The sequence below is a fragment of the Bradyrhizobium sp. 132 genome (assembly GCF_023074185.1).
Classification (GTDB): domain Bacteria; phylum Pseudomonadota; class Alphaproteobacteria; order Rhizobiales; family Xanthobacteraceae; genus Bradyrhizobium.
In genome coordinates this window covers 1-114615 of sequence record NZ_JADPKY010000158.1, presented here as the reverse complement: position 1 = coordinate 114615, position 114615 = coordinate 1, and the positions used below count along the sequence as shown (strand labels likewise).

Annotated in this window: 95 protein-coding genes, 1 tRNA gene and 8 pseudogenes (1 of these 104 only partly in view); 59 read left to right on the top strand and 45 right to left on the bottom strand. The window is 64.1% G+C overall.

Going from position 1 to position 114615, the window contains the following annotated elements:
* From IVA74_RS34350 to pcaF, 5 genes are all read right to left on the bottom strand, one after another.
* Positions 1 to 941, bottom strand: the 5' portion of a protein-coding gene (locus IVA74_RS34350; RefSeq protein WP_247351679.1) for a HAMP domain-containing methyl-accepting chemotaxis protein. 751 nt of this gene lie to the left of the window's left edge; the window shows 941 of its 1692 coding nt (coding positions 1–941); the start codon lies at positions 939 to 941; its stop codon lies beyond the left edge, outside the window.
* A gap of 209 nt (positions 942 to 1150) precedes the next feature.
* Positions 1151 to 1741 carry a protocatechuate 3,4-dioxygenase subunit alpha gene (gene pcaG, locus IVA74_RS34345; RefSeq protein WP_247351677.1) on the bottom strand — a complete coding sequence of 197 codons (591 nt, stop codon included), beginning with the start codon at positions 1739 to 1741 and terminating at the stop codon, positions 1151 to 1153.
* A complete protein-coding gene (gene pcaH, locus IVA74_RS34340; RefSeq protein WP_247351675.1) occupies positions 1742 to 2443 on the bottom strand; it encodes a protocatechuate 3,4-dioxygenase subunit beta in 702 nt (233 codons plus the stop codon).
* 95 nt (positions 2444 to 2538) lie between these two features.
* On the bottom strand, positions 2539 to 3432 hold the full coding sequence (locus IVA74_RS34335) for a dioxygenase (RefSeq protein WP_247351674.1): 894 nt from the start codon (positions 3430 to 3432) through the stop codon (positions 2539 to 2541).
* A gap of 53 nt (positions 3433 to 3485) precedes the next feature.
* On the bottom strand, positions 3486 to 4694 hold the full coding sequence (gene pcaF / locus IVA74_RS34330; protein ID WP_247351672.1) for a 3-oxoadipyl-CoA thiolase: 1209 nt from the start codon (positions 4692 to 4694) through the stop codon (positions 3486 to 3488).
* Between the two features lie 216 nt (positions 4695 to 4910).
* Between pcaF and mutS the strand changes: the two genes are divergently transcribed.
* A complete protein-coding gene (mutS, locus tag IVA74_RS34325) occupies positions 4911 to 7646 on the top strand; it encodes a DNA mismatch repair protein MutS (RefSeq protein ID WP_247351670.1) in 2736 nt (911 codons plus the stop codon).
* Positions 7647 to 7754: 108 nt separating this feature from the next.
* On the opposite strand, the gene IVA74_RS34320 is transcribed toward mutS, so the two are convergent.
* The 5 genes and pseudogenes from IVA74_RS34320 to IVA74_RS34300 form a co-directional block, all read right to left on the bottom strand.
* Complete coding sequence (locus IVA74_RS34320; protein ID WP_247351669.1) at positions 7755 to 8552, bottom strand: hypothetical protein; 798 nt, start codon at positions 8550 to 8552, stop codon at positions 7755 to 7757.
* A 61-nt stretch (positions 8553 to 8613) separates the two neighbouring features.
* Positions 8614 to 9123: an OsmC family protein gene (locus tag IVA74_RS34315; protein WP_247351667.1), complete on the bottom strand. Its 510-nt coding sequence runs from the start codon at positions 9121 to 9123 to the stop codon at positions 8614 to 8616.
* A gap of 54 nt (positions 9124 to 9177) precedes the next feature.
* Positions 9178 to 9963 carry an ABC transporter ATP-binding protein gene (locus IVA74_RS34310; protein WP_247351665.1) on the bottom strand — a complete coding sequence of 262 codons (786 nt, stop codon included), beginning with the start codon at positions 9961 to 9963 and terminating at the stop codon, positions 9178 to 9180.
* A 4-nt stretch (positions 9964 to 9967) separates the two neighbouring features.
* Positions 9968 to 10813, bottom strand: a complete 846-nt coding sequence (locus IVA74_RS34305) for an ABC transporter permease (RefSeq protein WP_247351664.1) — start codon at positions 10811 to 10813, stop codon at positions 9968 to 9970.
* Positions 10814 to 11021: 208 nt separating this feature from the next.
* Positions 11022 to 11992 (bottom strand): annotated as a pseudogene (locus IVA74_RS34300) (aliphatic sulfonate ABC transporter substrate-binding protein).
* A gap of 188 nt (positions 11993 to 12180) precedes the next feature.
* On the opposite strand from IVA74_RS34300, the gene IVA74_RS34295 reads away from it, so the two are divergent.
* A complete protein-coding gene (locus IVA74_RS34295) occupies positions 12181 to 14970 on the top strand; it encodes a [protein-PII] uridylyltransferase (RefSeq protein ID WP_247351662.1) in 2790 nt (929 codons plus the stop codon).
* 30 nt (positions 14971 to 15000) lie between these two features.
* Here the strand turns inward: IVA74_RS34295 and IVA74_RS34290 are convergent, their stop codons facing one another.
* The gene (locus IVA74_RS34290; protein WP_247351660.1) at positions 15001 to 15903 is read right to left on the bottom strand and encodes a LysR family transcriptional regulator; all 903 of its coding nucleotides are present in this window, start codon (positions 15901 to 15903) and stop codon (positions 15001 to 15003) included.
* A 184-nt stretch (positions 15904 to 16087) separates the two neighbouring features.
* On the opposite strand from IVA74_RS34290, the gene IVA74_RS34285 reads away from it, so the two are divergent.
* Positions 16088 to 16456: a nuclear transport factor 2 family protein gene (locus IVA74_RS34285; protein ID WP_247351659.1), complete on the top strand. Its 369-nt coding sequence runs from the start codon at positions 16088 to 16090 to the stop codon at positions 16454 to 16456.
* A gap of 17 nt (positions 16457 to 16473) precedes the next feature.
* Here IVA74_RS34285 and IVA74_RS34280 read toward each other — a convergent pair whose 3' ends face one another.
* Positions 16474 to 17004: a methylated-DNA--[protein]-cysteine S-methyltransferase gene (locus IVA74_RS34280; protein WP_247351658.1), complete on the bottom strand. Its 531-nt coding sequence runs from the start codon at positions 17002 to 17004 to the stop codon at positions 16474 to 16476.
* 98 nt (positions 17005 to 17102) lie between these two features.
* Here IVA74_RS34280 and IVA74_RS34275 point away from each other — a divergent pair, with 98 nt between their 5' ends.
* The 3 genes from IVA74_RS34275 to IVA74_RS34265 all read left to right on the top strand — a co-directional run bounded on the left by IVA74_RS34275 (position 17103) and on the right by IVA74_RS34265 (position 20315).
* A complete protein-coding gene (locus IVA74_RS34275) occupies positions 17103 to 17459 on the top strand; it encodes a DUF1304 domain-containing protein (RefSeq protein WP_247351864.1) in 357 nt (118 codons plus the stop codon).
* A 149-nt stretch (positions 17460 to 17608) separates the two neighbouring features.
* Positions 17609 to 18850 (top strand): ABC transporter substrate-binding protein, encoded by a 1242-nt coding sequence (locus IVA74_RS34270; RefSeq protein WP_247351656.1) that lies wholly within the window; start codon positions 17609 to 17611, stop codon positions 18848 to 18850.
* 238 nt (positions 18851 to 19088) lie between these two features.
* Positions 19089 to 20315, top strand: a complete 1227-nt coding sequence (locus IVA74_RS34265) for an ABC transporter substrate-binding protein (RefSeq protein WP_247351654.1) — start codon at positions 19089 to 19091, stop codon at positions 20313 to 20315.
* Between the two features lie 120 nt (positions 20316 to 20435).
* Here the strand turns inward: IVA74_RS34265 and IVA74_RS34260 are convergent, their stop codons facing one another.
* Positions 20436 to 20861 carry a DUF1330 domain-containing protein gene (locus IVA74_RS34260; protein ID WP_247351652.1) on the bottom strand — a complete coding sequence of 142 codons (426 nt, stop codon included), beginning with the start codon at positions 20859 to 20861 and terminating at the stop codon, positions 20436 to 20438.
* A 168-nt stretch (positions 20862 to 21029) separates the two neighbouring features.
* Here IVA74_RS34260 and IVA74_RS34255 point away from each other — a divergent pair, with 168 nt between their 5' ends.
* Positions 21030 to 23243: a penicillin-binding protein 1A gene (locus IVA74_RS34255; RefSeq protein ID WP_247351650.1), complete on the top strand. Its 2214-nt coding sequence runs from the start codon at positions 21030 to 21032 to the stop codon at positions 23241 to 23243.
* Between the two features lie 392 nt (positions 23244 to 23635).
* Here IVA74_RS34255 and IVA74_RS34250 read toward each other — a convergent pair whose 3' ends face one another.
* From IVA74_RS34250 to IVA74_RS34235, 4 genes are all read right to left on the bottom strand, one after another.
* A complete protein-coding gene (locus IVA74_RS34250) occupies positions 23636 to 24475 on the bottom strand; it encodes a SprT family zinc-dependent metalloprotease (RefSeq protein ID WP_247351648.1) in 840 nt (279 codons plus the stop codon).
* 217 nt (positions 24476 to 24692) lie between these two features.
* Positions 24693 to 26021: a polyhydroxyalkanoate depolymerase gene (gene phaZ / locus IVA74_RS34245; RefSeq protein WP_247351646.1), complete on the bottom strand. Its 1329-nt coding sequence runs from the start codon at positions 26019 to 26021 to the stop codon at positions 24693 to 24695.
* 122 nt (positions 26022 to 26143) lie between these two features.
* Positions 26144 to 26962: an ABC transporter permease gene (locus IVA74_RS34240; protein ID WP_247351643.1), complete on the bottom strand. Its 819-nt coding sequence runs from the start codon at positions 26960 to 26962 to the stop codon at positions 26144 to 26146.
* Positions 26959 to 27762: an ABC transporter ATP-binding protein gene (locus IVA74_RS34235; protein ID WP_247351640.1), complete on the bottom strand. Its 804-nt coding sequence runs from the start codon at positions 27760 to 27762 to the stop codon at positions 26959 to 26961. Before IVA74_RS34235 ends, IVA74_RS34240 begins: the two co-directional genes overlap by 4 nt.
* A gap of 107 nt (positions 27763 to 27869) precedes the next feature.
* Between IVA74_RS34235 and IVA74_RS34230 the strand changes: the two genes are divergently transcribed.
* Both IVA74_RS34230 and IVA74_RS34225 read left to right on the top strand, forming a co-directional pair.
* Entirely contained in the window at positions 27870 to 29180 is a 1311-nt protein-coding gene (locus tag IVA74_RS34230; protein WP_247351638.1) for an ActS/PrrB/RegB family redox-sensitive histidine kinase, read from the top strand.
* Positions 29181 to 29283: 103 nt separating this feature from the next.
* On the top strand, positions 29284 to 29838 hold the full coding sequence (locus IVA74_RS34225; RefSeq protein ID WP_211395226.1) for an ActR/PrrA/RegA family redox response regulator transcription factor: 555 nt from the start codon (positions 29284 to 29286) through the stop codon (positions 29836 to 29838).
* Positions 29839 to 30001: 163 nt separating this feature from the next.
* Here the strand turns inward: IVA74_RS34225 and IVA74_RS34220 are convergent, their stop codons facing one another.
* Positions 30002 to 30490: an MmcB family DNA repair protein gene (locus IVA74_RS34220; protein WP_247351862.1), complete on the bottom strand. Its 489-nt coding sequence runs from the start codon at positions 30488 to 30490 to the stop codon at positions 30002 to 30004.
* A gap of 119 nt (positions 30491 to 30609) precedes the next feature.
* On the opposite strand from IVA74_RS34220, the gene IVA74_RS34215 reads away from it, so the two are divergent.
* On the top strand, positions 30610 to 32307 hold the full coding sequence (locus IVA74_RS34215; RefSeq protein ID WP_247351636.1) for an alpha-amylase family protein: 1698 nt from the start codon (positions 30610 to 30612) through the stop codon (positions 32305 to 32307).
* Between the two features lie 14 nt (positions 32308 to 32321).
* Here IVA74_RS34215 and IVA74_RS34210 read toward each other — a convergent pair whose 3' ends face one another.
* Complete coding sequence (locus IVA74_RS34210) at positions 32322 to 33920, bottom strand: alpha-amylase family glycosyl hydrolase (RefSeq protein WP_247351634.1); 1599 nt, start codon at positions 33918 to 33920, stop codon at positions 32322 to 32324.
* 172 nt (positions 33921 to 34092) lie between these two features.
* Between IVA74_RS34210 and IVA74_RS34205 the strand changes: the two genes are divergently transcribed.
* The gene (locus tag IVA74_RS34205; RefSeq protein ID WP_247351632.1) at positions 34093 to 34761 is read left to right on the top strand and encodes an MBL fold metallo-hydrolase; all 669 of its coding nucleotides are present in this window, start codon (positions 34093 to 34095) and stop codon (positions 34759 to 34761) included.
* Positions 34762 to 34765: 4 nt separating this feature from the next.
* On the opposite strand, the gene IVA74_RS34200 is transcribed toward IVA74_RS34205, so the two are convergent.
* Positions 34766 to 35146: a helix-turn-helix domain-containing protein gene (locus IVA74_RS34200; RefSeq protein ID WP_247351630.1), complete on the bottom strand. Its 381-nt coding sequence runs from the start codon at positions 35144 to 35146 to the stop codon at positions 34766 to 34768.
* A gap of 131 nt (positions 35147 to 35277) precedes the next feature.
* On the opposite strand from IVA74_RS34200, the gene IVA74_RS34195 reads away from it, so the two are divergent.
* Positions 35278 to 35580, top strand: a complete 303-nt coding sequence (locus tag IVA74_RS34195) for a hypothetical protein (protein ID WP_247351628.1) — start codon at positions 35278 to 35280, stop codon at positions 35578 to 35580.
* A 1-nt stretch (position 35581) separates the two neighbouring features.
* Here IVA74_RS34195 and IVA74_RS34190 read toward each other — a convergent pair whose 3' ends face one another.
* Together IVA74_RS34190 and IVA74_RS34185 are read right to left on the bottom strand one after the other, a co-directional pair.
* Positions 35582 to 36760 (bottom strand): PHB depolymerase family esterase, encoded by a 1179-nt coding sequence (locus IVA74_RS34190; protein ID WP_247351627.1) that lies wholly within the window; start codon positions 36758 to 36760, stop codon positions 35582 to 35584.
* 141 nt (positions 36761 to 36901) lie between these two features.
* The gene (locus IVA74_RS34185) at positions 36902 to 38314 is read right to left on the bottom strand and encodes an MFS transporter (RefSeq protein WP_247351625.1); all 1413 of its coding nucleotides are present in this window, start codon (positions 38312 to 38314) and stop codon (positions 36902 to 36904) included.
* Positions 38315 to 38551: 237 nt separating this feature from the next.
* On the opposite strand from IVA74_RS34185, the gene IVA74_RS34180 reads away from it, so the two are divergent.
* Together IVA74_RS34180 and IVA74_RS34175 are read left to right on the top strand one after the other, a co-directional pair.
* A complete protein-coding gene (locus tag IVA74_RS34180; protein ID WP_247351623.1) occupies positions 38552 to 39787 on the top strand; it encodes an LLM class flavin-dependent oxidoreductase in 1236 nt (411 codons plus the stop codon).
* 64 nt (positions 39788 to 39851) lie between these two features.
* Entirely contained in the window at positions 39852 to 41228 is a 1377-nt protein-coding gene (locus tag IVA74_RS34175) for a cytochrome P450 (RefSeq protein WP_247351621.1), read from the top strand.
* A gap of 137 nt (positions 41229 to 41365) precedes the next feature.
* Here IVA74_RS34175 and IVA74_RS34170 read toward each other — a convergent pair whose 3' ends face one another.
* On the bottom strand, positions 41366 to 42205 hold the full coding sequence (locus IVA74_RS34170; protein ID WP_247351619.1) for a glucose 1-dehydrogenase: 840 nt from the start codon (positions 42203 to 42205) through the stop codon (positions 41366 to 41368).
* Between the two features lie 194 nt (positions 42206 to 42399).
* Between IVA74_RS34170 and IVA74_RS34165 the strand changes: the two genes are divergently transcribed.
* From IVA74_RS34165 to IVA74_RS41075, 11 genes are all read left to right on the top strand, one after another.
* Positions 42400 to 43365, top strand: a complete 966-nt coding sequence (locus tag IVA74_RS34165) for a sensor histidine kinase (protein WP_247351616.1) — start codon at positions 42400 to 42402, stop codon at positions 43363 to 43365.
* A gap of 198 nt (positions 43366 to 43563) precedes the next feature.
* Positions 43564 to 45300 carry an EAL domain-containing protein gene (locus IVA74_RS34160; protein WP_247351614.1) on the top strand — a complete coding sequence of 579 codons (1737 nt, stop codon included), beginning with the start codon at positions 43564 to 43566 and terminating at the stop codon, positions 45298 to 45300.
* Between the two features lie 237 nt (positions 45301 to 45537).
* Positions 45538 to 46722 carry a substrate-binding domain-containing protein gene (locus tag IVA74_RS34155; protein ID WP_247351613.1) on the top strand — a complete coding sequence of 395 codons (1185 nt, stop codon included), beginning with the start codon at positions 45538 to 45540 and terminating at the stop codon, positions 46720 to 46722.
* A gap of 168 nt (positions 46723 to 46890) precedes the next feature.
* Positions 46891 to 47682, top strand: coding sequence for an ABC transporter ATP-binding protein (locus IVA74_RS34150; protein ID WP_247351612.1), 792 nt, complete (start codon positions 46891 to 46893; stop codon positions 47680 to 47682).
* Entirely contained in the window at positions 47679 to 48401 is a 723-nt protein-coding gene (locus IVA74_RS34145; RefSeq protein WP_247351610.1) for an ABC transporter ATP-binding protein, read from the top strand. Before IVA74_RS34150 ends, IVA74_RS34145 begins: the two co-directional genes overlap by 4 nt.
* A complete protein-coding gene (locus IVA74_RS34140) occupies positions 48398 to 49408 on the top strand; it encodes a branched-chain amino acid ABC transporter permease (protein ID WP_247351609.1) in 1011 nt (336 codons plus the stop codon). The genes IVA74_RS34145 and IVA74_RS34140 overlap by 4 nt, the downstream gene beginning before the upstream one ends.
* Positions 49405 to 50490: a branched-chain amino acid ABC transporter permease gene (locus tag IVA74_RS34135; RefSeq protein ID WP_247351607.1), complete on the top strand. Its 1086-nt coding sequence runs from the start codon at positions 49405 to 49407 to the stop codon at positions 50488 to 50490. The genes IVA74_RS34140 and IVA74_RS34135 overlap by 4 nt, the downstream gene beginning before the upstream one ends.
* A gap of 136 nt (positions 50491 to 50626) precedes the next feature.
* Entirely contained in the window at positions 50627 to 53794 is a 3168-nt protein-coding gene (locus IVA74_RS34130) for an EAL domain-containing protein (protein WP_247351605.1), read from the top strand.
* A complete protein-coding gene (locus tag IVA74_RS34125) occupies positions 53794 to 54861 on the top strand; it encodes a diguanylate cyclase (protein ID WP_247351604.1) in 1068 nt (355 codons plus the stop codon). Before IVA74_RS34130 ends, IVA74_RS34125 begins: the two co-directional genes overlap by 1 nt.
* A 57-nt stretch (positions 54862 to 54918) precedes the next feature.
* Positions 54919 to 54995, top strand: a tRNA-Arg gene (locus IVA74_RS34120).
* Positions 54996 to 55238: 243 nt separating this feature from the next.
* Complete coding sequence (locus tag IVA74_RS41075; RefSeq protein WP_346730998.1) at positions 55239 to 55592, top strand: HGGxSTG domain-containing protein; 354 nt, start codon at positions 55239 to 55241, stop codon at positions 55590 to 55592.
* Here the strand turns inward: IVA74_RS41075 and IVA74_RS34115 are convergent.
* Positions 55517 to 56473 carry an AraC family transcriptional regulator gene (locus tag IVA74_RS34115; RefSeq protein ID WP_247351602.1) on the bottom strand — a complete coding sequence of 319 codons (957 nt, stop codon included), beginning with the start codon at positions 56471 to 56473 and terminating at the stop codon, positions 55517 to 55519. The genes IVA74_RS41075 and IVA74_RS34115 overlap by 76 nt on opposite strands.
* A gap of 131 nt (positions 56474 to 56604) precedes the next feature.
* On the opposite strand from IVA74_RS34115, the gene IVA74_RS34110 reads away from it, so the two are divergent.
* Entirely contained in the window at positions 56605 to 57141 is a 537-nt protein-coding gene (locus IVA74_RS34110) for a carboxymuconolactone decarboxylase family protein (RefSeq protein ID WP_247351600.1), read from the top strand.
* A gap of 38 nt (positions 57142 to 57179) precedes the next feature.
* Positions 57180 to 57683 carry a DUF417 family protein gene (locus IVA74_RS34105; protein ID WP_247351599.1) on the top strand — a complete coding sequence of 168 codons (504 nt, stop codon included), beginning with the start codon at positions 57180 to 57182 and terminating at the stop codon, positions 57681 to 57683.
* 71 nt (positions 57684 to 57754) lie between these two features.
* Here IVA74_RS34105 and IVA74_RS34100 read toward each other — a convergent pair whose 3' ends face one another.
* Positions 57755 to 58357, bottom strand: coding sequence for an ABATE domain-containing protein (locus IVA74_RS34100; protein ID WP_247351597.1), 603 nt, complete (start codon positions 58355 to 58357; stop codon positions 57755 to 57757).
* A 185-nt stretch (positions 58358 to 58542) separates the two neighbouring features.
* Between IVA74_RS34100 and IVA74_RS34095 the strand changes: the two genes are divergently transcribed.
* From IVA74_RS34095 to IVA74_RS34070, 6 genes and pseudogenes are all read left to right on the top strand, one after another.
* Positions 58543 to 59268, top strand: coding sequence for an alpha/beta hydrolase (locus IVA74_RS34095; protein WP_247351595.1), 726 nt, complete (start codon positions 58543 to 58545; stop codon positions 59266 to 59268).
* Positions 59269 to 59314: 46 nt separating this feature from the next.
* Positions 59315 to 60175, top strand: coding sequence for an alpha/beta hydrolase (locus IVA74_RS34090; protein ID WP_247351593.1), 861 nt, complete (start codon positions 59315 to 59317; stop codon positions 60173 to 60175).
* Positions 60176 to 60191: 16 nt separating this feature from the next.
* Positions 60192 to 60962 carry an SDR family oxidoreductase gene (locus tag IVA74_RS34085; RefSeq protein ID WP_247351591.1) on the top strand — a complete coding sequence of 257 codons (771 nt, stop codon included), beginning with the start codon at positions 60192 to 60194 and terminating at the stop codon, positions 60960 to 60962.
* A gap of 47 nt (positions 60963 to 61009) precedes the next feature.
* Positions 61010 to 61594 carry a TMEM175 family protein gene (locus IVA74_RS34080; RefSeq protein WP_247351589.1) on the top strand — a complete coding sequence of 195 codons (585 nt, stop codon included), beginning with the start codon at positions 61010 to 61012 and terminating at the stop codon, positions 61592 to 61594.
* A gap of 506 nt (positions 61595 to 62100) precedes the next feature.
* Positions 62101 to 62398: pseudogene (locus IVA74_RS34075) on the top strand (hypothetical protein); the annotation flags it as partial.
* Positions 62399 to 62453: 55 nt separating this feature from the next.
* Positions 62454 to 64301: an acyltransferase family protein gene (locus IVA74_RS34070; RefSeq protein ID WP_247351861.1), complete on the top strand. Its 1848-nt coding sequence runs from the start codon at positions 62454 to 62456 to the stop codon at positions 64299 to 64301.
* 223 nt (positions 64302 to 64524) lie between these two features.
* Here IVA74_RS34070 and IVA74_RS34065 read toward each other — a convergent pair whose 3' ends face one another.
* A complete protein-coding gene (locus IVA74_RS34065) occupies positions 64525 to 64734 on the bottom strand; it encodes a hypothetical protein (RefSeq protein WP_247351587.1) in 210 nt (69 codons plus the stop codon).
* A gap of 123 nt (positions 64735 to 64857) precedes the next feature.
* On the opposite strand from IVA74_RS34065, the gene dinB reads away from it, so the two are divergent.
* Complete coding sequence (gene dinB, locus IVA74_RS34060) at positions 64858 to 65958, top strand: DNA polymerase IV (protein WP_247351585.1); 1101 nt, start codon at positions 64858 to 64860, stop codon at positions 65956 to 65958.
* Between the two features lie 80 nt (positions 65959 to 66038).
* Here dinB and IVA74_RS34055 read toward each other — a convergent pair whose 3' ends face one another.
* From IVA74_RS34055 to IVA74_RS34030, 6 genes and pseudogenes are all read right to left on the bottom strand, one after another.
* Positions 66039 to 66332 carry a hypothetical protein gene (locus IVA74_RS34055; RefSeq protein ID WP_247351582.1) on the bottom strand — a complete coding sequence of 98 codons (294 nt, stop codon included), beginning with the start codon at positions 66330 to 66332 and terminating at the stop codon, positions 66039 to 66041.
* Positions 66333 to 66599: 267 nt separating this feature from the next.
* Positions 66600 to 66775: pseudogene (locus IVA74_RS34050) on the bottom strand (DNA-3-methyladenine glycosylase I); the annotation flags it as partial.
* 34 nt (positions 66776 to 66809) lie between these two features.
* Positions 66810 to 66974: pseudogene (locus IVA74_RS34045) on the bottom strand (cyclic nucleotide-binding domain-containing protein); the annotation flags it as partial.
* A 277-nt stretch (positions 66975 to 67251) separates the two neighbouring features.
* A complete protein-coding gene (locus tag IVA74_RS34040) occupies positions 67252 to 67992 on the bottom strand; it encodes a di-trans,poly-cis-decaprenylcistransferase (RefSeq protein ID WP_247351580.1) in 741 nt (246 codons plus the stop codon).
* Between the two features lie 29 nt (positions 67993 to 68021).
* A complete protein-coding gene (locus IVA74_RS34035) occupies positions 68022 to 68396 on the bottom strand; it encodes a transcriptional regulator (RefSeq protein ID WP_247351578.1) in 375 nt (124 codons plus the stop codon).
* Positions 68383 to 69000: a hypothetical protein gene (locus IVA74_RS34030; RefSeq protein ID WP_247351576.1), complete on the bottom strand. Its 618-nt coding sequence runs from the start codon at positions 68998 to 69000 to the stop codon at positions 68383 to 68385. The genes IVA74_RS34035 and IVA74_RS34030 overlap by 14 nt, the downstream gene beginning before the upstream one ends.
* 201 nt (positions 69001 to 69201) lie before the next feature.
* Between IVA74_RS34030 and IVA74_RS34025 the strand changes: the two genes are divergently transcribed.
* Positions 69202 to 70458 (top strand): serine protease, encoded by a 1257-nt coding sequence (locus IVA74_RS34025; protein ID WP_247351573.1) that lies wholly within the window; start codon positions 69202 to 69204, stop codon positions 70456 to 70458.
* A gap of 78 nt (positions 70459 to 70536) precedes the next feature.
* Here IVA74_RS34025 and IVA74_RS34020 read toward each other — a convergent pair whose 3' ends face one another.
* Both IVA74_RS34020 and IVA74_RS34015 read right to left on the bottom strand, forming a co-directional pair.
* Positions 70537 to 70815 carry a DUF3551 domain-containing protein gene (locus IVA74_RS34020; protein ID WP_247351570.1) on the bottom strand — a complete coding sequence of 93 codons (279 nt, stop codon included), beginning with the start codon at positions 70813 to 70815 and terminating at the stop codon, positions 70537 to 70539.
* A gap of 149 nt (positions 70816 to 70964) precedes the next feature.
* The gene (locus IVA74_RS34015) at positions 70965 to 71939 is read right to left on the bottom strand and encodes a tripartite tricarboxylate transporter substrate binding protein (protein ID WP_247351568.1); all 975 of its coding nucleotides are present in this window, start codon (positions 71937 to 71939) and stop codon (positions 70965 to 70967) included.
* Positions 71940 to 72064: 125 nt separating this feature from the next.
* On the opposite strand from IVA74_RS34015, the gene IVA74_RS34010 reads away from it, so the two are divergent.
* Both IVA74_RS34010 and IVA74_RS34005 read left to right on the top strand, forming a co-directional pair.
* Complete coding sequence (locus tag IVA74_RS34010) at positions 72065 to 72475, top strand: VOC family protein (RefSeq protein WP_247351565.1); 411 nt, start codon at positions 72065 to 72067, stop codon at positions 72473 to 72475.
* 98 nt (positions 72476 to 72573) lie between these two features.
* Positions 72574 to 74151 (top strand): AMP-binding protein, encoded by a 1578-nt coding sequence (locus tag IVA74_RS34005; protein WP_247351562.1) that lies wholly within the window; start codon positions 72574 to 72576, stop codon positions 74149 to 74151.
* Between the two features lie 16 nt (positions 74152 to 74167).
* Here IVA74_RS34005 and IVA74_RS34000 read toward each other — a convergent pair whose 3' ends face one another.
* From IVA74_RS34000 to IVA74_RS33990, 3 genes are all read right to left on the bottom strand, one after another.
* Positions 74168 to 75262 carry an HD domain-containing phosphohydrolase gene (locus tag IVA74_RS34000; protein WP_247351560.1) on the bottom strand — a complete coding sequence of 365 codons (1095 nt, stop codon included), beginning with the start codon at positions 75260 to 75262 and terminating at the stop codon, positions 74168 to 74170.
* A 261-nt stretch (positions 75263 to 75523) separates the two neighbouring features.
* Positions 75524 to 77806, bottom strand: coding sequence for a molybdopterin cofactor-binding domain-containing protein (locus tag IVA74_RS33995; RefSeq protein ID WP_247351558.1), 2283 nt, complete (start codon positions 77804 to 77806; stop codon positions 75524 to 75526).
* On the bottom strand, positions 77803 to 78294 hold the full coding sequence (locus tag IVA74_RS33990; RefSeq protein WP_027514647.1) for a (2Fe-2S)-binding protein: 492 nt from the start codon (positions 78292 to 78294) through the stop codon (positions 77803 to 77805). Before IVA74_RS33990 ends, IVA74_RS33995 begins: the two co-directional genes overlap by 4 nt.
* A gap of 307 nt (positions 78295 to 78601) precedes the next feature.
* Between IVA74_RS33990 and IVA74_RS33985 the strand changes: the two genes are divergently transcribed.
* The 4 genes from IVA74_RS33985 to IVA74_RS33970 all read left to right on the top strand — a co-directional run bounded on the left by IVA74_RS33985 (position 78602) and on the right by IVA74_RS33970 (position 81177).
* Complete coding sequence (locus tag IVA74_RS33985) at positions 78602 to 79366, top strand: alpha/beta fold hydrolase (RefSeq protein WP_247351557.1); 765 nt, start codon at positions 78602 to 78604, stop codon at positions 79364 to 79366.
* Between the two features lie 24 nt (positions 79367 to 79390).
* Complete coding sequence (locus tag IVA74_RS33980; RefSeq protein WP_247351555.1) at positions 79391 to 79726, top strand: hypothetical protein; 336 nt, start codon at positions 79391 to 79393, stop codon at positions 79724 to 79726.
* A gap of 158 nt (positions 79727 to 79884) precedes the next feature.
* Positions 79885 to 80556, top strand: a complete 672-nt coding sequence (locus tag IVA74_RS33975) for a dienelactone hydrolase family protein (protein ID WP_247351553.1) — start codon at positions 79885 to 79887, stop codon at positions 80554 to 80556.
* 138 nt (positions 80557 to 80694) lie between these two features.
* A complete protein-coding gene (locus tag IVA74_RS33970; protein ID WP_247351551.1) occupies positions 80695 to 81177 on the top strand; it encodes a hypothetical protein in 483 nt (160 codons plus the stop codon).
* A 1-nt stretch (position 81178) separates the two neighbouring features.
* On the opposite strand, the gene IVA74_RS33965 is transcribed toward IVA74_RS33970, so the two are convergent.
* The 3 genes from IVA74_RS33965 to IVA74_RS33955 all read right to left on the bottom strand — a co-directional run bounded on the left by IVA74_RS33965 (position 81179) and on the right by IVA74_RS33955 (position 83407).
* On the bottom strand, positions 81179 to 81925 hold the full coding sequence (locus tag IVA74_RS33965; RefSeq protein WP_247351549.1) for a polysaccharide biosynthesis/export family protein: 747 nt from the start codon (positions 81923 to 81925) through the stop codon (positions 81179 to 81181).
* A 359-nt stretch (positions 81926 to 82284) separates the two neighbouring features.
* Positions 82285 to 82941, bottom strand: a complete 657-nt coding sequence (gene msrA / locus IVA74_RS33960; protein ID WP_247351547.1) for a peptide-methionine (S)-S-oxide reductase MsrA — start codon at positions 82939 to 82941, stop codon at positions 82285 to 82287.
* Positions 82942 to 83089: 148 nt separating this feature from the next.
* A complete protein-coding gene (locus IVA74_RS33955) occupies positions 83090 to 83407 on the bottom strand; it encodes a hypothetical protein (RefSeq protein WP_247351545.1) in 318 nt (105 codons plus the stop codon).
* 400 nt (positions 83408 to 83807) lie between these two features.
* Here IVA74_RS33955 and rpsT point away from each other — a divergent pair, with 400 nt between their 5' ends.
* From rpsT to IVA74_RS33895, 12 genes and pseudogenes are all read left to right on the top strand, one after another.
* Positions 83808 to 84074 carry a 30S ribosomal protein S20 gene (rpsT, locus tag IVA74_RS33950; RefSeq protein WP_007598259.1) on the top strand — a complete coding sequence of 89 codons (267 nt, stop codon included), beginning with the start codon at positions 83808 to 83810 and terminating at the stop codon, positions 84072 to 84074.
* Positions 84075 to 85326: 1252 nt separating this feature from the next.
* Positions 85327 to 86739, top strand: coding sequence for a chromosomal replication initiator protein DnaA (gene dnaA / locus IVA74_RS33945; RefSeq protein WP_247351544.1), 1413 nt, complete (start codon positions 85327 to 85329; stop codon positions 86737 to 86739).
* Between the two features lie 253 nt (positions 86740 to 86992).
* Positions 86993 to 88111: a DNA polymerase III subunit beta gene (dnaN, locus tag IVA74_RS33940; protein ID WP_247351542.1), complete on the top strand. Its 1119-nt coding sequence runs from the start codon at positions 86993 to 86995 to the stop codon at positions 88109 to 88111.
* Positions 88112 to 88368: 257 nt separating this feature from the next.
* Positions 88369 to 88734 (top strand): DUF559 domain-containing protein, encoded by a 366-nt coding sequence (locus tag IVA74_RS33935; RefSeq protein WP_247351540.1) that lies wholly within the window; start codon positions 88369 to 88371, stop codon positions 88732 to 88734.
* Positions 88735 to 88820: 86 nt separating this feature from the next.
* Complete coding sequence (gene recF / locus IVA74_RS33930; protein ID WP_247351537.1) at positions 88821 to 89957, top strand: DNA replication/repair protein RecF; 1137 nt, start codon at positions 88821 to 88823, stop codon at positions 89955 to 89957.
* Positions 89958 to 90077: 120 nt separating this feature from the next.
* Positions 90078 to 90257, top strand: a pseudogene (locus tag IVA74_RS33925) (hypothetical protein); the annotation flags it as partial.
* A gap of 201 nt (positions 90258 to 90458) precedes the next feature.
* Positions 90459 to 92624, top strand: a pseudogene (locus IVA74_RS33920) (hypothetical protein).
* A gap of 280 nt (positions 92625 to 92904) precedes the next feature.
* Entirely contained in the window at positions 92905 to 95340 is a 2436-nt protein-coding gene (gyrB, locus tag IVA74_RS33915; protein WP_247351534.1) for a DNA topoisomerase (ATP-hydrolyzing) subunit B, read from the top strand.
* A gap of 247 nt (positions 95341 to 95587) precedes the next feature.
* On the top strand, positions 95588 to 96883 hold the full coding sequence (gene murA / locus IVA74_RS33910) for a UDP-N-acetylglucosamine 1-carboxyvinyltransferase (protein WP_247351532.1): 1296 nt from the start codon (positions 95588 to 95590) through the stop codon (positions 96881 to 96883).
* A 193-nt stretch (positions 96884 to 97076) separates the two neighbouring features.
* Entirely contained in the window at positions 97077 to 98471 is a 1395-nt protein-coding gene (locus IVA74_RS33905; RefSeq protein ID WP_247351530.1) for an MATE family efflux transporter, read from the top strand.
* Positions 98468 to 98956, top strand: a complete 489-nt coding sequence (locus tag IVA74_RS33900; protein WP_247351528.1) for a DUF2867 domain-containing protein — start codon at positions 98468 to 98470, stop codon at positions 98954 to 98956. Before IVA74_RS33905 ends, IVA74_RS33900 begins: the two co-directional genes overlap by 4 nt.
* Positions 98953 to 99060, top strand: a pseudogene (locus tag IVA74_RS33895) (2-hydroxychromene-2-carboxylate isomerase); the annotation flags it as partial. The gene IVA74_RS33900 and the pseudogene IVA74_RS33895, both read left to right, overlap by 4 nt.
* 54 nt (positions 99061 to 99114) lie before the next feature.
* Here IVA74_RS33895 and IVA74_RS33890 read toward each other — a convergent pair.
* On the bottom strand, positions 99115 to 100230 hold the full coding sequence (locus IVA74_RS33890) for an FUSC family protein (RefSeq protein WP_247351527.1): 1116 nt from the start codon (positions 100228 to 100230) through the stop codon (positions 99115 to 99117).
* A 123-nt stretch (positions 100231 to 100353) separates the two neighbouring features.
* Between IVA74_RS33890 and IVA74_RS33885 the strand changes: the two genes are divergently transcribed.
* A complete protein-coding gene (locus IVA74_RS33885) occupies positions 100354 to 101721 on the top strand; it encodes an MmgE/PrpD family protein (RefSeq protein WP_247351525.1) in 1368 nt (455 codons plus the stop codon).
* Between the two features lie 53 nt (positions 101722 to 101774).
* Here IVA74_RS33885 and IVA74_RS33880 read toward each other — a convergent pair whose 3' ends face one another.
* Entirely contained in the window at positions 101775 to 103202 is a 1428-nt protein-coding gene (locus IVA74_RS33880; RefSeq protein ID WP_247351523.1) for a serine hydrolase, read from the bottom strand.
* 147 nt (positions 103203 to 103349) lie between these two features.
* On the bottom strand, positions 103350 to 104411 hold the full coding sequence (locus tag IVA74_RS33875; protein ID WP_247351520.1) for a helix-turn-helix domain-containing protein: 1062 nt from the start codon (positions 104409 to 104411) through the stop codon (positions 103350 to 103352).
* A 282-nt stretch (positions 104412 to 104693) separates the two neighbouring features.
* On the opposite strand from IVA74_RS33875, the gene IVA74_RS33870 reads away from it, so the two are divergent.
* From IVA74_RS33870 to IVA74_RS33860, 3 genes and pseudogenes are all read left to right on the top strand, one after another.
* Positions 104694 to 105611: a pirin family protein gene (locus IVA74_RS33870; RefSeq protein WP_247351518.1), complete on the top strand. Its 918-nt coding sequence runs from the start codon at positions 104694 to 104696 to the stop codon at positions 105609 to 105611.
* Between the two features lie 77 nt (positions 105612 to 105688).
* On the top strand, positions 105689 to 106603 hold the full coding sequence (locus IVA74_RS33865; protein ID WP_247351516.1) for a phosphoribosylaminoimidazolesuccinocarboxamide synthase: 915 nt from the start codon (positions 105689 to 105691) through the stop codon (positions 106601 to 106603).
* Positions 106604 to 106905: 302 nt separating this feature from the next.
* Positions 106906 to 109121: pseudogene (locus IVA74_RS33860) on the top strand (SulP family inorganic anion transporter).
* Between the two features lie 120 nt (positions 109122 to 109241).
* Here the strand turns inward: IVA74_RS33860 and IVA74_RS33855 are convergent.
* Together IVA74_RS33855 and IVA74_RS33850 are read right to left on the bottom strand one after the other, a co-directional pair.
* On the bottom strand, positions 109242 to 110735 hold the full coding sequence (locus IVA74_RS33855; RefSeq protein WP_247351514.1) for an NAD-dependent succinate-semialdehyde dehydrogenase: 1494 nt from the start codon (positions 110733 to 110735) through the stop codon (positions 109242 to 109244).
* A gap of 112 nt (positions 110736 to 110847) precedes the next feature.
* A complete protein-coding gene (locus IVA74_RS33850) occupies positions 110848 to 111168 on the bottom strand; it encodes a hypothetical protein (RefSeq protein ID WP_247351513.1) in 321 nt (106 codons plus the stop codon).
* Between the two features lie 347 nt (positions 111169 to 111515).
* Between IVA74_RS33850 and IVA74_RS33845 the strand changes: the two genes are divergently transcribed.
* Together IVA74_RS33845 and IVA74_RS33840 are read left to right on the top strand one after the other, a co-directional pair.
* Positions 111516 to 112709, top strand: a complete 1194-nt coding sequence (locus tag IVA74_RS33845) for a serine hydrolase domain-containing protein (protein ID WP_247351511.1) — start codon at positions 111516 to 111518, stop codon at positions 112707 to 112709.
* An 86-nt stretch (positions 112710 to 112795) separates the two neighbouring features.
* Complete coding sequence (locus tag IVA74_RS33840; RefSeq protein WP_247351509.1) at positions 112796 to 114490, top strand: AMP-binding protein; 1695 nt, start codon at positions 112796 to 112798, stop codon at positions 114488 to 114490.
* Positions 114491 to 114615: the final 125 nt, after the last annotated feature.

Here is a 114615-nt window from a genome sequence, read left to right as displayed (position 1 = left end):
GCCGCCCGTTCCACGCCTTGGGTCGCAGCGCTTGCGGTATCGACCGAGCGGCCGGTTTCCCGCTCAACCGTATCGGCCATCTGTTGCAGGGCACCACGCTTGGCCAGCGCCGCCTCCTGCTCCTGCTGCAGCTGTTCTTCGCGCAGCCGGGCATTGTCGACTGCCGCCTGCTTGAACACCAGCAGGGCGCCCGCCATCGACCCGACCTCGTCCTGACGGTGTGCGAAGGGGATGTCGGCGGCGAGATCGCCGGTCGCGAGCTTTTGCATCGTGCCTGTCATGCGCACGATCGGGCGCACCACGCCGAGCGCGACGCCGAGCAGGCCCGCGGCAATGAATGCCAGAACGGCGGCGGAAACGCCCATGAAGATATAAAGCATGGAGCTGTCGCGGTCCGCGGCCAGCTTCTCCATGTCGGCATTCTGCTTGTTGGCGCTCTCGACAATGCTGTCGATGACGGCGCGATGTGCGGTGTAGGCATCCTTGAGCTGCGCGTAGGCGCGCTCGGAGGCGGCCGTGTCCTTGGCCTTGAGGGCCGGCAGGAGCTGGTCGGACAACAGCTTCCAGAACTTCTGCACTTCGGCGTCGGATTTCGACACCAGCGCGGTCTTCAGGTCGGCCGAGAGGCTGGAGGTAACCCAGAAAGCCTTGCGCTCGTCGTAATCCTTGCGGAGCTGGACCAGGCGGTCGCCGTGCGCCGCCAGTTGGTCCGACTCGCGCATGGCGAGGGTGGCCTCGAGATAGGCCTCGATCACATATTCCGGCGGGGGCAGGATGTCCGCGATGAGGTCATTGCCGAGCTTGATGTCGGTATAGAGCGGGCCGCCGACCTTGAGCTCGTGCAGGGCGTAGAGGCTGGTGGAGACCACGGCGGTAAAGCCGATGGCGAGGACGATGCCGAAAGCAATGATTGCGGAAGAAAGCGAAAGGCGAATTTTCATGAAACAATCCGATGGGCCGCGCCAAATCCAACGGATCCTAGAGGATTACGGTAAACACGGGATTGCTTCGCGCGGAATTTGCATCGCGCGGACTCCGGAGAACTACGGAAAAACGGCGTCGGCGAGCGGTTTCGGGCAGCGAAAGTTGGGCCCGGTCCTCCGCCATCGTCCCGGACAGGCGCAAGCGCAGATCCGGGACGCCACCTCAGTCACACGTCGAAAAACACCGTTTCGTTGTCGCCCTGCAATCGCAGGTCGAGCCGGTACACTGCCTTGCCGGCCTCGCGTACGGCGGTCAACGTGGCGCGGCGGTCGGCCGGCACCAGCGCCAGCACAGGGTCGGCGGCGTTGCCGGCCTCGTCGCCGAAATAGATGCGGGTATAGAGATGCCGCAGCATGCCGCGGCCAAACACCGCAAGCAGGATATGCGGCGCCTGCGGCTTGCCGTCGGGATCGGGCACCGCGCCTGGCTTGATGGTTTCGAAGGCGTAGTTGCCATCCTTGTCGGTGCCGCAGCGGGCAAAGCCGCGGAAGCTCGCATTTGGCAGCGCGCGCTTGTCCTGCGGATCGGCAAAGCGCCCCTGCGCATCGGCCTGCCAGATCTCCAGCATGGCATCAGGCACAACGACTCCGTCGCCGTCGAACACACGGCCCTCGATGCGGACGCGATCGCCGGTGACGTCGGGAGTCAGCGTCGAGTTCGTGAACGCATCATTCCAGGCGTAGTCGCCGTTCGGCGTCAGGCCATATTTGAAGAACGGGCCGACCGTCTGCGATGGCGTGATCCCATTATCCTGCACTTAATGGTTCTCCATAGGCGTGGCGTTCTTGCCGCGCAGCACGATGTCAAAGCGGTAGCACAGCGCCCATTCGGGCTGGGTATTCTCTAAGTCGAACGACGACACCATCCGCGCCCGCGCCTTCTCGTCCGGCACCGAATTGAAGATCGGATCGAACGGGAACAGCGGATCGGCCGGGAAGTACATCTGCGTCACCAGACGCGTGACGAAAGAATGGCCGAACACCGAGAGATGGATGTGCGCGGGACGCCAGGCGTTGTGGTGGTTGCCCCAGGGATACGCGCCAGGCTTGATCGTGACAAAACGATAATGACCAGAGGCATCGCTCACGGTGCGGCCGGCGCCCGTAAAATTCGGATCGAGCGGGGCCGGATGCTGGTCGCGGACGTGAACGTAGCGGCCGCAGGAATTGGCCTGCCATATCTCGACCAGTGAGTTCGGAACGCCGCGGCCGTCCTCGTCGCGCACATGGCCGTGCACGATGATGCGCTCTCCGAGCGGCTCGCCGGTGTGCTGGGTGGTGAGGTCGCTGTCTCCCTCGCGCACAGTCTCATGGCCGTAGACCGGGCCGGTCAGCTCCGACAACGTATGGCGCATCGGGATCAAGGGCTTGTTCGGCGCGCGCTTGATCGAGCTCTTGTATTCGGGCGATAGCGGCAGCGGATGCGCCTGGTTGCTGTCGACGGGATAGATGAATGTCATTGGCGAACTCCTCCCCGGCCCTGTTCGGTCCGACCGGTCAACGCTTCCGCCAATCATTATAGGATATAACTAATTGGGGGAAGCGGCTTTGAGCCCTATTTGATCGGCGGACGCGGCAGCACGGCCTCGCCGGCTTTGAGCCGGTAGACATGATCGAGCGAATACCAGGGCGTCGCGACATCGCGCTCTGTCGGGTGTGGCGCGTCATGACGCAGGAACTTGCCTATCAGCGCCTTCGTCACGCCGAACTGCACGTCGCTGTCGATATGCGGATCGGCGGGATCGTAGACCTGCGAGATCAGCACCTTGAAGCCGGGCTTGAAGACCAGGGCATGCAGGTGCGCGGGACGATAGGGATGCCGGCTCTGCGCCTCCAGGAGACGGCCGACCACGCCATCGGTCGGAATGGGATAGCCGACCATCATCACGGAGCGGAAAGAGAAGCCTCCGTCCTGGTCGGTCGTAAACTTGCCCCGCAAATTCATGTCGGCCTGCTCGGGGTCCTGGTTTTCATAGAGCCCAACGGGCGACGCGTGCCAGACGTCGACCTCGGCGCCGGCGACGGGACGGCCGTCCTTGTCCACGACGCGGCCGTTGACGAACAGCGGCGCGCCCGGCGTCTCGGAGCGGACGATCGACCCGCCATTCTCCATCCGAGGCGAGTTCAACCGCCAGAACGGTCCGAGCAGCGACTGGTCGGTCTCCGTATTGCCCTGATCGCCATTGTTCAGCAGGCACACCAGCGGCGAGACGCCGAGCGAGCCCGCCATCAGCACGACCTCATTATGCGTGTCGGTCGAGAGCTTGCCGAGCTCGGCGATAACAGCCGTGGCGTCGCGGAATTCCTTCTCGGTCAGACGAACGTCGCGGACGAAGCCGTGCAAATGCTTGACCAGGGAGACCATGATCTGGCGCAGCCGCGGATCGGACGTCCGCTCCATCACCGCCAGGGCCGCGGCCGTGACGTCCTGCTCGCCCGCAATGATCATGGAAGCGGATCCCTAAAACCACTCTCCCCGCAAGCGAGGAGAGTGAAGAGAGCTTAGTTCAACTTCTCGATCGCGACAGCCACACCCTGGCCGACGCCGACGCACATGGTGGCAAGCGCGAGCTTGCCGCCGCGCTTTTCCATGCCGTGCACGGCGGTGAGCGCAAGGCGCGCGCCGCTCATGCCGAGGGGATGACCGAGCGCGATCGCGCCGCCATGCGGATTGACGAAATCGGCATCGTCGGCGACGCCGAGCTGGCGCATGCAGGCGATGCCCTGCGAGGCGAAGGCTTCGTTGAGCTCGATCAGGTCGAAATCACTGATCTTCTTGCCGAGACGCTCCATCAGCTTGCGGGTCGCGGGCACAGGGCCGATGCCCATGATGCGCGGCGGCACGCCGGCCGACGCAAGCCCGAGGATGCGGGCACGCGGCGTCAGGCCATGCTTTTTCACGGCGGCTTCGGACGCCAGGATCATCGCGGCGGCGCCGTCATTGACGCCGGAGGCATTGCCCGCGGTCACCGTGCCGGGATTGCGTACGATCGGCCTCAGCTTGGCGAGGGCTTCGAGCGTGGTCTCGGGGCGTGGATGCTCGTCCTTGTCGACGATAACGGGGCCGGCCTTGCCGCCGGGAATGGTGATCGGAGTGATTTCTTCGGCGAAATAGCCGGCCGCAATCGCCGCACCGGCGCGTTGCTGCGAGCGGATCGCGAAAGCATCCTGATCGGCACGCGACACCTGGAACTCTTCCGCAACGTTCTCGCCGGTCTCCGGCATGGCATCTACGCCATACTGCGCCTTCAGCAGCGGATTGATGAAGCGCCAGCCGATCGTGGTGTCGAAGATGTCGGCAGAGCGCGAGAAGGCTTCCTGCGCTTTGCTCATCACGAAGGGCGCGCGCGTCATGGATTCGACGCCGCCGGCAATCGCGAGCTCGATCTCGCCGGAACGGATGGCGCGGCCGGCGGCACCGACCGCATCGAGGCCGGAGGCACAGAGCCGGTTCAGGGTTTGGCCGGGAACTGAATCCGGCAGGCCCGCAAGCAGGAGCGCCATGCGTGCGACGTTGCGGTTGTCCTCGCCGGCCTGGTTGGCGCAGCCGAAGAAGACCTCGTCAACCTGTGCCCAGTCGAGATTGGGGTGCTTGGCCATCAGCGCCCTGATCGGGGCAGCCGCAAGGTCGTCGGCGCGCACTTTGGCGAGGGAGCCGCCGAAACGGCCGATCGGGGTCCGCACGGCATCGCAGATAAAGACGTCACGCATCGTTGTTCTCCCTGAATGCCGCGATCGGGCCTAAATTCTTCAATGTCGCCGGAGTTTTAGGAGGGCGCCCGCGGCAGGTCAATTGACTGATACGCGCGTGTTCCGAGGGGTGCGCACGCCAGCAGCGCATGCCGCGGTGCGGACAACGTGGAAAACCTCCCCGCCCGGGCCAAAGCGATAGGAGCGCGGGGCGAAATTTTGTAGGTTGCGCCGCCCATGACAATGCAACAACCGATCCCTGTACCGCCCCCCGACGAAGCGCCCGCGCCGCAGGCGGAAGCTGCCGCGCGCGTCACGCCGATGATGGAACAGTACCTTGAAATCAAGGCGGCCCATCAGGGCTTGCTGCTGTTCTACCGGATGGGCGACTTTTACGAGCTGTTCTTCGAGGACGCCGAGATCGCCTCCAGGACACTCGGCATCGTGCTGACCAAGCGCGGCAAGCATCAGGGCGCCGATATCCCGATGTGCGGCGTGCCGGTCGAGCGCTCCGAGGATTATCTGCACCGGCTGATCATCGCGGGGCACCGGGTGGCGGTGTGCGAACAGACCGAGGATCCCGCCGCCGCCAAGGCGCGCGGCAACAAGAGCGTCGTGCGCCGCGGCGTGGTGCGCCTGGTCACGCCGGGCACGCTGACCGAGGACACGCTGCTCGACGCACGCGCCAACAACTATCTGATGGCGCTCGCGCGCGCCCGCTCATCGGCGGGCGGTGACCGCTTTGGCCTCGCCTGGATCGATATCTCGACCGCCGAATTCATGGTGACGGAGTGTTCGGGCGGAGAGCTCACCGCGACGCTGGCGCGCATCAATCCGAACGAGGTGATCGTCACCGACGCGCTCTACAACGATAGCGAGCTCGGACAGACCCTGCGCGAGCTGCCGGCGGTGACACCGCTGACCCGTGACGTCTTCGACGGCGCCACGGCCGAGAAACGGCTGTGCGACTATTTTGCCGTCGCGACCATGGACGGACTGGCGCAGCTCTCGCGTCTCGAAGCCACCGCCGCGGCCGCGGCCGTCACCTATGTCGACCGCACCCAGGTCGGCAAGCACCCCCCGCTGTCGCCGCCCGCGCGCGAGGCCTCGGGCGCGACGATGGCGATCGATCCGGCGACGCGCGCCAATCTCGAACTGACGCGGACGCTGGCGGGCGAACGCCGCGGCTCACTGCTCGATGCGATCGACTGCACGGTGACCTCGGCGGGGTCGCGACTGTTGGCGCAGCGGCTGGCCGCGCCGCTGACCGATGCAACGGCGATCGCGCGGCGGCTCGATGCGGTCGGCAGCTTCGTTGCCGACTCTGCCGCGCGCGAGGACATCCGCAGCATTCTGCGCGGTGCGCCCGACATGTCGCGGGCGCTGGCCCGTCTGTCGGTTGGCCGCGGCGGCCCGCGCGATCTCGCCGGCCTGCGCGACGGCATCATCGCCGCCGACCAGGTGCTGACGCGGCTCGGCGAGCTCGATCAGCCGCCGCCGGAGATCGCCGCGGTGATGGCGGCGCTGCAAAGGCCATCGCGCGAGCTCGCGACGGAATTCGCCAAGGCGCTCGACGATCAACTGCCGCTGATCAAGCGCGACGGCGGCTTCGTTCGCCAGGGCTACGAGCCTGCGCTGGACGAAACACGAAACCTGCGCGACGCCTCGCGCCTGGTGGTGGCTTCGATGCAGGCGCGCTACGCCGACAGCACGGGCGTCAAGGGCCTGAAGATCCGGCACAACAATGTGCTCGGCTATTTCGTCGAGGTGACCGCGCAGCACGGCGACAAGCTGATGTCGCCGCCGCTGAACGCGACCTTCATCCACCGCCAGACACTGGCGGGCCAGGTGCGCTTCACCACCTCTGAATTGGGGGAGATCGAAGCCAAGATCGCCAATGCCGGCGATCGTGCGCTCGGCCTCGAGCTCGAGATTTTCGAACAGCTCTGCGCCAAGGCGCTCGACATCAGCGAGGATCTGCGTGCCGCCGCTCACGCCTTTGCGCTGCTCGACGTCGCGACGTCGCTGGCCAAGCTGGCGATCGACGAGAACTATGTGCGGCCCGAGGTGGACTCGTCTCTCGGCTTTGCGATCGAGGCCGGCCGTCACCCCGTGGTCGAGCAGGCCCTAAAGCGTAATGGCGAGCCGTTCATCGCAAATGCCTGCGACCTGTCGCCGGGACCTGCGCAAAAGTCCGGCCAGCTCTGGTTGCTCACCGGTCCCAACATGGCCGGCAAGTCGACCTTCCTGCGCCAGAACGCGTTGATTGCTCTTCTTGCTCAAATCGGAAGTTTCGTGCCGGCGACGCGCGCGCGGATCGGCATTATCGACCGCCTGTTCTCCCGCGTCGGCGCCGCCGACGATCTCGCCCGCGGCCGTTCCACCTTCATGGTGGAGATGGTCGAGACCGCTGCGATCCTGAACCAGGCCGGCGAGCGCGCGCTCGTGATCCTCGACGAGATCGGCCGCGGTACAGCGACCTTCGACGGTCTCTCGATCGCCTGGGCCGCGATCGAGCATCTGCACGAGAGCAACCGCTGCCGCACGCTGTTCGCCACGCATTATCACGAGCTGACCGCGCTATCGGCAAGACTGCCGCGCATGTTCAACGCCACCGTGCGCGTGAAGGAGTGGCAGGGCAATGTCGTGTTCCTGCACGAGGTGCTGCCGGGCTCGGCCGATCGCTCCTACGGCATCCAGGTGGCGAAGCTGGCTGGCCTGCCGCCCGCCGTGATCACGCGCGCGAAATCGGTACTCGCAAAGCTGGAAGCCCAGGACCGCGGCCAGACCGCGCGCGCGCTCGCCGACGATTTGCCGCTGTTCGCGGTGCCCTCGCGCGCCGCGGCGGAAGCTGCGCCGCCGAGCGAAGCCGACCTGCTGATGGAGGCCGTGAAGGCCCTGCACCCGGACGAGATGTCGCCGCGCGAAGCGCTCGATGCGCTGTATGCGTTGAAAGCGAAACTGCCGAAGTAGCGAACGGTCCTTCCGCAACCTTCATTGCGAGCGGAGCGGAGCAATCCAGCATCCCTCTGTGGCGGCAGTCTGGATTGCTTCGTCGCTTCGCTCCTCGCAATGACGAGGCTAGTGCGCCAATCGCTTCCTTCGCCCGGTCCACCACAGCGTCAGATTCCAAACGACGCAGGTGGCGAGCCCCATGCTGAGGCCGATCGCGGAGCCGAAATTGGCGGCGCCGACGTGCAGCACGGCGATCGCCATGCCGAATCCGAGCAAGCCCCAGGCGGAATTGGCGAGCACGGCGGCGGTCGGCGGCCCCCCGATGCGCGGATGCAGGATCACCATGATGCTGGAGAACACGACCGGGTACAGCGCGATGATGCCGCTGATCCTGGGGCCGACCCAGCCCGACGTCGAGACCACGATGGCGACGAGGGTCGCAACCAGCAAAGCGCGCATCGGCACGTCATACCAGCGGCGCGTCACCAGCGGCATTTTCACATGGCGATAGCCCGCGAGTAGCGGAATGCAGATGCTGAACGCGATCAGATTGGCGACGAGCCCGGCGGCGAGCGGCCAGTCGAACTGGCGGATGATCGAGGCCAGCACGATCCAGACCGCGACAGCGCTTCCGCAACTCACCAGAAGACTGTGCCGTTGCGACAGCACGACATAAATGAGGCACATGAAGATCGTGGCAGCATTGACCGGCAGGCTCGACAGCGCGCCCTGCGCGATGAAAGCGGCATCGTGGTCGAGCGCGAGGTAGACGTAGGAGGGACCGGCCGAGATCGGCAGGGTCGCCACCAGCGCTCCGATCACCGGGCCCGAGCGCTCGGTGATAACGGAGGCCGTCACGACGAACGCCGCCGCGATCGCCATGCGCAGGAGAAGGAAGAGAATGAAGTGGAGGTCGGGAGACATTTTTTTCTGTCATTCCGTCCTTGTGCGCAATTGCGCACAAGGCCAGGACGACACTTGTTGATTACATTCGCTGCATCGACACCGAGACTTTCGGGCCGTTCTTGATGGTCTGATAGACCACGCAATAGCGCTCGGTGAGCTTGAGCAGCAGGTCGAGCTTGTCCTGCGGCGCATCGGTGTCGACCTCGAAGCGCAGGCGGATCTCGGCGAAGCCGACCGGGGTCTCCTTGTCGACGCCGAGCGTCCCGCGGAAATCGAGATCGCCCTCGGCGTAAACGTTGCCGGTCTTCAGCGGGATCTCGACCGCGGTCGCGACCGATTTCAGCGTGACGCCGGCGCAGGCGACCAGCGCCTCGAGCAGCATGTCGCCGGAGCAGAGCTCCAGGCCGGAACCGCCGGTCGCGGGATGCAGGCCGGCCATTGCGATGGCGCGGCCGGTCTCGACCTTGCAGGCGATGCCATCGCTATCCGTCGAGCCCTTGGCCTTCAGCGTGATCATCGCGGTCTTGGGATCGGTCTTGTAGCGTTCCTTGATCGGGGCCTGCATCTGGCGCAGTTCTGCGGCGTCCATCTTGTTCTCTCCCGGAAAATACGCCTGCCGATGTACCGGCTCGGAGGCGAATTGTCACCACCACATGGCCTGACCGGGACCCTGCATTGCGTCACGGTCGGGCACACTCCGGTCGAGCGAACGGTCGAGTGACGTCAGCACACTTCGCTTGAAATTCTCGAACAGCGGCGAATTGCGGTCGCGCGGCCGGCCCAGATTGATCTCGATCTGGTCGAACAGCCGGCCCGGCCGCGGCCGCATCACCAGCACGCGGTCAGCCAGCACCACGGCCTCGTCGACGTCATGCGTGACGAGGATGAGCGTCGGCCGCGTATCGGCCCAAAGATCGAGCAGATGATCCTGGAGATCCCTGCGGGTGAAGGCGTCGAGCGCCGAGAACGGCTCGTCGAGCAAGAGCACCTCGGGCTGAGGCACCAGCGCGCGTGCGATCGCGACACGCTGTGCCTGCCCGCCCGAAAGCTCGCGCGGCCAGGCCTGCGCCTTGTCGGCGAGCCCGACACGCTCGAGCGCGCGCGCCACCTTTTCACGCCGCTCAGTCGCGGGCGCATCGGCAAGACCAAAGCCGATATTGTCGGCGACACTGAGCCAGGGCAGCAGCCGCGGCTCCTGGAAGATGATGCCGATCTTGGCATGCGGCGAGGCGATCGCCTCGCTGTCGAGCGTCACGGTACCGGAACTCGTGCGGTCGAGGCCGGCGATGGCGCGCAGCAGCGTGGACTTGCCGCAACCCGAGCCGCCGATGATGGCGACGATCTCGCCTTGCTTGATTTCCGCCGAAAAGCGCGCCAGCGCCTGCACGCCGTTGGGATAGGTCTTGCTGACCCGTTCGAGCGCCAGCATCGCGTTACGCTCCCTTCGTGCGGCCGAAGGCATCCTGCCAGCGCAGGAAGGGCGCGGCCGCGACCTCGATCAGCCAATCCGTGAGCTTGCCGAGGATCGCGAAGATCACGATGGCGGCGAGGATCTGCGCGGGCTTGCCAAGCTGCTGGCCGTCGAGCAGGAGATAGCCGAGGCCTTCGGAGGCGCCGATCAACTCGGCCGCCACCACGAACATCCAGCCCAGGCCGAGACCGACGCGCAAGGACACGATATAGGCCGGCAGCACCGCGGGCAGCAGAATGCGGCGGATCATGGCGGGGCCGGAGAGACGGAAGGTGCGGCCGACCTCGACGATTTTTCGATCGACGATGAGGATCGCGCCCATCACGCCGAGATAGACCGGGAAGAACACGCCGACCGCGATCAGCACGATCTTCGAAGTCTCGAAGATGCCGAGCCAAAGGATGAACAGCGGCACCCAGGCCAGCGAGGGGATCGCGCGCAGCGCCTGAACGGTCGGATCGAGCAGCCGGCGCGCCAGCGACCAATACCCGGAGATAGCCCCGAGCAGCGTGCCCGCGACCACGCCGAACGCAAAGCCAAGACCGACGCGCCACAGCGTCGCGGCGATGTGACGGATCAGCTCGCCGGAGCGGGCGAGATCAGCGATGGTGGCAAAGACGCGCGAGGGGGGCGGCACCAGCCGGCCGTTGGACCAGCCAAACCAGACCACAAGTTCCCAGCCGAGCGCGAGGATCAGCGGCAACAACACACCCAGCATCGGCCGTGCATAACGCAAGATGCGCGACGGCGCGGCGGCGCTCTCGGCCGGTTCCGAGGTTTGTTGCAGGGCTGGCGCGTCGGAGATCATGGCCGTAGGAAGCGCGTCTGGTCGGGGAAAGCAACACTACTATTGCCGCGCCCTCCGCTGCTTTTCCCTTCTCTCCTTGCCGGAGAAGGTGGCGCGAAGTGCCGGATGAGCGGTTCTCTCCGCTCGCAATACCGATCGTGAGGAAAGATACCCTCCCCCGCCTCGCTTCGCGAGGCACCCTCCCCACAAGGGGGAGGGAAAGAGCATCTCAATTCGTCGGCAGCGGGATCTGGTCGTCGATCAGCGCGTCCAGCGTCGCCTTCACGTCGACCTTGGAGTCGACGACGCCGGCCTGTTGCAGGGCGAGGCCCGCGGCGAGGATCGACTCGCGCTGCGGCGCGCCGATGCGGCTGTGGGTGAGCTCGGTGCGCTCCTTGAGCTGCTTGTCGACGACAGGCTCCGGCAGCTTGGTCACGGCGATGAAGGTCTTCTTCAGCTCGTCGTAATTGGCCAGCGAATATTTGCGCGCCTCTTCGTACACCGCGAGCACGCGGCGGGCGGCATCCGGATAGTCCTTCAAGAACTGCTCGCGCACATTGAGGATGCCCAGGTATTGGCGTCGGCGTTGCGGTAGAACAGTTTTGCGCCCTCCTCGACTTCGGCCTGCGCCATCATCGGATCGAGCCCGGCCCACGCATCGACGTCGCCGCGGATCAGCGCGGTCTTGCCGTCAGCATGCTGGAGCAGCACCGGCGTGATGTCTTTTTCGGTGAGGCCTGCGCCAAGCAGCGCGCGCACCAGGAAGATGTGCGGATCTGTACCGCGCGTCACCGCGACACGTTTGCCCTTGAGGTCCGTAACGGTTGCTATCTTGGAATCCTTTGATGTCACCAGCGCCGTCCATTCGGGACGCGAATAGACGTAGATCGATTTGATCGGGTTGCCGTTGATGCGGGCGACCAGCGCCGCCGAGCCGGCGGTCGAGCCGAAATCGATCGAGCCGGCATTGAGGAATTCGAGCGCCTTGTTCGAGCCCGCCGACTGCACCCAGGTGACGGTGATGCCGTCCTTGGCGAACTCCTTCTCCAGGAGGCCCTTCTGCTTCAGGACCATCGACACGGGATTATAGGTCGCCCAGTCGATACGGATTTCCTTGAGCGGATCCGCCGCCCGCGCCGCGGGGCTCACAGCAAGAGCCACCGCTCCGGCCAACAGTATGCGTCGTGTAATCCCAGTCATGCCCAGCCTCCTCCAAAACTTCATTGTTTTTCAATGAGTTATATCTAGAGGTCAACGAGAAAATCCGCCCCTTGAAAGTGCGCCGGCCGAGAACAGTTTTGCCCAAAATCGTACCTTTCCAGCATGGAACGACTATTGCCAGAGAATGGCGGGTGACAGCGCCTGCGGCCTCTTATATCCGGTGAGACATGGACAGCGTCGCAACTGAGCACAAGGCCGAGGTGGACGATCGCTTCGACACCGCGCGGATCACCGCCGCGGTCGATGCGCTCGCCGAGAGACACCAGGGACGTGAGGACGCATTCCGCACGGCCATGGCGCAACTGCTCAAGGCCGAGCTGATCTCGGCGCGCGCCGCGGCACAAACGATCTTGCTGAAGGACCGGCACGGCCGGCGCTGCGCCGAGCGGCTGTGCCACGTGCAGGACGAGATCATCCGCATCCTGTATTCGGCCGCGACCCGCCACCTCTACCGCTCGCCGATCCCAAGCGGCGCCGAGCGCATGGCAGTGGTGGCGACCGGGGGCTATGGCCGCGGCCTGATGGCCCCCGAGTCCGACATCGATCTCTTGTTCATCCTGCCCTACAAGCAGACAGCCTGGGGCGAGCAGGTCGCCGAAGCCATCCTCTACTGCCTGTGGGACATGGGGCTGAAGGTCGGTCACGCCACGCGCTCGGTCGACGAATCGATCCGGCAGGCGCGCGGCGACATGACCATCCGCACCGCGATCCTGGAGACGCGCTTCCTGACCGGCGACAAGCCGCTCTATGAAGAGCTGGTCGCCCGCTTCGACAAGGAAGTCGTTCAAGGCACCGCGTCCGAATTCGTCACCGCAAAGCTCGCCGAGCGCGAGGAGCGGCACCGGCGCGGCGGCCAGTCGCGCTATCTGGTCGAGCCCAACGTCAAGGACGGCAAGGGCGCGCTCCGCGACCTGCACACGCTGTTCTGGATCGCCAAATACGTCTATCGCGTGCGCGACACCAACGAGCTGGTCGAGCGCGGCGTATTCGACGCGCAGGAATACCGCACCTTCCGCCGCTGCGCCGACTTCCTCTGGTCGGTACGCTGCAACCTGCATTTCTATTCGGGACGGCCAGAGGAGCGGCTGTCGTTCGATCTCCAGCGCGAGATCGCGGTTCGGCTCGGCTATACCTCGCATCCCGGCATGCAGGACGTCGAACGCTTCATGAAGCACTACTTCCTGGTCGCCAAGGAAGTCGGTAACCTCACCGCCATCCTCTGCGCCAAGCTCGAGGACCAGCAGGCCAAGCCCGCGCCGGTGCTGAGCCGGATGATGGCGCGGCTGCGCCCGACTCCGGTGAAGCGGCGCGTGCCTGACAGCGACGACTTCATCGTCGACAACAACCGCATCAATGTCGCCGCGCCCGACGTGTTCAAGCACGATCCGGTCAATTTGATCCGCATCTTCCGCCTTGCGCAGAAGAATAACCTCGCCTTCCACCCGGACGCGATGCGCGACGTGACGCGCTCGCTCGGCCTGATCAACGCGCAGATGCGCGAGAATCCCGAGGCCAACCGGCTGTTCATGGAGATCCTGACGTCCGACAACGCGGAAATCGTGCTGCGGCGTATGAACGAGACCGGCGTGCTCGGCCATTTCATCCGCGCCTTCGGCAAGATCGTCTCGATGATGCAGTTCAACATGTATCATCACTACACCGTCGACGAACATCTGATCCGCTGCGTCGGCTTCCTCCAGGACATCGAGCGCGGCGGCCTCGACGAATTCACGCTTGCGAGCGACCTGATGCGCAAGATCCGGCCTGAGCACCGCGCCGTGATCTATATCGTGACGCTGCTGCACGACATCGCCAAGGGTCGGCCGGAGGATCACTCGATCGCCGGCGCCAAGGTGGCGCGACGGCTGTGCCCGCGGCTCGGCTTCAGCGCGGCCGACACCGAGCTCGTGGCCTGGCTGATCGAGGAGCATCTGACGATGTCGACGGTCGCGCAGTCGCGCGACCTCTCCGACCGCAAGACCATCGAGAATTTCGCCGCCGTGGTGCAGTCGGTCGAGCAGATGAAGCTGCTGACGATCCTGACCACCGCCGATATCCGCGGCGTCGGTCCGGGCGTGTGGAACGGCTGGAAGGCGCAGCTGCTCCGCTCGCTATACTACGAGACCGAGCCGGTGCTGACGGGCGGCTTCTCGGAAGTCGACCGGGGAAAACGCCTCTCGGCCGCCTACGCCGAATTCCGCATGGCCTTTGCCGAGTGGCCGGCGGAGGAGCTCGATGCCTATATCGGCCGGCACTATCCAGCCTATTGGCTCAAGGTCGAGCTGCCGCGAAAAATCCGCCACGCCCGCTTCGTCCGCTCCAGCGAGCAGGCCGGCCACAAGCTCGCGATCAATGTCGGCTTCGACGAGGTGCGCGGCGTCACAGAGCTGACGATCTTCGCCGCCGACCATCCCTGGCTGCTCTCGATCATCGCCGGCGCGTGCGCCTCGGCCGGCGCCAACATCGTCGATGCCCAGATCTACACCACGACCGACGGCCGCGCGCTCGATACGATCTCGATCTCGCGGGAATACGACCGTGACGAGGACGAGGGACGCCGCGCGACCCGCATCGGCGAGATGATCGAGGACGTGCTGGAAGGCAAGCTGCGCCTGCCGGAAGTGGTGGCGCGGCGCACCGTGCGCAGCAAGGCGCGCCCGTTCGTGGTCGAGCCGGAAGTGACCATCAACAACCAATGGTCCGACCGCTACACGGTGATCGAGATGTCCGGCCTCGACCGTCCCGGCCTGCTCTATGAGCTGACCACCGCGATCTCGAAGCTCAATCTCAACATTGCGTCTGCCCATGTCGCGACCTTCGGCGAGCGTGCCCGCGACGTGTTCTACGTCACCGACCTCCTGGGCGCACAGATCAGCGCGCCGACACGCCAGGCCGCGATCAAGAGCGCGCTGATCCACGTGATGGCCGGCGACAAGGCGGCTCAGCCCGCGGCGTAACTTTCCCAAACGGATTCTGAGCCTTTCCAATCATCGCGCCGCCTTTTGTTCAGAGAGTCGTAGCGCGTTCACCAGCGCAGACAGCGCGACTGGTTGATGCTGACGACTGGGGTAATACATGAAGAAGCCGGGAATTGGCGGCGTCCAATCCTCCAGCACGCGAACAAGGCGGCGCTTCGCAACATATTCGGCGACCTGATCTTCATAGGCGAGCCCGACACCAACTCCAGCGAGCGCCGCCTGAATCACCAGATGAGTATCGTCAATGATGAGCGGGCCGTTGACGTTGATCGTGACCGACTTTCGTCCCTGCTCAAACTCCCATCGATATGGACCGCCCGCAAGACGCAAGGTAATACACCGATGATCGTTGAGATCCTTTGGCTTTTTGGGGATGTGTCGTGAAGCGAAATAGCGTGGCGACCCGACTACCGCCAATCGCAGTTCGGGCGTGACACGAACCGCGATCATGTCCTTTTGAATGTACTCGCCAAGCTGAATACCGGCATCGAACTCGCCTGCAACAAGGTCCACGGGGCCAGTGACGGTGACAACGTCCAGAACGATGTCAGGGTAGGCCTCAGCGAAAGCTCGGAGCCGCGGTAACAATACCATCACGGCAGCTGATCGTGACATTACGATTCGAAGGCGACCTTCGGGTCGGCGCCGAACGCTTCGGGCTTTGTCGAGGGCATGGCGAATTTGCTCAAGTGCCGGAGACAAGTCTTCCAGAAGAGCCGCCCCCGCAGCGGTTGGTGCAACGCTCTTGGTTGTTCGAGCGAGCAGCTGCAGCTCAAGCCGCTGCTCAAGCCTCCTTATTGTGTGGCTCAAGGCAGACTGAGACACACCTAGCTTAATCGCAGCGCGTGTGAAGCTTCGTTCACCGGCCACGACTGCAAACGCAGCGAGTTCGTTCATTTCGTTGGTCATCATTTATGAATATCGCGCACAAGCCTATGCCATACAAGACGTCTAGTCTCATAAGCTACCCTGCCGTAGCTTGAGCGAGCAAGAAGGCGAACTGCAGTGCTTTTCCGCACATGAGGCCTGGTTGACGCTCGGCGCAGTTGGCCGATCCGCACGAATGAGTTCGGTGTAAAAGCCTTGAGGATGACAAATGGATATGGACGTTCCCGCCCTGCGCTCCCTTGCGCAGACCTATTTCGATGCTGCCTATGAAATGGATGCCGAGAAATTTGCATCCATATTTCACCCCTCGAGTTCAGTGACGAAGGTCGCCGAGGACGGCAACGTGGGCGTGACGCCGATTGCGACCTGGCTGGCAGCGGTTCGCAACATGAAAGCTCCGAAGCAACAGGGCTTCGAGCGAGATGATCAGATCCTGTCAATCGATGTTGAAAGGGAGCTCGCGCTCTTGAAGGTGAAATTTCAGATTCCGCCGCGTTCCTTCACGGACCTGTTGTCATGCTTAAAGGTGAACGGCACCTGGAAAATCGCGCAGAAAGTGATGACGTCGAAAATCTGATGGATTTGGTTGCACTCTCAGACCTCCACCCCCTCGTGCCGCAGCAGCCAGCGCTTGCGCTCGAGGCCGCCGCCATACTTCACCAGCGAACCATTTGCGCCGATCAGGCGATGACACGGCAGCACAACGCTGATCGGGTTGGAGCCGTTGGCATGGCCGACGGCGCGAATGGCTTTGGGCATGTCGATCCCGGCGGCGAGCGCGCCGTAACTCATCGTGGTGCCGGCAGGAATGTTCGCAAGCGCGTTCCAGACCTTCTGCTGGAACGGCGTGCCGGCGACGCGCCATGCGATGCCTGAGAGCTGGCCGAAATCGCCTTCGAAATAGCCCGTCAGTGCAGTCCGCATCTCCGGCGGCGCAGGCTGGTCACTCAGCTCCACCGCACCGTAATGCAGGCGCAACAGGTCGCGCATGCGGTGCTCGTAGTCTTCCCAGTCGAGCGCGCGCAAGGCGCCCGCGGCGTCGGTGACCAGCAGGGCGATCCCGATCGGCGTCGCCAGACGATCGAGGCCGAAGCTTACAGACAGTGTGGTCGGTCGCGCGGGCATTTGCGGCACCATTGCATCGAAACACGCCATCGCACTTGCCACGCCGGCCGTGCTAACGTCCACCCGAAAGCTGACGCTTGGGGGAGCTCAACTTGATCCTGATCGCGAATATTCTGGTGGCGCTGGTTGCCGCACTGCACGCTTACTTCCTGATTTTGGAGATGTTTCTCTGGGACAAGCCGCAAGGCTTGAAGGTCTTCCGCAACACGCCGGAGAAGGCAGCGATCACAAAGGTGCTGGCTGCGAACCAGGGGCCCTATAATGGTTTCCTGGCCGCTGGCCTGGTCTGGGGTCTGGTGCACGGCAATCCGGCTTTCGCGTTCCAGATCAAGGCGTTCTTCCTGCTCTGCGTGATCCTGGCCGGCGCTTATGGCGCGGCGACCGTCAGCACGCGCATCCTGATGATGCAGGCGCTGCCGGCCACGATCGCGCTGGTGGCGCTGTTCCTCGCCTAAAGCCCGCTGGCCTGAGACGCTTCGGCACAGCGCCGCGATCCTTGCGCGCCGGCGAACGTTCCTCCACAATCTTCGGCAGCGATGGCGACCGTTGCAATCAACGGAAAAAGACCATCGGCCGAAAATTCCGTCAGGAGGAACGACCCGATATGACCAATCGCAGAGCCCTCATAACGACCACGGCCGCGCTCGCCTTCGCGTTCTCCGTCAGCCAGGCCTTCGTAAGTCAGGCCCACGCCCAGAAGAAATACGACACGGGGGCGACCGATACCGAAATCAAGATCGGCCAGACCGTGCCGTTCTCCGGCGCCTATTCCGTCTACGCCAATATCGGCAAGACCCAGGCCGCCTATTTCAAGATGATCAACGATCAGGGCGGCATCAACGGCCGCAAGATCAATCTGATCCAGTATGACGACGCCTATTCGCCGCCGAAGACCGTCGAGCAGGTGCGCAAGCTCGTCGAAGGCGACGAGGTGCTCTTCACCTTCCAGATCATCGGCACCGCGGCAAACGCCGCCGTGCAAAAATATCTCAACGGCAAGAAGATCCCGCAGCTGCTGGCCTCCACCGGCGCCGCGCGCTTCAACGATCCCCAGAACTATCCCTGGACCATCGCCTACAATCCCAACTATGTGTCCGAGGGACGCATCTACGCAAAGTATATTCTCAAGGAACATCCGAATGCCAAGATCGGCGTGCTCTACCAGAACGACGACATGGGCCGCGACTATCTTGCGGGCCTGAAGAGCGGGCTCGGCGACAAGGCCGCCGGCATGATCATCGGTGAGGTGTCCTACGAGGTGACCGACCCGACCGTGGACTCCCAAGTGGTCAAGCTCAAATCGCTCGGCGCCGATCTCTTGTACGATGCGTCGACACCGAAGTTCGCGGCGCAGGCCATCAAGAAGGTCGCGGAGCTCGGCTGGACGCCGGTGCACATTCTCGACATCAATGCGAGCCCGATCTCGGCGACGCTGAAGCCGGCCGGCCTCGACATCTCCAAGGGCATCATCTCGACCCAATATGGCAAGGAGCCCAGCGATCCGCAGTGGAAGGACGATCCGGGCGTGAAGGCATTCTTCGCCTTCATGGACAAGTATTTCCCTGAAGGCGACAAGCTCAACACCGTCAACACCTACGCCTATTCGGTGGCCGAACTGCTGACGCAAGTGCTGAAGCAGTGCGGCGACGACCTGTCACGCGAGAACGTCATGAGGCAGGTCGCCAACATCAAGGACTTCACGCCCAGCTTCGCGCTGCCCGGCATCAAGATCAACACCGGGCCGAACGACTACCGCGTCAACAAGCAGATGCAGATGATGAAGTTCAACGGCGAACGCTGGGAGCTGTTCGGACCGATCATCGAGGACAACGGCACGGCGGGTTAGATCGACTCGTCGCTTAGGCGACAGCACACGCTCTCTCGCTCCCTCCCCCCTTGCGGCGCCCCGCAAGGGGAGGGAGCGCTGCGGAGTGCGCAGATAAATTGGTGCGCATACTTTAGCGCCCCTACGAACTGCTGGCGCGGCCCACCTTGCGTTGCAGCAACGCCTCCTCCACACTCGCCCTCAGCGGTGACATCCAGCAGGATCGATCACCTGCAATAACAAACCGAGGAAATTGCGAATGAGGAACGGAATTCTGCATCTGGCCACGGCAACGGCGCTGACTTTGGCGCTGTCGGTCGCTGCGGCCCATGCCCAGAAAAAATATGATCCGGGCGCCAGTGACACCGAGATCAAGGTCGGTCAGACGATGCCGTTTTCGGGACCGGCGTCGGCCTATTCGTCGATCGGCAAGACCCAGGCTGCCTATTTCAAGATGATCAACGACCAGGGCGGCATCAACGGCCGCAAGATCAATCTGATCCAGTATGACGACGCCTATTCGCCGCCGAAAGCCGTGGAGCAGATTCGCAAGCTCGTCGAAAGCGACGAGGTGCTCCTGACCTTCCAGATCATCGGCACGCCCGTGAACGCAGCCGTGCAGAAATATCTCAATTCCAAGAAGGTACCGCAACTGTTCGCGGCGACCGGCGCCTCGAGGTTCACCGATCCGAAGAACTTTCCCTGGACGATGGGCTACAATCCAAACTACTTCGTCGAAGGCCGCATTTACGGACAGTACATCCTGAAGGAATATCCGAACGCCAAGATCGGCGTGCTCTATCAGAACGACGACCTCGGCAAGGACTATCTGAACGGCATCAAGGCCGGCCTTGGCGACAAGGCCGCCAAGATGATTGTGACCGAAGCGTCCTACGAAGTTTCCGATCCCACGGTCGACTCGCAGGTCCTCAAGATCAAGGACGCCGGCGCCGACCTGTTCTTCAGCGCCACCACGCCCAAGCAGGCGGCGCAGGCGATCAAGAAGATCGCCGAGATGGGCTGGCATCCGGTGCAGATCGTCGACATCAACGCCACTTCGGTCGGCGCGGTGCTGAAGCCGGCCGGCCTCGATGCCGCCAAGGACCTGATCAGCGTCAACTACGGCAAGGAACCGCTCGACCCGAAATGGAAGGACGATTCCGGCATGAAGAAGTATTTCGACTTCATGGCCAAGTACTATCCGGACGGCGACAAGGACTCGAACTTCAATACCTACGGCTACGGCACCGCTCAGCTGCTGGTCCATGTGCTGAAGCAGTGCGGTGACGATCTGACGCGCGAGAACGTCATGAAGCAAGCCGCTTCACTGAAGGACGTCACCAGCGACATCGCGCTGCCGGGCATCAAGGCCAACACCTCGGCCACCGACTACCGCGTCAACAAGCAGCTTCAGATGATGAAGTTCAACGGCGAGCGCTGGGAACTGTTCGGACCGATCCTGGAGGATGCGGGTCCGGCGGGTTAGTTCTCGACTGGAATTGCTTCAACCTCCCGGCCATCCACGTTCTTGGAGCAAGCAGGTAAGGCGTGGATGGCCGGGCCAAGCCCGGCCACGACGCTGGGGAAGGGAGTCCGCCCACGCCACTCAGGTCGGTATCTCGCCAAAATTCTTTCCCACGGGCAGCACCGCGTGCCGAATGAGCCGTGAATCCTCCACCGCGGCCTGCCTGTGCTTCACCGCTTCTCGATAGACGGGATCGCGGATCATCTCGACGAAGGCTGAGACGCTCGGATACTCCGCGATGAAGCAATGGTCCCAGCGCTCGGCCTCGGGGCCGATCAGCATCAGTTCGAATTTGCCTTGCCAGATAATGCGGCCACCGAGGCGCTCGAACACCGGGCCGCTTTCGCGGCCGTAGGCCGCATAGGCTTCCGCGCCGCTCGCCTTGCGGCCATCCGGATAGGCCGCCTCTTTGCGCAAGCGCACCAGGTTCAGCATGTGGATCGGGCCGGGGCGGTCATTGTCCCGGAATTGCGCGAAAATCTCCTTGGTCGGATCGATGTGGCCCATCTGAGCTCCCTCTTGTTTCAGGCCGGCGATCCTAGCTCTGCCGTCCGACCAACGGAACTGCGGCCGGCGAATGCCGCACCTCCTAATCGCGCGTTAACGTCCGGGTAACCGGGCCTTAAACAGCGGCCGCTAGCGTGCGGCGGGGCGGGCTGACTGGGCGTTTTGCGTATGGGGTTGGGAAAGAAAAAGGGTGGGCGGAAGGAGCCGTTGTTCGGCTTGCCCGCGGCGCTCGCCGACCTGCGCCTGACCGCAGCGGACCGCGTCCCCGGCGGCGATGACAAGCCGAAGAAATCAACGAAATCATCCGCCAAGCGCAAGAGCGACGATACCGGCGACGAGTCGCCGCGCGAGCGGAAGGCCCCGGCCGGCCGCGGCAGTGCCAAGCGGCGATCGAAGTCGCGCATCGGCGCTGGTCTCGGCCGCCTGGTCTATTGGGGCGCGGTGCTGGGCCTGTGGGGCGCGATCGCCGTGGTCGGCGTCGTGATCTATGTCGGCGCCCATCTGCCGCCGATCCAGTCGCTGGAAATCCCCAAGCGGCCGCCGACGATCCAGATCGTCGGCATCGACGGCAGCATGCTGGCGCAGCGCGGCGAGATGGCCGGTGCCAACGTCTCGCTGAAGGATCTGCCGCAATATCTGCCCAAGGCGTTCATCGCCATCGAGGACCGCCGCTTCTACTCGCATTTCGGCATTGATCCCGTAGGCATCCTGCGCGCGCTCGTCACCAACGTCATGCATCGCGGCGTGTCGCAGGGCGGCTCGACGCTGACGCAGCAACTGGCGAAAAACCTGTTCCTGACCCAGGAGCGCACCATGCAGCGCAAGCTGCAGGAAGCGGAGCTCGCGATCTGGCTGGAGCGCAAGCATTCCAAGAACGAGATCTTGGAGCTCTATCTCAACCGCGTCTATTTCGGCTCCGGCGCCTATGGCGTCGAGGCCGCCGCGCAGCGATACTTCGGTAAGTCGGCCAAGAACGTCACCGTCGCGGAAGCCGCGATGCTGGCCGGCCTCGTCAAATCGCCATCGCGGCTGGCGCCAAACCGCAACCCCGAGGGCGCGGAAGCGCGCGCGAAAATCGTGCTCACGGCGATGGCGGATGCCAAATTCATCACCGATGCGCAGGCGCAGGCTTCGATCGGCCACCCTTCCTACAATGTGAAGCCGGTCGGCGCCGGCACGGTCAATTACGTCGCCGACTGGATCGGCGAGGTGCTGGACGATCTGGTCGGCCAGATCGACGAGAGCATCAAGGTCGAGACCACGATCGACCCAAAGCTTCAGAGCGTGGCCGAAGCTGCCATCATCGACGAGCTCGCGGCCAAGAGCGTGAAGTTCAATGTCAGCCAGGGCGCGCTGGTGGCGATGACGCCTGACGGCGCCGTGCGCGCCATGGTCGGCGGGCGGAACTATTCCGAAAGCCAGTACAACCGCGCGGTCACCGCCAAGCGGCAGCCGGGCTCCTCGTTCAAGCCTTTCGTGTACCTCACCGCGCTCGAGCAGGGGCTGACGCCCGACACGATCCGCCAGGACGCACCGATTGAGGTCAAGGGCTGGAGACCCGAGAACTACACGCATGAATATTTCGGCGCGGTGACGCTGACGCAGGCGCTCGCGATGTCACTCAACACGGTCGCCATCCGCCTCGGCCTCGAGGTCGGGCCGAAGAACGTGGTGCGCACCGCGCACCGGCTCGGCATCTCCTCGAAACTTGAGCCCAACGCCTCGATCGCACTCGGCACCTCCGAGGTCTCCGTGGTCGAGCTGGTCGGCGCCTATGCGCCCTTCGCCAATGGCGGCCTGGCGGTGACGCCGCATGTTGTCACGCGGATCAGGACGCTGGGTGGCAAGCTGCTCTACATGCGCCAGACGGAAGAGCGTAGTCAGGTCATCGACCCCCGCTATGTCGGCATGATGAACTCGATGATGCGGGAAACGCTGATCAGCGGCACCGCCAAGAAAGCAGAGATCCCGGGCTGGCCGGCAGCAGGCAAGACCGGCACCAGCCAGGATTACCGCGACGCCTGGTTCATCGGCTACACCGCCAACCTCGTCACCGGCGTATGGCTGGGTAATGACGACAACTCGCCGACCAAGAAGGCGACAGGCGGCGGCCTGCCGGTGGAAGTCTGGTCGCGCTTCATGAAGACGGCGCATGAGGGCGTGCCGGTGGCAGCCTTGCCGAATTCGCAAGCGACCTGGGGCCTGTCGAACCTCGCGCAGGCGACGTCGCAGGTGTCGCCGCCAACAGCGGCAGCGCCCGCACCGGCACAGGCCAGCAACGGCAGCTATCGTCCGCCCCCCACGCGCGCCAATGCGCGGCCGGAAGCAGCCGCAGGGCTCGACGGCTGGCTGATGGACCGGTTGTTCGGCGGAAATCGGTAGCTTCGGCCTGAGGTCCTTGTGACCTCAAAACAAAAACTGCGAAAACAACCCCATGCACAGTAGCCGGCCATGTCCGGCGCGATGCGCGGTGGATGATGCGAAGGCTTTGATGCGATGGGGAAAATCGAGCGCGCGGCGCGCGCCGTCGCTGCGTGGGGCGAGAGTCGCGTAAAACGCGCTGAGATCATCGCATTCTCAACTGTCATTCCCCGCGACCCGGCTACGCCAAGGCTTCGCCGAGGTGAGGTCCCGGGGCGCCGAAGCTTTTAGCGTAGGCGGCAGGCGGGGAATCCAGTACGCCGCGGCCTCTCGGTTCAATAACAACCGCCTCGGAATACTGGATCGCCCGCTTTCGCGGGCGATGACAGCATCAGGTGGAGTAGCAGCGCGCCCTAATCCTCGACCCCATACCGGTGCAGATCATTGCCGTACGTATCGAGCCACTTCTTGGCGCGCTCCATCGACGGGCAAGCCTTTCCGCAGACGCGCCAGAATCGCGCCGAGTGGTTCATCTCGACGAGATGGGCGACCTCGTGGGCGGCGAGATAGTCGAGCACGTAGGGCGGCGCCAGGATCAGGCGCCAGGAGAACGACAGCGAGCCGGCCGAGGTGCAGGAACCCCACCGACTCGATTGATCGCGGATCGAGAGCCGCTTCACCTTGACGCCAAGCTGGACGGCATAGGCTTCCGACGAGCGCTGAAGATCGCGGCGCGCCTCCCGCTTGAGGAAGTCGCTGACGCGGCGATCGGCATGCTCGGCGCCACCGGCGACGCAGAGAATGCGTTCACCGCTATCGCGCACTTCTGCCCACACCGTACCGCGCGTGCCGGCGCGATGAACGATGCGATGGGGCACGCCCCGAAGCGGTATCACTGTGCCAGGCTGGAACGGCGCGGCCTTCGGCAAACGGCCGAGACGTGCCGCGATCCACGCGCCGTGCCGCTGCGCAAAATCTTTCGCTTCGGCGAGCGTGCCGCGCGGCGGCATGGTGAGGATGGCTTCGCGATCGCTCGGATGAATTCTGAGCGTGTAACGGCGCGCGCGGCGGTGCCGTCGCAGCCGAATCGCAAAAAATTGCGACCCATGGGTGATCAGGAGGGTCTTCGGTTCGTGGGGCCGCCGATAGAGGAGTGCGCGAGTGGCCATGTCTGTCAGTCCGGGGGGCAGGAGGGCGCCCGGATTCTGCCATAACCGCCGCCAGGGAAAGCGCTCGGCGCAAAAACAAATCATTTGCCCAATATACAGCGGTCTGGCGTCCGGGAGACCCTACAGACTGGGGTTGGAACCGGCTTTTTTCGCCCCCGCTGGACGCATGCGGCACCCCCAAGGGGTGAGGTTGGACTCACTCCTAGAAAGCTACCTGAATACCGCGAATCTGGAGGTTGCCTGCCCCCGTCGGAACCTCCGACAGGGCCTGAATTTTCGACGGGAAAGCCGAAAAACGCGTTTATTCGGCCGCGAGAGCCTGCAACGAGCTCGGATTCGCCGCCGACACCATGAAGTCATGGATGCGCGGCACGATTTCCGACTTGAAGCGCGAGCCGTTGAACACGCCGTAATGTCCGACGCCCTTCTGGACGTAATGAACGCGGCGATCATCGGGGATCGAGCTGCACAATGTGTGCGTTGCTTCGGTCTGACCGATCCCGGAGATGTCGTCGTTCTCACCTTCGACCGTCATCAACGCGACGCGCGTGACCTTGGAGGGATCGACGCGTGTTCCACGATGGGTCATCTCGCCTTTCGGCAGCGAGTGCTTCACGAACACGGTATCGACGGTCTGCAGGTAATACTCGGCGGAGAGGTCCATCACCGCGAGATATTCGTCGTAGAAATCGCGATGCTTGTCGACGAGGTCGCCGTCGCCCTTCACCAAATTGGCGAACAGGCGCTTGTGGGCGTCCATGTGCCGGTCGAGATTCATGCTGATGAAGCCGTTGAGCTGCAGGAAACCCGGATAGACGTCGCGCATCATGCCCGGATGCGGGAACGGCACCTTGGTGATGACGGTGTTGCGGAACCAGTCGATGCCGCGCTCCTGGGCGAGATTGTTCACGCCGGTCGGATTGCGGCGGGTGTCGATCGGGCCGCCCATCAACGTCATCGACGTCGGCACGAAAGGATCGCGCCGCGCTTCCATGATCGAGACGGCGGCGACGACGGGAACGGAAGGCTGGCACACGGCCAGCACATGCGTGTTGCCGCCGAGGACATGCAGCATCTCGATGACGTAATCGATGTAGTCGTCAAGATCGAAGCGGCCGTCGCTGAGCGGCACCATGCGGGCGTCGGCCCAGTCGGTGATGTAGACCTCATGCGCCGGCAGGAACGCCTCGACCGTCCCGCGCAAGAGCGTCGCATAGTGGCCGGACATCGGCGCTACGATCAGCACGCGCGGCTGCGGGCTGCGCAAGGGACGCGCGAACTTGCGATCGAAGTAGAGCAAACGGCAGAACGGCTTTTCCCAGACCGGGCGGACCTCGACCGGGACACGGATGCCGTTGACCTCGGTGTCATCGAGACCCCATTCCGGCTTGCCGTAGCGGCGCGTGGTGCGTTCGAACAGTTCGCAGGCCGCGGCAACCGACTTGCCGACCTCGGTGCGCGCCCATGGATTGAGGGGATTCTGAAACAGCAGCTTGGTCGCGTCGGTGACCGCACGCGCCGGATTGAGAGAGGCCTGCGCCATCTCGTACATCCAGTACATCGGCGTCGTCAGGACCGGACTGCCTTCGGCCGCCAAGGGCGGCGCGCCGCCAAACTCACCAATAGGCATCTCTATATTCCTCTTCGCATCGCAGCATACTGCCGAATGCGTAATATTGCGTCAATGCATGGTTCCGTACATCTACGTGGCCGACGCGCCCAAACCATGCTGAATCCACCGATAAAGTGACGTCACTCGCCGCCCGACAGCAGCGAACCCTGCTTTCTGGCGCTGCGCAAAAGGGCAAGGAATGCCCCAAAAGATGCAACCAGCAGCACCACGTTGATGGCTAACGCACTCAACATCAGATCGGTCCTGAAGGTGTTTTCGATCAGCAGCGCGCGCATTCCTTCGAACACGTAGGTCGGCGGCAACGCCCAGGCGACATATTGCAGCCAGACCGGCAGCACGCTGACGGGATAGTAGACGCAGGCGAGCGGCATGATCGCGAACATCAAGGTCCAGACGATGCTCTCGGCGCCAAGGCCGTTTCGCAGCACCAGGCCAGAGACGAAGATGCCGACCGACCAGCTCGTGAAGATCAGGTTGCAGAAGAACGCAATCAGCGGCACGCCGAGCGCATAAACGTTGAAGTGAAACAGGAACAGCGCGAGCAGCGTCATCGGGATGACGCCGATCGCGAGCCGGATCAGGCTCATGATCATCAGCGACAGCAGAAACTCGATCGGCTTCAGCGGGCTCATCATGAGATTGCCGAGGTTGCGGGCCCACATCTCTTCCAGGAACGAGATGGAAAAGCCGAGCTGCCCGCGAAACAGGATGTCCCAGAGGATGACGGCGCCGATCAGCGTGCCGCCGGCACGCGCGAAGAAATTGGCATTCTGGGCGATGTAGAGCTGAAGAAAGCCCCAGGTGATCACTTGTAGCGCTGGCCAGTAGAGCAGCTCGAGCAGCCGCGGCCAGGACGACATCAAGAGATACCAATAGCGCAGGATCATCGCGCCGATGCGGTGCATGGAGATGCCGCGATGGAGGGAAATCTCGCTCATCGCGCCGCCTCCTTCGCGCCGTTCACCCGGCCACGCGCGACGTCCAGAAACACCTCTTCCAGCGTGGTGCGGTTGTAGCGGGCCATGATGGCTTCGGGCGCATCGTCGTCCTCGATACGGCCGCGCTTCATGATGATGACACGGTCGCAGAGCCGCTCGACCTCGAGCATGTTGTGCGAGGCCAGGAGGATGGTGGCGTTGTTCGCCTTGCGATAGCGCTCCAGATGACCCCGGACCCAATCGGCCGTGTCAGGATCGAGCGAGGCGGTTGGCTCGTCCAGCAACAGCAGCTCGGGATGGTTGATCAGCGCCTTGGCGAGCGCGACGCGGGTCTTTTGCCCGGCGGAGAGCTTGCCGTTGGCGCGGTCGATGAAATCGGTGAGATCGAGATCGTCGGCGAGCTCAGCGATGCGACCGGCCAGGTTCTCCACCGCATAGAGCTTGCCGAACACGGTGAGGTTCTGACGCACCGTGAGCCGCATCGGCATGTCGACATAGGGGCTCTCGAAATTCATCCGCCCCAGCACGGAAGCGCTCTCCTCCGGCATCCGATACCCGAGCACCTGCACACGGCCGGAGGTCGGCAGCACGAGGCCCATGATCGTCGCGATGGTCGTGGTCTTGCCGGCACCGTTGCCGCCCAGAAGGCCGGTGATGCTGCCGCGCGGAAGCGAAAACGAGATATCGTCGACGGCACGGGTCTGCTTGTAGACCTTGACGAGGTGATCGACCGCGATGGCCGCGGATGAGCTGCGATCCGCGACAGTCGGCCGACTTGAAGCCTTGTCATTCTCGGTCATGCTGGGCGTTCTTCTGCTATTGCTGCAGAGAGCGCAAGGCTTGTAATCCCGGGTGGTTCCGCGAGCTCTGCGTTTGTGATCGAGAAGGCACCGCAAAATTGGCCGACATGACTGAAATTGCCGCTTCCGACTTCCGCCCCTCGCAGCGGCATATCCGCCTGGACACGATCCTGCGGCTGCGCTGGCTCGCGGTGCTCGGCCAGCTCGCTGCGATTTTCATCGTGGCGCAAGGGCTGGAATTCGACGTCGAGATCGTCCCCTGCGTCAGTATCATCGCCCTGTCGGCGGCGCTCAATCTGGCGCTCCAGACCGTGTCCAATCCGCTGCAGCGGCTGGAGCCGATGCAGGCGGCCGGACTGCTCGCGCTGAACATCGTGGAGCTGGCGGGTCTGTTATTCTTCACTGGCGGACTCCAGAACCCGTTCTCGTTCCTGTTCCTCGCGCCCGTGCTGATCTCGGCCACCGCGCTGCCGGCCCGCTTCACTTTCGGCCTCGGCGTACTGGCTGTCGCCTGCGCCTCGGTCCTGGTCTTCTTCCATCTGCCGCTGCCCTGGGATTCCGATGATCCGCTGGTGCTGCCGCCGATCTATCTCGTCGGCGTCTGGCTCTCGATCGTGCTCGCGATCGGCGTCACCAGCCTCTACTCGTTCCAGGTCACCGAAGAGGCTCGGAAACTTGCGGACGCGCTCGCCGCCACCGAGCTGGTGTTGACGCGCGAGCAGCATCTGACCCAGCTCGACGGCCTGGCTGCGGCCGCAGCGCACGAACTCGGCACGCCACTCGCGACGATCTTCCTGATCTCGCGCGAGCTGGAGAAGACGGTGAAGGATGCGAATTTTGCTGCCGACCTGAAGACCCTGCGCGAGCAGACGCAGCGTTGCCGCGACATATTGAGCAAGATCACCCAGCTCTCCGCCGAAGGCGCGCCGTTCGACCGCATGAAGCTGTCGGAGCTGATCGAGGAGGTGGTGGCGCCGCACCGCGATTTCGGCGTCGATATCAAGGTGCGTATCGCCGTCGCCATCGTGGCCGAGCCGGTCGGTTCGCGCAATCCGGCGATCCTCTACGGCGTCGGCAACATCGTCGAGAACGCGGTCGATTTCGCCCGCACCACGGTCGAGGTCAACGCGTGGTGGAACAACGACATGATCGAGATCGTGATCTCCGACGACGGCCCCGGTATTCCGCCCGACATCCTGAAACGGATCGGCGAGCCCTATTTGTCGCGGCGACGCACCCAGGACGAAGGCGGCGGGCTGGGATTGGGCGTGTTCATCGCACGCACCTTGCTCGAACGCACCGGCGCCAAGGTCTCGTTTACCAACCGAACCTTTCCGGCCCATGGCGCAGTGGTCCAGATCACGTGGCCGCGAGAGCGTTTTGAGGCTATCGAGACCTTCGAAGAAACAATAGGATAGCCCGCGACCTTGCGTCGCACAGCACGGCCGATCGACTATTGGCGGCCTTGGCACCGCCCGATTGCGACGCCATATGTAGACGCGCTGGAGAGAGGACAAAACCTTGAACGCCATCGCCGAATTGAACGAACAGACCGACCGCTCGCTTCTCATCGTGGAGGACGACAAGCCGTTTTTGGAGCGGCTGTCGCGCGCCATGGAAACGCGTGGGTTTGCGGTGACGTCATGCGACACCGTCTCGGACGGTCTGGCGCAGATCGGCAAGGCGGCTCCCGCATTCGCCGTGGTGGATCTGCGGCTCGGCGACGGCAACGGTCTTGACGTGGTTTCGGCGCTCAAGAAGAAGCGCCCCGACGCCCGTGCAATCGTGCTGACCGGCTATGGCAACATCGCCACCGCCGTGACCGCGGTGAAGATGGGCGCGATCGATTATCTCTCCAAGCCCGCGGATGCCGACGACGTCGTCGCCGCGCTGCTGTCGACCGGCTCGGACAAATCCGAATTGCCGGCAAACCCGATGTCCGCCGATCGCGTGCGCTGGGAACACATCCAGCGCATCTACGAGATGTGCAACCGCAACGTCTCGGAAACCGCGCGACGGCTGAACATGCACCGCCGCACGTTGCAGCGGATTCTGGCTAAGCGCGCGCCGCGATAATACTTACGGCTACCGTGCCCCGGACGCAGCGCAGCACGAAGTGATGCGCTGCTGAGCCGGGGCCCATTCTTTTTAGAGAGCTAGAAGCCCCGCCTGTCTTCTGGGTCCCGGCGCTGCGCAGCAACGCCAACGCGTTGCAGCGCGTCCGGGACACGAGAGCCCGCTACTCCCAAAAATCCGCATGCCCCTGCGGATCGACCAGCCGGTTGATCCGCAAGGCCGCCGCCATGCCAAATCGCACCGTCATCTGCTTGCGCGTGGCCGCAGCGAGCTTGTGCTCGGGCGCCTCGCACTGCATGTGCGCGCCATAGGCATCAGCGACGATCAGGCCGGTGTCTTGCGGAAAGATCCCGCAAGGCAAATCCTGCGTGAAGGCGAAGAACAGCCGGTCGCAATGGGCGCGGTATTCGTGCCATTTCTGATCGGCGCGAAGATCCTCCACTGACGATTTGATCTCGACGATCCAGACCTCGCCGCGTTCGTTCAGCGCGACGAGATCGGCGCGCCGGCCCGACGGCAGCGGCAATTCGCTGATGCAGGTGAAGCCGAGCGAGCGCAGCAACCGTGCGGTACCGCGCGCGATCGCCAGCGCCGTCTCGGACTGACGGCGGTCCGGCGGCGGCACGAGGGCAATGCGGGCGGTGTGGTCCATGGAGGAAGGATAGCCGATTCCACCTCCCATGTCGTTCCCGGCGAAAGGCGGAACCTGACCTCGCCTTAACACTTATCACGCAGCCGCCGCACCTCGGCGGAACATCGAGGCTGCGGCGCATGATCGACGATCTCTGGTACAAGAACGGCGTGTTCTATTGCCTGTCCGTCGGCACCTATATGGATGCCAACGGCGACGGCGTCGGCGATTTCAAGGGACTGCTGCGTCGGCTCGATTATCTGCACGGGCTCGGCATCACCACGATCTGGCTGATGCCGTTCCAGACCTCGCCTGGCCGCGACGACGGCTACGACATCGCCGACTATTACAGCGTCGATTCCCGTTACGGCACGCTGGGCGATTTCGTCGAATTCACCCATGGCTGCAAGCAGCGTGGCATCCGCATCATCATCGACCTCGTGGTCAACCACACCTCGGACCAGCATCACTGGTTCAAGGAAGCCCGGCGCGACAAGAATTCGCCCTATCGCGACTGGTACGTGTGGTCCGACAAGAAGCCCGCAAATGCCAACACGGGCATGGTGTTTCCCGGCGTGCAGAAATCGACATGGACGCGCGACAAGGAAGCCGGCGCGTATTACTTTCATCGCTTCTACGATTTCCAGCCCGATCTCAACACCTCGAACCCGCACGTGCAGGCCGAGATCCTCAAGATCATGGGCTTCTGGATCCAGCTCGGCGTCTCAGGCTTCCGCATGGATGCGGTGCCCTTCGTGATCGCGACCAAGGGCGCAAAGGTGAGGAAGCCGATCGAGCAGTACGACATGCTGCGCGCATTCCGCGAATTCCTGCAATGGCGGCAAGGCGATGCCATCATCCTCGCCGAGGCCAACGTACTACCCGAAACCGACATGGAATATTTCGGCCGCGATGGCGACCGCATGCACATGATGTTCAACTTCCACGTCAACCAGCATCTGTTCTATGCGCTGGCCTCCGGCGATTCCCGTCCGCTGGCGAAGGCGCTGAAGGCAACCAAGCCGCGGCCGGCCTCGGCGCAATGGGGCCTGTTCCTGCGCAATCACGACGAGCTCGATTTGGGGCGGCTGACCAAGGCGCAGCGCGACATCGTGTTCAAGAAATTTGGCCCCGACAAGGACATGCAGCTCTACGACCGCGGCATCCGCCGTCGCATGGCGCCGATGCTGGGCGGCGACCGCAGGCGGCTTGAGCTCGCCTACAGCCTGATGTGCACGCTGCCGGGAACGCCCGTGATCCGTTATGGCGACGAGATTGCGATGGGTGAGGATCTATCGCTGCCCGAACGCAACTGCGCTCGCACGCCGATGCAATGGTCGACCGAGCCGCATGGTGGCTTCACCACGAGCGACAAGCCGGTCAACCCGGTCATCGACGAGGGCCCTTACGGCTTCGAACACCTCAATGTCGCAAACCAGCGGCGCGACCCCAATTCCATGCTGAACTGGACCGAGCGCATCGTCCGCATGCGCAAGGAGGTGCCGGAGATCGGCTGGGGCGATTTCGCGATCATTGCGACGCGCGATCCCGCCGTGTTCATCGTGCGCTATGACTGGCGCAACAATTCCGTGCTGTTCGTGCACAATCTCGACGAGAAGCCGCGCGAGATCGCATTTTCCGTGGGGCTTCCTGATGATGCCGGCGAGCACCTGATCAATCTGCTTGCGGAAGACCACAGCCACGCCGACAAACGCGGCCAGCACCGCATCGTGCTGGAACCGTATGGATATCGCTGGTACCGCGTCGGCGGGTTGGATTATCTGTTGAAGCGGAGCGATATCGACGAAACGGCGCGGGGGATTAAACATCCGGGGTAGATGGCGCCGCACAGTTAGGACGGAGCGATGATCACACCCTCATTGCCCCGCAGATCCAGCACGCCCTCCAGCTTTTCCCCCTCGCGATCCAGAAACGTCGACAGCAGAATCTCACTGTCAAACTTCAGCGCGCTGGTAGTCACGGCAATCGGCTCAGGGCCGAGATTGAGCACGACTATGACCGCCCTGCCCTCGGCTTCGCGGCGATAGACCAGCAGATCGCCTTGCGCCGCGATCGGATGATAGTCGCCAGCGATCAGCGGCGGAGATGCCTTCCGTAACGCGATCAGGCGCTTGTAGAGCGCGAGGATCGAACGCGAATCGGCTTCGAGATTGACGACGCTTTCGTGGATGTGATCCTCCGGCAACGGCAGCCACGGCCTGACATCGGAGAAGCCGGCGAAGCCGGATGAATCCCATTGCATCGGTGTGCGGCAGCCGTCGCGGCCGACGCCGATACCGGGCACGTTCTTCTCGAAGGGGTCGCGCACATCCTCGGGGGCGATCGCGAGCTGATGCATGCCGATCTCGTCGCCGTAATAGAGCGTCGGTGTGCCGCGCAGCGTCAGCAGCAGCATGGCGGCGACGCGGGCCTGCACCTCGCCGATGCGGCTTGCGACGCGCGGGCGATCGTGATTGCCGAGCACCCAGTTCGGCCAAGCGCCCTTCGGCAGCGCCTTCTCGTAATCCCCGACGATCTTCTCGATCGAGCGCGCGCTCCAGAACGTCGAGAGCAGCGCGAAATTGAACGGCATCTGCGCGCCGGTGAGGTCGTTGCCGTAATAGGCCATCAGCCGGTGCAGCGGCAGATAGATCTCACCGATCAGCACGCGCGCATCATACGCATCGGTGACACGCCGCATCTCTGCAATGACGTCGTGCACCTCCGGCTGGTCGGTGGAATATTGCGTGAGGATCCTTTCGTTCGGCGGCCGGCCCTCGACATAATGCGGGTTCTGCGGATTGTCGCGGAAATCGGCGTCCTTGATCAGGTGCCAGATCACGTCGACCCGAAAGCCGTCGACGCCCTTCTCGAGCCAGAACCGCATCACGTCGTAGATCGCCGCGCGGACGTCAGGATTGCGCCAGTTGAGGTCGGGCTGCTGGGCGAGGAAGGCGTGGTAATAGTATTGTCCCGTCGTCCCATCGAACTGCCACGCACTGCCGCCGAACTCGGACAGCCAATTGTTCGGCATCCCGCCATCGCCTGCCGGATCACGCCAGATGTACCAGTCGCGTTTGGGATTATCGCGCGAGGACCGGCTCTCGACGAACCAGGGATGTTGGTCCGAGGTGTGGTTCGGCACGAGGTCGAGGATCAGCTTGAGGCCGTTGTCATGCGCGGCCGCGAGCACCGCATCAAAGTCCTCCATCGTGCCGAACAGCGGCTCGATGCCTGTATAGTCGCAGATGTCGTAGCCGAAATCGGCCATCGGCGAGGGGAAGATCGGCGACAGCCAGATCGCGTCGACGCCGAGCGATTTCACATAAGGCAGCCGCCGGAGGATTCCGGCGAGATCGCCGACACCGTCGCCGTCGGAGTCCTGAAACGAGCGCGGGTAGATCTGATAGAAGATGCCGTCGCGCCACCAATTGCTGCCACCCTGAGCCATGCGGGAAACCACCTGAAATCTTGAGTCTCGCGCAGGAGAACGCGAGAGCAGCGCCCCGGTTCAAAACAGCAGGCGAATTGGGACCGCCGTGTGACGGCAGCTGCCCCTGTTCCCCGGCCAGGGCACGAATCTTTTGCTTGGCGGCATGGCAAAAATCGGCATTGTGAGCCCCATGAGCGAGCAACATGAGACACAAGCCAAGGCCGGCGCGATCATCGTTCCCGTGACGCTGTTCGAGCAGAATTGCACCATCGTCTGGGACGAGCCTTCCAAGAAGGCCGTGGTGATCGATCCCGGCGGCGACGTGCCAAAGATCCTGGACGCCATCAAGCAGACCGGCGTCACCGTGGAGAAGATCTGGCTGACCCACGGCCATATCGACCATGTCGGCGGCGCGGCCGAATTGCGCGATGCGCTGAAGGTACCGATCGAGGGCCCGCATGTCGCGGACAAATTCCTGCTCGACAACGTGGTCGAAAGCGGCGCCCGCTTCGGCATGACAGGGGGACGCAATTTCGAGCCGGACCGCTGGCTCGACGAGGGCGACGCCGTCGCGATCGGCGGTCTCACGTTCGACATCTATCATTGCCCCGGTCACTCGCCCGGCAGCGTGGTGTTCTTCAACAAGGACATGCGCTTCGCCCACGTCGGCGACGTCCTGTTCGCGGGCTCGGTCGGACGCACCGATTTGCCCGGCGGCAGTCACGCGACGTTGATCGACTCGATCAGGACCAAGCTGCTGCCGCTGGGCGACGATGTCGGCTTCATCTGCGGCCACGGCGCCGGCTCGAGCATCGGCCAGGAGCGGATGACCAATCCGTTCATCACTGGCGAGATGTAAGGGCCTATTCTGCGGCGTCTGCCAGCGCTGCGAGCTCACTGAGGTTACGGTCGCCCCAATCGCGGATCGCGGCGACCACCGGCACAAAACTCTTTCCCTTGCGTGTCAGGCGATACTCGACCTTCGGCGGCACCTCGCCAAAATCCTTGCGGTCGATCAGGCCGCTTTCGGTCAGCGCCTTCAACTCGCGGCTGAGCACGCGCGGCGTGATCTCGGCGCTGCCTTCCGTGCCGCGCAGCAATCCGCTCCTGATCTCGCCATAGCGGCGCGGGCCGTCCTTGAGGTCCCAGACGATGCGCAGCTTGTACTTGCCGCTGATCATTTTCTGAAAGGCCGCGACCGGACAGGCCCGCGCCGGGTTCGGCTTTGTACTTTCCTTGGCCATGTCGTCTCCTCCATCTTCGGGAAGACGATAGGAGCAGCGCCGAAAAAGTCCATACTATCAATTTTGTCCATACTTGCAGGATCGCTACCAGCGCGCAGATGATGACGCACAGGACGAACAGGGAGCGTCACATGAAGCACTTCATGATCCGGTACGAATTCAAGAACGGCACGACGGAGGCCTGGCACCAGGAGGTCGGCCGCTTCATCAAGGCGATCGACGGCGATCCGGAGTTGAAAGGACGGATCGGCTATCGTGTCCTCAAAAATCGCGACGACGGCAGCTATTTTCATCTCGCCAGCGTCACGGATGATGCCGCGCAAAAAGCGCTGCAATCGCGCGACTTCTTCAAGGCCTATCAGGAGATGACGCGCAAGGTCGCCGGCGGCGAGGTGACGGTGACGCCGATCGAATGGATCGGCGCGACCGCCTGAGCTATTTCATCAATCCTGCAGCCGTGAGCGCACGCGTGATGATCTGGCCGAGATCCAAGCCGCGGACCTCCTCGCGCTTCGGCTCGGCCAGCTCTTCGGCGACCGCAGCGCGGATCGAGCGGGCCAGATGCGGCGCGGATGTCAGCGGCGGCTTCGACGGGGCGGCGGGCTTCGCCTCCGCCGTCTTCGCGGCATCCGCAATCCAGCCGGTCAGGCCGAAGAATTTTGCGATGTGGTAGGATGAGGAGATGCCGGCCTCGATCAGGAACGCGCCTTCCACACCGTAGCGGTGATCGTTGTCGGCGATGCCGAGCGGCGTGCCGTGCGCCATCTCGGTGATAGCGTAGGACTCGACGAGGGTCTCGCCGTCCTTGTTCCACCAGGCCTGGCGCGGATAACCGTCGACATTGGTCTCCGCCATCGGCAATTCAGGCAGATCGTGCAGGTCGAGCCATTGCTTGACGATCTCGTTGGCATTGCCGGGATTAACGGTGCGGTCGGCGCTGCCGTGCCAAACCGACATCTTCGGCCACGGACCGCGATGATTGGAGGCCCGCCGGACCAGATCGCCGAGCTCGCGCGCGGGCCGCGCCGGGGAATGAAACATGCCGTCCAGCGCCTCGCGCAGGTTCGTCGCGATGCCGTAGGGAAGTCCCGCGATGACCGCACCGGCCGCGAAAACTTCCGGATAGGTCGCGAGCATCACCGACGTCATGCCGCCGCCGGCGGACAGGCCCGTGATGAAGATGCGTCGGGGATCGAGGCGATGCGTTTCGGTCATGTGCGCGATCATCTCGCGAACCGAACGCGCCTCGCCGCTATCGCGCGCGGTATCCTCCGGACTGAACCAGTTGAAGCAGGTGTTGCCGTTGTTGGCGCGCTGCTGCTCGGGCATCAGCAGTGCAAAGCCGTAGTGCTCGGCGAGCGTCGACCAGCCGGCACCGAGGTCGTAGCTTGCCGCCGTCTGGCCGCAGCCGTGCAGCACGACGACGAGCGCGCGCGGCTTCTGCAACTGCGCCGGCACGAACGAGAACATGCGCAGATTGCCGGGATTGTCGCCGAAGCTCGTCACCTCTTGCAACGGACTGGACGTATCGGTGCTCCGGCCGAACTCGGCGAAGCGCAATCCGTCCAGCTTTGGCAGACGTCTCAAGAGATCGATATTTCTGGTTAACGACACGGCAGCTCCTGACAGGCGACGTTCAACGTCCACCCAAACCAAATAGTTGCTGCAGTGCAAAATAAAAAGACCGTGTGCTGTCGATGACCTCCTAAATCGCGGGAGAACCTGCGGAAATCCGCTCGTATTAACCGCAATGCCTCAACTTCGTGCAGAGACGCGGCGCATCCACGCCAGGAATGCGGCACAGATCATGATTAACGTCACAAACAGCGCGAGCGAGACGAGAAATCCTGCGCGCGCTGATTGCAGCGCTTCGACGGCGAGGAACACCGCACCGATTGCGGCCACTCCGGCCGCATTTCCGATCTGCGCCGTCGTGCCGTACACGCCAGACGCCGAGCCTGCCGCAACCGGTTTGACTGTCGAAAGCACCGCGCCCGAGAGCGGCGCCATCACCAATCCCTGGCCGTAGCCGAAGATGATCATGGTGAGCGCGAGCAGGAGCGCCGACGGCGTGTCGTCATAAAGCACGACAAGCGCAAGCGCGACGAGGCCCGCGATCTGAAGCGCGCATCCCTCGATCAAGGCTTTGGTGTAGCGATGCCGCGCGCGTGCGCTGCTGTGGCGCGAGGCCACGACGAAAGCGAGCGCGAGCGGAATGAAGGCCGTGCCGGCCGCGAGTGGGGGGATTTTCAGTCCCCGCTGCATGAACAGCGTCATGACCAGGTAGAACGAGAGATTTGCAAAGAAGAAAAAGAACGCCGCGCCGAGGCCGCGCAGGAAGGCAGCGTCCGCCAGCAAGGTCAGATCAATCAGCGGCATGCCACCGGCGCGTGCCACGGCATGCTCCAGTTTCGGGAACGCGAGGAGAATCACGGCTCCGATCGCCATCACCGCCCACAACCACGGCGCCCAGCCGACATCGTGGCCGAACAGCAGCGGACCGATCAGGCACAGCAATCCAGCGAACAGAACGATACTGCCCATGATATCGAGCCGCGTGCCGGCGCGACGCGGCACCGAGGGCATGATGCGCCAGGCCGCAGCCGCGATGACGAGACCGCAGGGCACATTGACGAAGAACACCGAGCGCCAGCCGGTGCCGGCGAGATCGATCGTGACCAGGAGCCCGCCGAGCAGGAAGCCGGCGGCGCCCGCGAGCCCGAGCACGATGCCGTAGATGGCGAAGGCACGGTTGCGCTGTTCATCCGCGAACAGGAGATGCAGCGTCGCCAGCACCTGCGGCACCATCAGCGCGGCGGTCGCACCCTGCGCCAGCCGGGCGATGATCAGCTCCGCGCCTGACGGCGCGAGGCCGCACCACAGCGACGTCAGGGTGAAGCCGAGCAGGCCGGCCAGGAAGACGTTTTTGGTGCCGTGGATGTCGCCGAGCCGGCCGCCGGTGACGACCAGCGTGGCATAAGCGATCAAGTAGATCGCGACGACGGATTCGATCTGCGCCGGCGTTGCGTGCAGATCGACAGCTATCGTGGGGATGGCAACGTTCACGATGAAGGCATCGACGCCGAACATGAACTGAGCGGCCACGACGATCGCCAGCACCCACCAGCGGCGCGACGAATCGATCTGCTTTGTGACGGCTTGATGCATCGACGCGCGAACCCTTCGGATTTCACCGCGTCGATGCTCCCAGATCGGCGTCATCCGCGCGATTACCTCCGAGGTAGGAATCGCGAGGTCTCACTTCTTCCCCGGAGACAGGAGAAGGGGCAGCTCCATCGCATGCCTGCATTCCGTCGCGCGGGACATCGCACGATTGCCTTCGCTGTCTCCAGCACGTAGCTTCGCGCCACAAACAAACAAAAAATCAAAGCCGGAGAGAACGCCATGGCGCGCCTGAAGTTCGGAGCCTTCCTTGCCCCGCATCACCCGATCGGTGAGCATCCGATGCTCCAGTTCCGGCGCGATCTTGACCTGGTCGAGCAGTTGGACAGCCTCGGCTATGACGAGTTCTGGTGCGGCGAGCATCACTCTTCCGGCTGGGAGATGATCGCCTCGCCCGAGATGTTTTTGGCCGCGGCCGGCGAGCGCACCAAGCGGATCAAGCTCGGCACCGGCGTGGTGTCGCTGCCCTATCACCATCCCTACAACGTCGCGCAGCGCATGGTGCAGCTCGACCACATGACCGGCGGCCGCGCCATTTTCGGCTCCGGGCCCGGCGCGCTCGCCTCCGACGCACATACGCTCGGCATCGATCCCATGACGCAGCGCGACCGTCAGGACGAGGCGATAGGGGTGATCCGCCGCCTCTTCAACGGCGAGCGTGTCACCGCCAAGAGCGACTGGTTCACCATGAACGACGCCGCGCTCCAGCTCCTGCCGCTGCAGGAGGAGATGCCGTTCGTGGTGGCCTCGCAGATCTCGCCTTCCGGCATGACGCTCGCCGGCAAATACGGCATCGGCATCATCTCGCTGGGTTCGATGACGACGCAGGGTTTGATGTCGCTGCAGCAGCAATGGCAGTTCGCCGAGGATGCCGCCCAGAAGCACGGCACCACAGTCGATCGCGCGAACTGGCGCGTGCTGCTGACCTGGCACGTCGCCGAGACGCGCGAGCAGGCTCGCCGCGAGGCCGGCCCCGGCCTGATGCGCTGGCACAATGAATATAACGTCGGCACGCTGCAGCGGCCGGGCCTGACCGCGTTCGCCTCACCCGACGAGGCCGTGGACAAGACCGCCTTCGTCGAGGGCGCGGCCTCCGTCATCGGCACGCCCGACGATCTCGTCAAGATGATCAAGAATGTGATGCAGGTGTCCGGCGGTGTCGGCGCTGTCATCGGCTTCGTGCACGACTGGGCCAATCCGGAGAACACGCGCCGGAGCTGGGACCTTGTCGCGCGCTACGTGGTGCCGGAGATCAACGGCTATATCGACGGCTTGCGTAAGTCGCAAAAATTCGTGATCGAGAACCGCGCGATCTTCGAACGAGCGGGACAGGCCGTGATGGCCAAGATCATGCAGAATGAGAAGGCCGCCGAAGCGTTGAAGGTGACCGGCGCCGGCCGCGTTGCGATTCCGGCCGTCAACGCGCCGGATTTGCAGAAGGAAGCGGCAAAGCGGTAAGCGCAGAGTCATCGTAGCCGGATTGTGCTATGCTGGCCGGGTCTAGCCAACCGGAGCAATCGTCATGTCGATGCAGAATGTGGCCGCCCCTGCGCTCGGCTTCACTCCGCCCAAGCGCAACGAGCTGACACACATCCCCGGCGACGAAGGCTGGCCGATCATCGGCAAGACCTTTCAGGTGCTCGCCGACCCCAAGGGGCATATCGAGGCGAACGGCGCCAAATACGGCCCGGTCTATCGCACGCATTTTTTCGGCGAGACCAATGTCGTGCTGCTTGGCCCCGAGGCCAACGAGCTCGTGCTGTTCGACCAGCAAAAGCTGTTCTCGTCCACCCACGGCTGGAACAAGGTGCTTGGCCTGCTATTTCCGCGCGGCCTGATGCTGCTCGATTTCGACGAGCACCGGCTGCACCGCAAGGCGCTGTCGGTCGCGTTCAAGTCCGGGCCGATGAAGTCGTATCTGGGCGATCTCGACCGCGGCATCGCCGCGCGCGTCGCGCAGTGGAAGGCCAAGCCCGGCGAGATGCAGCTTTATCCGGCGATGAAGCAGCTCACGCTCGATCTCGCCGCGGCGTCCTTTCTCGGCGCCGGTATCGGGCCCGAGGTCGACGACGTCAACCGCGCCTTCGTCGACATGGTCGCCGCCGCCGTCGCTCCGATCCGCCGGCCACTGCCCGGCACGCAGATGGCGGCCGGCGTCAGGGGCCGCAAGCGCATCGTCGGCTATTTCCGGGAGCAGATTCCGCTGCGACGCGGCAACCACGGCGGCGATGATCTGTTCTCGCAGCTCTGCCGCGCAACGCACGAGGACGGCGCGCTGCTCTCGGAACAGGACATCATCGACCACATGAGCTTCCTGATGATGGCGGCGCACGACACGCTGACATCGTCGCTGACGTCGTTCGTCGGCGAGCTCGCGGCAAACCCCGACTGGCAGGACAAACTGCGCGCGGAAATTATGGCGCTGGGGCTCGGCCCCGATGCGCCAAGCAGCTTCGACGATCTCGAAAAGATGCCGCTGTCGGAGATGGCCTTCAAGGAAGCGCTGCGGATCAAGCCGCCGGTGCCCTCGATGCCGCGCCGCGCGATGCGCGATTTCACCTTCAAGGGCTTTACGATTCCGGCCGGTACCGCGATCGGCGTCAACCCGCTTTACACCCATCACATGAAGGACATCTGGCCGGAGCCGGATCGCTTCGATCCTTCTCGCTTCACCGAGGAGGCGCAACGCAACCGTCACCGCTTCGCCTGGGTGCCGTTCGGCGGCGGTGCGCATATGTGCCTCGGCCTGCACTTCGCCTACATGCAGGCGAAATGCTTCGCGCGGCACTTCTTGCAGAACATCGAGGTGTCGCTGGAGCCCGGCTACAAGCCGGACTGGCAGATGTGGCCGATCCCGAAGCCGCGCGACGGACTGCGGGTGCGGGTGAAGGCGGTTTAGTGCTCGCCTCTCGTGTCCCGGACGCGCGAAGCGCGAGCCGGGACCCAGAATCTTGAGTCACATTCAGCTCTGAGAGATGGGCCCCGGCTCTGCGGTGCGACACTTCGCGCCGCACCGCGTCCGGGGCACGAGAGCGCCTACGCCCCCTGATCGAACGCCTTGCGCAGGGCCACGTAGCCCTGCTGCTGCTGAGTCCAGTTGCGGCCGCCGGTCATCGCGCCGTCAATGACGAGGTCATGTCCGTTGATGAAGCTGGATTCGTCGCTGGCCAGGAACACCGCGGCATGGGCGATGTCATCAGGAAGGCCGGCGCGCGGGATCGGCTGCGCGGTCTTGTAGACTTCGCGCATTACCGCCGGCGTCTTCTCCGCCGCATCGGTCGAAAGCCCGAGCGCCTTGCCGAAAATGCCGGTCGCGATGGCGCCGGGCGAGATTGAGTTGACGCGCACGTTGGACTCGCCGAGTTCCATCGCCACGCATTTGGTGAGATGGATCACCGCCGCTTTGGCCGCACCATAGACCATCGAGGACGAGAAACCGGCGAGACGGCCAGCGATGCTGCCGTTGTTGATGATGCTGCCAAAACCCTGCTTCTTCATCTGGGGCGCGGCGTGCTTCATGCCGAGCATGACGCTGCGCACCAAGGTCGCCATCGCCGCGTCGAAGCGCTCGACCTCGAGGGCTTCGACGCCACCGGTCTGCGCCGGGCCGCCAGCATTGTTGAACAGGCAGTCGATGCGGCCGAATTTGTCCACCGCGAGCCCGATCAGCGCCTGCATCTGCGCTTCGACCGTCACATCCGTCTGGCGGAAGACGCAAGCCGCCCCGAGCTGCTTCGCCAGCGCCTCGCCTTCCGGTATACGCCGGCCCGCGATCACAATTTTGGCACCTTCGGCAACGAAGACTTCCGCAGTCCGCAACCCGATCCCGCTCGTCGCGCCCGTGATCACCGCGACCTTGCCATCCAGCCTGCCCATGGAATGTCCCTGTTTTCGAACCTCTTGAAGCCAAATGGCGGACACCGATCGATCCCGGCGCCGCGACACTCGGCGCCGCAGCAGGCACTATTCCTGCCGGCTTCCGACAAGGCAAGCTTTGCTTGCGCCGGCGGCATGCGTAACATTCCCGGCTACCGCTCGATTGTCGCACGCATATCGCAACCGGACTGCGCATGGGGAAGCTGATCGACGAATTCCGCAAGGGCTGGCGGGGCGCGGCACCGCCGTCGCTCGGCTTGAGCCTTGCGTTTGCGGTCACCTGCCTGCTGGTTGCGACCCTGGCGCGCTGGGCTCTCGCCCATATGCGGCCCGACGTCTATTTCACGCCGTATTTCCCGGCCGTGTTCTTTGCGGCCGCGTTCGGCGGCTTCCGCATCGGCGTCATCACGGCGCTGGTCGGCGGCGTGCTCGGCGTGGTCGTGAATTTCGGCGATGCCTTGGCCGATCCCTCGCGATTTGCCCTGCTGGCGCTCTATTGGGCGGTCTGCGCGCTGACCATCTGGGGCGTCGAGCACTATCGCTCGCTCCTCGTCGAGCAGCGCCGGATTTCCAGACGCCTGATCGAGGAAGAAGACTACCGCAAGCTGCTGGTCGACGAGCTCCAGCACCGGCTGAAGAACAAGCTGTCGACGGTGCATGCCGTGCTGCATCAGGTGCTGCATGATCAGCCGCAAATCTGGGCCCGGATTGATCCGCGGCTGCGGTCGCTTGCCGCGACCGATGATTTGATCTCGCGAATCGACAAGGGCGGCTGCGACATTCGCGACCTCCTGATCTCCGAGCTCGGCCCTTACGGCCATGTCCGCTTCTCCCTCAACGGCGACCGGCTGTTCCTGCCGCCGAAGCTCGCGGTCACCCTGTCATTGATGTTTCACGAGCTCGCCACCAACGCAGGCAAATATGGCGCGTTCTCCGCGCCGCGCGGATTGCTGCAGGTGTCATGGACCGTCAGCGACGACCGTCTGACCGTCACCTGGGATGAAACCGAGGGCCCGAGCGTGGACAAGGTCTCCGAGCCCGGTTTCGGCACCAAGCTGTTGAAGTCGGCACTGTCGGCCTTCGACGGCAAGTCCGAGGTCTTCTATCTCAGGACCGGACTTCATTGCACGATGCAATGCCGCATCCCCAAAAGCGGTTAGACACAGCGCAAACGAAAGCCGATCGCGCGCGGTTTCGCTGGGCGCGTTGACCCGCTGTTAATGACGATGGGCTGCGCGCGTCGCATCGCCGCAAAACACCCCCGTATTTCTCCGGACCCCTTAACCAAACTTAAGAGGGAACTGCGCAAGATCGCGCCATTGCAAATGCGCGCTGAAACAACAAGATTCATGACTTCTATGAACGACAACAAATATTCCGGCGCGAGTGAAGCCGAACTCGGATTCCTCAAGGAAATCGTTAGAATGCTGCCTGCCGGCCTGACCGTGCAGGACGCGCAAGGCGAATTTCTCCTGGTCAACGATGTCGCGGCCGCCCAGCTCGGCATGGACGGCAGCCGTCCCTCACCCAATCTCACGCCGCGCCGGGAAGCTTGCCAGCGGGCCCTGAGCTCCGGCCAGCCGGTCGTCGCCGAGGAAGCGCTCCACGACGGAGCCGCACGCCAGGTGCTGCTCACCACCCATCGTCCGATCCGCCTCGACGGACGCGAACTGCTGATCTCGGCCTCCTCCGACATCACCGAGCAGAAGAATTTCGAGGACCAGCTGTTCCGCTCGGCGTATTTCGACGAGCTGACCGGCCTGCCTTCGCGGCGCGTGATCGAACATCGCGCCACCAGCCTGCTCGCGCAGGGTCGCGCCGGCGAGCGCTTTGCGCTCGCCTTTCTCGACGTCGACAATTTCAAGCACATCAACGATTATTACGGCCACGCCGTCGGCGATGCCCTGCTGGCCGAGCTGTCGAAGCGGCTCGGGCGCGACTTGCGCGATTCGGACATGCTGTCGCGCATCTCCGGCGACGAATTCCTGCTGCTGCTGTCGCCGATCCAGAGCCAGGAGGAAGTCGCCGAATTCATGCAGTCGACGCTGGAGCGGCTGACGGCGCCGTTCTTCATCGACAATTCGGAAGTCTTCGCCTCCACCTCCGTCGGCATCAGCCTCTATCCCGATCACGGAAGCAGCTTCGAGACGCTGCGTCAGAACGCCGACATGGCGATGTACCGCATCAAGAATGACGGCAAGGGATCGGCGGCCTTCTTCGACTCCAGCATGGAGCGCGAGGCGCTGGCGCGGATGAAGATCGAGCAGTCGCTGCGGCAGGCCATCCTGGAGAAGCGCTTCTGCTGCGCCTTCCAGTCCAAGGTCGACATCCGCACGCAGGACGTGAAGGGCATCGAGGCCCTGGTGCGGCTGCGCGACGACGAAGGTGTGATCCAGGCACCCGGCTCGTTCATCAATCTTGCCGGCGAGCTCGGGCTGATCGACGAGCTGACCCATCTCGTGCTCGCCGAAATCGTCAAATCGATCGACCTGATAAACGAGACGTTTGGCGCGGAAGCGACCATCAGCATCAACGTCGCGGCCAAGCAGGCCGGCAACCCCGAATTCATGCGCAGCTTTGCGCAGGCGCTCAACGACACAGGCTTTCCGCAGCGCTTCATGATCGAGGTGACGGAAGACGCCTTCGTCGCCAAGAATCATTTCCAGGCCGAAATCCTGCCGATGTTCCGCAAGCTCGGTGTCGGCATCTCGATCGACGATTTCGGCACCGGCTATTCCTCGCTCTCTGCGCTCGCCGACATCACCGCCGACGAGATCAAGATCGACCGCTCTTTCATCACCGACATTCACAAGCGCCCGCGCAACCAGGGCATCCTGCGTGCGATCGAATCCTTGAGCGAAGCGCTCGGGATGACCGTGATCGCCGAAGGCATCGAATCCTACGAGGAGCTCGCCTATCTCCAGGCTGCAACCAAGATCCGCTACGCGCAGGGCTATTATTTCGCCCGGCCGATCTTCCTGGAGGAGCTGAAGCTCGCAACGCCCGTCTCCAGCGAGGCCCGGGCGAACGTCGCAAGCCGGCCGACGCAGCAGAACCGCCAAGGCTATTCGCGCGCGAGCGGCTATCGGCGGTAACCGCTCCGCCTTCCACACCCTTGCTTTGCAAAGCATGCTCAGCCCGATCCGAGGTAACATCAGCGCACTGGCAGGTCCGGCGCTGCCGATTTCTTCGGCAGAGGCAAGCCGCCAGGCACGCGTCAACACGGTGTCACACGCGCTCCCCGCGCAAGGCGGCCGTAAGGTGTAATTGCAATGTTCGTACCGTTGTGCAAATCGCTATGGCCGAGAAACGTTAAATCAGGAGGGACCATCGTGCGTCGTTCACTCATCATAACAACAGCCATTCTCGCCTTCGCCGCGAGCACCTGCGCACAGGCCGACGATCTCAAGATCGCGCTGATCTACGGCAAGACCGGCCCGCTCGAAGCCTACGCCAAGCAGACCGAGACCGGCCTGCAGATGGGCTTTGAATACGCCACCAAGGGCACCATGACGCTCGACGGCCGCAAGATCGTCGTCATCACCAAGGACGACCAGGGCAAGCCCGATCTCTCCAAGGCCGCGCTCGCGGAAGCCTATCAGGACGACAAGGTGGACATCGCGATCGGCACGACCTCGTCGGCCGCGGCACTCGCGATCCTGCCTGTCGCCGAGGAGAACAAGAAGATCCTGATCGTCGAGCCCGCGGTCGCGGATCAGATTACCGGCGAGAAGTGGAATCGCTACATCTTCCGCACCGCGCGTAACTCGTCGCAGGACGCGATCTCCAACGCGGTCGCGATCGGCAAGCAGGGCGTCACCGTGGCGACGCTGGCGCAGGACTACGCGTTCGGCCGCGACGGCGTCGCCGCCTTCAAGGAGGCGCTCGCCAGGACCGGCGCGACGCTGGCCGCCGAAGAATATGCCCCGACCTCGACCACCGACTTCACCGCGGTTGGCCAGCGCCTGTTCGACGCGCTGAAGGACAAGCCGGGCCGCAAGGTGATCTGGGTGATCTGGGCCGGCGCCGGCAATCCTCTGGCAAAGCTCCAGGACATGGACCCGAAGCGCTACGGCATCGAACTGTCCACCGGCGGCAACATCCTGCCGGCGCTCGCGGCCTACAAGGGCCTGCCCGGCATGGAAGGCGCCACGTATTATTTCTATGAGATTCCGAAGAACCCGGTGAACGACTGGTTCGTCGCCGAGCACCAGAAACGTTTCAACTCGCCGCCGGACTTCTTCACCGCGGGTGGCTTCGCCGCCGCGATGTCCGTCGTCGCCGCCGTGACCAAGGCGAAGTCGACCGACACCGAGAAGCTGATCACGGCCATGGAAGGGCTGGAGTTCGACACGCCGAAGGGCAAGATGATGTTCCGCAAGGAAGACCATCAAGCGCTCCAGAGCATGTATCACTTCAAGGTCAAGGTCGATCCGAACGTCGCCTGGGCCGTGCTCGAGCCGGTGCGCGAGCTGAAGATCGAGGACATGGACGTTCCGGTCCGCAACAAGCGCTGAGCTGTCTTGCTTCACCTCTCCCGCTTGCGGGAGAGGCCGGGAGAGGGCTCTGTCCTCTTGTGGGTTCTCGCCTGCGGAGGCACCCTCTCCCCAGCCCTCCCCCGCAAGCGGGGGAGGGAGCGCACCGCGACCGCGGATCGTTTCCTCCTCTCATCATTTGCCAGACCCATGACGCTGACCCTCGAAACCCGCGACCTGACCATCCGCTTCGGCGGTCATGTCGCAGTCAACAGCGTCACCTGCAGCTTCCGCCCCGGCGAACTCACCGCGATCGTCGGCCCGAACGGCGCCGGCAAGACCACCTATTTCAACCTGATCTCCGGACAGCTTCGCGCATCGACCGGCAGCATCCTGTTCGACGGTACCGACATCACCCGGCACTCGGCGCCGATGCGGACGCGCGCAGGCCTGGGGCGCGCCTTCCAGCTCACCAATCTGTTTCCGAACCTCTCGGTGGAGGAAAACGTCCGCCTCGCCGTGCAGGCCGCCGACGGCACGCATTACGACATGCTGCGGCCCTGGACGGTCGGCCGTGAGCTGATCGCCCGTGCTGATGCGATTCTGGATCAGGTCGCGCTCGGCGGCCGTCGCGGCGTGGCAGCGACCGCACTGTCGCATGGCGATCAGCGCAAGCTCGAGGTCGCGCTGATGATTGCGCTGGAGCCGAAGGTGTTCATGTTCGACGAGCCAACCGCAGGCATGAGCATCGACGAGGTGCCGGTGGTGTTGAACCTGATCGCGCAGCTCAAGCAGGATAAAAGCAAGATCATTCTCCTCGTCGAGCACAAGATGGACGTCGTCCGCTCGCTCGCCGACCGCATCATCGTGTTGCATAACGGGCAACTTGTTGCCGACGGGCCACCGGCCGAGGTAATCGCCTCACCGATCGTGCAGGAAGCTTATCTGGGCGTCGCACCCAAGAAAGCTGCAGGGGAGAAAGCTGCGGGGAGCGCGGCATGACCGACCTGCTCCAGCTCTCCGGCGTGCACACCCATATCGGCCGCTATCATATTCTCCAGGGCATCGATCTCGCCGTCGCGCAGGGGCAGACCACGATGCTGCTCGGCCGCAACGGCGCCGGCAAGACCACGACGCTGCGCACCATCATGGGCCTCTGGCAGGCCTCTTCCGGCGAGATCAGCCTCGCCGGCGAGCGCATCGAGAGCCGTGCGACGCCCGATATCGCGCAGCTCGGCGTCGGCTACGTGCCGGAGAGCATGGCGGTATTTTCCGACCTCACGGTGAAGGAAAATCTGGTGCTGGCGGCGCGCGACGGTCCGCTCGACGACGCCCAGCTCGACTGGATTTTTGGTTTCTTCCCGGCGCTGCGCCGGTTCTGGCTGTCGCGCGCGGGGAGTCTGTCGGGTGGACAGAAGCAGATGTTGTCGATTGCCCGCGCCATCGTCGAACCGCGCGAGCTCTTGCTGATCGACGAGCCGACCAAGGGGCTGGCCCCGGCGATCGTGATGGCGCTGATCGAGTGCCTGAAGGAGATCAAGCGCAAGGGCGCCACCATCCTGATGGTCGAGCAGAATTTCTTTGCCGCCCGCGAGCTCGGCGACAACGTGCTGGTGATGGACAACGGCACCATCGTTCATCGCGGCGAGATGACGGCCTTGGCCTCCGACGTACCGCTGCAGGAGCGGCTGCTCGGCCTGAGCCTGGAGGCGCATCAGTGACTGAACTCGCCGCAACCGATCCGCTGCCGAAGCCGAAGCGCGACATCGCGCCGATCCTGCTGCCGATCGCGGTCGCCCTCGTGATGATCCCGCTGATCGGCTCCCCCAGCACCTGGCTGACGCTGACGGCCGCGAGCCTGGCGATGGGCATGATGATCTTCATCATGGCCTCCGGCCTCACACTCGTGTTCGGCCTGATGGACGTGCTCAATTTCGGCCATGGCGCCTTCATCGCGGTCGGCGCCTATGTCGCGACCCTGGTGCTGGCGCCGTTCGCGGCCTCCCTTCAGGCGGATTCGCTGTGGATGAACCTCGCGGTGCTGGCGCCGGCGGCATTGCTGTCGATGGCGGTCTCCGGCGCGCTCGGCCTGATCGTCGAGCGGGTGCTGATCCTGCCCGTCTACGGCCAGCATCTGAAGCAGATCCTGATGACGACGGGCGGCCTGATCGTCGCCGAGCAGACGCTCTATGCGGTGTGGGGGCCGCAGATCATCCCGACGCCGCTGCCGACCTCGCTGCGCGGCTCCTTCATTTTCGGCGACGTCGCGATCGCCAAATACCGCGTGCTGGCGATGCTGATCGGCCTCGCCGTATTCATCGCGATCCAGCTCGTGCTCAACCGCACCAAGCTCGGACTTCTGATCCGCGCCGGCGTCGAGAACCGCGAGATGGTCGAGGCGCTCGGCTATCGCATCCGCCGCCTGTTCCTCGGCGTGTTCATGACGGGATCGGCGCTGGCCGGCCTCGGCGGCGTAATGTGGGCGCTGTATCGCGAGCAGGTGCACGCCTCCATGAGCGACGACCTCACCGTCTTGATCTTCATCGTCGTCATCATCGGCGGCCTCGGCTCGATCGGCGGCTGCTTCATTGGCGCGATCCTGGTGGCGATGGTCGCCAATTACGGCGGCTTCCTGCTGCCAAAACTCGCTCTCGTCTCCAACATCCTGCTGATGGTCGCCATTCTGATGTGGCGGCCGCGCGGCCTCTATGCGGTGACCAGCCGATGATGATCCTCTCGGGCGACCCGCCGCGTAGCCGCGTGCTCACGCTCGTTCTCGTCCTCATCATCCTGGCGCTGGTGGCGACGCCGTTCCTGTTCCCCGGGGCGAAGGCGTTGAACGTCGCGGCCAAGATCTGCGTCTTCGCCGCGCTGGTCGCCTCCTATGATTTGCTGCTCGGCTATACCGGCTCGGTGTCGTTCGCACACACCATGTTCTACGGGATCGGCAGCTACGCGATCGCGATCGCACTGTATGGGATGGGCCCGAATTGGGCCGCGGTTGCAACCGGCATCGTCGTCGGCCTGCCGCTCGCCGCGCTGCTTGCGCTTGCGATCGGACTGTTCTCGCTGCGGGTCGCCGCGATCTTCTTTGCCATGATCACGCTCGCGGTCGCGTCCGCCTTCCAGGTGCTGGCCTCGCAGCTGTCCTGGCTGACCGGCGGCGAGGACGGCCGCAGCTTTCAGCTGCCGGAGCTGCTGCGCCCCGGCACGGTGCTGATCTCCAGGAACGTGCTCGGCTTCGAGGTCAACGGCCGCATCCTGACCTATTATCTGCTGTTCGCCGTCTCGGCGGTGATGATCCTCGCTTTGCTGCGGGTGGTGAACTCGCCGTTCGGGCGCGTGTTGCAGGCGATCCGCGAAAACCGTTTCCGCGCCGAGGCGCTCGGCTTCCGCACCGTCTTCCACCTGACCTACGCCAACTGCCTCGCCGCACTGGTGGCCGCCGGCGCCGGCATCCTCAATGCACTGTGGCTGCGCTATGCCGGCCCCGATACCTCGCTCAGCTTCTCGATCATGCTGGACATCCTCCTGATGGTCGTGATCGGCGGCATGGGCACGATCTACGGCGCGATCATCGGCGCCACCATTTTCATCCTTGCCCAGAACTATCTGCAGTCGCTGATGGGCGTCGCTTCCAAGGCGGCGTCGGAAGCCGGCCTGCCGCTGCTGCCGGGGCTGTTGCATCCCGACCGCTGGCTGCTGTGGCTCGGGCTGCTCTTCATCGCCAGCGTCTACTTTTTTCCGACCGGCGTGGTCGGGCGGCTGCGCAATGGCGGTGGCGACAAGAGCGCTGATACCTCGCATTAACGCGCGGTTAGTGATGCAGCGCAGCGGCTTGCTGAACACGACTGGGATCGCGCAACGAGATTAATGCTTAGGTAACTGGCTTTCCTAAGCTTTGCGCCATTTGTGCGGCGTATTCCTGTCCCTCCAGGGAGGGGGAATGCGCCAGGTCTTGTCAGGGGTCGCAGCAGGAATGTCCCTAGCCGTGAAGAACGGCTGGGAGGCAGCGATTCGCCGCGGACCCGTGCTGTGGCTGACCCTGTGCGGCGTGTTGCTGGTCGCTGGGATCTTCGCCGTGACCGCCATGGCGGTCGGCGAATTTCGCGAACGTACCCTGGGCAACCGCGAGCGCGAGCTGGAAAACACGGTGCAGCTGATCGCGCGGCACTTCGATCAGCAATTCGAGGATTCCGACGTCGTCGCCGCCGATGTGATCGGGCAGATGAACCTGCCGGAGATCACCTCACCCGCGATGTTCCGCGAACGGATGTCGGGGCCTGCCGCCAACCAGATGCTGCGCAGCAAGATCAGCGCGGTGTCCTACCTCGGCGACATCGTCATCTACGATGCGGAGGGTGAGATCGTCAATTGGTCGCGCGCCCAGCCGCTGCCCACGATCAACATCGCTGCCCGCGCCTATTTCCAGACTTTCAAGTCGGACCCGCGATCCGAGCCGGTGCTGCTGGAATCCGTGCGCAGTTATGTCATCGGCAAATGGACCACGGTCGTCGCGCGACGCCTGAACATGCCGGACGGCACTTTTCTCGGCGTCCTGGTGCGCCGGATCGATCCCGACAATTATCACCGCTATTTTGCTTCCGTGGCGCTCGGCGAAGGCGCGGCCATTTCGCTGTTCGACCGCGAAGGCAAGATGCTGGCGCGCTACCCGCATGTCGAAGACCTGATCGGCAAGAACTTCAAGGATGCGCCGTTGATGCGCAAAATGCTGACCGAAGGCGGCCGGCACACCCTGCGCGTCAAAGGTCCGATCAACGGCGAGGACCGCCTCGGCTCGGGGGCGTCGCTGTCGCATTTCCCGCTGGTTATCGTCGCGACCAATACCACGAGCGCCGCGCTGGCCGATTGGCGGCAGCAGACCGGCTTCATGGTCACCACGGCCGGGCTTTCGGCCACGGTGATCGCGCTGATCCTGTTCCTGATCGTTCGACAGATCAACCGGCAGAACCGCGAGGCGCAGCAACGGCTGGAAGCGGAGCGGGGGCGGCTCGACACGGCCCTGAACAACATGTCGCAAGGGCTGATCCTGTACGACGCCGCCGGATACATCGTCACCTGCAACCGCCGCTACGCCGACATGTTCGGCCTGTCTTCGGACGTCATCAAACCCGGCTGCCACATCCATCAGGCGATGCACCATCGCAAGGAGCGCGATGCGTTCAACGGCGACGTCGAGGCGTTTTGCGCCGACGTCATGAGGGTCGTCGCCGAAGGCACGGTTTCCACCAGGATCCATGAGCTGCCCAACGGCCGCGCTTTCCAGGTCATCAACACGCCGCTCGCGCAGGGCGGATGGGTGGCCACGATCGAGGAGATCACCGAGCGGCGCAATCTGGAGCAGGAACGCGACCGCAATTACATGTTCCTGCGCGAGATCATCGACCATATTCCCTCGCAGATCACGGTGAAGGATGCCCAAACTCGGCAATATCTGCTGATCAACCGGACCGCCGAGGAGCAATTCAACCAATCGGGTGAAGAGATCGTCGGCAAAACTCCCTTCGACTTGTACCCGGATGCCACCGCCATGGTCGTTACCGACGACGACAGCAAGGCGTTGCAGGAGACCAAGGGATTGCTCAAGGGCGAGCATCCCTGGCAAAGCCAGACCAGGGGACTCCGCTACATCACCTCAACCCGGATCGGCATTCGCGATAAATCCGGCGAGCCGCGTTACCTCATCAACGTCGTCGAGGATGTCACCGAACGGCGGCGCGCCGACGAGAAGATCGCGCATATGGCGCATTACGACGCGCTCACCGACCTGCCGAACCGGGTGCTGTTCCGCGACCAGATCGAACACGAGCTGGAGAAGGTCGCCGGCGGCGGTCAGTTCGCGTTGCTCTATATCGACATCGACGAATTCAAGGGCATCAACGATTCGCTCGGCCATCACGTCGGCGACGAGTTGTTGAAGGCGATCGCGGGCCGGATCCGCGGCTGCCTCGGACAAGGCGACCTGATCGCGCGGCTTGGCGGTGATGAATTCGCGGTGATCCAGACCGGGATCCAGTCGTCTGCCGACGTGGTGTCATTCGTGACGCGGATCTTCGAGGCGATCCGACGGCCCTATCACTGCTTCGGTCATCAGCTCTCCACCGACGCCAGCATCGGCATCGCGCTGGCGCCGCAGGACGGCACCGATCTCGACCAGCTCATCAAGAATGCCGATCTCGCGATGTACGGCGCCAAGGCCGAAGGACGCCGCACCCACCGCTTCTTCGAGCCGGAGATGGATGCGAGCGCCAAGGCGCGCCTGAGCCTGGAGCAGGATCTGCGCCAGGCCCTGGTGACCGGCGGTTTCGATATTCATTATCAGCCGCTGGTTGATCTGCGCAGCAACGAGGTCGCCGGCTGCGAGGCGCTGCTGCGCTGGCGGCATCCCGAGCGCGGCATGGTGTCGCCGGCGGAGTTCATTCCGATCGCCGAAGACACCGGCCTGATCAACGAGCTCGGTGACTGGGTGCTGCGCATGGCCTGCAACGAGGCCGCGACCTGGCCGGCGCATGTGCGTGTCGCGGTCAACGTCTCGCCGGTGCAGCTCAAATGCGATACGCTGGCGCTGCGGATCGCCGGCGCGCTCGCCGCTTCCGGGCTCGCCCCGTCCCGGCTCGAGCTCGAGATCACCGAGGCCGTGCTGATCCGCGACGACGAGGCGGCGCTCTCGATCCTGCATCAGCTCCGCGCGATCGGCGTGCGCATCGCGCTCGACGATTTCGGCACCGGCTACTCATCGCTCAGCTATCTCAAGCGCTTCCCGTTCGACAAGATCAAGATCGACCGCTGCTTCGTCGCTGATATCGCGGAGACGAGCGGCGCGCCCGTGATCGTGCAGGCGGTGGTGAACATCGCCGCCGCCAGCAATATGACCACGGTCGCCGAGGGTGTCGAGACCGAGGCGCAGCGCGAGATGCTGCGCGCGCTCGGCTGCACGCAGATGCAGGGCTATCTTTTCAGCAAACCGAAGCCGGCCAGCGAGGTGCGAAAGCTGTTCGGCCAGGGCGACGGCCTGCCCCAAGCCTTGCTGGTGCAAGCCTTGCCGGTCCAAGCCTTGCCGGCCCAAGCCTTGCCGGTGGCGGCGGTGGCCTGATGGCGCAGCCAGCCAAAACTTCAAGCAAGACTCCACCCAAAACGGTCGACGTTGCGGATTCCTATGCCGTGCGGCTGATGCAGCATCTGGTGGTGCCGACTTTCGTGATCGACCCGAAGCGCCGCGTCGTGATCTGGAATCGTGCCTGCGAGCGACTGACCGGAGTGGCCGCCTCGGAGGTGATCGGCACCAATAAGCACTGGCAAGCGTTCTACGAGACCAAGCGCCCTTGCCTCGCCGACCTCGTCGCGCTCGACCGCCCGGAACAGCTGCCGGAGTTCTATTCGGAATATGCCGCACGCGGCCATAACGGGCTCGGCTTCAGCGCCGAGAACTGGTGCGTGATGCCGAAGCTCGGCAGCCAGCTCTATCTCGCCATCGACGCCGGCCCCATCCACGACGAGGCCGGCCATCTGATCGCGGTGGTGGAGACGCTGCGCGATCTCACCGACCAGAAGCGCGCCGAGATGGCGCTGAAGGAGCTTGCCACCAAGGACGGGCTGACCGGCCTGTCGAACCGCCGCTCGTTCGATCAGATGCTGTTGAGCGAATGGGCCCGCGCCCAGCGGACGCAGAAGCCGATGGCGCTGCTGTTCGTCGACGTCGATCATTTCAAGCTGTTCAACGACCGCCACGGCCACCAGAGCGGCGACGAATGCCTGCGCGCGGTCGCTGCCGTCGTCAGCCGCCATGCCGTGCGCCCGCTCGATCTTGCCAGCCGCTATGGCGGCGAGGAATTCGCGCTGATCCTGCCGGACCTGGATTGCGACGCCGCCTACGTCATCGCCGACGAGATCCGCCGCGCCGTCATGGCCTTGCGGATCACCCATGGCGCCGACGGGGCCGGCGACCACGTCACCCTCAGCGTCGGCGTCGCCAGCCACATTCCGGGCGAAACCGACGGCAGCCCCGACCGGCTGCTGGGCGCGGCCGACGAGGCGCTCTATGCGGCTAAACGGCTCGGCCGCAACCGCGTCATCTGCGCCGAACGGCTGCTTGCCGAATTCGCCGGCCTCGGCCGGGACATCCTGCCGGTTCCTGGCCGCATCGCGCGCAAATCAGCTTAGCTGGAGACGGCGGAAGCGGTTGCCCGCTCCCGGTCAATCGGCTAAATGAACCCCACTGCACCCGTAGCTCAGCTGGATAGAGCGTTGCCCTCCGAAGGCAAAGGTCACACGTTCGAATCGTGTCGGGTGCGCCAGCTTTTCTTTGTTTTACAACGCGAACTGAAGACTCAGCCTGAGTCTTCAGTTCTGTTTCATTCGCGTGAGTAAGCAATTGGAAGAAAATTTCTGCGCGCTCTTGAATTGGCGCTCGCAATGTAGGTCGGTCCAGTCCATCGAGAGGAAGTTGTTCGGAGACTAGGCCGAGTTTGCAGGAGCTAGCGAAATCCAACATCCACGACGACCGCTTCGGGCCAGAAGCGGCCCGTCGGCATCTCAAGATGCAACTTCCGATGCTCGCGAGGCCGCTTTGCAGCGCCAAGACCCGCGCCGGCGGATCGTGCCGCTCGCCCGTGGTGCAAAGCAAACGGCGCTGCCGCATGCACGGCGGTGCACGCGAATCCGGCGCGCCCAAGGGAAACCGGAATGCGCTCAGGCACGTCCCCCGGTTCAACGCGGAAGTCATCGCAGAGCGCGAGCGGATTCGGGACTTGTTGGGTGACGCGCGGGAGTTGCTGCGAGATGAAATGATTTTGCATGGCCGAATGTTGCCGGTCACTCACAACGTTGCGACGATGCCGCCGCCGGGCGGCTCCTGCATTTTGCGCCACTGCGCCGGCGTGACGCCCATGTGAGTTTTGAAGGCGCGCTGGAATGCCGCTTCGGATTGGTAGCCGACCTGCTCCGCCACGGCGCCGGTGGAAAGCTGCGATTGCCTCAGTTCGTTGGCAGCGTGCATCATCCGGATCTCGGTCAGAAGCTCGCTGGCTGATCTGCCGAGCTTGTCCTGAAAGTGGCGGGCGAGCGTGGCGCGCGACATGTTGCACAATCGCGCCAACTCGGGCAGCGACCAAGCCCGCGCCGGCTCGTTGAAGAGGGCTGCCACCGCCGGTGCAAGGCGGGGATCACCGGCGAGCGCCAGCAGACCGCTCGGCGCGTCTTCGGTCTCGCTGGCCAGTCTTAGCACCAGCGCGAACATCGCCGTCGACAGCGCGTTCAGCATGGCGCGGCCGCCGAGGTGATCGTCGGCGGACTCGCGCCGCATCAGCGCGACGAGGCCGGCGAGTTGCGCCGCGGTCTCCTGCTGTTCGGCGTGAGCGCCGGCGTGCACGACAAAGCGCGGCGGCAGATAGCTGCGCAACAGCCGGTCGTGCGGGGCCGAGATCGCAAAGTGTCCGCACAGCAGATCGAGCCGTTCGCCCGAACCCGGGTTTTCGCTAATCGTGAAGTTGAGCGCCGCGCGGTTGCGGGCCGGCAGCGCTGCGGCGCCGCTGCCGTCGTGCATGACGTGGCTGACATTGCCGGGAAGCAGAAGGATGTCGCCGGCTTTCAACTGAAGCGGCCTGCCCTTCGCGGAGTCCTCCAGGGTCGCGGAGCCGGCGAGCACCGCATGATACGGGATTGCATTCGCCGCGCCGGGCCCTTGGTCTATACGCCACGGCGCGCCGTAGGAACAGCGCAGGTCGAGCCGCCCGCGCACCGGCATCAACTCGAACAGCCGGCTGAGCCAATCCATGCTGACCTTCCGAAGCAGACAAATTGAGACGATGGAGCATATTATCGAGATTTTGCGACATTCAAAGTATCAAATCATAACTGTACTGTCACTACGCAATCGTTCACGAACCCCAACCGCGGAGTGCCACCATGTCCCGTCTTTCAGTCCCCAATGTCGAATCCGATAACGGTCCCTCGGGGCAGGTCTATGCCCAGATCAAGAAGGCGATCGGCAGCGTGCCGAACACCTTTGCGGCGATCGCCGCCCACGGCCCCGCCGCGCTCAAGTCGATCCTGTTCGCCGACGCCACGCTGGCTTCGGGCAGCCTGAGCAAGCGCGATCAGGAAGTCATCAAGCTCGTCATCAGCGGCGTCGCCGGCTGTGATTACTGCGTCGCCGCGCACAATCATCTCGCACGACTCGCCGGGCTCAAGCTCGATGTGCTGAAGCAGATCCGCAACGGTCAGCCCAGCGGCGACGACAAGCGCGACGCGCTTGTTGGATTCGTCCGCAAGCTCGCGCAGTCCAGCGGCACCGTCAGCGACGCGGATTTCGGGGCGATCAAGGCGGCCGGCTACAGCGACGCGCAACTGGTCGAGATCAGCCTCGCCTTCGCGACCACCGTCTTCACCAACGTCTTCAACCGCATCAACGACACCGAGATCGATTTTCCCGCCGTCGCGTAAAGCGACCGCGCCGGATCCTGCATGAAAGGATAACGACCATGACGACCCTTGCCAACACGACGCAAAATCCGCTCGTCCGCGCGCTGCGCGCATCCGGCTTGCTTGCGGAGGATCTCGACTATCACCTCATTCGCGCCGCGATGGTGATCATGTTTATGTTCTTCGGTTACCAGAAGTGGTTTCCCTACGAGTTCGAACGGCTGGTGCCCTTCATCAGCAACGGGCCGCTGATCTGGTGGCTGTATCCGGTGTTCGGCCATGCCGGCGCCAGCTATTTCCTCGGCGCCTCCGAATGGACTTTCGGCACCCTGTTGCTCGCCGGCTTCTGGGACAAGCGGCTCGGCGTTCTCGGCGCCCTCGGCTCGACCAGCACCTTCATCGCGACGGTCACGATCATTCCGTTCCTGCCTGACGCATGGGACGCCTCGGCCGGAGGGTTCCCGGCGATGACCGGCAACATGCCGTTCCTGATGAAGGATGCGGTTCTGCTCGCCGTCTCGTTTTATCTGCTGAAGCAGGATCTGGTTCGCCTGATCCGGTAATCGAGAGACGGATCCGCATAGGGCCGCGCAAATCACCGGCAAGCGCAAAGCTTGCCGGTGATTTGTCAATTTTATTGCTGCAGCTTGAGCCGGTTTCGATGCGCCGCCTGTTTGGCGCGGTTGCCGCAGATCGCCATGCTGCACCAGCGGCGCGCGCGGCCCCGGGTGTGGTCGGCGAACAGCAGCGTGCAGGCGGGTCCCTCACAGGCCTTCACGTTCGAAAAATCTTCCTCGCAGACGAATGTCGCCAGCGCCTCGCCGATCGGCAGCAGCAGCGCTTCCGGCGACCGCCAGCGGCGGATCTTTCGAAACGCCAGCCCGGAGGCCGCGCTGTGGTCATCGACCCCAATGCGTCCAAACCCTTCATCCCGTTCAAGCAGCCGGTTCAACGGCGCCAACTCGTCCAGCGCTTTCGAGGTGAGCGGCCGCCCTTTGTGTTGCCGGACGAAACCTCTGAACCATTCGCGCAGGCTTCGCGCTTGGGCTGCGACGCTGTCGAGTTCGCGAGGCATCGCCTGCGACCGCAGCGTTTCGAGCGCCTCGCGGGGCGCGAGCTGCGCCTGCTCGAGCCAGGCCAGCAGGCCATCGCCGTCGTCGAGCCAGTCAACCGGAGTGTCGACCGGGGTAGCAACCGAATTGAGGAAATCGAGGCCGAGCGCGTCGGCAAGGAACATCGCAGACGGCCGTGAAGCGGTTTGAGCGATCTTTTGGCGCGGAACCTTGTTCATCTATAGCCCCCGTCGACTTTCGATCGCAAAATAACCTGTCTGATGGCTATTGACAAGTTACTTGCCCGGAAAGTAACCTGTTTAAGTGTATAAGCCAGGTTACTCCATATGCAAACCGGCAAGGAGCGAAAATGTCCCTCAATGATGTGAGCGTGGTGCTGGTCCACGGCGCTTGGGCCGATGGATCGAGCTGGACCAAAGTGATTGGGCCGCTGCGGGCGGAAGGCATCAGGGTGGTTGCGGCGCCGCTGCCGCTGACCTCGCTGGCCGATGACGTGGCGGCGCTCGATCGAACCCTCGGGCGGATCGATGGCCCGGTGGTGCTGGTGGGCCACGCCTATGCCGGCGCGGTAATCGCCGCGACCCAAAGTGAGAAAGTCAGGTCGCTGGTCTATGTCGCGGCACTCGCTCCCGACGAAGGCGAGACGGTCGCCGACGTTTTCTATCGCGCCACGCCGCATCCGCAGGCGCCCTTGCTGGCACCGGACAAGGACGGCGTGGTCTGGCTTCCCGAACACGCCTTTGCCGAAGCGTTCGCGCAGCACGCTTCCAACGAAGAGCAGGCATTGCTGGCCGCGGTGCAGCGGCCGATCGCGGCCGCCTGCATCGGCGTCGCGGTGGACCGGCCACTCTGGAAGGACCGCCCGAGCTGGCTTCTCGTGGCCGAGCAGGATCGCATGATCAACCCCGCCACGCAGCGGTTCATGGCGGAACGGATGAAGGCAAAGCTGCATTCACACGCCGTCGATCATACGCCCGGCGTCACCGCACCCGGGATCGTCATCGACATCATCCGCGAGGCCATCCGCGCCGCACCGGCGGCCCGCACGCCGCAACCGGCCGACCAGAGCCAATAATCTCCCCCGCTCGCCAAAATGGTTACAAAAATTCAGGAGAATTCCGATGACCGGGATCAAATACCGCTCCGCCGATATCGATGGCTTCAAGATTTTCTACCGCGAGGCCGGGGCGGCCGACGCTCCGACGCTGCTGTTGCTTCACGGGTTTCCGAGCGCGGGCCACATGTTCCGCGATCTGATCCCGCTGCTCGCCGATCGCTTCCATATCGTCGCGCCCGACCTGCCCGGCTTCGGCCAATCGGACATGCCGGCGCGGAGTAACTTCACCTACACGTTCGACCATATCGCTGATGTCATCGACCGCTTTACCGAAGTGATCGGCCTCAAGCGCTTCGCGATCTACGTCTTCGACTACGGTGCGCCGACCGGTTTCCGGATTGCCGCCAAACACCCCGATCGTATCACCGCGATCATCTCGCAGAATGGCAACGCCTACGAAGAAGGGCTGAGCGAGGGCTGGACTCCGATCAAGGCTTATTGGCAAGAGCCGTCGCAGGCCAACCGCGACGCGCTTCGCGCCTTCCTCGCACCGGAAACGACGCGCTGGCAATACACCCACGGCGTGACTGACGAGGCGAGCGTCTCGCCCGACGGCCTGTCGCTGGACAATTTCTATCTGGCGCGCCCCGGCGCCGACGAGATCCAGCTCGACCTGTTCGGCGACTACAAGAGCAACATCGCGCTCTACCCGGCATTCCAGAATTACTTCCGCACCCACAAGCCGCCGTTCCTGGCGGCGTGGGGCAAGAACGATCCGTTCTTCCTGCCGCCCGGCGCCGAGGCTTTCAAACGCGACATTCCCGATGCGGTGGTCCGTTTCTTCGACACCGGCCATTTCGCGCTGGAAACGCATGCCGCCGAGATCGCGGCGGCGATACGCGAATTCCTCATCCGCCACGTCTAACAGCACGAGAAATCACATGCCGAAATCAGTCGCCATCGTCACTGGCGCCAGCCAGGGCATCGGCCGCGCCGCCGCGATCCGTCTCGCGCGGGACTTTTCGTCGGTCGTGCTCGCCGCGCGCGACCGTCCCAATCTCGAGAAGACGGCGGACGCCGTGAAGGCGGCCGGTGCCGAACCGCTCGTCATCGACATCGACCTTGCCGAGGTGACGGCGGCAAACAGCGTGGTCGACCGGACGCTCAAAGCCTTCGGCCGGATCGATGCCCTTCTCAATATTGCAGGCGCGGTGCCGCAGATCGACCTGTTCGAGATGACCGACGCGCAATGGGACGGCGGCCTTGCCTTGAAATTCCACGGCGCCCGCCGGCTGACGATGGCGGCATGGCCGGCGTTGAAAGAAAGCAAAGGCGCTGTCGTGCTGATGTCGGGGAATTCGGCGCAATTTCCCAAGGCGCCCTACGCCGCTGTCGGGACCATCAACGCGGCGATCGTGGCGCTGGCGAAAGCGTTTTCGGATCGCGGCATCGCCGACGGCATCCAGGTCAACAGCGTTCTGCCCGGCCCGGTCATGACCGGCCGACGCCGCTCCTACCTCGCGCATTGGGCGCCGCTGCACAACATGGCCGTGGAGGAGGCCACCGCCAAATTCCCGCAGGATGCCGGCATCGCACGCTATGGCGAGCCGGAAGAGATTGCAGAACTGATGGCTTTTTTGGTATCGCCGGGTGCCCGCTGGATGACGGGATCGACGCTGAGGATGGATGGCGGCGAGGTCAAGTCGATCTGACCGGCGCTCTGAGTTCGACACGACACGAAACCGGCGGGGTGACAGCCATGGCACATGCGAGACGGACCCCGGAGCGACTGAGCGCGTTCTCCGGCGTGTTCGCCGTTCTGATCACGGTGCTGGTTCTGGAACTGCGCCCGCCGGAGCTTCCGACGTTCGATGCCCTGCTGTCGCTGTGGCCGACAGGGCTCAGCTATGCTGTGAGCTACCTCTTCATTGCGATCGTGTGGGCCAATCACCACCATCTCATGCACTACGCCACCGACGCGACGCCGCGCCTGATCTGGTTTAATTTCGCGCATCTGTTTTCAGTGTCGCTGCTGCCGCTCTCCACCGCCTGGATGGCCGTGAGCAAGCTCGCACCGCAACCGGTCGCGTTCTATGCGGCGGTTTTCTTCCTGGTGAACGCGACCTACGTCGCCTTGATCTGGGAGCTGATGGCGCGAATTCCGCTTAACGAGGTTTCGGCCGGCGAGCGCCGGACCATGCGCATCCGCTCCATCGTGACGTTAGGTGTTTTCGCGGTGGCCGCGGCCGTGGCGTTGAAATTCCCGCTGGTCGGGCTGGGCTTGTGTTGTTGCTGTCTGATCGTCTATTTGAGGCCCGAAGCACCGGGAGCCGCGCAACCGTAATTCATGCAATAGCAGTGCGCACGATCCGCACCCGTTCGCACGACACATTGACAACTTCATCAGCTCGACCGACGCCGAACCGACCAGGTAATCCCAATCGCCTTCGGCGCGCGGACGGAACGGGCAGATGGACGGGAACCGTGCGCGTCAGCGATCCCGTCGACCTGAGAAACTCACTGTCTTTGACGATCGGGAAGAGCGCCCCGACACCCGTCGAAGTAAAGATCGACGGGACTGTCTGACGTTCGCGAGAACACGGAGGGCTGTGCCGTCTTTCCGCTCTACTTTCGGATCCTGCCGTGCGCAACGCGAGATGTTCCTGAACGCTCGCCAATTTGCTCGCCGTAGCGTTTTGCACGGTCGTGTTTCAATCTGTCCACAAACGCATTATCGCAGGCCAGATGAGGAGACCGACAGCTGTTAGGACCGCTGCCTAACCGACTGATCCCAAAGCTCTCGCTCAATTCCGTGTTCACCGGCGAAGCAAGAAGCATGGATCGATTGCCGGGACCAAGTCGAAGCCCATTCCGGGACCGCACCATGTCTACGGTTTCCTTACGACGGCGCCGAACACACCCGTCGAGCCGATCCGTCCTCAAGGGCATGCCGGTCATCCGCACCACAGATGAGGAGCGCGAGGTCTGGATGTGCGCGCTTGGGAGGAAGCGGCGCAGCACCGGTCGCTACCCGATGCCTACCCTGCGCATTGTCGCCTTCAACGCGATTGAAGGTTGGCCCAAGGACGCAACCTCCGACGTTGGCACGGCACCGCCTGGAACTTGCCGATCACGATCATGTCCATGAGTTGCCACTTCGTGTCGGATTGTGTCTCGACAAGAATTTCGCTATTGCGAAGTCGATGAAGCCGTCGGAAAACTATCGGCCAGACATTGACGGGCTGCGTGCCGTCTCAATCCTGCTGGTCGTCGGCTATCACGCGCACCCTTGGATGCTGCCCGGCGGCTTCGTCGGCGTTGACGTCTTCTTCGTCATCTCTGGCTTTCTGATCACGCGGATACTGCTGACGCCTGGTGGCATCTCGCTCGCGGCATTCTACGGCCGCCGCATCAAGCGCATCTTTCCGGCCCTGATCGCCGTGCTGCTGGCCACCTATGCGCTCGGATACGCCATCCTGCTGCCTCCACAGTTCCGGCTGCTCGGAGAGAACATCGTCGCCAGCGTTCTCTTCGCCTCAAACCTGTTCCAGCTCGGGCAGGCCAGCTACTTTGCGCCACTCGCCGGAGAGAACGCGCTTCTCCACCTTTGGTCGCTCGGTGTCGAGGAACAGTTCTACATCTTTTGGCCGCTGGCGCTCGGCCTGCTGGCGCGCTCGCCGCACCGGCGTCAATACATCCTCGGCGCCATCGCGCTGTCGCTGGTGGCGGGCGTGGCTCTGGCCAGGACGAACTTGGAGTGGGGCTTCTACGCCCCCTTGCCGCGGGCATGGGAACTGCTGATCGGCGGGCTCGTGGCCGAGGCCAACCTCGTTCGAAAAAGCAGGAGCAACCTTCTCGGCGCGATTGGCCTTGGTGCCATCGCATCTTCCGCTCTGCTGTTCGATCGCGCGATGGCCTTTCCGGGGGCGCTGGCATTGCTCCCCGTTATCGGCGCTGCACTGGTGATCGCGTCGCCAAATGCCGCGGTCAACCGCGTGCTATTGTCGAGCCGGCCCGCCGTGCTGCTCGGTCTCATCAGCTACCCACTCTATCTCTGGCACTGGCCGCTGCTGGCCTATCTCGGAATTGTACGGCACGGGGTTCCGAATTTCATCGAGATATGGGCCGTAGTTCTCGCCGCGACCGTGTTGTCAATCCTGACCTATCGCTACGTCGAATCGCCGTTCCGTCATCGGCGCAATGCCGCGCCGGCTTTGTCGATCGCGCTGGCCTTGGTCGGCGTGATCGGAATCGCCACGATCCTCTCCGCCGGCTTTGTCTCGCGATTTCCGCTGGCGCTACAGGCAATCGCGACGGTCAGCACCGATGACAATCCCGCATTCAGGGACCACTGTTTCCTGGAGGCACCGGGGAGTAGCTTTGATGCGAACTGCATCGAGCAGGGCGACAAGCCGCTGCTCCTGCTTTGGGGCGATTCATCCGCCGCGGCCCTCTATCCGGCCGCGGCGGATGCGGCAAGGGAAGCCTCGTTCCGCGTGGGGCGTTTCAATGCGCCGGGCTGTGCGCCGATCCTCGATGCGGGACCGAATGCATCCTGCGTCGAGAGCAACGGCAGGGCCATTGCCGTCATCAAGGGATCTCATCCCGATATCGTCGTGCTGCATGCGATGTGGGGTTTCGATACCGACCTGAACAAGCTCGGCAGCACCATCGCCGCGCTTCGGAGCACCGGGGTAGCGCGCGTGGTCATCGTCGGGCCGCCGCCGGTGTGGAAGCGCACGCTGCCGCACGCGATCATCAACCACTATCGCTTCGCGCACGAGCTTCCTGACCGGCTCGGCGCCGGGGTATCCGGGCCTGCAGAGGATGATCTGATGGCCGCTTTCAGCAAATCCGCCGGCGTCGATTATGTGTCGTTGCGGAAGGTGCTATGCGATGAGCGGCAACAATGCCTCGTGCGCACGCCGGCCGGCGAGGTGATCGTGACTGATACGATACATCTGTCACCGGGCGGGGCTAGGCTGGTACTCGATGCCGTGGGGCGGGATTTGTTTCGGCAGGCTGCCTCTCCTAGCGCCGTCTTGCACTGAAGGCCGGACTACATAAAGCCGAGCTTAGCTCACCGTGGTTAGCACAGGCTTGATCGAAGGAGACGGCAGGACGGCGAAGGCCTGGAGCGTACTTGGTCTGGCGGGCCGGCCGCGCCAGTTTGTAGCGCGGTTTTCCAGTTGACACCTCGCCTGCTACGCGACTGCCAATGGTCGATATTTTACACGCTCGAACGCACGGCACATGCCCAACCGGGCCCCCCGCTCACGTCAGCATCGAGATGATCGCCTGGATCTGATCGGAAGCCGACGTTACCAGTCCGTCGTACGACGTCTGACCGTGTGCGGCCGCCTTCAGGATGCATTCGGCTACGGCCGCTTTCAGGCCGAACACCGACTGGTCGGCCGGCACGCTCGCCATCACGGCCTCCAGCGCCTGACGCATCGTCACAATGAGCTCGGAACTGTATTGCATTGGCTGTCCCTCCGCGAGCTCATATTAGATCGCGTGGTCATGCTTGCCACTCACAAGCGTGAGATTGCTCTGTGAATCACACGTCACCTCGCGCTTCTCGTCGCTCAATTGTATCATCTGTCCATGAGCGAATCCGACACCGTGACCGGCGACGCCTCGCCCGTCCGCAAGATCATCCATATCGACATGGATGCTTTCTATGCGTCCGTGGAACAACGCGATAATCCGGACCTGCGCGGAAAGCCGGTTGCAGTGGGAGGCTCCGCGGAACGCGGCGTCGTCGCGGCCGCCAGCTATGAGGCCCGCACGTTCGGCGTTCGCTCTGCCATGCCGTCCGTGACTGCGAAGCGACAATGTCCCGATCTGATCTTCGTCAAGCCGCGCTTCGAGGTCTACAAGGCAATCAGCAGGCAGATCCGCGACATCTTCGCCGAGCACACTCCCATCATCGAGCCGTTGTCGCTCGACGAGGCCTATCTCGACGTGACGGAAAACCTGCAAGGCATTCCGCTGGCGCGGGACATCGCACTGCGGATCCGCGGGAGGATCAAGGCCGAGACGGGCCTCAACGCATCGGCGGGCATCTCCTACAACAAATTTCTGGCCAAGCTCGCCTCCGATCATCGCAAGCCCAACGGTCAGTTCGTGATCTCGCCGGAGATGGGACCCGCCTTCGTCGAGGCGTTGCCCGTCGGAAAATTCCATGGCATTGGCCCGGCGACCGGCGCGAAGATGAACGCGCTCGGCATGTTCACCGGCCTCGATATTCGTCGTCAGACGCTGGAGTTCATGAATGCGAATTTCGGCAAGTCGGGCGCCTATTACTATTGGATCTCGCGCGGTGTCGACGAACGGCCGGTCCGGGCCGACCGGGTCCGCAAGTCAATCGGCGCGGAGACCACGTTCTCGAGCGACCTCAACGCATTCGATGCGCTGGTCGCCGAGCTCAAGCCGCTCGTCGACAAGGTGTGGCGCCATTGCGAGGCCACCGGCAACCGGGGCCGCACCGTCACCTTGAAGATCAAATTTGCCGACTTCGAGATCATCACGCGCAGCAAGTCCGTCGTGGCGCCGGTTGCGGGCCGGGACGATCTGGAGCGGTTGGCTTGCGGCCTGCTCGAAGTCGAAATGCCGCTACCCAAGCGCGTCAGGCTACTGGGGGTATCGCTGTCTGCCCTCCAGATGGGGGACGATGCAGAGCCGCAGCTGACTTTCGGCATTTGAACCTGGCGGTTCTAAACCCGTCCTGATCGGTGGCGGGATTCAGAACCGCCACCGATCAAATTCGATCGGCTCAAGACCTATCAATGCCTCACGTGCTCGAACACCACGATCACGCCGGTCGGCTCGGGCTCATGCGCCATCAGGCGGGTCAGCTCGGGATCGCCCCAGTTGGCGAGGCTGACGACTTCGCCGCTCTGGCGCTCGGTGCCGGGCGGCGCCGTGGGCTCGACGACCTTCAGCCCCATATCGTCGACGAAGAAAGTGTGCTCGCCGAACATGCTGTTGAGCTGCGGCATGGCGGGATGCTCGTCGGGCAGCACCTGAGCGCCGAGCTGGTTGACGGTCTGCTTCACCTGTTCGGATGTGAGCTTCATGAGCTGCTCCGTTTCTGTCACGTCGGTTTCATTGAGCCGAGCCAGAGCAGGTTCCCTGCGTCGATATTCGCCTGGCTCAATCTTCCGAACGGGTGCTGCGCACAAATGTTCCGACAGAATTCATTTCGTGATCGCAAGTTTCATTCGCCGCGCTCGCGGCACGAGATCGCCACAGGATGTCCACGATCCGGCGGTCGAACAATGCTACCCGGCGGCTTCGACGATCCGGATGTCCCGGTCCGCGCCGTCGCTGAGCTTGGCGTGAGCCGCCCATGCGTTGAACGGCGCCTGCACTTTTGCGAGATCACCCTTGGACTTGACCTCGTCGGCGATGTCGAGGCCGGCATCGCGCAGGCAAGCCACGACGTCTTTGAGGTGACAAAGCCGTCCCAGCCGACGAAGCGCTCCTGAAGCGGCCCGCAGCTTCCATCGAGGCGGCGCCCGACTGGCTCACATCCTTGGATCGGATTGCCGATCCTAGCCTGGCGAGACCTTGAGTGGCGGCAGGTTGATCATGCTCTGGAGCACTTCGCCGACCATGATCAGATGGGTGCCATGGCCGGCATATTGCTGCTTGAGGTCGGCGAGATAGGTGTTGGCGACGTTGAGCCGCTGCGCCAGCGTGCGCGCGAGCAGCAGCGCTCAAGTTCACGGCAAGCCCGGCTATCGCGACAGGCACTTGGCGAGGTGGATCGACTACCAGTCTCCCAGGCCGTACGTCACACATGACCGCGTTCAGGCGGTCTCGCGCTTTCCGACGCGCCGTTCAGGCCGCGCCGCCGTCATCGACTGTTCCTCGCTGTCCTACGGTTGGTTGGCGTGATCGTCCGTCCCACTCCCTGAAAGAAGCCCAATCCCCCGACTGAACCCGAAGACATCGCACATGACAGCCGCAGGGACCGTTGCCCCGCCTTCTGCGTCACACGCGAGAGAGTGAAGGCACCTCCTCCGGCACGATCGCCTGGAGGCCGCCGAAGCGACGCTCGCGACCGTGGAAGGAGACCAGGGCCGCGGCGAGATCGCCCGCGTCGAATTCAGGCCACATCCGCTCGGTGAAGTGCAACTCGGCGTAGGCGCCTTCCCAGAGCAGGAAGTCCGACAGCCGCTTCTCACCCGAGGTGCGGATGATGAGATCGACGTCGCGCAAACCGGCCTCGCCGGTGACGAGCTGCGAGAACGCCTCGCGGGTGAGACTGGTCAGCGCCGCCGCCTTCGCCGCTGCGTTGAGGATGGCATCGCGGGCGGAATAGTCGACGGCGATGCGCAGATGAAGCGCGCTGCCGTGCGCGGTGGCCGCCTCGGCGCGCGCGATCGCGTTGGCGATGCCGTCGGGCAGGCGGTCGCGGCGGCCGATCACGGTGAGGCGGACGCCGCTTTTCACCAGGCTCTGCACCTCGTTGGCGAGATAGAAGCGCAAGAGCGTCATCAGCGCGGCGACTTCGGCCTTCGGCCTTCGCCAATTGTCGGTGGAGAATGCGTAGAGCGTCAGCGTGCCGATGCCCTGCTTGGGTGCGACCTCGACGATGCGGCGGATCGCCTCGACGCCGGCCTCGTGGCCGCGCATGCGCGACAGGCCGCGCCGCGTCGCCCATCTGCCGTTGCCGTCCATGATGACGCCGACGTGAAGCTTCTCGTTGCGGGATATAAGGTCGCTTTGCATTGCAAAGTCTCCGGTCAAAAAAGGGAAGATCAAGTCGAGACGATACCGAGACGGCCGAGCGGCGTCGCCTCCCGGCCGGCGGCCTTGGCCGCGTCGCGCACCAGGCGTTCGAGCACGGTGAGATAGTCGAGGAAGCGGCGGCGGCCGGCCTTGGTCAGGCGGCAGGTCGTGTGCGGGCGATTGCCCTCATAGCCCTTGGTCACCTCGACGAGGCCGGCTTCCTGGAGCACGGCGAGATGCCGGCTGAGATTGCCGTCGGTGAGGCCGCAGAGTTGCTTGAGATCGGCGAACGCCAGACCCTTCGGATGCGCCATCAGCGAGGTCAGAAGCCCGAGCCTCGCCTTCTCGTGGATCACGCGGTCCAGTCCTTCATAAGAGAAGGGCGCGCTGTCAGTCTTCGACATCATGGTCTCCGGACGCGAAATACAGAATGCCCGCCATCACCGACTGCCCGATCACGAAGGGCAGGCCCATGGTCCATGGCGACAGCGTGTGGGTTTGGCTCGCCAGCACCACCACCGCAAAGCCGGACATGAAATACCAGGCGCCGGCGAGTGCGACGGTGCGCGGCAGCGAGCGGACGGAAGCGAAAATGCCGAGCGACACCAGGATCTGCCACAGGCCCGGCAGCAACCACAGCGTTTCGCCCGCGAACTTCCACATCACCACCGCAAGCAGAACACCGGCCACACCTGCGGGCAGGAACTGCTCGACTGCCTGGTGAATCATGGCGTCGGCGAGACCCGAGTGATGGCGGCGCGAACGTGCGCGCATCTCGACGCCGATGATCAGGCCGGAGAGCGCGGCGGCAATGAACCAGCCGAAGAAGAAGCCGAGCGGCTCGCTGGTGGGATCCCCGAGCAGCCAGAATTGCAGGATTGCGGTGAGAAGCGCGACCGCGCCGGTCGCGGCCATCGTCGCCGAGCCGTAACCGCGGAATGCCGTGCCGGCCGCGATCTGGCTGCGGATCGCCACGATGTCGGCCAGTGCCTTGTCGAGATCGCGCATTGGCAACGCCAAAACCTCGTTCCGCCCACGCTTGCCGGGAATGCTGGTCCCGTTACTTTGTATTGCAAAGTATATAGGATTGCAAAGTAAAGGCAAGCCGGAAGGTCGCTCCGAGACCGCCTGCAGGGCCCGACAACTGCCGGTTGCGCAGCACCTCCTCTCGCAGCTAAGATGCGCGCAAAAGCGTTCCCGGGGGAAGGTATGTGGCTTAAGTCATTAATCGTTGCGTCTTTATTGCAGGTGAGCATCTTCAGCGCCGCGCATGCAGCCGGGCCGTTCGGCAGCGTCAAGGTCGGTAACTGGATCGGCGGCGCGTTCAGCAATGATGAAACGGGAGCTTTCTCGCATTGCGCCGCGACGACACCTTACGCGAACGGCGTCATCCTTGTCGTGGGTTACAATGCTGCCGGCATATGGTCGCTGGCCTTTGCGAGTCCCAGCTACCGCTTCAACAAGGGCGAGAACGCCGCGATTGACGTCATCTTCGATGGACAGGAGCAGGCTAGGCTGTTTGCTACGGCCAATCAGCCGAACATGCTCACGGCCGTCATGCCTGCCAACGTCGTGCGAACGTTCCAGAAAGCGAGCCTGATGGTCGCGACGGCCGGCCGCGCGGTCCTGAATTTCGACCTGACCTCGACCGGGCCCGTGATCGCGGCCCTGGCCAACTGCGCGACCAAGGTGAAGGCCGATGGGCTCAGCAAGGCCGGCGATTTCACCAAGATCGCCGCCAAGCTGCAGCCCGCGCCGGAGAAGCAGGCGCCACCGGTCGGCAGCAAAGCTACCAGGGCCAGGAGCGGCACCGGCTTTGTGGTCAGCGCGAACGGCCACGTCGTCACCAACAACCATGTGATCGACGGCTGTGTCGGCGACATCAAAGGCAATCTCACCGGTGAGGCCTCGATGGCGCTGCGCATGGTGTCGAGCGACGCGAACAACGATCTCGCCCTCTTGCAGGGGCCATCGACCATGACCTTCAAGGACTTTGCGCGGATTCGCGACCGCTCGATCCGCTCCGGCGATTCCGTCATCGTAATCGGCTTTCCCTTCCATGGCCTGCTCACGTCGGACTTCACCGTGACGACCGGTATCGTGAGCTCGCTCAGCGGCATGCGCAACGACACGCGTTTCCTGCAAATCAGCGCGCCGGTGCAGCCCGGCAATAGCGGCGGCCCGCTGTTCGACACCACCGGTCAGATCGTGGGCGTTGTCACCGCAAAGATCCCCGTATTGCGCATCGCCGCCGCGACCGGCAACATTCCCGAGAACATCAACTTCGCCATCAAGACCGGCGCGCTGCGCGACTTCCTCGACAACAGCGTGGTGCCCTACCAGACCTCCGAGCCCAAGGGAGAGCTCAAGGGAGAGCTCAAGACCACCGACATCGCCGGCAACGCGCGGCCCTACACGATGCTGATCTCGTGCAACGGGACCGAGCAGGCCGACGCCAAGCGGTAGCGACAACGCGGGCTACGTCTGCGTAGCCCGGATTCCGCTTCCGCGCCATCCGGGCGCCCAGGTCAAACCGCGAGCTCCTCAATACGGCGCGACGGGCCGCACGCGCCGGGACGACCGCGATTGCGGCAGGGGCGCCTGACCGTAGGCGACACGCGGATTGGGCCCGCAATACAGCAGCCGTCCAGACACGCTGGCCTGGCACTGCTCATAGGTGCTGTAAGCACACTCACCGGGATAATCATATTCCCCGCCCTGGGCGCACCATGGGTAGTCGCGTGCCGCCGCGGGCGTGACAGTGGCGAAGCCGGCAAGGACCGTCGCGCCAAGGCCCAGCAGCGCCAATTGTGTCTTGCGCATGATCCCAACTCCTCTCCTCACGGCGCGAGATACGCGCCATATAGCATCAGGTTTCGCCACGCCGTTTTATTCCAGATCGACGGGTCTTGGCACCCAAGAAAAAAGCCCTGCCGAACGGCAGGGCTCCAATCACGGACATCACAAGATCGCTACTCGATCTTCAGGCCGGCGAAATCGACGACCTTCTTCCACTTCTCGGTCTCGGCCTTGATCTCCTCGCCGAACGCCTCGGGCGTCTGCACCCGCGGCTCGCCGCCGAGCTCGACCAGGCGCTTGGTCATGTCCGGCTCCTTCATCAGCGTGTTGATCTCTCCGTTGAGCTTGGCGATGATTTCCTTGGGCGTGTTCTTCGGCGCACCCATGCCGAACAGCGCGCTCGCCTCGTAGCCCTTCACGGTCTCACCGATCGCCGGCACGTCGGGCAATTGCGGCGAGCGCTCCGCCGTGGTGACGCCGATGGCGCGGAGCGAACCGGAACGGATGTGCTGGATGATCGAGGGCATGTTGTCGAAGATCACCTGTACCTGGCCGCCGAGCATGTCGGTGATCGCGGGCGCGGCGCCGCGATAGGGCACGTGCTGCATCTTGCAGCCCGTCAGCGCCATGAACATCTCGCCGGACAGATGCACCGAGGTGCCGTTGCCCGAGGAGGCCATGTTGACCTTGCCGGGATTGGCCTTCACGTATTCGATGAACTCGGCGACGGTCTTGGCCGGCACGTCCTTGTTGACGGTCATCACGTTCGGCACGCGCTGGAACGAGGCGATCGGCGCGATGTCCCGCACGAAGTTGAACTTCAGATTGGTGTAGAGCGAGGCGTTGATGAAGTTGGCCGGATTGATCAGTTGCAGCGTGTAGCCGTCGGGCTCGGCGTTGACGACCGATTCGGTGGCGATGTTGTTGCCGGCACCCGGCTTGTTCTCGATCACGAACTGCTGGCCGATCTTCTCCGACAGCCGCTGGCCGATCAGCCGCGCCAGAATGTCGGTGGCCCCGCCCGGCGGATAGCCGACCACCCATTTCACCGGGTGGGCCGGATAATCGGCGGCAAGGGCCTTCGACAGCGGGCTGGCTGCAAGCGGACTGGCGGCGAGCAGGCTCAGCGCGGTACGGCGAGTGATCATCTCAAGGGTTCTCCCAACGTGTTGTTCTTGAAGCCAGACAGCTTGAAAGTGGCGTCGATGCGGTTGTAACAAAGCTTGCCGCAGGCGGAAAGTGCACGTGGCGCATCACGACGAAAGGATAAGGCATGGCGCTCAAGGTCGAAGCCCTCGATCATCTCGTGATCAACGTCGCGGACGTCGCAGTGACCGCCGAGTGGTACGGCAGGATTCTCGGCATGGAAGTCAAGGTGTTCGACCCCGGCGGCGGCAAAGCGCCGCGGACTTCGCTACAATTCGGTAACCAGAAGATCAACGTCCGGCCGCGCGATGCCGACAAGGCGGAGTGGTTCACCGCGGACCACCAGACCGCCGGCAGCGAGGATCTGTGCTTTCTCACTTCCGTCGCGCCCGGCGAGGTGGTGGCGCATTTGAAGGCATATGGCGTCGCGATCGAGGAAGGCCCGGTTCCCAAGCAGGGTGCCCGCGGCACGCTGCGCTCGGTCTATTGCCGGGATCCGGATGGGAGTTTGATCGAGATTTCGTCGTACGCGGATTGACCAGCGCATTTGCTCCCTGCGCCATCCAATGGCAAAAGAGCTCCCGACAATAATCTGAAGACAGCCGCCAACCAGAAGCAGGCTGCACGGGAGCAAACATGCCGAACGACACGGCCGCCGGAATCGTGAGCCCATTCGACGGGCTCGACGTGCCCTCGCTGCTGAAGATGCGCGCCGAAATGCGCAGCTCACATCCGTTCCTGATCTGGGCGCCGTTCGACGCGCCCGCACGGCACTGGAGCTATCGCGAGTTTCACGAGCGGGTCGGCGCGCTCGCGGCGGGACTGGCGAAGCGCGGCGTGAAGCCAGGCGAATATGTGCTCATTCATCTCGACAATTGCATCGAGGCGCTGCTGGCCTGGTTTGCCTGCGTCGAACTCGGCGCCATCGCGGTGACCACCAACACGCGCTCGGCACCGGCCGAGCTCGACTATTTCGCCGATCATTGCGGCGCGGTCGCCGCGATCACGCAGCCGGCCTATGCCGAGATCGTCGCGCAGAACTGCCGCAACATCCGCTGGATGGCAGTGACCTCGCATGATTCGGGCGCGGTGCCTGCGCAAGCGGTCTCACGCGGCGACAGTTTCGAAGCGCTGTTCGCCGACAGTGCCAATCGTCCCAGGCGTGCGACAGATCCGCTCGCGCCGTGCAGCGTGCAGTATACCTCGGGCACGACATCGCGTCCGAAGGCGGTGCTGTGGACCCACGCCAATGCGCTGTGGGGCGCCAAGATCAACGCCGCGCACGAGGACCTGCACGCAAGCGACGTGCATCAGACCTATCTGCCGCTGTTCCACACCAATGCGCTGGCCTATTCGATGCTGGCGGCGCTATGGGTCGGCGCCACCTGCGTGATCCAGCCGCGCTTTTCCGCCAGCCGGTTCTGGGGCGTCGCGCGCGAGCACGGCTCGACCTGGACCTCGACGATACCGTTCTGCATGAAGGCGCTGCTCGAGCAGGAAGTCCCGCGCGATCACAAATTTCGCTTATGGGGCACCGCGATCAACGAGCCGCCGGCCTTCGCCGCTTTCGGCGTCAAGATCATCGGCTGGTGGGGCATGACCGAGACCATCACCCACGGCATCGTCGGCGAGGTCGACCAGCCCAACGTCCCGATGTCGATCGGCCGCGCCGCGAGCGAATACCAGATCCGCATCACCGACGATGACGGAAGGCCGACGCAGGTCGGCGACACCGGCAATCTCTCGATCAAGGGCATCGCCGGCCTGTCGCTGTTCGCCGAATATCTGCACAACGAGAAGGCGACACGCGAGAGCTTCGACGAGCACGGCTTCTTTCTCACCGGTGATCGCGTGGTGCGGCTGGAGAACGGCACTATCCGCTTCGGGGACCGCAGCAAGGACATGCTCAAGGTCGGCGGCGAGAACGTCGCCGCGTCCGAGATCGAGCAGGTGGTCGCACTCGTCCCCGGCGTGCGCGAGGCCGCCGTGGTGGCGAAGACGCATCCGATGCTGGACGAGGTGCCGGTCGTCTTCATCATCCCGCAGGGTGGCGTCGCCGGTGCGCGGCCCGATCTGCACGAAGCCGTCATGACCGCCTGCCGCGCCGGCCTCGCCGACTTCAAGGTGCCGCGCGAAATTCGTTTCGTCGACGACATGCCCCGCTCCACGCTGGAGAAGGTGGCGAAGGCGGAGCTGAGGAGGATGGTGCGGTAGCTCGTAGGATGATGCTTCAGAACGATCCCAGCGCCACCGGGCGGAACGCCTGCAACAGCTGCTGGTCCAGCTTGCCGCCCATGCCTTCCATCATCGCAAACGCGCGCGAGTGGGTGAAGGGCATGCGATAGGCGCGCTTCTCCACGAGCGCCGCGTAGATGTCGACGATCGTCGTGACCCGCACGATATCGCTGATCTGGTTCGACGAGAGATTGTTGGGATAGCCAGAGCCGTCAAGGAATTCGTGATGATGCAGTACGACGTCGAGCATCTCCGGCGGGAAGCCGCCTTGGGCTGCGAGCGCGTCATAGCCGCGGCGCGGGTGCTGGCGGACTTCGGCCATTTCCTCATCGGTGAGCTTGCCGGGCTTGTCGAGCAGCGCGGAGGGAACGAAGGCCTTGCCGACGTCGTGCAGCAGCGCGGCACGGGTCAGCCGGCGCTGGTCGTCCTCGCGCATGCCGAGATGCTGGGCGAAGGAGACCGCAAATCCGGTCACGAACAGGCAGTGGCGGTAGCTGCCGACATGGTGGCAGCCCACCGTGGTGAGCCACTCGCGCAGCGAGGAGTGCTTGATCGCCTTCAGGATCTTGCTCTCGGCGGCGATGACGTCGTCGAAGGTCAGGGGCACGCCAAGCGGCAGCTTCTCGAACATCTTCTTCAGCACCGCGTGCGCGGCCTCGACGCCGCGATTGAGCGTCTTGCCGCGATCGGTCGCGTCGTAGACGGCGGTGTCGGGGAACGCCGCACGGATGCGCTGCAGGATGTCCTCGGGCTGAAGCGGCCGCGAGATGGTATCGGTGGCGCCCAAGGCCCAGGCCTGCATGGTGCCGTGATGCAGGGCATCTGCAAGCACGAACAGACGAGGCATCGCGCGATAGGCATCGCCGCGCAGCTTGTTGCGCACCCGCTGCACGCTTTCGGGCGAGCGCAGATTGATGTCGACTACGAGGCCGGAGAGATCGCGCGAGGGCTGCTCGGGGATCTCCTGCGTCGTCACTGTCGCGACGTCGCCAACCGCCTTGAGGATGCTGGCGAGTTCGGTGCTCTCGTCGCTCCGGTCGGAGGCGAGCAGAAGCCGGCGTTTGGCGGCGGGTTTGGCTGAGGCGTTCATGGCTTCCCCAAGAGCACGGGCGTGTTTCGGGCCAAAGCCTAAGCCGGATCAGGTTCTCCGGCCCTTAAGAGGCGTGCTCAATGGAACCCTGCGGAATCAGGGACAATTTTACGGAGTTCGCCTCCCCGAGCGGTTCCAACCAAAAACCTCGAAAACAACCCCATGCACAGTAGGGATGTGCTTGCAAACGCAGAGCTTTTTTAACGACAAATCCGCCGGAGACTGGCCCCCGGCGGATCATGTCAGGTCAATCGCGGCCGGCTACGCCTTCATCGCGCCCTTCACGGCTTCGGCCGTGATCGGCAGGGCTCGGACGCGGGCGCCCGAGGCGTTGAAGATGGCGTTGCCGATCGCGGGTGCAATCACCGTCACGGCAGGCTCGCCGACGCCGGTGGCCTTTTCGCCATTGGCGATCACGGCGATCGCGACCTCCGGCATCTGGCTCATGCGCAAGGGCGTGTAGCTATCGAAATTGGTCTGTTCGATGCCACCATCCTTCAGCGTCGCCTTCTCGTACATCGCCAGCGACAGGCCCCACAGCGCCGCTCCCTCGACCTGGGCGCGGATGTTGTCGGGATGCACTTGCGTGCCGACGTCGGTTGCGACCGTGAGCTTCTTCACGGTTACTTCGCCCGACGGCGCGACGGCGACATGGGCAACGCAGGCCGTCCAGCTTGCAGTCGCACGTTCCTGCGACGACACGCAGGCGACGCCCATGCCCTCACCCTTCGGCAGCTTCCTGCTGCCGTAACCGGCGAGACCCATCGCGGCGAGCAGCGTGTTGCGGAGCCGCTGCGCGCCGCCGTCGTTCTTGCCGGCGCCGTCGAGCAGCGAGATGCGGAACTGCGCCGGGTCCTTGCCGGTCGCGGCCGCGATCTCGTCGATCATGCTTTCGACCGCCCAGAACGTCCAACCGGGCGCCACCGATCGGAGCTGACCGGACGGGGTGGCGTTGTGCGCCATCTCGTTCTTGATGGCGCGCACATAATGGTTGGGCACGGTGTAGAAGAAGTCGGCCCCGTTCACCGTAAAGGAGTCGAGTGGACCCTTCTTGTCGACTGACGGCGTCAGGAAATCTGGGATTCCCCAGCGCTGGGTCGGCCAGGCCGAGACCACGTCGTGGCTGAGCGCGATGAGCTTGCCGTCGCCGTCCACGCCGGCCTTCACTTTCTGCAAGGTGAGCGGACGCGAGAAGTCCATCGTCATGTCGTTTTCGCGCGTGTAGATCACCTTCACCGGCTTGCCGATCGCCTTCGCCGCCTGCACCGCCGGAATCATCATGTCGGCATCGAGCCTGCGGCCAAAGCCGCCGCCGAGCCACATCTGGTGCATGACCACGAACTTCGGATCGATCCCGGCTGCACCCGCGGCGATCCCGCCGGAGCGCGTCGCGAACTGGTTGCCGGAATAGATGTGCAGGATGTCGCCCTTGAACTCCGCGGTGGCGTTCATCGGCTCCATCGGCGCGTGGATGTTGATGCTGGTGGTGTACTCCGCCTCAAGCACCTTGGCCGCCGTGCCGAACGCCGCCGCGGGATCGCCGTCCTTGACAAAGAACTGTCCGGAATCGTCGAGAGCCTGCAGCCGCTTGGCCTCGGCATACAGCGACTCGCTTGACACCTTCGCGTTGGGACCGCCGTCATAGCTGATCTTCAGCGCGGCAGCGGCCTTCTTGGCGTTGGCGTAGGTGCTGGCCACCGCCACCACCCAGCCCGACGTCGTCTGCGTCTTGTCGTCGAGGGTGACGGCCTTGATGAAGCCCGGCACCTTCTTGGCGGCGCTGTCGTCGACCGATTTCACCGTGGCGCCGAAGCGCACCGGCGGCGTGACCACCGCGCCATAAGCCATGCCCGGAATCTTCACGTCGATGCCGTATTTGGCCGTGCCGTTGGTCTTGGAGGGGATGTCGAGCTGCGGCACCGACACGCCGATCATGGTGTACTGATCCGGAGTCTTCAGCTTGATCGCCTTCAGCTCGTCCGGCGTGAAGGTCTTGGTCGCCTTACCGCTCTTGACGACATCTGCGAACGACATCTGCTTCTTCGACTTCGGATGCGCGATCATGGAATCGCGCACCACGAGCTCGGACGCCGGCACGCCCATCGCGGCGGCCGCGCCTTCCGTCAAGGCCATGCGGCCCGCGGCACCCGCGCGGCTCATGGCGTCGAAGTTCATCATGGTCGACCAGCTGCCGCCGGTGATCTGCGCACCGAGCACGGGGTCGTTGAACTTCGGATCGTTGGAGGCAAGCTGAACGCGCATGTCGCTCCATTTGGCCCCTAACTCTTCGGCCACGATCTGCGCCATGGTGGAGGCGATGTGCTGGCCCATGTCGGCCTTGCCGCAGGTGACGGTGACAAGACCATCGGGCGCGATCGCGTACCAGACGCTGGGCTCGAAGTTGGAGGGCGCCGCAAGCGCCTCACCGATGCCGGGTACACCGGAATAACCGAGCACGAGGCCGGTTGCGGCGGTGCCGACCAGGAAGGAGCGGCGGCTAAGATCTGATGTCTCTGATGTGACGTTCTTCACGTGCCGGTTCATGTGGGCCTCCGTTCGTTGCCGGAGGCGGATGCGGTGCGCATCTCGGTTGCGGCGCGCATGATTGCCTTCTGGATCCGCGAATAGGTCATGCAACGGCAGAGATTGCCGTCCATATGCGCCACGACCTCTTCCTTGGTCGGATTGGGATTCTTCGCGAGCAGCGACGCCGCCTGCATGATCTGCCCGGATTGGCAGTAGCCGCATTGCGGAACCTGCTCGGCGATCCATGCCTTCTGCAAGGGATGATCGCCCTTTGCGGCGAGGCCTTCGATGGTGGTGATCTTCTTGCCGGCGACATCGCCGACCATGGTCTGGCACGAACGCACGGCTTCGCCGTTGACGTGCACGGTGCAGGCACCGCACAGGCCGGCACCGCAGCCGAATTTGGTGCCGGTCATCTGCAATTGCTCGCGGATCGCCCAGAGGAGCGGCGTGTCGTTCGCCGCATCCACGGACATACTCCGCCCGTTGATGGTGAGAGTTGGCATAGGCGTCTTCCCCTGCCGGTGCATGAAGCCGCTTACGGCGGCAACTTGTGTCGCGGACGCCCACCGGGCCGGCGCCAGCCTTGCCCGCAAGAATGATCGCGTTCAGCGGCGGAGGCAAATGCAATTTGGAATCGATCGAAACAAACGCGCCGCCTGCTCGTTGTGCGTCGCGACAAGGGCGGTGTTGCAGCCACTGAACGCAACCGAGTGCGGCGCCAGGCATGCGAGCCATCGCAATCAGGCGGTTTCCTCCGAGTAACCCAGCGCGTTAGGATGGGCCAAGAAACAAGATAACAAGGTGGAAGCAATGCCAAGGATCGATCGGGACGGCGTCGGAATCGATTACGAGGTTTATGGCGAGGGACCGCCGCTGCTGCTGACCCACGGCTACTCCTCGACCTCGGCAATGTGGCATGGGCAGGTCGATGCGCTTGCCGGGGACCACAAGCTGATCTTGTGGGACATGCGCGGTCACGGCCAGTCCGACTATCCCGACGATCCCGCCGCCTACAGCGAGGCGCTGACCGTCGGCGACATGGCCGCGATCCTCGATGCAGCCGGCGCTGAGCGCGCCATCATCGGCGGGCTGTCGCTCGGCGGCTACATGACACTCGCTTTCACTCGCGCGCATCCGATGCGCGCCCGCGCGCTGCTGATCATAGACACCGGCCCGGGCTTCAAGAAGGACGACGCGCGCGAGGCCTGGAACGCGCGAGCGCTCGCCACTGCCGACAGGCTCGATCGCGAAGGCCTCGACATGCTGAAGGCAGCGACGCGCGAGCGCGCCACGGCCAGTCATCGCAATGCCAGGGGATTGGCGCTCGCCGCACGCGGCATGCTGACCCAGCGCGATGCGAAGGTGATCGAGCTGCTGCCGGATATCAAGGTGCCGGCGCTGATCGTTGTCGGCGCCGACGACACGCCGTTCCTCGCCGCGTCCGATTACATGGCGGCAAAAATTCCCGGCGCACAAAAAGTCGTGATTCCCGCCGCCGGGCATGCCGTCAACATCGATCAGCCGCAGGCTTTTGTTGACGCGGTGGTGCCTTTCCTGAAGAACTTGCCGGGATAGGACGGTCGGACAGGAACACTGGCAATGAAGCGAGCGATGTTGGCGGCGGGCGCGGTGTTGCTATCGGTATCTGCGCAGGCCGAGCCGTTCGGCACCATGCCGCCGCGCCTCCCTTTTGTTGCGACCTTGTCGAACAATACGCCGCTCGCTTTCGGCATGGATGCCGAGCAGACCGCGCGCGCCCTGGGGCAGCCGCTGCGATACGTTCGCGGACGTCCCGGCAGCGAGATCTACCTCGCTTTGCGCAACATCGGTGGCAGCGGATTGATACCCTCTCGCCATCGCCTGTTCCTGCAATTCCGTCACGGACGGTTGGCAGGATGGAAGGAAGACTACGGCGAAAACTGGATGTGGGAGTGATCCTCATGGTGAGGAGGCGCGAAGCGCCGTCTCGAACCATGCAGGCCCCCGCTGCCACCTCTCGGCCTGCATCCTTCGAGACGCTTGCTTCGCAAGCTCCTCAGGATGAGGGATGCGAGCGGAGTTCGTGATCGACGGTCAACCAAAGGACAACCCGCGTGGGACAAGACATCAAACTGACGGCTTCCGACAATTTCCAGTTCGGTGCCTATCGCGCTGAGCCCTCGGGCAGGGCGAAGGGCGCGGTGGTGGTGATCCAGGAGATCTTTGGGGTCAATCATCACATCCGCTCGGTCTGCGATCGCCTCGCCGGGGAAGGCTATGTCGCGATCGCGCCGTCGATCTTCGACCGGACGTCGCCGGGCTTCCAGTCGGGCTACACGCCTCACGAGATCGCGGAAGCGCGCAAGTTCGTCGCCAGCCCGGATTGGGAGGCGATGCTGCGCGACACGCAGGCGGCGATCGATGCGGTGAAGAGCGTCGGCCCGGTCGGCATTATCGGTTTCTGTCTCGGCGGCAGCATCGCCTTCGTCGCGGCGACGCGGCTGTCGGGCCTGAAGGCCGCGATCGGTTATTACGGCGGCGCGGTCGTGCGCTTTGCCGACGAGACACCGAAAGTGCCGACGCAGCTGCATTTCGGCGAGAAGGATACCGGCATCCCCCTGACCGACGTCGAGACCGTCAAGACCAAGCGGCCGGATGTCGAGGTCTTCGTCTATCCGGGCGCCCAGCACGGCTTTCATTGCGACGAGCGGCCGAGCTACGACAAAGCCAGCGCTGACATCGCCTGGCCGCGCAGCATGGATTTTTTTGCGAAGCATTTGAAATAGGGCCGCACTTGCTGCCGTCATTCCGGGGTACGTCGAGCGGCGCAGGCCCGGAATGAGGAGAGCAGGAATCGGGTGGCCGCCTCACGGCGCGTGGCGATAGAGCAGGCGGATCAAGCCAGCTCACGCCAGGAGACCGCCATGCAGCAGGACATCACGCACCTCGTCATCCGCAATCCATTCGGAACCATGGACGTCTCCTCGCCCGATGATTCCGAAGTGACAGACTATGCCGCGACCGCCACGCTGGCCGGCGATGCAACCGACGGCAACGCGGCGGCATGGGCCTCCATCGCGACAATGTCCGATCCGATCGAGGGCCGCTGGGCAAGCCGCTGGAATGGCGGCGCCGATCCGACCATCGCCGGCGATACGGCGGAGAAATGGAAGCAGGGACGCGCCGAGGTTCAGGTCAAAGGCGAGCGGATCTATCTGCGCTTCGACTGGGACGACGGTCGTCGGCACGGGCTGATCGATGCCGCGCGCGACGGCGCGGGTCGCCTGGTCGGAAAATACATCAACCTGACCACGCCGGCGATCACGCGGCCATGGATCGGGCTAGTGGTCGACGCCAACAGGATCGACGGATGTTTTCCGAGCGGACGGCTGGATTTCAGGCGGTGAGCTAGAACCAGCGCTCGCCGATGAACACGGTGTCCCCGGGGGCGAGGGGCGTGCCGAGCGGGACGATAGCGCGCATGGAGCCGCCGGCTTCGGTGTGCGTGACGGTGACCACGTCGCGCTTGGCGCGCGGCGAGAAGCCGCCCGCGATCGCGACGGCGCTTTCGACCGTCATGTTCGGTACGTAAGGATATTGTCCGGGCGCGGAGACTTCGCCGAGGATGAAGAACGGGCGATAGGCCTCGATCTCCACGGCCACCGAAGGCTCGCGGATGTAGCCGTTGCGCAAGCGTGCGGCGATCTCGCCGGCGAGGCCGGCCGGGGTACGACCGCGCGCCGGCACGCCGCCGATCAGCGGCATGGTGATGGAGCCGCCAGCATCGATGGCGTAGCTGTTGGTGAGACCTTCCTGGCCATAGACCACGACGCGCAGCCTGTCGCCTGCATCGAGATGGTAGGATGAATCGTAGCGGACCGGCGCCGCCATCGGTGCGGCATAACCGACCGGCATGGGCGCAGGCGAAGAGGCAAAGGAATTGCGCAGAGCCCCGATGGCGCCGCCCCCGTCGCCGACGACGACCGGCTGTGGCGCGTAATAGGGCTGGCCATAGGCCATGGAGTCGAGATCGGCGCGCGGCTGCATCACCGCGACAGGGCCGGCGGTCTGCATGCAGCCGCCAAGCGCAAGCGCGGCGGACGCTGCCAAGGACGTTGCCAAGATCGACCATCGAAACGCGCGTGCAACCGGCACCGGACCTATCCCTCGAAACGAGACAAATCCAGTGTTGCACCGGTTATGGTTAATAAAGCGTTGAGGCGGCGCGACGATGCCGCGCTGCGCTCCCTCTCCCGCTTGCGGGCACTGCTATCGCATATGGCTTTTTGGGCCAGCCTGAACGCGCGCCTCGTCCTTCGAGACGACCGCTTTGCGGTCTCCTCAGGATGAGGCTAATCGGCATCGGGTGCCTGTTGAAACTGTTGCCGCACACTCCATCCTCATCCTGAGGAGCCCGCCTAAAGCGGGCGTCTCGAAGGATGGGCCGCAGGAAACTGCTCTCAAATGCGGCTACCCTGCTCTTGCAGGAGAGGTACAGCGAGTTCGTCGCCCGCTTACGCGCTCACACCGACGCCGATCGGGCAGGACACGCCGGTGCCGCCCAGTCCGCAATAGCCGGCGGGATTCTTCGCCAGATATTGCTGATGATAGTCCTCGGCAAAATAGAATTCGCCGGCGGGTGCGATCTCGGTGGTGATGGCGCCGAGACCTTTTGCGGCAAGCGCCTTCTGATAGAGCGCCTTCGATTGATCGGCCGCTTTCTTCTGCGCGTCCGAATAAGTGTAGATCGCGCTTCGGTACTGCGTGCCGACATCATTGCCCTGGCGCATGCCCTGGGTCGGGTTGTGGCTCTCCCAAAAAATCGTCAGCAACTTCTCGTAGGAGATTTTTTTCGGATCGAACACGACCAGCACCACTTCGGTGTGGCCGGTGCGGCCCGAGCAGGTCTCTTCATAGGTCGGATTCGGCGTGTGGCCGCCGGCATAGCCGACGGCGGTGGCGTAAACGCCGTCGCCGAGCTCCCAGAACTTGCGCTCCGCGCCCCAGAAGCAGCCGAGCCCGAACACCGCCTGCTCGAGGCCTGCGGGATAAGGCGGCTGCAACTTCGCGCCGTTGACGAAATGGCTGGTCGCGGTCGGAATACCTTGCGCACGGCCGGGCAGCGCTTCCGTGGCGCTCGGCAATGCGGTGGTCTTGCGCATGAAAAGCATGATTGAATCTCCGCAACGAGCTGTCGGTCGCTTGAGCCAGGTGCTCAGGCGGCGTGCTCGCGATCAGGTGGGAATATAGGGATCTACGCCGCAAGGGGCAGCCCTGTTACGCCGCGCGCGCCCCGGCTCAGTCGCGGGAATTGAAAGCTCAATCCCGGGAATAACCGATCAGCGGCTTGCGCGGGCGAAACAGGATCATCAGGAGGATGCCCAGAATGCCGAGGACGGCGAAAACCGGTTGATCCAGCACCAGGCGGATCACCGAGGTCCAGAGCCATGGCGCCTTGGCCTCGACCCAGGTCCGGAACGCCGTCTGGCTGCCCTGATTGATGTCGTTCCAGAACTGGCCGAAGCGGGTGAACCGCAGGGTCTGGTCGGCCACCCAGCGGGCGCCGTCATAGACCATGAAGATGAATCCGCCGGCGAGCAGCAGCAGCCCAATCAGTCGGAAAAAGCCGCGGATCATGCTTCACCCTATATGGTCGTCCGATCGGACGATCCTCGTAACGCTGCCAGCCAATACAAGGGAGACGGCAGAAATTCAACCTCTTCAGGGCGTTACGGCACTCATCCAGGCCCTAGGGCTGGTTTTCCAGCCCGGGAAAGCGTTGACGGTGCCAAAGACCCTCTCTATAAGGGCGCCAACTGGCGGCGGGCGCAATCCTGCCGCCGCTGTTCTTTGAGCAGTTGCAGGCTCTTTGGGCTTAGAGGCTCTTTGGGCCTCAGAGACAGCCGCAAGGCTGTCGCTCATGTTCCGGGAACAGCCTAGCAACCGAACACCCTGATTCCGAGCGTCGATTACGCGGTCAAGCAAGCCGGCGCTACCGACCAAGACGCGACCGGTACCCGCAAAGGACATTGAGACCATGGCCAATACCACTTCCGCCAAGAAAGCGACGCGCAAGATCGCCCGCCGCACCGCCGTCAACAAGTCGCGCCGCACCCAGATGCGCGGTGCCGTGCGTAACGTCGAAGAAGCCATCAAGACCGGCGACCGCGCCGCCGCCGTGACGGCGCTGGCGAATGCCGAGCCCGCTTTGATGCGCGCCGCCCAGCGCAACATCATTCACAAGAACAACGCCAGCCGCAAAGTCTCGCGGCTCACCGCGCAGATCGCCAAGCTCGCCAAGTAAGCCGGCGAGTAATCTGGCGAGTGACCTAGCAAGCCTTCGTTCGATCGGACGATCCGGTCGCACATCGCACGCGTCAAACAGCCCGGCATCACGCCGGGCTTTTTTGTTGCCAGCCATAGTCACGCAAGCAGTCAGGCGCGACCGACCTTCGATCGAAGGATCGCGGCGTCCACGCCATTAGTTCTACCTGCGGGTGATTTTGCAATAGGGGAAACTTTTCACCGCGGTGCAAAAAGCCCTTGCGAGGCGGGCTCAAGTTGAATTCCTGCGCCTGCGCGTTCTTCACACCGTAGTTTCACCGGATCGCGCCAGGCGATGGAGTTACCCTGTGAAACGAGACTCAAAAAACGGTGTCTCGCTAATCACTTATCGACATAGTGACGCCAAGCATTTGGAAAAATCGCCCGCGCGTCTCGCCGCGTGACGCTTTTGTAAAGAATTTTTGGCAGTGGCGGAGAATTGTCACACAAGGCGCGGCTCTTTCGATTCTGTGCACGAATCCAAAACCTTGGTCTGAAGCCTGTGCACAAGTCGCGCGCGGCGTTAACGCAGATCAAGTTTTTTGGCGCCTCAAGTGTGAATCAATTTCGTTGCGAGTCCTTCGGCATAGTGTATTCCTTAAGGCGTCAGCGGCGCCCACGATCTTGAGACCAGCGCGGTATCGGAAACGGGGCGAGCGTGCAAATCGGCGGCGATGTGCACGTAAGCGACGCTTAACCCAGCGATTGTCGGTTCGAAACCCATAGCAATATGGGAACGGTAGTTCTTTGTCTGAATGTCTCCAAGCGGGATCTTCCCGCTCGCGCCCAGCGCAAAATGAGAGACATCTCGAGGCTACTCCGACACGCAGGATGGCGAAGCCGAGCGGACGACGAGTACAGACGGGCGCATCCGCGGCTGGAGCAATTCAGATGCGGTTGTTTTTTCAGGCAGGACCTTGCCGTGAGCGATCACGGCAGGACGGGGAGGTATCATGTCCTACGGATTCAACGCGGTGTTGACACAGATTCCATCGCTCGACGATGCCGTCTCCGATCCGTCCTGCGTTCAGCCCCCCTCGCGTGAGGGCGCGCCGAGTACGCGCTGACCTCGCGAACTCTCCATCTCCGACATCGCTGATCTGACCTCGCGGCGTTCGCGCCGAACGGTCGAGCTGTGCCCGACGATGGAATCGCTTGAGGTCGCGCCATGACGGGGAACCCCGCTTGGCGTTCACAACGCAACCTTATCTCTCAAGAGAAGTTTTTTAACGATGAACCCATCGGAACAGGATCGCTGGTCACGCGTGAAGAGCCGGCTGCGCACGAACGTAGGCGAAGACGTCTATACGAGCTGGTTTGCTCGCATGGATCTGGAAGGTGTGCAGGAGGAGAGCGTGCGGCTCTCGGTCCCCACGCGCTTCCTGAAGAGCTGGATTCAAGCGCATTACGCCGAGCGCGTGCTGTCGTGCTGGCAGGCCGAGATGCCCGAAGTGCATCGTATCGATCTCACCGTGCGTTCGGCCGTACGTCCGGTCGTTCAGCAGAAGGAAGTGCCCGCGCCCGTCGAAGCGCGCCGCTCGCCTGCGCCGGAGCTGCGCTCGACCGCGACCGCGCCGGTCTCGGCCAATCACGATGCGCTCGGCGGCTCGCCGCTCGATCCGCGCCTGACCTTCGCAAGCTTCGTCGTCGGCCGCTCCAACACGCTGTCGCACGCCGCTGCGCGTCAAGTCGCGGAGGGTCGCCGCGGCGATCCCGTCATGTTCAATCCGCTCTACATCCATGCGGGTGTTGGACTCGGCAAGACGCATCTCTTGCAGGCGGTGACCTGGGCCGGAAATTCCGGCAACGAGCGCAAGGTGCTTTACCTGACCGCGGAAAAATTCATGTACGGCTTCGTCGCCGCGCTGAAGACGCAGACGGCACTCGCCTTCAAGGAAGCGCTGCGCGGCATCGACGTGCTCGTGATCGACGATCTCCAGTTCCTGCAGGGCAAGTCGACCCAGGCCGAGTTCTGTCACACCCTGAACGCGCTGATCGATGCCGGACGCCAGGTCGTGATCGCGGCCGACCGTCCGCCGTCCGATCTCGAAAGCCTCGATGATCGCGTGCGCTCACGGCTGGCCGGCGGCCTCGTGGTCGAGATGGCCTCGCTCGGCGAGGAGCTGCGACATGGCATTCTCAAGTCGCGCGTCGCGGCGGCCCGCGCCCATCACGCGACGTTCGAGGTGCCGGAGGAGGTTCTGACCTATCTGGCCCGCGCCATCACCCATAACGGCAGGGATCTCGAAGGCGCGATCAACCGCCTGCTCGCGCACTCGAAACTCAACAACCGGCCGGTGACGCTGGAAATGGCCGAGCACGAGGTGCGCGACCTGATCCGGCCGCAGGAGCCGAAGCGCATCAAGATCGAGGACATCCAGCGTGTGGTGGCGCGGCAGTATAATGTCAGCCGCTCGGACCTGCTGTCCTCGCGCCGGACCGCCAACGTGGTCCGTCCGCGCCAGGTGGCGATGTATCTCGCCAAGACGCTGACCCTGCGCTCGCTGCCGGAAATCGGCCGCCGCTTCGGTGGGCGCGACCACACCACGGTGCTGCACGCCGTTCGCAAGATCGAAGCTCTGGTTTCCAAGGACACGGCGCTGTCCGACGAGGTCGAATCGCTGAAGCGTCAGCTTCAGGAATAAACGCCCAGGTCTTTCCCCTCCCCGCCGTCCCGGCCATGCCTGGGCGGCGGACGTGTTTTTGCCTGTAAATCGTGGGGAACCATCCCGCGATCCCTTGAAACGGATGACTTTACGCGCCACCTTGCGCGACCCTGAAGGCTTTGATCATATCGGCTGGATGATCCGGCTTTGGGGGTCTTCGGTACCGTGGCGCGCGTCCCGCCGCCCGGCTTTTCCAAATTTGTGTTTCCTTGGGGATCGGGCGAGTAGTGCAATGAAGGTTACGGTCGAACGCGCGCAACTCCTGAAGTCGCTGGGCCATGTCCACCGCGTGGTCGAGCGCCGCAACACGATTCCAATCCTCGGCAACGTGCTGGTCCGGGCCGAGAACGCGAAATTGTCGCTGAAGGCGACCGACCTCGACCTCGAGGTGACGGAAACGCTCGCGGCGGAAACCGCGACCGCAGGGTCCACCACCGTGCCGGCGCACATGTTCTACGACATCGTGCGCAAGCTGCCCGATGGTTCGCAGATCGTGCTCGAAGCCGACGGCGACCGCGCCGTGCTGGCGATCCGCGCCGGCCGCTCCCGTTTCACGCTGCAGACGCTGCCGGAGAATGATTTTCCGGATCTGGCCGCCGGCGACATGTCGCATTCGTTCTCGCTCGCCGCCAAGGACGTCAAGCGGCTGATCGACCGCACCCAGTTCGCGATCTCCACCGAGGAGACGCGCTACTACCTCAACGGCATCTATCTGCATGCCGCAGGCTCCGCCAATGCCGCGACCCTGCGCGGCGTCGCCACCGACGGCCACCGCCTCGCGCAACTCGACCTGGTCCAGCCCAAGGGCGCCGACGGCATGCCCGGCGTGATCGTTCCGCGCAAGACGGTCAGCGAGGTGCAGCGCCTGATCGAGGACAACGAGGCCGAGGTCACGATCGAGCTGTCGCAGGCAAAGATCCGCTTTACCATCGGCAATGTGGTCCTGACCTCGAAGCTGATCGACGGCACCTTCCCCGATTACAGCCGCGTCATCCCGCAAGGCAACGACAAGGAGCTCGTCGTCGACAAGAAGGATTTTGAGAACGCGGTCGACCGCGTTTCCACCATCTCCAGCGAGCGCGGGCGGGCCGTGAAGCTGTCGCTGTCGCCGGGCAAGCTGGTGCTGTCGGTGACCAATCCGGATTCCGGCAGCGCGACCGAAGAGCTCGAAGTCGAATACGCCTCCGACGCTCTCGATATCGGCTTCAACTCCCGCTATCTGCTCGACATCGCAGCCCAGATCGAAGGCGACGTCGCAACGCTCCGGCTCGCCGACCCCGGCTCGCCGACGCTGGTGCAGGACCGCGACGACAAGAGCGCGCTGTACGTGCTGATGCCGATGCGGGTGTGAGGGACGTGCTCCCGCGCGGACACCAGGTATTCGTATTCCGTCATGAACCAGGCGCGATGCGCCTTACCGCGCCCTCTCCCCTTGCGGGAGAGGGCAGCTCCGCTATTAGCCAAGATCTTACTCGGGTGAGGGGTCCTCTCGCGATACTTCCTGTGCGGAGACAACCCCTCACCCGCCGTCGCTGCGCGACGGCACCCTCTCCCGCAAGGGGAGAGGGGAAGAGCACCGCGTCCCAACAACATTCAGAATGAGCGCCGATGCCGCGCGGCTCGCATCATCGGCCGACTGCCAGGCATCTTCGCCAGTTCGCGAAGAGCATGCGGCACGAGCCAACGGATGCGGAAGCAGCTATGTGGCGCTTACTGAGGGATCGCCGGCTATCGGCCTACAAATTTCGCCGACAGGCTCCGATCGAGAACTACATTCTCGACTTCGTCTGCTTCGAGAAGCGCCTTGTGATCGAGATCGACGGCAGTCAGCACGCAGAATCAGGAAGCGATGCAGCGCGTGATGCGGCTCTCTCCGCTGAAGGCTTTGTCATCGCGCGTTACTGGAACAATGACGTATTACAGCAGCCCGCTTCGGTATTGGAGGATATCCTTGCAAAGCTTGCTGCGCGGTAACATACCCCTCACCCGTCGCCTCACTTCGTGAGGCGCCACCCTCTCCCACAAGGGGAGAGGGGATCAGAGCGCGCCGCAGTTTCAACATGACCCCCTCCCGCATTCATCGCCTGACGCTGACGCATTTTCGCAATTACCGGGCGGCGGGGCTCGAGGCGACGGCTGACATGGTGGCGCTGGTCGGGCCGAACGGGGCGGGCAAGACCAATTGCATCGAGGCGATCTCGTTCCTGTCGCCGGGACGCGGCTTGCGGCGTGCGACGCTGGACGACGTTGCCGACAACCAGGGCGACGGCTCCTGGGCGGTATCTGCACAGGTCGAGGGCGCGCTGGGCCTCGCCACGCTCGGCACCGGCGTCGATCCGCCGCGCGCCGATGCCGCGGTCAGCCGGCGCTGCCGCATCGACCGCGAACCGGTCAATTCGGCGGCGGCGTTCGGCGACCATATCCGCATGGTGTGGCTGACGCCGGCGATGGACGGACTGTTCATGGGTGCGGCGTCCGAGCGCCGGCGCTTCTTCGACCGCCTGGTGCTTGCCATCGACAGCGACCATTCCAGCCGCATCTCGGCGCTGGACCGCTCGCTGCGCTCGCGCAACCGCCTGCTCGAGACGCGCAATTACGACGACCATTGGTGTGACGCGATCGAGCGCGAGACCGCGGAGCTTGCGGTCGCGGTCGCCGCAACCCGCGGCCAGACCGCGGCACGTCTCACCGGCATGTTGAATGCACGCGCGCAGACCTCCGCCTTCCCCTCGGCGCAAATCGGGCTCGACGGCTGGATGGAGAACGCGCTGCTGAACGAGACGGCGACGTCGGTCGAGGACCGCTACCGCCAGATCCTGCGCGACAACCGTCCACGTGACGCCATCGCCGGCCGCACCACGGACGGTCCGCATCTCACGGATCTCCAGGTGATCTACGCGCCGAAAAGCATGCCGGCGCGCGATGCCTCGACCGGCGAGCAGAAGGCGTTGCTGATCGGATTGGTGCTGGCGCATGCGAGCCTGGTCGCCGAGATGACCGGCATCGTGCCGCTGCTGCTGCTCGACGAGGTCGTCGCGCATCTCGACCCCAGCAGGCGCGCGGCACTGTTCGACGAGCTGCGCAAGCTCGGCGCGCAGGTGTGGCTGACCGGCGCAGATCCGGCCGCCTTCGTCGAGATCGGCACCGGGGGCGAGATCTTTGACGTCGAGAGCGGACAAGTCAGCGCGCGTCGGTGAGCCGCCGCATTGAACCCGCGTGGTCCCGTCAACGACTAGCTGTCTGAGGCCGCGCCGATAGTGTCGCAGCGCTGCCATCGCGCGATGACACTGATGCGCGCGGCATTCCTGGAGAATGAGATGCGGACGGTAAGGTCCGGGGTGCAAGCCCCGGCACGATGGCGGGCGTTTGCGTGCGGCCTCGTCTTGCTCGCGACGTGCATGCTCGCGGCAAGCGCCGGCGCCTGGATGCCGCATCTGTCGCCGCTGTTCTCGGCCGACCTCACGCCGGATCCCGATGCCAAGCTGCCCGCACCGACCGTCGCGGCCGGCGACGCCTGGGAGCTCACCGTCGGGCGCGACGGCGAGGCATGGTCGCCGCTCCAGCTCTATTGAGACCTCCGAGATCTTTGAACCTGCCCGCTTCCCGACGCGACTTCTGGTCTGAGACCACGCCGACTGTGGCGCAGCCATTGCAATCGCACGCGCCAAAGCGCCGCGCGGCATCCTGGAGACGTAACCATGTCGATGATCCCGCGCGGGACGCAAGTCCCGGCACGATGGCAGCTGCTTGCATGCGGTCTCTTCCTGATGGCGAGTTGCTCGATCGCGGCCGGCGCCGACGAGGGCATCATCGACGTCCACGCGCTGCCGCAGCTCGAGGGCGCGGTGGAAGACACCTCGCGCCCCGATCCCTATCGCGTCGAGTATCGCATGCCGACGCCGCAGGCGGCGACGCTGCCCGCGGTCCAAAAACTCCTGAGCGCCAACGGCTGGTGCCCTATGTGATGCCGCTGGAGGAGAAAAGCAGCCTGCTGAAGTTCAAGAAGGGTCGGCAGGGCCTTTTCGTTCATTTCACGCAGGCGCTCGGCCGGCCCGACCAGTCCGTGGTTTACTACACGACCGACCGGATCTACGGGAACGTGCCATTTCCGGAAGGCGCAAGCGACATCGTGTTTGACGGGACGCGGCCCTATCTCGACTGCATCGCGCCGACGCCGCTCGATGCAACGTCGGACTTCTACAGCAGCCAGATGGCTGCGATCGGCTGGCAGAAGCTCACGCCGGAAACCGCTGCGCGCTGGACGACCATCCTGGATGAAACCGTTCCCAACGGCCTGCGCGCGTTCTACGCGCACGCCGATAGCAAGGAGACCGGCTTTTATCAGCAGAAGCCCGTGATGCTGACGCTGACGCGCCGCGACGATGGCCGCACCAATGTCGATATCCGGGTCGCGCCCTTTGCGCTACCCAGCGAGCTCAAAGCGGACAGCGATCTGGCCGGCCTGCCGCGGCCGAGCCCGACCAAGACGGCCAGGGGCCTCGGCAGCGCAAGCTCTGACAAGCGCGAAATGTCGGCCGCCGCGATGGCCGAGCTGCCCGCCGTGCTCGCCTTCTATCATCGCGAGCTCGCCGCGCGCGGCTGGCAGGAGGACGGCAGCGCGCCGCTCGCGCCCGGCGACGAGGTGGCGATCAAGATCTCCTCGGCGAAGGAAACCGGCCTGCTGCGGCTTGGCCGCAAATACGATTTCACCATGGTCAGCCTGACCGCGCAGGTGAAGGAGTCCGCGCTTGCCGCCCGCGCCAAGGCGAAGAAAGAGGCCGACGAGAAGTTCCTTGGGAATGCGTTAGGTTCAGCCAAGCAGCTCATCACGGCCGACGAGGCAAGACGCAAGGTGCAGGCGGCCGCGCTGTCAGATGCGCCGCTGAATGCACTGGCCGACAGCAAGACGCCAGTGCCGCTGCCTGAAACCGCCGAGGGCGTGACGTTCGAGGGCGACGACGGCCGGCTCGAATTCTCCTCCACGTCGAGCGTGAAGGCGCTCGCCACGTTTTACCGGGCGCTGCTGAAATCAGCAGGCTGGAAGGAGCAGCCGTCCGTCATCAACCAGCCGAACATGGCGGTATTGGAGTTCGCAAAGGGCGGCAAATCGATCTCGATGACCGTGATGCAGATGGGGCCGAAGGTGAATGTCAGCGCCAACGGATCGGGCCTGGTGATGGCTGCAGCGAAGCCCGCCCAGGCCAAGCCGGGACAGGTCGCGTCGGTGCAAGCCAAGCCGACCGAGCCGCTCACGCTCGATCCCGATTCCGCCCTGCCGGTGCCCACGCAGCACAGCTCGACCGGAGTTAGCTCCACGAAATTCCCCGGCAGCGACCAGTCGTTCCGAACCGAGCTCGAAGCCAGCATCCCCGCCGCGCTTGGCGACGTCCTCGCGTTCTATCGCACGGAGCTGACCAAGCGCGGCTGGCGGGAGAAGGCCGACGGCGCGACCGTGACCGCCGAGCGGGCGGAGCTCGCGTTCACCTCGCCGGAGGGGCCGGCCCTGCTGAAGCTTGGCCGCGCCAGGGACGAGACAATTGTCAGCCTGGTGCAGCGGAATCCGCAGGCCGCGGCCAAGGCCGACGTCATGCCGAAGGCCGGACAGGCCAGGCTGATGCTCGGCAATATGGGGCCGAAGGAAGCATCGCTGACGATCAACAATCAGACCGTGAAGATCGCGGCCGGCGCCGGTGGCCCGCAGTCGCCGAAAGGCCCGATGCTCGATCTGCCGCCCGGCAAGTACCAGTACGCGCTGCGTCTGACGGGACGCCCTGCCCGGACCGAGACCCTCACCGTGGCCGCCGGCGATGCCTGGCCTCCTGGTGGGGCCAAACGGAGACGTGCTGCCGCTTCAGATGTATTGAGCCTGCAAGGCCGTTCCGGGCGTTCCAAGCGCCTCGGAACGCTCCTCGCCCCCGCAAAATCCACGCCTTCCACGGCCCGAAACGGCTTCTCGAATCGCGCTTTTTCCAGCGCCTGGAATCGGCCTTCGAAAGCCTTGAAAACCGGCCAAAAAATCCCATCTGATCAAGGACTTGCCGGGAGATACTTTGCGCTAGGCGCAATCGGTCTTTCGTGGCACAAATAGCCCGCATATCAGCGCCTTTTGCGCCGCTGATTCGGGCGACATCTCGAAGGCCTCTCATGACAGAACCTGCTCGGCAGACGCCTGCCGAAAACGAACCCTCAAATCCGAGCGATTACGGGGCGGAATCGATCCGCGTGCTCAAGGGTCTCGATGCCGTCCGCAAGCGTCCGGGCATGTATATCGGCGATACCGATGACGGCTCGGGCCTACATCACATGGTCTACGAGGTCGTCGACAATGCGATCGACGAGGCGCTCGCGGGCCACGCCACGCGCGTCGATGTCGTGCTCAATGCCGACAATTCCGTCACCGTGCGCGACGACGGTCGCGGTATTCCCGTCGACATCCACAAGGGCGAAGGCATCTCGGCGGCCGAGGTCATCATGACCCAGCTGCATGCCGGCGGAAAGTTCGACCAGAACTCCTACAAGGTTTCCGGCGGCCTGCACGGCGTCGGCGTTTCCGTCGTCAACGCGCTGTCGAGCAAGCTCGGCTTGCGCATCTGGCGCGACAACAAGGAGCACTACATCGAGTTCGCCCATGGCGACGCCGTTGCACCGCTCAAGGCCGTCGGCGACGCGCCCGGCAGGCGCGGCACCGAGGTGACGTTCCAGGCCTCGACCGAAACCTTCAAGAACATCGAATATGATTTCGCCACGCTGGAGCACCGGCTGCGCGAGCTCGCCTTCCTCAATTCCGGCGTCAACATCGCACTCTCCGACATGCGTCACGCGGTCGAGAAGCGCGAGGAGATGCACTATTCCGGCGGCGTCGAGGAATTCGTCAAATATCTCGACCGCAACAAGAAGGCGATCGTGCCGGCGCCGATCATGGTGCGCGCGGAAGCCAACGGCATCGGCGTCGAGGCCGCGTTGTGGTGGAACGACAGCTACCACGAGAACGTGCTGTGCTTCACCAACAACATCCCGCAGCGCGACGGCGGCACCCATCTCGCCGGCTTCCGCGGCGCGCTGACGCGCCAGGTCAACGGCTATGCCGATGCCAACGCGAAAAAGGAAAAGATCGCGCTCACCGGCGACGACTGCCGCGAAGGCCTCACCGCCGTTCTCTCCGTGAAGGTGCCGGACCCGAAATTTTCGTCGCAGACCAAGGACAAGCTGGTGTCCTCGGAAGTGCGCCCCGTGGTCGAGAACGTGCTCAACGAGGCGCTCCAGGCCTGGTTCGAGGAGCACCCTTCCGAAGCCAAGATGATCGTCGGCAAGGTGATCCAGGCGGCCGCGGCCCGCGAAGCCGCGCGAAAGGCGCGCGAGCTGACGCGCAAGAGCCCGCTCTCGGTCTCCTCGCTGCCCGGCAAGCTCGCCGACTGCCAGGAAAAGGACCCGGCCAAGTCCGAGCTCTTCATCGTCGAGGGCGACTCGGCCGGCGGCAGCGCCAAGCAGGGCCGCAACCGCGAATTCCAGGCGGTGCTGCCGCTGCGCGGCAAGATCCTCAACGTCGAACGCGTGCGTCCCGACAAGATGCTAGGCAGCGAGCAGATCGGCACGCTCATCACCGCGCTCGGCACCGGCATCAGCGACGAATTCTCGATCGAGAAGCTGCGCTATCACAAGATCATCGTGATGACGGACGCCGACGTCGACGGCGCCCACATCCGCACGCTGCTGCTCACTTTCTTCTACCGTCAGATGCGCGACATCATCGACGGCGGCTATCTCTATATCGCCCAGCCGCCGCTCTATAAGGTCAACCGCGGCAAGTCCGAGCAGTATCTGAAGGATGAGCGCGCGCTGGAAGATTATCTGATCGATACCGGGCTGGACGATTGCGTCTATATTCCCGGTACCGGCGGCGATCGTACCGGCCGCGACCTGCGTTCGCTGGTCGACGACGCCCGCGCCGTCCGCGGCATCCTGCGCAGCCTGCACACCCGCTACAATCGCAAGGTGATCGAGCAGGCCGCCATCACCGGCGTGCTCAACAAGGCGATCTACGGCGATCCGGAGAAAGCCGCCGCGGCCGCGCAATACATCGCCACCCGCCTCGACACTCTCGCCGACGAGGTCGAACGCGGCTGGGTCGGTCAATACGTGGAAGGCCATGGTTTCCAATTCGAGCGTACGGTGCGCGGCGTCAAGGAAGCCGCCGTCATCGACGACGCCTTCCTCGGCTCGGTCGAAGCGCGAAAGCTGGACGAGTACACGGTGAAGCTCGAGGACGTTTATGTCCGCCCCGGCAAGCTGCGGCGCAAGGACGTGGAGCATATGGTCTACGGCCCGGTCGATCTGTTCGAAGCCGTCACCGACGCCGGCCGCAAGGGCGTCACGCTGCAGCGCTACAAAGGTCTGGGCGAGATGAACCCGGAGCAGCTCTGGGAGACGACGCTCAACATCGATGCACGCTCGCTGCTCCAGGTGAAGGTCAAGGAGGTCGACGAGGCCGACGACATCTTCACCAAGCTGATGGGCGACGTGGTCGAGCCGCGCCGCGACTTCATCCAGGAACATTCGCTGAGCGCGACGATCGATATCTAGCGCTCGCCCTCATCCTGAGGAGCCCGCAACAAGCGGGCGTCTCGAAGGATGGCCGCAAGCGAGAGCCGGGCCTTCATGGTTCGAGACGCGCGTTCCGCGCTCCTCACCATGAGGGTTGGGCATCGGCAATCCGGAGGGCCGCCGGGCGCCCTTCGTCCGCGACAAGTGCAGAATTGCTCCCCCGCTCAATTCTCTGTAGTTTCCGCCTCGAAAATCACCCGCCCCACCCAAGAACAGTGAGACCTTCGTGGCGCCCATCCAGTACATCGTCGAGGGCGGTCAGCGGCTCTCGGGCTCGATCGAGCCGTCCGGCAACAAGAATGCGGCCCTGCCGATCATCGCGGCAGCCCTGCTCACCGAGCATCCGGTGACGCTGGAAAACGTGCCGCGGATTCGCGACACCGAGACGCTGGTCGAGCTGATCCGCTCGGTCGGCGCTGCCGCGGAATGGACGGCCCGCAATACGCTTCATATTCACGCCAAGAGCATCCGCGCCGCCGATCTCGATCCCGACTTGTGCGTCCGCATCCGCGCCTCGATCCTGCTCGCGGGCCCGCTGCTCGCCCGCTGCGGCGAAGTCATGCTGCCGCCGCCCGGCGGCGACGTCATCGGCCGCCGCCGGCTCGACACACATGTGCTGGCGCTGGAGCAGTTGGGGGCCAAAGTCACTGCGACCGACCGGCTCGAATTCCGCGCGGCAAGGCTGGCCGGCGCGGACGTGTTTTTGGACGAGCCCAGCGTCACCGCGACCGAGAATGCGCTGGTCGCGGCAGTCGCCGCCGACGGCGTCACCTATTTGCGCAACGCCGCGTCCGAGCCGCATGTGCAGGACCTCGCCAACTTCCTGGTCGCGCTCGGCGCGAAGATCGAAGGCATCGGCACCAACACCATGATGGTGCACGGTCCGGCGACGCTGGGCGGTGCGACTTACCGGATCCAGCCGGACCATATCGAGGTCGGCTCGCTGATCGGGCTCGCCGCCGTGACGCGCTCACCGCTTCGCATCGTGCGCGCCGGCGTCGAGCATTTGCGCTCGATCCGCATGGGCTTCGAACGGCTCGGCATCGTCTGCCGCATTGAAGGCGACGATCTCATCGTGCCCTCGAACCAGACGCTGAAGATCCAGGACGATTTTGGCGGCCACGTGCCGAAGCTGGAGGACCAGCCCTGGCCGGCTTTCCCGGCCGATCTGATGTCAATCGCGATCGTCACCGCCACGCAATGCGAGGGCGTGATCCTGATGTTCGAGAAGATGTTCGAATCGCGGATGTTCTTCGTCGACAAGCTGATCGCGATGGGCGCGCGCATCGTATTGTGCGACCCGCACCGCGCCATCATCGCAGGACCCAGCCGGCTGCACGGCGCGACGATGACCTCACCCGACATCCGCGCCGGCATGGCCATGCTGCTGGCGGCGGTCTGCGCCGAGGGCACCTCCACGATCGACAACGCCGACCAGATCGAGCGCGGCTACGAGCGCATCGACGAACGGCTGAATGCGCTCGGCGCGAAGATCAAGCGCGTGCCGGAGCGGAAGGACTGAGGCGGCTTCCACTTCTGGATTGAGATGGTCTCGTGCCCCGGACGCAGCGCAGCACGCGAGTGATGCGCTGCTGAGCCGGGGCCCATACCGCAAAGACAGCGCTCGTGATTCTGGGTCCCGGCTCGCGCTCCGCGCGTCCGGGACACGAGAGTGAGGCCATGTTTTCGTCGCCCTGCGATGCTATTGGATAGCCATGCTCGACACCGTCCAGCCCCGTTCGCAGCCGCAAGCCGGCGTGCCGCCAGATCCTCTCGCCGACGAGTTCGTCGAGACGCTGCGACTGGCCGTGCCGATGATGCTGACACAGCTCGGGCAGATCGCGATGATCACCACCGATCTCGCGCTGATCGGGCGGCTCGGCGAGGCCGCGGTCGCCGCGGCGGCGCTGGCTCATACAGTCTATTTCGTCAGCTTCACCTTTGGGCTCGGATTGATGGCAGCGGTTTCGCCGCTGGTCGCGCAGGCCTTCGGCGCCGGCGATGTCAGGCGCATCCGCCGCTCCCTGCGCGTCGGCCTGTGGGTCGCGCTCCTGATCTCGCTGCCGATGATGGCCTCGCCGCTCTATGGCGAGCACATCCTGGTCGCGCTCGGTCAAGCGCCGCACTCGGCCGTGCTCGCGCAGCGCTATCTGAACGGGCTGGCCTGGGGCATCGCGCCGGCGCTGGGCTTCATCGCGCTGCGCAGCATGATGAGCGCGGTGAACCGGCCGCAGGCGCCGCTGTGGATCACGCTCGCCGCGATCCCGCTCAATGCCGCGCTGGTCTATGCCCTGATCCACGGCCTGTTCGGCCTGCCGGAGCTCGGCCTGTTCGGCGCGGGGCTTGCGACCACCCTGGTCAATCTCGGCACTTTCGTTGCTACGCTTGCCATTGCGGGGCTGCGCAAGCCGTTCGCGGACTATCGTCTGCTCGCTCATCTCTGGCGGATCGACTGGCCCCTGATGCGCCGGCTCATCGCGATCGGCGCCCCGATCTCGTTCTCGTTGCTGCTGGAATATGGCCTGTTCTCGTCGGCGGCACTGCTGATGGGATTGATCTCGACCACGGCGCTCGCGGCGCATCAGATCGCGCTCCAGGTCACCGCCGTGCTGTTCATGGTCCCGCTCGGCATCGGCATGGCGGCCACGGTGAGGGTCGGCCACGCCTTCGGCCGCGGTGAGCCGCTCGCGGTGAAGCGCGCAGGTGTCGTCGCAGCGGTGATCGGGATCGCGTTCGTCTCGGCCCTGACCGTCGCGATCATCCTCGGCCGCTATCAGCTCGGACGGCTGTTCTTCGGGCGCGGCGAGGCGAGCATGGCGACCGTCGAGCTGACCGCGACGCTGCTGCTGGTCGGCGCGACCTTCTTCATCGCCGATGCAATCCAGACCATCATGGGCGGCGCGCTGCGCGGCATCAATGACACCAGGATGACGCTGGTATTCGCCGCTATCGGCTATTGGTGCGTCGGCTTTCCGATCGCCTGGTCGCTCGCCTTCCAGGCCGATTTCGGCGCGGTCGGTGTCTGGATCGGACTGTCGATCGGATCGTTCGTCTATGCCGGGCTTCTGACCTTGCGCTTTCGGATGTTGACGCGCAAATTGGCGGAATGACCGAAGCCGTCCGCGAAGTCACTCACGAGGTCGACGCCAACGCCGTGCTATCAGGCGCGCAGTTCATCGACGCCTTTCGCGTCGCGATTGGCAAACAACAGCTCGACGCCCGCGAGGCCTGCACACGGATGGTGCTGCACGGACCGCGCTGGATCGATGCGCTCGTGCGCCTGCGCAACGTCCTGGTGGCTCCGTTCGGACTGAAGACATCAGGCGAAGGCGCGCCGGCGCTAGGCGGCCTGATCGGCCTGTTTCCGGTCCTCAGCGAAACCCCGGATCGGCTCGTCGCGGGTTTTGACGACTTTCATCTCGACTTCCGCATCGTCGTCGACGTGGCCGGCGATGCCGCGGGCCGGCGAGTGACATTGACCACGCTGGTGCGGACCAACAATCTGCTCGGCCGTGCCTATCTCACCCTGATCACGCCGTTCCACAAGCTTGTGGCCCGCAGCATGATGGGACGCATCGCGGAGCCGGCGCGATGACCCTGTCCGTCGACCTCTTCTACTCTTTCCGCAGTCCGTTCAGCTATCTGGGGCTGCCGAAGACGCTGAAGCTCGTCGCGGAATTTGATCTCGCGGTCAAACTCGCATCGACCTGCTGCTCTGGCGTATGCAGGGCAAGGGCCTGACGCGGCGGTAGCTCACTCCGCCGCGCGCGCGGGCTTGTCGGCCGCCGCCTCCGACCATTCGCCGACGACGCGGTCGAGATCGCAGAGATTCTGGTGCATCTGCTCCAGCGAAAAGCCCAGCGCGAAGAAGCGCTCCGCGGTGTCGCTCGGCTGGCCCCGAATCAGGCCGTCCCGGCGCACAGCGGCGACCGCTTCGGCATAATGCTGAAGCGCGACGTGCACGGGATGGATCGGCGGGGCGCCGCCGCCTTCGCGCAAGGCCGCAGCGGCCGAACGCAGGAACCGTGCGATCACGGTCGAGACTTCCGTCAGCGGCACGGCAAGCCGTGTCTGCACCTCGACCGGCAACGGCACCACGGTCGAGCGGCCGATCATCACGACGTCATGGCGCAGCCGCAAGATCGTGCGCAACAACGGGCCGGTGTCCGGCCCGCTCGACAATCGCGCAGAGCGCTCGCGCTCAGCTTCGGCGCCAATGGTATTCATGCCGACCATTGCGGCGCCGATACCATCTTGAATCCGATGCAGCGCATCATTGTCCCGGCCGCGCGTCAGGCCTGCGAGCAATTCGCTGAAGGCTTCTGCGATCAATTCGAGCAGCTTCGCCGCGCTGGCGCGGATTTGCCGCACCGCGCGCGATGGCAGCACCAGGAACGAGACGAGCAGCCCCGTCACCGCGCCGACCGAAACTTCGCTGACGCGATCAATCGCCGATGCCATGGGATCGGCATGATGCATCGACGGAAGCACGAGCACGATCACGGCGGTCACCGTTGCAGAGCTTAGATTCGGATAGATCGATGCGACAAAGGCAAGCGGCGCCACGGCCAGCACCAGAAGACCCAGCAGGCCCAGTTCGCCGGAATAGGGGATCAGGATCGCGATAGCGCCGCCATAAATCGCGCCGCCGATGGTGCCGAGCATGTAGTCGCGTGTCGCCTTCAGCGAGCGCCCGACGCTCATCTGGGTCACGATGATGGAAGTGAGGACGGCCCAGAGCGGCAACAAGAGATGCAGCGCGGTGGCGAGCGCGTAGGCGCCGGTGGCCGCCACCGTGACCCGGACCGCCAGCCCCAATTGGGTCTTGCGCGACCAGACCCGGTCGAACAGCTCTCCTGCGAATGCCATCGTCGAGTATCCCGGTCCAACCCTCGTAAAGCCGCCAAAAGCATAGCTGATGCCCGCGGTCCCGAGGCCGCTTGAAAGGCCAAATCAGCCCGCTTAACTTGCGCGCCAAAACGAGGAAACACGATGGCCCACGAAACCGCAACGCTCGCCGCCTATGTCGCCAGCCTGAAATACGGGGATATTCCGGCGAAAGTGCTGGATCGGGCAAAAGTGCTGACGCTGGACTTCCTCGGCAGCGCCATCCGGGCCCGCAGCGAAGCGGAATCGACCCCTTCGATCCTGAAGATGCTGGAGGCGCTCGCGCTCGACGCCAAGGGCGACTCCACCGTGTTCGGCGACAGCAAGACCTGGACGCCGGCGGTCGCGGCGCTGCTCAACGGCGCACTCGGCCATTCCCTCGACTTCGACGACACCCACGCCGATTCCTCGCTGCATCCGAGCGCGCCCGTGGTTCCGGCCGCCTTCGCCATCGGCGAGATGGTCGGCGCCTCCGGGCGCGACGTGCTGACCGCGATCGTTGCGGGCTATGAAGTCTGCTGCCGGCTCGGCAACGCGCTCGACCCGACCTCGCATTATGCGCGCGGCTTTCACCCCACCGCCACCGCCGGCACCTATGGCGCAGCAGCGGCCGCCGGCAAGCTGTTCGGCCTCTCCGAGCAACAGCTCATCGCCGCTTTCGGCGTCGCCGGCAGCCAGGCCGCGGGCTCGCTGCAATTTCTGGTCAATGGCGCTTGGAACAAGCGCTACCAGGTCGGCGCCGCCGCGATGAACGGCGTGATCGCAGCAACGCTGGCGCGCAACGATTTCGTCGGCGCGACGGAATCGGTCGAGGGCAAGCATGGCCTGCTCGCCGGCTACACCGACGATGCGCATCCCGACAAGGCGGTCGCCGAGCTCGGCAAGACCTATGAGACGATGAAGATCGGCGTAAAACCTTACCCGAGCTGCCGCTACACCCATGCTGCGATCGACGCGCTGATCGCGATGCGGCGCGAGCACAATCTGACGCCCGATCAGGTCAAGCGCGTGGAGATCGGCCTGCACCGCAACGGCATCACGCTGACCGGCGACGCCGCGACCAAGCGCCATCCCACCTCGATCGTCGGCGGCCAGTTCTCGATGTTCTTCACCGGCGCGCTCGCGCTCGACCAGGGCTCGTTTGGCTGGGACGACTACACCCGCCTTGGGGACGCCGCCATCGACGCGCTCGCCGACAAGTTCGACGTGGTGCAGGACGACCGGCTCGAAGTCGGCCGCACCCATCCCTTTGGCGCGCGCGTGAGTATCACGACGGACGACGGCGTGCATGAGCGGCTCTACGCCGATCCCTCGGGAGAGCCGACCTCCTTCCCCGACGCGCAGGCGATGCAGCAGAAATTTTTGACGCTGGCGCGGCCCGTGTTGAACGCGCGCGCGGAGAAATTTGCGGACGCGATCATGACGCTGGAGCGGTTCGATCGCGTGGCAAAGGCGACGGAGCTGGGGAGGTAGTAGGCCCTCTTCTCTCCTCCAGGGGGAGGATAAGAGGCGCGTAAGAGGGCACCTCAATTCGTCCACGCCGCCTTTCCCTTGTCGTGCATCGTTGCCACTACGTCGCGTACCAGATCGAACACACCGTCCGCTTCCGGCGGTGCGTTCGGCGAGCGGCCGAGCCGGACGATCACGAGTCGTTCCGAGGGAATAATGATCGTGTACTGCCCGATCGTGCCCTTGGCGAAGAAGGCATCGCGCGGCCAGCCATGTGTGACGCGAAACTTTGCGCCAAAGCTGTCGCCCTGGTTGGTCCAGAAGCCGGCGCCGATACCGACCCAGGCGTTGGGCGTCGCCGACGCCGAATAATTCACCCAGCCCTCGGGCAGGATGCGCTTGCCGCCGGCGACGCAGTCGTTGAGATAGAGCTGGCCGAAGCGCGCCCAGTCGCGCGCGGATGCCAGCATCTCGCCGGAGCCCTCGATCGTGCCGGCTCCGTCGAGCTGGAGCGTGACGTTGTTCATGCCGAGCGGCGCAAACAATTCGCGGCGCGCGAAGGCAAGCGCATCGGCGGGCTTGCCGCCGGCGGCGTTACGGATCAGATGCGCGAGAATGAGGAAGTTGCCGTCATGGTAATTCCACGCCGTGCCGGGTGCAGTCGCAAGCGGCGCGTGCTCGGCAAAGCTGGCCATATCGTCCTCTGCGTATTTCATGGCATTGACCGGCTCGAGCGCGGAGCCGAGCGAGGCCTGCAACGAACTACCGAGCGCAATGCCGGCGGTGTGACGCAGCAACTGATCGACGGTGATGACATGGCGCGGATCATCCGGATTTTGCCAGGCGGCGATTGGCGCGGGCCCGTCGAGCTTCAACTTGCCCTGGCGCACGAGGATGCCCGTCAGCGCTGACATCACCGACTTCGTCATGGAGAAGCCGAGCAGCTGCGTCTCCGGCCCGACACCATCAGCATAGCGCTCGGCAACGATGCGCCCGGCCTTCATGACGACGATCGCGCGGGTGCGGCGATAAGGCGGTTGCGCGGGCTCGGCGAAAGCGCGGTCGAGCGCGGCTGACAGCCCCTCGCTTTGCGGCGGCACGAGTCCCGGACCTGCGATTTCGGGCAGCAAGGCGGGCTGCTTGTCATTCGACGGCAGCGCGACGTCGGCGGTCCCCTGGCCGTGCTCGAGCGTGCAGCCGAGCCCCTCGCGATAGACGGCATGGCTGCGGCCGATGCCGAACAGGCTCACGGTGACATCCCTACGCGCGCGATCGACCTGAACATCCATCGCCCAGGCCAACAGACCCGCGCCTGGCATCGCGTCGGTGGTCTCGGCGAGGTCGCGCATGGGATCGAGGCCGGAGACGAACGTCTCCGAGCAGAGCGTGTCGGCGATGAAGCCGGTGGCAACCTTCGGCACGTCGCGGGCCCGCGCCGCGCCGAGGGCGAGGCCGGCAAGGGCGATGGCGGTGGTAGCGAGGATGATCTTGCGGCGGCGGGTCACGGGGCTTTCTCCAGCTTCGGGGGCGAGTGGCGGAGAAGGAGCCGGATGCGGGCGAAGGTGCTCGCGGGATTTGAAATACGGCCTCGTCGAAACTGGCCGGGGCTAGCCGAATTTGAAATTCTGATGTGATTTCAGTGAGCTAATAGTCTAGACGGCTTCCGCCTTGAGCCGCCGATACTCCGTCGGGGTCACGCCTGTGACCGCCTTGAAGGCGCGGTTGAACGGGCCGAGCGACTGGAAGCCGGCGTCCATCGCGATGGTGATGACGGGAACCTCGGCCTGGGTGCGATCGGCGAGCGCGGCCTTGGCCTCCTCGATCCGGTGATTGTTCAGAAACACATTGAAATTGCGATAGCCGAGCCGCTGATTGATCAGCCGGCGCAGCCGGTATTCCGGAATTTTCAGCCGGCCCGCCAGCACCCCGATGGTGATGTTTTCCTGACGATAGATTCGCTCGTCCGCCATCAGCCGCATCAAGGCGTCGATGAGCTTTTGATCGGCGGCGTCATCGGCCGCAGGCTGAATGAAAACGACTGCCGGTGCGGGCTCCGCAACGGCCGGAAACAGATCCGCCCCGTCAACGCGCATCATGGCATAGACGATCGCCGCGACGGTGCAGGTGAGCCCGCCGGCATTGATGGTTTCGGCGACATCGCCGACGTGGTGCCCGGCGACGGCGATCTGGAGCACCGCATTCAACCCGCCATAGAGCGCGGTTGCGCAGACGATGAAGACGCGAACGCTGCGGCGGCGCTCGACCAGGTCAGCCGGCCAGGAGGCGATCGTCTGCCCGATCGCAAGCGCAATGAAGCCGAGCACGATCAGATTGACCACCGTCACGGAGAACCGCAAATGGCCGCTGGGTGCAATCCAGACGCAGCCCGCGAAGCTGAAGGCCGCCACCAGCGCCCAGACCGATCCGTGCCACCAGCGGAGGTGAAACTCGTCGTCGAACAGGGAACGTGTGAACAGCCAGAACACCACCATGGTGCCGGTCGACAATGCGATCAGCGGTGCATGCCAGAGCTGGATCCGCGAAGTGACATCCAACGAGTAGCTCACAGCATGCGCGGCCGCGCCCAATGCGAAGGCCGCGCCGAGGCGGGCAGCCAACACATTGCGGAAGTCCTGCAGCAGTGACGCCGCCAGCACCAGTAGCAGCGCGACGCTGGCGGCGCGAAAGGCGAGCTCGGTTGCGGCAAGTGTCATCGGGCGGTGCGATCAGTCGCAATTGAAATCAGCCGAACATCGTTCGTTGCGCTCCTTTTTTCAAGGACCATCCTCAGGCCAGGGCTAGCGCGCCCACCGCTGTCATGGTCCGGCTTGACCGGGCGTCCAGTAATCCGAGACAGTTTTGAATCGATAGGCCTCGGCGTACTGGATCGTCCGCCTTCGCGGACGACGACGGCGGAGTATGTGGCCGGGCTTTGGGGCGACGGCCGAACGAAATCCTGCTACGATTTAGCTCGAAAAAGCCAAAAGGAGTCCACCATGAGCTGGCAACCCTCGAACGATCCCGTGCTTGGCGATCCCATGTCCTGCGACGCGCTCGATCTCGTTATCGTGCCGCGTACCCGCGATCTCGGCGACGGATTCGCGGTGCGGCGCGCGCTGCCGCATGGCAAGCGGCAGATGGTCGGGCCCTTCATCTTCTTCGACCATTTCGGGCCGGTGCAGTTCGTCTCCGGCAAGGGAATGGACGTGCGGCCCCATCCGCATATCGGGCTTGCCACCGTCACCTATCTGTTCGACGGCTCGATCATGCATCGCGACAGCGAGGGCAACATCCAGGTGATCCAGCCCGGCGCGATGAATTTGATGACGGCCGGCCGCGGCATCGCGCATTCCGAGCGCACGCCGGATGTGCAGCGCGCGTCGGGCCAGAAGATGCTGGGCCTGCAAAGCTGGATCGCGCTGCCGGCGGGCTCCGAAGAGATCGCGCCGTCGTTCCAGCATTATGGGGCCGGCGATCTGCCGATGATTTCCGAGCGCGACTTCACCGCGAAGGTGATCGCGGGCTCAGCCTTCGGCACCACCTCGCCTGTTACGATGGTATCGCCCTGGTTCTACACCGAGGTCACGGCGGTCGCGGGCGCGATCGTACCGCTCGACCCCGATCACGAAGAGCGCGCGATCTACGTGGTCGACGGCGAGATCGAGATCGCGAACGAGCGCTATGAGGGGCCGCGACTGCTGATCTTCCGGCCCGGCGACCGCATTACGGTGAAGGCGCTCAAGGCCACGCGGATGATGTTTCTCGGCGGAGATGCGCTGGAGGGCCCGCGCCACATCTGGTGGAATTTCGTCTCCTCCAGCAAGGAGCGGATCGAGCAGGCCAAGCAGGACTGGAAAACCGGCCGCTTCGCGGGGGTTCCTCAGGAACATGAGTTCATTCCGCTGCCGGAATAGGCTAATCCGGTTTCCGGTCGCGCTATCAGGCGCGGCCGGATTTCCTGTCGCAAGGCCTTGCTCCGAAAGTTCTGCCGATGACCCCCATGCTCTCCAGCGACTTGCCCCTCCCCAAGATCGGACGCGGCAAGGTGCGCGATATCTACGCCATCGACGACGATCGCCTGCTGCTCGTCACCACCGACCGCATCAGCGCCTTCGACGTCGTGATGGGTGAGACCATCCCGATGAAGGGCGCGGTGCTGACGCAAGTGAGCGCGTTCTGGTTCAACGAGCTCGAAGGCGTGGTGCCGCATCACATGATCAGCGCCGACACCGACGAGATCATTGCAGCCATTCCGGCGTTGAAGCCGCATCGCGCCGAGATTCTCGGCCGCGCGATGCTCTGCCGCCGCACCACCGTGTTTCCGATCGAATGCGTGATCCGCGGCTATCTCTCGGGATCGGCCTGGAAGGAATATGCCGCCTCCGGCACGCTGGCCGGCGAGAAGCTGAAAGCAGGCCTGGTCGAGAGCGAAAAGCTGGAGCCAGCGATCTTCAGCCCCGCGACCAAGGCCGAGACCGGCCACGACGAGAATATCACCATCGCGAAGATGCGTGAGGTCGTGGGCGACGAGACGGCCTACACGCTCGAGAGCATGACGCGCGCGATCTACACGCTCGGCGAGGAGCTCGCCCGCGAGCAGGGCATCATCATTGCCGACACCAAGTTCGAGTTCGGCCGCGACAAGGACGGCCGCATCATCCTGATCGACGAAGTCATGACGCCGGACTCCTCGCGCTTTTGGGCGGTCGACGCCTACAAGCCCGGCCAGCCGCAGGCGAGCTTCGACAAGCAGCCGCTGCGCGACTATCTCGACATCGAACGCCGCGCCGGCCGCTGGAACGGCGACGCCCCGCCGCCGCCACTGCCGGCGAGCGTGGTGGAGGCGACCAGCAAGCGGTATCTGGAAGCGTATCGGCGGGTGACGGGGACGGAGCTGAAGATTTAGCGCAGGCGTTATCGTCGTCCTGGACCAGCGAACGAAGTGAGCGCCGATCCAGGACCCATTACCACAGGGATCGGTTTGGCGAAGGCTCGTGGTCGTCAGCTCGCGTCACGACTCCTCCCTGGGGTCATGGGTCCTGGCTTTTGCCAGGACGACACCGAATTTGCGGAGATAATTTGCGGAGATTGAGCAAACAACCTCGCCGCGAAACTGTCCGGTACTTCATACTTTCAAGAATCCTGTTGCGCTAAGCCTGTAGTCGTCTACGTCTCAGACGAGATTTTTTCAGGGGCGAGCGCCACGGCGTGACCGATCCAGCAATTACCCTCCGTCCGGCTCCGCGATTAGAACCGGCCCTCAAGCGCGCGCTGAATGATATATTGGGCGGGAGCGCCGCCAGCGTCCTGACCGTCACGTTCGGCCTGTCCTACGCGCTGCTGATCTTCGCGGGGCCGTTGTCGCCCTATCTGTCCTACGGCATCACGGCGACTTTCGTCAGCTCCGCGGTGCTTGCGGCCGTCATCGGGCTCGGCAGCTCCCTGCCCTTCGCGATTGCAGCTCCTGACAGCTCGACCGCCGCGGTGACGGGTATCCTGGCCGCCTCGGTGGTCGAGCGCATCGAGACGGCGAACCTGTCGGAGCCGCTGCTCTCGGCGGTCCTGATCACCCTCGGCCTGTCGACGATGCTGACAGGATTGGTGCTGTGTGGACTGGGCCTGACCCGGCTTGGCCGCGCCATCCGCTACGTGCCTTATCCGGTGGTCGGCGGCTTTCTCGGCGCTACCGGCCTTCTCATCGTCATGGGTGCGGTCCGGGTGATCACCGACCACCCGCTGCAATTCGCGACACTGTCGCACTTCGCCGACCGCACCATCTTGCTGGAGCTCGGTGCCGCCTGCGCGATGGCGCTGGTGCTGTATCTCACCTGGCACCGCTCGCGCAGCCCGTTCGGCTTGCCGATCATTCTGGTCGGCGGCGTGCTCACCGCGCATCTGGCGTTCTGGATCACCGGCGTTTCCGTCGATGACGCCCGCACGTTGGGTTGGACCTTTCAGCCTCCGCCGCAAGCGGTCTTCATGCTGCCCTGGCATATCGACGATCTCGCCCGCTATCCCTGGTTTGCCATACCGGACCTGCTTGGCAATGTCGTCGCCGTCATCTTCGTCACGGCCTCGAGCACGCTGTTCAACACCACCGGCATCGAGGTGGCCACGCATCGCGAAGCCAATCTGGAGTGTGAGCTGAACGTCACCGGCGCCGCCAATATCCTGACCGGCATGCTGGGCGGCTATCCCGGCTGCAGCTCGACCAGCCGCTCGATGCTTAACTTCAGCAGCGGCGGCCGCGGGCGCCTGTCAGGCCTCACCGTCGCGGCGCTGTCGCTGCTGATGCTCGCTGTGGCGCCCGAGCTGCTTGGCTTCATCCCCAAATTCGTGCTCGGCGGCCTGTTGCTCTATCTCGGCGCGGACCAGCTGCACAAATGGATCATCGAGTCGCGCAAGCGGCTTTCAAAGCTCGAATATCTGTCGCTGATCGCCATCATCGCGATCATCGTGGCCTGGGGTTTCGTGCCGGGCATCCTGATCGGTGTGATCATCGGCTGCGCGACGTTTGCGTTCAGCGCCGCGCGGGTCGAGTCGATCAAATACAGTTTCGACGGCTCGGAGTATCGCTCCTCGCTCGACCGCTCGAGCGACGACCAGGAGGTGCTGCTGGCCCATGGCGGCAAGATCCGGGGCCTCAATCTCCAGAGCTATCTGTTCTTCGGCTCCGCCAACCGGCTCTACCAGCACGTCAAGCAGCTGCTTCAGGAACGCCCCGAATGCCGCTATCTGCTGTTTGACTTCAAGCTCGTCACCGGCGTCGATTCATCGGCCGCCTATAGCTTTGCCCAGATCAAGCGCAGCGCTGGCGAACTCGGCGTCGAGCTGATCCTGGTGCATCTGTCGGCCGCGGCCGAGAAGGTGCTGCGCTCCAGCGACTTCGTCGGCGAGGGCGTCACCATCATCCCCGAGCTTGATCACGCGCTGGAATGGTGCGAGAACGAGCTCATCTCGCAGCATCAGGAGCTGGCGCAGGAAGAAGCCAGCCTGCGCGACTGGTTCACGCGACTGCTCGGCAGCGAGGACGGCGCCGACGAGCTGATCCGCCGTTGCCAGCGCATTGAGGTCGGAGCCGGCGAAATCATCGTGCAGGCTGGCGCCCCGCCGATTCCATGCATTTCATCCTCGACGGCCGCGTCGGCATCATGATTCCGGCCGAGGACGATCGCACCACGCGCGTGCGCAGCCTCGGCCGCTACACCACGATCGGGGAGATGGGGCTGGTGTCACAGACACCGCGCAGCGCCACCATCCAGGCCGAGGTCGACAGCGTGCTCTACGTGCTCAACACGCACCAGTTCGACGCGATCGAAGTCGAGGCCCCCGCGCTCAGCCACAAGCTGCTGACCTATTTCGTGTCGGTCATGGCCGAGCGGCTAACGTTCGCGAACCGGACGATCGCGGTGCTGAGGCGGTAATTAGCTCGCAGCCGCGTCATTGCGAGGAGCTCTTGCGACGAAGCAATCCAGACTGTCGCCGCGGAAAGATTCTGGATTGCTTCGCTTCGCTCGCAATGACGTGGAGGGATAACGCCGCCCTCACACCCCCGCCATCATCACGTATTTGATCTCGACATATTCTTCCATGCCGTGATGCGAGCCTTCGCGCCCCAAGCCGCTTTCCTTGACGCCGCCGAAGGGCGCGACTTCGGTGGTGATCAGACCGGTGTTGACGCCAACCATGCCCGACTCCAGCGCTTCGGCGACGCGCCAGACGCGGCCGAGATCGCGGGAGTAGAAGTACGAAGCCAAGCCAAACGGCGAGGCGTTGCACATCGCAATCACATCGGCCTCTTCCTTGAAGCGGATCACCGGCGCGAGCGGGCCGAAAGTTTCCTCCTGTGCCACCAGCGAGTCCGGCTTGACGTCGGAGAGCACCGTCGGCTCGAAGAACGAGCGTCCGAGCTCGCTGCGCTTCCCGCCCGTGACGATTTTGGCGCCGCGCTTCACGGCGTCGGCGATGTGGCGCTCGACCTTGTCCACCGCTTTCAAATTGATCAGCGGGCCCTGCGTGATGCCGGTTTCCGTCCCATCGCCGATCTTCATCGCAGAAACTTTTTTCGACAGCTTCTGCACGAACTCGTCGTAGATCTTGTCCTGGGCATAAAGCCGGTTGGCGCAGACGCAGGTCTGGCCCATGTTGCGGTATTTCGAGACGATCGCGCCTTCGACCGCCGCATCGATATCGGCGTCGTCGAACACCACGAACGGCGCGTTGCCGCCGAGCTCGAGGCCCAGCCGCTTCACGCCGACGGAGGCCTGCTGGTACAGAATCTTGCCGACCGCGGTCGATCCGGTGAAGCCGACGAAACGCACGGCCGGATGCTCGCACAGCACCTTGCCGATCGGCGCTGCATCGCCGGTGACGATGTTGAACACGCCCTTGGGCACGCCGGCTTTCTCCGCGAGCACGGCAAGCGCCAACGCCGACAGCGGCGTTTCATTGGCGGGCTTCAGCACCACGGTGCAGCCGGCCGCAAGCGCCGGCGAAACTTTGCGCGTGATCATCGAGTTCGGGAAATTCCACGGCGTGATCGCGCCGCAGACGCCGATCGGCTGCTTGATCGCGAGCAACCGCGCATCCGGCCGCTGTGTCGGAATGGTCTCGCCGTAGACGCGGCGGGCTTCCTCGGCGAAGAACTCGACATAAGCGCCGCCGATGTCGACCTCGCCGAGAGCTTCGCTGAGCGGCTTGCCCTGCTCGGAGGTGAGGATCAGTGCGAGGTCCTCGCGATTGGCGATAATCAGCTCGAACCATTTGCGCAAAATATTGGAGCGTTGCTTGGCGGTGTGCTTGGCCCAGGCCGGAAACGCGCGCTCCGCGGCTTCTACCGCCTTGGTGGCATCATCCGCCGAAAGCTGCGGAACCTTTGCGAGCTCGACGCCGGTCGCGGGATTGTTGACGGCGAAGACCGGCGAGCCGACCCAGGCGCCGTCGATGTAGCAGGCCTCCTTCAGCAGCGACGGGTCCTTCAACCTGTCGCGCAGATTGGACGTGGCGTGCTGAGCGCGTGCGGCGGCGGTCGGGGTCATGGCGTTACTCCCAGAGGCTTTTCAGGTTCGCCCGCAATATAGGGACAAGCGGCGCGCAATGCACCGTCCCGCAACGCACATCTGCTGGGAGCTAGGCTCGGAGCAAGGGGATTTACGCCGCGCCGCTCATATAGGTCTCGCGCCGTCCGATCATGCGTTCGGCGGCGGCCCTGGCGTCGGCCTTCGAGGAAGTCGCGCACGTCCGGTATTCGAGAGCGGGGGCGTCGGAGGTATCGCGGCGGCCGAACCAGGATTTCGAGCCGACCGGCAGCAGCGCAAGCGCCTGCGCCAGATTGTCGACCGCGCCGAACGAATAGAGCGCACCGGTGCCCGCGGTGCGGACTTCGTAGATGCCGGGTGCGATCGGCGCTTCGAGATTGTCGCCCCGTCCGGGACGGGGATAGCGCTTCCATTCGCTCCAGGTCGAAATCATCTGAGGTCCCCTCGCGGCCGGTGGACGGCCGCCAAATTTGCATCAAATCTTAACGTCGGCCGCAGATCGGGCCGAGAGTTGAACGCCGCAACGCACAAAATGTTTCAAGTGCTTCAAACACTCAAAACATTTTGCCCGTGCGTATCCACGCTCACGGCTAGTTGCGGCGATCCACCGCAGATTGTGACGGAGTGTTGCAGTTCAGCCGCCTTGTCGTCCTGCGCGGGGCGTGGACCGTCAAGTCACGACATCGCGACCGGCGCAGATCCATGGATGTGCTTGCCGCGCGGAGCACGCGGGAGGACAATCGATCGCTTCCAACAATAATCAAACCGGAGGAAACGCGGATGCAAAGCAAAGACCAGATCGACGAGATTCTGCGCCAGAAGAGCGAGGCCAATGAGATTCCCGGCGTCGTCGCCATCGCCGCCAGCGGTACCGACGTGTTTTATCAGGGCGCGTTCGGCAAACGCGATCTGTCCAAGCCGGATGCGATGACCGCCGACAGCGTGTTCTGGATCGCATCGATGACTAAGGCGGTGACATCAGCGGGCGCGATGCAACTGGTCGAGCAAGGCAAGCTGTCGCTGGACGCGCCGATCGGCGAGGTGCTGCCCGATCTCGACAAGCCGCAGGTGCTCGAAGGTTTCGATGCCAAGGGCGAAGCCAAGCTGCGGCCGGCCAAGGGGCCGATCACGCTGCGCCAGCTCATGACCCACACCGCCGGCTTCTGCTACAACATGTGGAACGGCGATCTCGCGGTCTATCTGGACAAGACCGGCATCCCCGCCATCACCAGCTGCCAGAACGCGGCGTTGAAGACGCCGATCATGACCGATCCCGGCACGCGCTGGGAATACGGCACCAACATCGATTTCGTCGGCAAGGCGGTGGAAGCCGTCAGCGGCAAGCGGCTCGATGCTTATCTGCGCGACAATCTGTTCGCACCGCTCGGCATGAGCGATACCGCCTTCAAGATCACCGACGACATGCGCAAGCGCCTGGTCGGGATGCATGCGCGCGGCGAGGACGGCCAACTCGCCGCGATCCCGTTCGAGCTCGAGCAGGAGCCGGAATTCCACATGGGTGGCGGCGGCCTCTATTCGACCGCGGCCGACTACATCAAGTTCACCCAGATGATCTTGAACAAGGGCCGCGGCAACGGCAATCAGGTGCTGAAAGCCGAGACTATCGCGACGATGGGGCAGAACCACATCGGCGATCTCGCCATGGGCAAGATGACCACGGCGGCGCCGATGTACACCAACGACGTCGATCTCTATCCGGAGCAGGTGAAGAAGTGGGGCCTCAGCTTCATGATCAATACCGACAAGACCGCTGAGGGGCGCAGCGCGGGCAGCCTCGCCTGGGCGGGCCTCGCCAACACCTATTACTGGATCGACCCGGCGCGCGACGTCACCGGCGTGATCCTGATGCAGTTGCTCCCATTTGCCGATGGAAAATGCCTGGAGGCTTTTGCTGGCTTCGAGCGCGGCGTCTATGCCGGGCTCGGTGCCGGCAGTGGGCAGAAGGCGGCGTAAGACCCGCCTTAGCTCTCACGACGCGTCATGGCCGGGCTTGTTGTCCCGGCCATCCACGCACCTGGCTGGAGGACACTATTTTGATTTTGGCAGACAAAGCCGACAGTTACGTTTGCGGCATCTCCGACACGCCGCTGCTCGGCGACACCATCGGGCGCAGCCTCGATCAGGCAGTGCAGCGCTGGAGCGATCGCGAGGCGCTGGTCTCGCCCAGTCACGGCGTGAGATGGACATGGAAGGAGTTTGCCGCGCGGGTCGACGCGCTCGCCGCCGGTTTTCTCGCGCTTGGCCTCGAGCGCGGCGCACGGATCGGAATCTGGTCGCTGAACCGGCCGGAATGGACGCTGACCCAGTTCGCCGCCGCCAAGGCTGGCCTCATCCTGGTGACGATCAATCCGGCCTACCGGCTGAGCGAGCTGGAATTCGCGCTTCACAAGGTCGGATGTAGCGCCATCGTCACCGCGACGGCGTTCAAGACCAGCAACTACATGGACCTGCTCAACACACTGTTGCCAGAGCTTGCGAGCGCCAAGCCCGGGCAGTTGCAGGCGGCGCGGCTGCCGGCCCTGCGCATCGTGATCCAGATCGGCGGCCCCGCCTGCCCGGGCGCGATCCCGTTCGACGAGGTCGCCGGCATGGGCGGGACCGTGCATCGGGAGCAGCTCGCCGCGCTTGGTGTCTCCCTGCAGTTCGACGATCCCGTCAACATCCAGTTCACCAGCGGCACCACGGGATCGCCCAAGGGGGTGACGCTGACCCACCACAACATTCTCAACAACGGCTATTTCGTCGGCCGCGCCATGCGCCTGACCGAAGCGGACCGCATCTGCATTCCGGTGCCGCTCTATCATTGCTTCGGCATGGTGATGGGCAACCTCGCCTCCGTCACGCTCGGCGCAACGATGGTTTACCCCGGCGAAGGATTTGATCCGCTCGCGACGCTGCGCACGATCGAGCAGGAAAAATGTACCGCGCTATACGGTGTGCCGACGATGTTCATCGCCGAACTCGACCATGGCGAATTCTCAAATTTCAATCTGACATCGCTGCGCACCGGCATCATGGCCGGTGCACCCTGCCCGATCGAGGTGATGAAGCGCGTCAATAGCGAGATGAACATGGGCGAGGTCACGATCGCCTATGGCATGACCGAGACAAGCCCGGTCAGCTTCCAGAGTGCCGTCGACGATCCGCTCGAGCGCCGCGTCTCGACGGTCGGACGAATCCATCCGCATGTCGAGGTTAAGGTCATCGATCTCGGCGGCAAGATCGTCAAGTGCGGCGAACGGGGCGAGCTCTGCACCCGCGGCTACAGCGTGATGCTGGGCTACTGGGAGGAGACGGAGAAGACCGCGGATGTGCTCGACGCCAACGGCTGGATGCACACCGGCGACATCGCCGTCATCGATGACGCCGGCTATTGCAACATCGTGGGCCGCATCAAGGACCTGGTGATCCGCGGCGGCGAGAATCTCTATCCACGCGAGATCGAGGAGTTTCTCTATCGTCATCCCAAGATTCAGGACGTGCAGATCTTTGGCGTTGCGGATGCCCGCTACGGCGAGGAGCTCTGCGCCTGGATCCGCGTCAGGTCCGGCGAGAAGTTGACGATGGAAGAGGTGCGCGCTTTCTGCGACGGTCAGATCGCCCACAACAAGATTCCGCGATACGTGGAATTCGTCGACGAGTTTCCGATGACCGTGACCGGAAAGATCCAGAAATTCCTGATGCGCGACGACGTGGAAAAGCGGCTGGGATTGAAGGCTGCGAAGACTGCGTGATTTCCCTGTCGTCATTGCGAGCGTAGCGAAGATTCCATGGGGAGTGGATAGCGACCAAGTCTGAGGCCAGACTGAGGTTGCAATACCACCCAACCTGGAGACGACGATGTTGCTCGATCATCCTT

What these genes read in the sequence shown, in the direction of transcription:
- IVA74_RS33935 (WP_247351540.1), top strand. Translation starts at nt 88,369, where the DNA reads ATGCCGCGCGGCTCGCATCATCGGCCGACTGCCAGGCATCTTCGCCAG.
- msrA (WP_247351547.1), bottom strand. Translation starts at nt 82,941, where the DNA reads ATGCTTTTCATGCGCAAGACCACCGCATTGCCGAGCGCCACGGAAGCG.
- IVA74_RS34175 (WP_247351621.1), top strand. Translation starts at nt 39,852, where the DNA reads ATGTCGATGCAGAATGTGGCCGCCCCTGCGCTCGGCTTCACTCCGCCC.
- IVA74_RS33985 (WP_247351557.1), top strand. Translation starts at nt 78,602, where the DNA reads ATGCCAAGGATCGATCGGGACGGCGTCGGAATCGATTACGAGGTTTAT.
- IVA74_RS34100 (WP_247351597.1), bottom strand. Translation starts at nt 58,357, where the DNA reads ATGTTCCTTGCCGACGCGCTCGGCCTCGATTTCCTCAATTCGGTTGCT.
- pcaF (WP_247351672.1), bottom strand. Translation starts at nt 4,694, where the DNA reads ATGCGTGACGTCTTTATCTGCGATGCCGTGCGGACCCCGATCGGCCGT.
- IVA74_RS34270 (WP_247351656.1), top strand. Translation starts at nt 17,609, where the DNA reads ATGACCAATCGCAGAGCCCTCATAACGACCACGGCCGCGCTCGCCTTC.
- IVA74_RS34215 (WP_247351636.1), top strand. Translation starts at nt 30,610, where the DNA reads ATGATCGACGATCTCTGGTACAAGAACGGCGTGTTCTATTGCCTGTCC.
- IVA74_RS34305 (WP_247351664.1), bottom strand. Translation starts at nt 10,813, where the DNA reads ATGATCTCCGACGCGCCAGCCCTGCAACAAACCTCGGAACCGGCCGAG.
- IVA74_RS34230 (WP_247351638.1), top strand. Translation starts at nt 27,870, where the DNA reads ATGACTGAAATTGCCGCTTCCGACTTCCGCCCCTCGCAGCGGCATATC.
- IVA74_RS33890 (WP_247351527.1), bottom strand. Translation starts at nt 100,230, where the DNA reads ATGGCATTCGCAGGAGAGCTGTTCGACCGGGTCTGGTCGCGCAAGACC.
- pcaH (WP_247351675.1), bottom strand. Translation starts at nt 2,443, where the DNA reads ATGACATTCATCTATCCCGTCGACAGCAACCAGGCGCATCCGCTGCCG.
- IVA74_RS34290 (WP_247351660.1), bottom strand. Translation starts at nt 15,903, where the DNA reads ATGATGACCAACGAAATGAACGAACTCGCTGCGTTTGCAGTCGTGGCC.
- IVA74_RS34240 (WP_247351643.1), bottom strand. Translation starts at nt 26,962, where the DNA reads ATGAGCGAGATTTCCCTCCATCGCGGCATCTCCATGCACCGCATCGGC.
- IVA74_RS34015 (WP_247351568.1), bottom strand. Translation starts at nt 71,939, where the DNA reads ATGATCACTCGCCGTACCGCGCTGAGCCTGCTCGCCGCCAGTCCGCTT.
- IVA74_RS34160 (WP_247351614.1), top strand. Translation starts at nt 43,564, where the DNA reads ATGAACGACAACAAATATTCCGGCGCGAGTGAAGCCGAACTCGGATTC.
- IVA74_RS33850 (WP_247351513.1), bottom strand. Translation starts at nt 111,168, where the DNA reads ATGATTTCGACCTGGAGCGAATGGAAGCGCTATCCCCGTCCCGGACGG.
- IVA74_RS34055 (WP_247351582.1), bottom strand. Translation starts at nt 66,332, where the DNA reads ATGAAGCTCACATCCGAACAGGTGAAGCAGACCGTCAACCAGCTCGGC.
- IVA74_RS34105 (WP_247351599.1), top strand. Translation starts at nt 57,180, where the DNA reads ATGACGACCCTTGCCAACACGACGCAAAATCCGCTCGTCCGCGCGCTG.
- dnaN (WP_247351542.1), top strand. Translation starts at nt 86,993, where the DNA reads ATGAAGGTTACGGTCGAACGCGCGCAACTCCTGAAGTCGCTGGGCCAT.
- IVA74_RS34285 (WP_247351659.1), top strand. Translation starts at nt 16,088, where the DNA reads ATGGATATGGACGTTCCCGCCCTGCGCTCCCTTGCGCAGACCTATTTC.
- IVA74_RS34250 (WP_247351648.1), bottom strand. Translation starts at nt 24,475, where the DNA reads ATGATTTGTTTTTGCGCCGAGCGCTTTCCCTGGCGGCGGTTATGGCAG.
- IVA74_RS34320 (WP_247351669.1), bottom strand. Translation starts at nt 8,552, where the DNA reads ATGTCTCCCGACCTCCACTTCATTCTCTTCCTTCTCCTGCGCATGGCG.
- IVA74_RS33905 (WP_247351530.1), top strand. Translation starts at nt 97,077, where the DNA reads ATGCTCGACACCGTCCAGCCCCGTTCGCAGCCGCAAGCCGGCGTGCCG.
- recF (WP_247351537.1), top strand. Translation starts at nt 88,821, where the DNA reads ATGACCCCCTCCCGCATTCATCGCCTGACGCTGACGCATTTTCGCAAT.
- IVA74_RS34095 (WP_247351595.1), top strand. Translation starts at nt 58,543, where the DNA reads ATGTCCCTCAATGATGTGAGCGTGGTGCTGGTCCACGGCGCTTGGGCC.
- IVA74_RS34280 (WP_247351658.1), bottom strand. Translation starts at nt 17,004, where the DNA reads ATGCCCGCGCGACCGACCACACTGTCTGTAAGCTTCGGCCTCGATCGT.
- IVA74_RS33845 (WP_247351511.1), top strand. Translation starts at nt 111,516, where the DNA reads ATGCAAAGCAAAGACCAGATCGACGAGATTCTGCGCCAGAAGAGCGAG.
- IVA74_RS34070 (WP_247351861.1), top strand. Translation starts at nt 62,454, where the DNA reads ATGAAGCCGTCGGAAAACTATCGGCCAGACATTGACGGGCTGCGTGCC.
- IVA74_RS33900 (WP_247351528.1), top strand. Translation starts at nt 98,468, where the DNA reads ATGACCGAAGCCGTCCGCGAAGTCACTCACGAGGTCGACGCCAACGCC.
- IVA74_RS33955 (WP_247351545.1), bottom strand. Translation starts at nt 83,407, where the DNA reads ATGATCCGCGGCTTTTTCCGACTGATTGGGCTGCTGCTGCTCGCCGGC.
- IVA74_RS34145 (WP_247351610.1), top strand. Translation starts at nt 47,679, where the DNA reads ATGACCGACCTGCTCCAGCTCTCCGGCGTGCACACCCATATCGGCCGC.
- IVA74_RS34315 (WP_247351667.1), bottom strand. Translation starts at nt 9,123, where the DNA reads ATGGACGCCGCAGAACTGCGCCAGATGCAGGCCCCGATCAAGGAACGC.
- IVA74_RS34125 (WP_247351604.1), top strand. Translation starts at nt 53,794, where the DNA reads ATGGCGCAGCCAGCCAAAACTTCAAGCAAGACTCCACCCAAAACGGTC.
- IVA74_RS34170 (WP_247351619.1), bottom strand. Translation starts at nt 42,205, where the DNA reads ATGGGCAGGCTGGATGGCAAGGTCGCGGTGATCACGGGCGCGACGAGC.
- IVA74_RS34020 (WP_247351570.1), bottom strand. Translation starts at nt 70,815, where the DNA reads ATGCGCAAGACACAATTGGCGCTGCTGGGCCTTGGCGCGACGGTCCTT.
- IVA74_RS34065 (WP_247351587.1), bottom strand. Translation starts at nt 64,734, where the DNA reads ATGCAATACAGTTCCGAGCTCATTGTGACGATGCGTCAGGCGCTGGAG.
- IVA74_RS34040 (WP_247351580.1), bottom strand. Translation starts at nt 67,992, where the DNA reads ATGCAAAGCGACCTTATATCCCGCAACGAGAAGCTTCACGTCGGCGTC.
- IVA74_RS34210 (WP_247351634.1), bottom strand. Translation starts at nt 33,920, where the DNA reads ATGGCTCAGGGTGGCAGCAATTGGTGGCGCGACGGCATCTTCTATCAG.
- IVA74_RS34165 (WP_247351616.1), top strand. Translation starts at nt 42,400, where the DNA reads ATGGGGAAGCTGATCGACGAATTCCGCAAGGGCTGGCGGGGCGCGGCA.
- IVA74_RS33855 (WP_247351514.1), bottom strand. Translation starts at nt 110,735, where the DNA reads ATGACCCCGACCGCCGCCGCACGCGCTCAGCACGCCACGTCCAATCTG.
- IVA74_RS33980 (WP_247351555.1), top strand. Translation starts at nt 79,391, where the DNA reads ATGAAGCGAGCGATGTTGGCGGCGGGCGCGGTGTTGCTATCGGTATCT.
- IVA74_RS34115 (WP_247351602.1), bottom strand. Translation starts at nt 56,473, where the DNA reads ATGGATTGGCTCAGCCGGCTGTTCGAGTTGATGCCGGTGCGCGGGCGG.
- IVA74_RS34295 (WP_247351662.1), top strand. Translation starts at nt 12,181, where the DNA reads ATGGACAGCGTCGCAACTGAGCACAAGGCCGAGGTGGACGATCGCTTC.
- IVA74_RS34030 (WP_247351576.1), bottom strand. Translation starts at nt 69,000, where the DNA reads ATGCGCGATCTCGACAAGGCACTGGCCGACATCGTGGCGATCCGCAGC.
- IVA74_RS33885 (WP_247351525.1), top strand. Translation starts at nt 100,354, where the DNA reads ATGGCCCACGAAACCGCAACGCTCGCCGCCTATGTCGCCAGCCTGAAA.
- IVA74_RS34235 (WP_247351640.1), bottom strand. Translation starts at nt 27,762, where the DNA reads ATGACCGAGAATGACAAGGCTTCAAGTCGGCCGACTGTCGCGGATCGC.
- IVA74_RS33865 (WP_247351516.1), top strand. Translation starts at nt 105,689, where the DNA reads ATGACCCCCATGCTCTCCAGCGACTTGCCCCTCCCCAAGATCGGACGC.
- IVA74_RS34260 (WP_247351652.1), bottom strand. Translation starts at nt 20,861, where the DNA reads ATGGGCCACATCGATCCGACCAAGGAGATTTTCGCGCAATTCCGGGAC.
- dnaA (WP_247351544.1), top strand. Translation starts at nt 85,327, where the DNA reads ATGAACCCATCGGAACAGGATCGCTGGTCACGCGTGAAGAGCCGGCTG.
- IVA74_RS33970 (WP_247351551.1), top strand. Translation starts at nt 80,695, where the DNA reads ATGCAGCAGGACATCACGCACCTCGTCATCCGCAATCCATTCGGAACC.
- IVA74_RS34035 (WP_247351578.1), bottom strand. Translation starts at nt 68,396, where the DNA reads ATGTCGAAGACTGACAGCGCGCCCTTCTCTTATGAAGGACTGGACCGC.
- IVA74_RS34130 (WP_247351605.1), top strand. Translation starts at nt 50,627, where the DNA reads ATGCGCCAGGTCTTGTCAGGGGTCGCAGCAGGAATGTCCCTAGCCGTG.
- IVA74_RS34205 (WP_247351632.1), top strand. Translation starts at nt 34,093, where the DNA reads ATGAGCGAGCAACATGAGACACAAGCCAAGGCCGGCGCGATCATCGTT.
- mutS (WP_247351670.1), top strand. Translation starts at nt 4,911, where the DNA reads ATGACAATGCAACAACCGATCCCTGTACCGCCCCCCGACGAAGCGCCC.
- IVA74_RS34085 (WP_247351591.1), top strand. Translation starts at nt 60,192, where the DNA reads ATGCCGAAATCAGTCGCCATCGTCACTGGCGCCAGCCAGGGCATCGGC.
- IVA74_RS34255 (WP_247351650.1), top strand. Translation starts at nt 21,030, where the DNA reads ATGGGGTTGGGAAAGAAAAAGGGTGGGCGGAAGGAGCCGTTGTTCGGC.
- IVA74_RS34090 (WP_247351593.1), top strand. Translation starts at nt 59,315, where the DNA reads ATGACCGGGATCAAATACCGCTCCGCCGATATCGATGGCTTCAAGATT.
- IVA74_RS34200 (WP_247351630.1), bottom strand. Translation starts at nt 35,146, where the DNA reads ATGGCCAAGGAAAGTACAAAGCCGAACCCGGCGCGGGCCTGTCCGGTC.
- IVA74_RS34185 (WP_247351625.1), bottom strand. Translation starts at nt 38,314, where the DNA reads ATGCATCAAGCCGTCACAAAGCAGATCGATTCGTCGCGCCGCTGGTGG.
- phaZ (WP_247351646.1), bottom strand. Translation starts at nt 26,021, where the DNA reads ATGCCTATTGGTGAGTTTGGCGGCGCGCCGCCCTTGGCGGCCGAAGGC.
- IVA74_RS34310 (WP_247351665.1), bottom strand. Translation starts at nt 9,963, where the DNA reads ATGCTGGCGCTCGAACGGGTCAGCAAGACCTATCCCAACGGCGTGCAG.
- IVA74_RS34265 (WP_247351654.1), top strand. Translation starts at nt 19,089, where the DNA reads ATGAGGAACGGAATTCTGCATCTGGCCACGGCAACGGCGCTGACTTTG.
- rpsT (WP_007598259.1), top strand. Translation starts at nt 83,808, where the DNA reads ATGGCCAATACCACTTCCGCCAAGAAAGCGACGCGCAAGATCGCCCGC.
- IVA74_RS41075 (WP_346730998.1), top strand. Translation starts at nt 55,239, where the DNA reads ATGCAACTTCCGATGCTCGCGAGGCCGCTTTGCAGCGCCAAGACCCGC.
- IVA74_RS33875 (WP_247351520.1), bottom strand. Translation starts at nt 104,411, where the DNA reads ATGACACTTGCCGCAACCGAGCTCGCCTTTCGCGCCGCCAGCGTCGCG.
- IVA74_RS34025 (WP_247351573.1), top strand. Translation starts at nt 69,202, where the DNA reads ATGTGGCTTAAGTCATTAATCGTTGCGTCTTTATTGCAGGTGAGCATC.
- IVA74_RS33990 (WP_027514647.1), bottom strand. Translation starts at nt 78,294, where the DNA reads ATGCCAACTCTCACCATCAACGGGCGGAGTATGTCCGTGGATGCGGCG.
- IVA74_RS34335 (WP_247351674.1), bottom strand. Translation starts at nt 3,432, where the DNA reads ATGATCATTGCGGGCGAGCAGGACGTCACGGCCGCGGCCCTGGCGGTG.
- IVA74_RS34000 (WP_247351560.1), bottom strand. Translation starts at nt 75,262, where the DNA reads ATGAACGCCTCAGCCAAACCCGCCGCCAAACGCCGGCTTCTGCTCGCC.
- gyrB (WP_247351534.1), top strand. Translation starts at nt 92,905, where the DNA reads ATGACAGAACCTGCTCGGCAGACGCCTGCCGAAAACGAACCCTCAAAT.
- IVA74_RS33995 (WP_247351558.1), bottom strand. Translation starts at nt 77,806, where the DNA reads ATGAACCGGCACGTGAAGAACGTCACATCAGAGACATCAGATCTTAGC.
- IVA74_RS34220 (WP_247351862.1), bottom strand. Translation starts at nt 30,490, where the DNA reads ATGGACCACACCGCCCGCATTGCCCTCGTGCCGCCGCCGGACCGCCGT.
- dinB (WP_247351585.1), top strand. Translation starts at nt 64,858, where the DNA reads ATGAGCGAATCCGACACCGTGACCGGCGACGCCTCGCCCGTCCGCAAG.
- IVA74_RS34080 (WP_247351589.1), top strand. Translation starts at nt 61,010, where the DNA reads ATGGCACATGCGAGACGGACCCCGGAGCGACTGAGCGCGTTCTCCGGC.
- IVA74_RS34005 (WP_247351562.1), top strand. Translation starts at nt 72,574, where the DNA reads ATGCCGAACGACACGGCCGCCGGAATCGTGAGCCCATTCGACGGGCTC.
- IVA74_RS33870 (WP_247351518.1), top strand. Translation starts at nt 104,694, where the DNA reads ATGAGCTGGCAACCCTCGAACGATCCCGTGCTTGGCGATCCCATGTCC.
- IVA74_RS34150 (WP_247351612.1), top strand. Translation starts at nt 46,891, where the DNA reads ATGACGCTGACCCTCGAAACCCGCGACCTGACCATCCGCTTCGGCGGT.
- IVA74_RS34110 (WP_247351600.1), top strand. Translation starts at nt 56,605, where the DNA reads ATGTCCCGTCTTTCAGTCCCCAATGTCGAATCCGATAACGGTCCCTCG.
- IVA74_RS34195 (WP_247351628.1), top strand. Translation starts at nt 35,278, where the DNA reads ATGAAGCACTTCATGATCCGGTACGAATTCAAGAACGGCACGACGGAG.
- IVA74_RS34180 (WP_247351623.1), top strand. Translation starts at nt 38,552, where the DNA reads ATGGCGCGCCTGAAGTTCGGAGCCTTCCTTGCCCCGCATCACCCGATC.
- IVA74_RS34010 (WP_247351565.1), top strand. Translation starts at nt 72,065, where the DNA reads ATGGCGCTCAAGGTCGAAGCCCTCGATCATCTCGTGATCAACGTCGCG.
- IVA74_RS34135 (WP_247351607.1), top strand. Translation starts at nt 49,405, where the DNA reads ATGATGATCCTCTCGGGCGACCCGCCGCGTAGCCGCGTGCTCACGCTC.